The organism is Gluconobacter sp. OJB, assembly GCF_039638275.1.
In the GTDB taxonomy this organism is placed as follows: domain Bacteria; phylum Pseudomonadota; class Alphaproteobacteria; order Acetobacterales; family Acetobacteraceae; genus Gluconobacter; species Gluconobacter cerevisiae.
Genome location: NZ_JBDIWH010000001.1, coordinates 2,520,344 through 2,634,475 on the forward strand (window position 1 = coordinate 2,520,344; position 114,132 = coordinate 2,634,475).

Annotated in this window: 106 protein-coding genes, 2 tRNA genes and 2 pseudogenes (2 of these 110 only partly in view); 62 read left to right on the top strand and 48 right to left on the bottom strand. The window is 55.7% G+C overall.

All coding sequences use genetic code 11. From position 1 onward, the window contains the following. A protein-coding gene (locus tag ABDK74_RS11700) for an alkene reductase (RefSeq protein WP_346003929.1) crosses the window boundary here: on the top strand, positions 1 to 460 show its 3' portion. Its footprint begins 626 nt before the window's first position; the window shows 460 of its 1,086 coding nt (coding positions 627–1,086); the start codon falls outside the window, past its left edge; its stop codon occupies positions 458 to 460. A gap of 45 nt (positions 461 to 505) precedes the next feature. On the opposite strand, the gene rlmB is transcribed toward ABDK74_RS11700, so the two are convergent. Then, positions 506 to 1,354 (bottom strand): 23S rRNA (guanosine(2251)-2'-O)-methyltransferase RlmB, encoded by an 849-nt coding sequence (gene rlmB / locus ABDK74_RS11705; RefSeq protein WP_346003930.1) that lies wholly within the window; start codon positions 1,352 to 1,354, stop codon positions 506 to 508. 68 nt (positions 1,355 to 1,422) lie between these two features. Here rlmB and ABDK74_RS11710 point away from each other — a divergent pair. Together ABDK74_RS11710 and ABDK74_RS11715 are read left to right on the top strand one after the other, a co-directional pair. After that, positions 1,423 to 1,508, top strand: a tRNA-Tyr gene (locus ABDK74_RS11710). A gap of 93 nt (positions 1,509 to 1,601) precedes the next feature. Beyond that, complete coding sequence (locus ABDK74_RS11715) at positions 1,602 to 3,218, top strand: hypothetical protein (RefSeq protein WP_346003931.1); 1,617 nt, start codon at positions 1,602 to 1,604, stop codon at positions 3,216 to 3,218. A gap of 5 nt (positions 3,219 to 3,223) precedes the next feature. On the opposite strand, the gene ABDK74_RS11720 is transcribed toward ABDK74_RS11715, so the two are convergent. From ABDK74_RS11720 to ABDK74_RS11740, 5 genes are all read right to left on the bottom strand, one after another. After that, positions 3,224 to 3,973 carry a hypothetical protein gene (locus ABDK74_RS11720; RefSeq protein WP_346003932.1) on the bottom strand — a complete coding sequence of 250 codons (750 nt, stop codon included), beginning with the start codon at positions 3,971 to 3,973 and terminating at the stop codon, positions 3,224 to 3,226. 90 nt (positions 3,974 to 4,063) lie between these two features. Continuing rightward, positions 4,064 to 4,827 (bottom strand): IS5 family transposase gene (locus ABDK74_RS11725; protein WP_346002506.1). Its coding sequence is split into 2 segments (ribosomal slippage): positions 4,064 to 4,494 and positions 4,494 to 4,827, totalling 765 coding nucleotides; the frame shifts between segments, so codons are not numbered across the junction. Between the two features lie 43 nt (positions 4,828 to 4,870). Then, positions 4,871 to 5,455: a hypothetical protein gene (locus tag ABDK74_RS11730; protein WP_346003933.1), complete on the bottom strand. Its 585-nt coding sequence runs from the start codon at positions 5,453 to 5,455 to the stop codon at positions 4,871 to 4,873. Positions 5,456 to 5,782: 327 nt separating this feature from the next. After that, positions 5,783 to 6,373 carry an HNH endonuclease gene (locus ABDK74_RS11735; RefSeq protein WP_346003934.1) on the bottom strand — a complete coding sequence of 197 codons (591 nt, stop codon included), beginning with the start codon at positions 6,371 to 6,373 and terminating at the stop codon, positions 5,783 to 5,785. Positions 6,374 to 7,074: 701 nt separating this feature from the next. Next, a complete protein-coding gene (locus ABDK74_RS11740) occupies positions 7,075 to 7,287 on the bottom strand; it encodes a hypothetical protein (RefSeq protein ID WP_346003935.1) in 213 nt (70 codons plus the stop codon). 101 nt (positions 7,288 to 7,388) lie between these two features. Here ABDK74_RS11740 and ABDK74_RS11745 point away from each other — a divergent pair, with 101 nt between their 5' ends. Continuing rightward, positions 7,389 to 8,054 (top strand): recombinase family protein, encoded by a 666-nt coding sequence (locus tag ABDK74_RS11745; RefSeq protein WP_346003936.1) that lies wholly within the window; start codon positions 7,389 to 7,391, stop codon positions 8,052 to 8,054. A gap of 698 nt (positions 8,055 to 8,752) precedes the next feature. Continuing rightward, positions 8,753 to 9,043 carry a hypothetical protein gene (locus ABDK74_RS11750; RefSeq protein ID WP_194255320.1) on the top strand — a complete coding sequence of 97 codons (291 nt, stop codon included), beginning with the start codon at positions 8,753 to 8,755 and terminating at the stop codon, positions 9,041 to 9,043. 23 nt (positions 9,044 to 9,066) lie between these two features. Here ABDK74_RS11750 and ABDK74_RS11755 read toward each other — a convergent pair whose 3' ends face one another. The 3 genes from ABDK74_RS11755 to ABDK74_RS11765 all read right to left on the bottom strand — a co-directional run bounded on the left by ABDK74_RS11755 (position 9,067) and on the right by ABDK74_RS11765 (position 11,952). Then, positions 9,067 to 10,191 carry an L-dopachrome tautomerase-related protein gene (locus ABDK74_RS11755; RefSeq protein ID WP_346003937.1) on the bottom strand — a complete coding sequence of 375 codons (1,125 nt, stop codon included), beginning with the start codon at positions 10,189 to 10,191 and terminating at the stop codon, positions 9,067 to 9,069. A gap of 76 nt (positions 10,192 to 10,267) precedes the next feature. Then, the gene (locus tag ABDK74_RS11760) at positions 10,268 to 11,467 is read right to left on the bottom strand and encodes a DUF2075 domain-containing protein (RefSeq protein WP_346003938.1); all 1,200 of its coding nucleotides are present in this window, start codon (positions 11,465 to 11,467) and stop codon (positions 10,268 to 10,270) included. Between the two features lie 5 nt (positions 11,468 to 11,472). Beyond that, positions 11,473 to 11,952 carry a YbaK/EbsC family protein gene (locus ABDK74_RS11765; protein ID WP_346003939.1) on the bottom strand — a complete coding sequence of 160 codons (480 nt, stop codon included), beginning with the start codon at positions 11,950 to 11,952 and terminating at the stop codon, positions 11,473 to 11,475. 302 nt (positions 11,953 to 12,254) lie between these two features. Between ABDK74_RS11765 and ABDK74_RS11770 the strand changes: the two genes are divergently transcribed. Together ABDK74_RS11770 and ABDK74_RS11775 are read left to right on the top strand one after the other, a co-directional pair. Beyond that, positions 12,255 to 13,046 carry a triose-phosphate isomerase gene (locus tag ABDK74_RS11770; RefSeq protein WP_346004220.1) on the top strand — a complete coding sequence of 264 codons (792 nt, stop codon included), beginning with the start codon at positions 12,255 to 12,257 and terminating at the stop codon, positions 13,044 to 13,046. After that, positions 13,043 to 13,864: a DeoR/GlpR family DNA-binding transcription regulator gene (locus ABDK74_RS11775; protein WP_346003940.1), complete on the top strand. Its 822-nt coding sequence runs from the start codon at positions 13,043 to 13,045 to the stop codon at positions 13,862 to 13,864. The genes ABDK74_RS11770 and ABDK74_RS11775 overlap by 4 nt, the downstream gene beginning before the upstream one ends. Here ABDK74_RS11775 and ABDK74_RS11780 read toward each other — a convergent pair. Together ABDK74_RS11780 and ABDK74_RS11785 are read right to left on the bottom strand one after the other, a co-directional pair. Beyond that, positions 13,851 to 14,885 carry an alpha-E domain-containing protein gene (locus ABDK74_RS11780; RefSeq protein WP_346003941.1) on the bottom strand — a complete coding sequence of 345 codons (1,035 nt, stop codon included), beginning with the start codon at positions 14,883 to 14,885 and terminating at the stop codon, positions 13,851 to 13,853. The two genes, ABDK74_RS11775 and ABDK74_RS11780, sit on opposite strands and share 14 nt — an antisense overlap. Then, complete coding sequence (locus ABDK74_RS11785) at positions 14,882 to 16,393, bottom strand: circularly permuted type 2 ATP-grasp protein (RefSeq protein ID WP_346003942.1); 1,512 nt, start codon at positions 16,391 to 16,393, stop codon at positions 14,882 to 14,884. The genes ABDK74_RS11780 and ABDK74_RS11785 overlap by 4 nt, the downstream gene beginning before the upstream one ends. A gap of 300 nt (positions 16,394 to 16,693) precedes the next feature. Between ABDK74_RS11785 and ABDK74_RS11790 the strand changes: the two genes are divergently transcribed. Beyond that, positions 16,694 to 17,572, top strand: coding sequence for a transglutaminase family protein (locus ABDK74_RS11790; RefSeq protein ID WP_346003943.1), 879 nt, complete (start codon positions 16,694 to 16,696; stop codon positions 17,570 to 17,572). Then, positions 17,559 to 18,635, top strand: coding sequence for a putative zinc-binding metallopeptidase (locus ABDK74_RS11795; protein WP_346003944.1), 1,077 nt, complete (start codon positions 17,559 to 17,561; stop codon positions 18,633 to 18,635). Before ABDK74_RS11790 ends, ABDK74_RS11795 begins: the two co-directional genes overlap by 14 nt. A 64-nt stretch (positions 18,636 to 18,699) precedes the next feature. Here the strand turns inward: ABDK74_RS11795 and ABDK74_RS11800 are convergent, their stop codons facing one another. The 3 genes from ABDK74_RS11800 to ABDK74_RS11810 form a co-directional block, all read right to left on the bottom strand. Continuing rightward, positions 18,700 to 19,992, bottom strand: coding sequence for an NAD(P)/FAD-dependent oxidoreductase (locus ABDK74_RS11800; RefSeq protein WP_346003945.1), 1,293 nt, complete (start codon positions 19,990 to 19,992; stop codon positions 18,700 to 18,702). Between the two features lie 557 nt (positions 19,993 to 20,549). After that, positions 20,550 to 21,578: a methionine synthase gene (locus tag ABDK74_RS11805; RefSeq protein WP_346003946.1), complete on the bottom strand. Its 1,029-nt coding sequence runs from the start codon at positions 21,576 to 21,578 to the stop codon at positions 20,550 to 20,552. Positions 21,579 to 21,608: 30 nt separating this feature from the next. Beyond that, the gene (locus ABDK74_RS11810; protein ID WP_346003947.1) at positions 21,609 to 22,592 is read right to left on the bottom strand and encodes a DUF1852 domain-containing protein; all 984 of its coding nucleotides are present in this window, start codon (positions 22,590 to 22,592) and stop codon (positions 21,609 to 21,611) included. A gap of 544 nt (positions 22,593 to 23,136) precedes the next feature. Between ABDK74_RS11810 and pgm the strand changes: the two genes are divergently transcribed. Next, entirely contained in the window at positions 23,137 to 24,783 is a 1,647-nt protein-coding gene (gene pgm / locus ABDK74_RS11815; RefSeq protein ID WP_346003948.1) for a phosphoglucomutase (alpha-D-glucose-1,6-bisphosphate-dependent), read from the top strand. 99 nt (positions 24,784 to 24,882) lie between these two features. On the opposite strand, the gene ABDK74_RS11820 is transcribed toward pgm, so the two are convergent. The 8 genes from ABDK74_RS11820 to hisB form a co-directional block, all read right to left on the bottom strand. Then, positions 24,883 to 27,762 carry a TonB-dependent receptor plug domain-containing protein gene (locus ABDK74_RS11820; protein WP_346003949.1) on the bottom strand — a complete coding sequence of 960 codons (2,880 nt, stop codon included), beginning with the start codon at positions 27,760 to 27,762 and terminating at the stop codon, positions 24,883 to 24,885. A gap of 677 nt (positions 27,763 to 28,439) precedes the next feature. Further along, positions 28,440 to 28,787, bottom strand: a complete 348-nt coding sequence (locus ABDK74_RS11825) for a histidine triad nucleotide-binding protein (RefSeq protein WP_346003950.1) — start codon at positions 28,785 to 28,787, stop codon at positions 28,440 to 28,442. A 14-nt stretch (positions 28,788 to 28,801) separates the two neighbouring features. After that, positions 28,802 to 29,203, bottom strand: coding sequence for a phosphoribosyl-ATP diphosphatase (locus tag ABDK74_RS11830; protein WP_346003951.1), 402 nt, complete (start codon positions 29,201 to 29,203; stop codon positions 28,802 to 28,804). Positions 29,204 to 29,207: 4 nt separating this feature from the next. Beyond that, entirely contained in the window at positions 29,208 to 29,969 is a 762-nt protein-coding gene (hisF, locus tag ABDK74_RS11835) for an imidazole glycerol phosphate synthase subunit HisF (protein ID WP_346003952.1), read from the bottom strand. Continuing rightward, a complete protein-coding gene (hisA, locus tag ABDK74_RS11840) occupies positions 29,963 to 31,321 on the bottom strand; it encodes a 1-(5-phosphoribosyl)-5-[(5-phosphoribosylamino)methylideneamino]imidazole-4-carboxamide isomerase (protein ID WP_346003953.1) in 1,359 nt (452 codons plus the stop codon). The genes hisF and hisA overlap by 7 nt, the downstream gene beginning before the upstream one ends. Further along, positions 31,318 to 31,956: an imidazole glycerol phosphate synthase subunit HisH gene (gene hisH / locus ABDK74_RS11845; protein WP_346003954.1), complete on the bottom strand. Its 639-nt coding sequence runs from the start codon at positions 31,954 to 31,956 to the stop codon at positions 31,318 to 31,320. Before hisH ends, hisA begins: the two co-directional genes overlap by 4 nt. Next, on the bottom strand, positions 31,941 to 32,342 hold the full coding sequence (locus ABDK74_RS11850) for a hypothetical protein (RefSeq protein WP_346003955.1): 402 nt from the start codon (positions 32,340 to 32,342) through the stop codon (positions 31,941 to 31,943). The genes hisH and ABDK74_RS11850 overlap by 16 nt, the downstream gene beginning before the upstream one ends. Next, positions 32,339 to 32,935: an imidazoleglycerol-phosphate dehydratase HisB gene (hisB, locus tag ABDK74_RS11855; RefSeq protein WP_346003956.1), complete on the bottom strand. Its 597-nt coding sequence runs from the start codon at positions 32,933 to 32,935 to the stop codon at positions 32,339 to 32,341. The genes ABDK74_RS11850 and hisB overlap by 4 nt, the downstream gene beginning before the upstream one ends. Positions 32,936 to 33,146: 211 nt before the next feature. Between hisB and ABDK74_RS11860 the strand changes: the two genes are divergently transcribed. The 3 genes from ABDK74_RS11860 to ABDK74_RS11870 are packed head-to-tail and all read left to right on the top strand — an operon-like array spanning position 33,147 to position 35,993. Next, positions 33,147 to 33,749: a nitroreductase gene (locus ABDK74_RS11860; protein WP_346003957.1), complete on the top strand. Its 603-nt coding sequence runs from the start codon at positions 33,147 to 33,149 to the stop codon at positions 33,747 to 33,749. A gap of 4 nt (positions 33,750 to 33,753) precedes the next feature. Next, positions 33,754 to 34,938, top strand: coding sequence for a 5-demethoxyubiquinol-8 5-hydroxylase UbiM (gene ubiM, locus ABDK74_RS11865; protein ID WP_346003958.1), 1,185 nt, complete (start codon positions 33,754 to 33,756; stop codon positions 34,936 to 34,938). 41 nt (positions 34,939 to 34,979) lie between these two features. Next, a complete protein-coding gene (locus ABDK74_RS11870) occupies positions 34,980 to 35,993 on the top strand; it encodes a zinc-binding alcohol dehydrogenase family protein (protein ID WP_346004221.1) in 1,014 nt (337 codons plus the stop codon). A 4-nt stretch (positions 35,994 to 35,997) separates the two neighbouring features. Here the strand turns inward: ABDK74_RS11870 and ABDK74_RS11875 are convergent, their stop codons facing one another. The 3 genes from ABDK74_RS11875 to ABDK74_RS11885 form a co-directional block, all read right to left on the bottom strand. Further along, complete coding sequence (locus ABDK74_RS11875; protein ID WP_346003959.1) at positions 35,998 to 36,483, bottom strand: hypothetical protein; 486 nt, start codon at positions 36,481 to 36,483, stop codon at positions 35,998 to 36,000. A gap of 94 nt (positions 36,484 to 36,577) precedes the next feature. Continuing rightward, on the bottom strand, positions 36,578 to 38,926 hold the full coding sequence (locus tag ABDK74_RS11880) for a DUF3772 domain-containing protein (RefSeq protein WP_346003960.1): 2,349 nt from the start codon (positions 38,924 to 38,926) through the stop codon (positions 36,578 to 36,580). 246 nt (positions 38,927 to 39,172) lie between these two features. Further along, positions 39,173 to 40,246: a quinone-dependent dihydroorotate dehydrogenase gene (locus ABDK74_RS11885; RefSeq protein ID WP_346003961.1), complete on the bottom strand. Its 1,074-nt coding sequence runs from the start codon at positions 40,244 to 40,246 to the stop codon at positions 39,173 to 39,175. 113 nt (positions 40,247 to 40,359) lie between these two features. Here ABDK74_RS11885 and ABDK74_RS11890 point away from each other — a divergent pair, with 113 nt between their 5' ends. Then, a complete protein-coding gene (locus tag ABDK74_RS11890; protein WP_346003962.1) occupies positions 40,360 to 40,599 on the top strand; it encodes a hypothetical protein in 240 nt (79 codons plus the stop codon). 2 nt (positions 40,600 to 40,601) lie between these two features. Here the strand turns inward: ABDK74_RS11890 and ABDK74_RS11895 are convergent, their stop codons facing one another. Then, the gene (locus ABDK74_RS11895; protein WP_346003963.1) at positions 40,602 to 41,411 is read right to left on the bottom strand and encodes an alpha/beta hydrolase; all 810 of its coding nucleotides are present in this window, start codon (positions 41,409 to 41,411) and stop codon (positions 40,602 to 40,604) included. A 134-nt stretch (positions 41,412 to 41,545) separates the two neighbouring features. Between ABDK74_RS11895 and dusB the strand changes: the two genes are divergently transcribed. The 6 genes from dusB to hflX are packed head-to-tail and all read left to right on the top strand — an operon-like array spanning position 41,546 to position 48,801. Continuing rightward, entirely contained in the window at positions 41,546 to 42,652 is a 1,107-nt protein-coding gene (gene dusB / locus ABDK74_RS11900; protein ID WP_346003964.1) for a tRNA dihydrouridine synthase DusB, read from the top strand. A 15-nt stretch (positions 42,653 to 42,667) separates the two neighbouring features. Further along, on the top strand, positions 42,668 to 43,393 hold the full coding sequence (locus ABDK74_RS11905; RefSeq protein ID WP_346003965.1) for a sigma 54-interacting transcriptional regulator: 726 nt from the start codon (positions 42,668 to 42,670) through the stop codon (positions 43,391 to 43,393). Beyond that, entirely contained in the window at positions 43,390 to 45,789 is a 2,400-nt protein-coding gene (locus ABDK74_RS11910; RefSeq protein ID WP_346003966.1) for a PAS domain-containing sensor histidine kinase, read from the top strand. Before ABDK74_RS11905 ends, ABDK74_RS11910 begins: the two co-directional genes overlap by 4 nt. Further along, positions 45,779 to 47,191, top strand: coding sequence for a sigma-54 dependent transcriptional regulator (locus ABDK74_RS11915; protein ID WP_346003967.1), 1,413 nt, complete (start codon positions 45,779 to 45,781; stop codon positions 47,189 to 47,191). The genes ABDK74_RS11910 and ABDK74_RS11915 overlap by 11 nt, the downstream gene beginning before the upstream one ends. Before the next feature lie 48 nt (positions 47,192 to 47,239). Further along, positions 47,240 to 47,491: an RNA chaperone Hfq gene (hfq, locus tag ABDK74_RS11920; protein WP_194255350.1), complete on the top strand. Its 252-nt coding sequence runs from the start codon at positions 47,240 to 47,242 to the stop codon at positions 47,489 to 47,491. Next, positions 47,488 to 48,801 (top strand): GTPase HflX, encoded by a 1,314-nt coding sequence (gene hflX / locus ABDK74_RS11925; RefSeq protein ID WP_194255351.1) that lies wholly within the window; start codon positions 47,488 to 47,490, stop codon positions 48,799 to 48,801. The genes hfq and hflX overlap by 4 nt, the downstream gene beginning before the upstream one ends. Positions 48,802 to 48,806: 5 nt before the next feature. Here hflX and ABDK74_RS11930 read toward each other — a convergent pair whose 3' ends face one another. Continuing rightward, positions 48,807 to 49,970 (bottom strand): OpgC domain-containing protein, encoded by a 1,164-nt coding sequence (locus ABDK74_RS11930; RefSeq protein WP_346003968.1) that lies wholly within the window; start codon positions 49,968 to 49,970, stop codon positions 48,807 to 48,809. A 118-nt stretch (positions 49,971 to 50,088) separates the two neighbouring features. Further along, entirely contained in the window at positions 50,089 to 51,543 is a 1,455-nt protein-coding gene (locus ABDK74_RS11935; RefSeq protein WP_346003969.1) for a SulP family inorganic anion transporter, read from the bottom strand. Between the two features lie 222 nt (positions 51,544 to 51,765). Between ABDK74_RS11935 and ABDK74_RS11940 the strand changes: the two genes are divergently transcribed. After that, positions 51,766 to 51,841 (top strand) — tRNA-His (locus tag ABDK74_RS11940). A 29-nt stretch (positions 51,842 to 51,870) separates the two neighbouring features. Here the strand turns inward: ABDK74_RS11940 and ABDK74_RS11945 are convergent. Further along, positions 51,871 to 52,806 (bottom strand): DMT family transporter, encoded by a 936-nt coding sequence (locus ABDK74_RS11945; protein WP_346003970.1) that lies wholly within the window; start codon positions 52,804 to 52,806, stop codon positions 51,871 to 51,873. 253 nt (positions 52,807 to 53,059) lie between these two features. Here ABDK74_RS11945 and ABDK74_RS11950 point away from each other — a divergent pair, with 253 nt between their 5' ends. After that, positions 53,060 to 54,481, top strand: coding sequence for a mannose-1-phosphate guanylyltransferase/mannose-6-phosphate isomerase (locus ABDK74_RS11950; RefSeq protein ID WP_346003971.1), 1,422 nt, complete (start codon positions 53,060 to 53,062; stop codon positions 54,479 to 54,481). Positions 54,482 to 54,511: 30 nt separating this feature from the next. Here ABDK74_RS11950 and ABDK74_RS11955 read toward each other — a convergent pair whose 3' ends face one another. Beyond that, a complete protein-coding gene (locus ABDK74_RS11955; RefSeq protein ID WP_346003972.1) occupies positions 54,512 to 55,435 on the bottom strand; it encodes an NAD-dependent epimerase/dehydratase family protein in 924 nt (307 codons plus the stop codon). Beyond that, the gene (locus ABDK74_RS11960) at positions 55,432 to 56,838 is read right to left on the bottom strand and encodes a hypothetical protein (protein ID WP_346003973.1); all 1,407 of its coding nucleotides are present in this window, start codon (positions 56,836 to 56,838) and stop codon (positions 55,432 to 55,434) included. Before ABDK74_RS11960 ends, ABDK74_RS11955 begins: the two co-directional genes overlap by 4 nt. 327 nt (positions 56,839 to 57,165) lie before the next feature. On the opposite strand from ABDK74_RS11960, the gene rplM reads away from it, so the two are divergent. Together rplM and rpsI are read left to right on the top strand one after the other, a co-directional pair. Next, positions 57,166 to 57,639, top strand: a complete 474-nt coding sequence (gene rplM / locus ABDK74_RS11965; RefSeq protein ID WP_062028977.1) for a 50S ribosomal protein L13 — start codon at positions 57,166 to 57,168, stop codon at positions 57,637 to 57,639. 10 nt (positions 57,640 to 57,649) lie between these two features. Next, positions 57,650 to 58,141, top strand: a complete 492-nt coding sequence (gene rpsI / locus ABDK74_RS11970; protein WP_062028979.1) for a 30S ribosomal protein S9 — start codon at positions 57,650 to 57,652, stop codon at positions 58,139 to 58,141. An 88-nt stretch (positions 58,142 to 58,229) separates the two neighbouring features. Here rpsI and ABDK74_RS11975 read toward each other — a convergent pair whose 3' ends face one another. Next, positions 58,230 to 58,772 carry a DUF2975 domain-containing protein gene (locus tag ABDK74_RS11975; RefSeq protein ID WP_346003974.1) on the bottom strand — a complete coding sequence of 181 codons (543 nt, stop codon included), beginning with the start codon at positions 58,770 to 58,772 and terminating at the stop codon, positions 58,230 to 58,232. A gap of 277 nt (positions 58,773 to 59,049) precedes the next feature. Here ABDK74_RS11975 and ABDK74_RS11980 point away from each other — a divergent pair, with 277 nt between their 5' ends. After that, a complete protein-coding gene (locus ABDK74_RS11980; protein ID WP_346003975.1) occupies positions 59,050 to 60,129 on the top strand; it encodes a branched-chain amino acid aminotransferase in 1,080 nt (359 codons plus the stop codon). A gap of 37 nt (positions 60,130 to 60,166) precedes the next feature. Here ABDK74_RS11980 and ABDK74_RS11985 read toward each other — a convergent pair whose 3' ends face one another. Continuing rightward, positions 60,167 to 60,763, bottom strand: coding sequence for a nucleotidyltransferase family protein (locus ABDK74_RS11985; protein WP_346003976.1), 597 nt, complete (start codon positions 60,761 to 60,763; stop codon positions 60,167 to 60,169). Beyond that, positions 60,760 to 61,731 (bottom strand): XdhC family protein, encoded by a 972-nt coding sequence (locus ABDK74_RS11990; RefSeq protein ID WP_346003977.1) that lies wholly within the window; start codon positions 61,729 to 61,731, stop codon positions 60,760 to 60,762. The genes ABDK74_RS11985 and ABDK74_RS11990 overlap by 4 nt, the downstream gene beginning before the upstream one ends. Positions 61,732 to 61,900: 169 nt before the next feature. Between ABDK74_RS11990 and ABDK74_RS11995 the strand changes: the two genes are divergently transcribed. The 7 genes from ABDK74_RS11995 (at position 61,901) to ABDK74_RS12025 (ending at position 66,874) form a co-directional block, all read left to right on the top strand. After that, a complete protein-coding gene (locus ABDK74_RS11995; protein ID WP_346003978.1) occupies positions 61,901 to 63,097 on the top strand; it encodes a molybdopterin molybdotransferase MoeA in 1,197 nt (398 codons plus the stop codon). Further along, a complete protein-coding gene (gene moaA, locus ABDK74_RS12000) occupies positions 63,087 to 64,112 on the top strand; it encodes a GTP 3',8-cyclase MoaA (protein WP_346003979.1) in 1,026 nt (341 codons plus the stop codon). Before ABDK74_RS11995 ends, moaA begins: the two co-directional genes overlap by 11 nt. Positions 64,113 to 64,143: 31 nt before the next feature. After that, on the top strand, positions 64,144 to 64,626 hold the full coding sequence (moaC, locus tag ABDK74_RS12005; RefSeq protein WP_253569284.1) for a cyclic pyranopterin monophosphate synthase MoaC: 483 nt from the start codon (positions 64,144 to 64,146) through the stop codon (positions 64,624 to 64,626). Further along, positions 64,623 to 65,462: an NTP transferase domain-containing protein gene (locus ABDK74_RS12010; protein WP_346003980.1), complete on the top strand. Its 840-nt coding sequence runs from the start codon at positions 64,623 to 64,625 to the stop codon at positions 65,460 to 65,462. The genes moaC and ABDK74_RS12010 overlap by 4 nt, the downstream gene beginning before the upstream one ends. Continuing rightward, entirely contained in the window at positions 65,459 to 65,953 is a 495-nt protein-coding gene (locus tag ABDK74_RS12015; protein WP_346003981.1) for a molybdenum cofactor biosynthesis protein MoaE, read from the top strand. The genes ABDK74_RS12010 and ABDK74_RS12015 overlap by 4 nt, the downstream gene beginning before the upstream one ends. A gap of 115 nt (positions 65,954 to 66,068) precedes the next feature. Further along, positions 66,069 to 66,659, top strand: a complete 591-nt coding sequence (locus ABDK74_RS12020) for a hypothetical protein (protein WP_346003982.1) — start codon at positions 66,069 to 66,071, stop codon at positions 66,657 to 66,659. Then, a complete protein-coding gene (locus ABDK74_RS12025; protein ID WP_194262264.1) occupies positions 66,659 to 66,874 on the top strand; it encodes a hypothetical protein in 216 nt (71 codons plus the stop codon). Before ABDK74_RS12020 ends, ABDK74_RS12025 begins: the two co-directional genes overlap by 1 nt. Positions 66,875 to 66,913: 39 nt before the next feature. On the opposite strand, the gene ABDK74_RS12030 is transcribed toward ABDK74_RS12025, so the two are convergent. Beyond that, positions 66,914 to 68,053 (bottom strand): type III PLP-dependent enzyme, encoded by a 1,140-nt coding sequence (locus ABDK74_RS12030; RefSeq protein WP_346003983.1) that lies wholly within the window; start codon positions 68,051 to 68,053, stop codon positions 66,914 to 66,916. Positions 68,054 to 68,436: 383 nt separating this feature from the next. On the opposite strand from ABDK74_RS12030, the gene ABDK74_RS12035 reads away from it, so the two are divergent. Further along, positions 68,437 to 69,486, top strand: a complete 1,050-nt coding sequence (locus ABDK74_RS12035; RefSeq protein ID WP_408874482.1) for a YihY/virulence factor BrkB family protein — start codon at positions 68,437 to 68,439, stop codon at positions 69,484 to 69,486. Positions 69,487 to 69,508: 22 nt separating this feature from the next. Here ABDK74_RS12035 and ABDK74_RS12040 read toward each other — a convergent pair whose 3' ends face one another. Next, a complete protein-coding gene (locus tag ABDK74_RS12040) occupies positions 69,509 to 70,159 on the bottom strand; it encodes a septal ring lytic transglycosylase RlpA family protein (protein WP_346003984.1) in 651 nt (216 codons plus the stop codon). Positions 70,160 to 70,312: 153 nt separating this feature from the next. On the opposite strand from ABDK74_RS12040, the gene aroQ reads away from it, so the two are divergent. Genes aroQ through ABDK74_RS12060 form a run of 4 tightly spaced genes read left to right on the top strand, consistent with a single transcriptional unit; the run spans position 70,313 to position 73,150 of the window. Next, entirely contained in the window at positions 70,313 to 70,762 is a 450-nt protein-coding gene (aroQ, locus tag ABDK74_RS12045; RefSeq protein ID WP_041112562.1) for a type II 3-dehydroquinate dehydratase, read from the top strand. Then, the gene (locus ABDK74_RS12050) at positions 70,759 to 71,214 is read left to right on the top strand and encodes an acetyl-CoA carboxylase biotin carboxyl carrier protein subunit (RefSeq protein ID WP_346003985.1); all 456 of its coding nucleotides are present in this window, start codon (positions 70,759 to 70,761) and stop codon (positions 71,212 to 71,214) included. Before aroQ ends, ABDK74_RS12050 begins: the two co-directional genes overlap by 4 nt. Then, complete coding sequence (gene accC, locus ABDK74_RS12055) at positions 71,214 to 72,566, top strand: acetyl-CoA carboxylase biotin carboxylase subunit (protein WP_206034831.1); 1,353 nt, start codon at positions 71,214 to 71,216, stop codon at positions 72,564 to 72,566. Before ABDK74_RS12050 ends, accC begins: the two co-directional genes overlap by 1 nt. Positions 72,567 to 72,580: 14 nt before the next feature. After that, complete coding sequence (locus ABDK74_RS12060) at positions 72,581 to 73,150, top strand: NIPSNAP family protein (RefSeq protein ID WP_346003986.1); 570 nt, start codon at positions 72,581 to 72,583, stop codon at positions 73,148 to 73,150. 82 nt (positions 73,151 to 73,232) lie between these two features. Here ABDK74_RS12060 and ABDK74_RS12065 read toward each other — a convergent pair whose 3' ends face one another. Beyond that, complete coding sequence (locus ABDK74_RS12065; protein WP_346003987.1) at positions 73,233 to 73,916, bottom strand: YfdX family protein; 684 nt, start codon at positions 73,914 to 73,916, stop codon at positions 73,233 to 73,235. Positions 73,917 to 74,324: 408 nt separating this feature from the next. Between ABDK74_RS12065 and edd the strand changes: the two genes are divergently transcribed. The 13 genes from edd (at position 74,325) to ABDK74_RS12130 (ending at position 89,444) form a co-directional block, all read left to right on the top strand. Beyond that, entirely contained in the window at positions 74,325 to 76,172 is a 1,848-nt protein-coding gene (gene edd / locus ABDK74_RS12070) for a phosphogluconate dehydratase (protein ID WP_194255375.1), read from the top strand. Between the two features lie 12 nt (positions 76,173 to 76,184). Then, a complete protein-coding gene (eda, locus tag ABDK74_RS12075) occupies positions 76,185 to 76,808 on the top strand; it encodes a bifunctional 4-hydroxy-2-oxoglutarate aldolase/2-dehydro-3-deoxy-phosphogluconate aldolase (protein WP_346003988.1) in 624 nt (207 codons plus the stop codon). Positions 76,809 to 76,917: 109 nt separating this feature from the next. Beyond that, a complete protein-coding gene (locus ABDK74_RS12080) occupies positions 76,918 to 77,481 on the top strand; it encodes a metal-dependent hydrolase (protein WP_194255377.1) in 564 nt (187 codons plus the stop codon). Beyond that, positions 77,478 to 79,055 (top strand): bifunctional phosphoribosylaminoimidazolecarboxamide formyltransferase/IMP cyclohydrolase, encoded by a 1,578-nt coding sequence (gene purH, locus ABDK74_RS12085; RefSeq protein ID WP_346003989.1) that lies wholly within the window; start codon positions 77,478 to 77,480, stop codon positions 79,053 to 79,055. Before ABDK74_RS12080 ends, purH begins: the two co-directional genes overlap by 4 nt. Continuing rightward, positions 79,052 to 79,402, top strand: coding sequence for a hypothetical protein (locus ABDK74_RS12090; protein ID WP_346003990.1), 351 nt, complete (start codon positions 79,052 to 79,054; stop codon positions 79,400 to 79,402). The genes purH and ABDK74_RS12090 overlap by 4 nt, the downstream gene beginning before the upstream one ends. Before the next feature lie 110 nt (positions 79,403 to 79,512). Continuing rightward, entirely contained in the window at positions 79,513 to 80,781 is a 1,269-nt protein-coding gene (locus ABDK74_RS12095) for a hypothetical protein (RefSeq protein WP_346003991.1), read from the top strand. A gap of 16 nt (positions 80,782 to 80,797) precedes the next feature. Continuing rightward, positions 80,798 to 81,523 carry a flagellar hook capping FlgD N-terminal domain-containing protein gene (locus ABDK74_RS12100; RefSeq protein WP_346003992.1) on the top strand — a complete coding sequence of 242 codons (726 nt, stop codon included), beginning with the start codon at positions 80,798 to 80,800 and terminating at the stop codon, positions 81,521 to 81,523. A 175-nt stretch (positions 81,524 to 81,698) separates the two neighbouring features. Continuing rightward, positions 81,699 to 83,378: a flagellar basal-body MS-ring/collar protein FliF gene (gene fliF, locus ABDK74_RS12105; RefSeq protein ID WP_346003993.1), complete on the top strand. Its 1,680-nt coding sequence runs from the start codon at positions 81,699 to 81,701 to the stop codon at positions 83,376 to 83,378. Between the two features lie 5 nt (positions 83,379 to 83,383). Further along, complete coding sequence (locus ABDK74_RS12110; RefSeq protein WP_346004223.1) at positions 83,384 to 84,388, top strand: flagellar motor switch protein FliG; 1,005 nt, start codon at positions 83,384 to 83,386, stop codon at positions 84,386 to 84,388. Beyond that, positions 84,388 to 85,017, top strand: coding sequence for a hypothetical protein (locus ABDK74_RS12115; protein WP_346003994.1), 630 nt, complete (start codon positions 84,388 to 84,390; stop codon positions 85,015 to 85,017). The genes ABDK74_RS12110 and ABDK74_RS12115 overlap by 1 nt, the downstream gene beginning before the upstream one ends. Positions 85,018 to 85,067: 50 nt before the next feature. Then, on the top strand, positions 85,068 to 85,361 hold the full coding sequence (fliN, locus tag ABDK74_RS12120; protein WP_346004224.1) for a flagellar motor switch protein FliN: 294 nt from the start codon (positions 85,068 to 85,070) through the stop codon (positions 85,359 to 85,361). Between the two features lie 86 nt (positions 85,362 to 85,447). Next, entirely contained in the window at positions 85,448 to 87,541 is a 2,094-nt protein-coding gene (flhA, locus tag ABDK74_RS12125; RefSeq protein WP_346004225.1) for a flagellar biosynthesis protein FlhA, read from the top strand. A 1,144-nt stretch (positions 87,542 to 88,685) separates the two neighbouring features. Further along, on the top strand, positions 88,686 to 89,444 hold the full coding sequence (locus tag ABDK74_RS12130) for an NAD kinase (RefSeq protein ID WP_194255387.1): 759 nt from the start codon (positions 88,686 to 88,688) through the stop codon (positions 89,442 to 89,444). Between the two features lie 2 nt (positions 89,445 to 89,446). On the opposite strand, the gene ABDK74_RS12135 is transcribed toward ABDK74_RS12130, so the two are convergent. From ABDK74_RS12135 to ABDK74_RS12145, 3 genes are read right to left on the bottom strand one after another with little or no spacing between them, the layout of a single operon-like run. Continuing rightward, complete coding sequence (locus tag ABDK74_RS12135; protein WP_346003995.1) at positions 89,447 to 90,379, bottom strand: 2-hydroxyacid dehydrogenase; 933 nt, start codon at positions 90,377 to 90,379, stop codon at positions 89,447 to 89,449. Positions 90,380 to 90,409: 30 nt separating this feature from the next. After that, on the bottom strand, positions 90,410 to 90,883 hold the full coding sequence (locus ABDK74_RS12140) for a low molecular weight protein-tyrosine-phosphatase (RefSeq protein WP_346003996.1): 474 nt from the start codon (positions 90,881 to 90,883) through the stop codon (positions 90,410 to 90,412). Further along, the gene (locus tag ABDK74_RS12145) at positions 90,880 to 91,860 is read right to left on the bottom strand and encodes an AEC family transporter (protein ID WP_346003997.1); all 981 of its coding nucleotides are present in this window, start codon (positions 91,858 to 91,860) and stop codon (positions 90,880 to 90,882) included. Before ABDK74_RS12145 ends, ABDK74_RS12140 begins: the two co-directional genes overlap by 4 nt. 162 nt (positions 91,861 to 92,022) lie before the next feature. Between ABDK74_RS12145 and ABDK74_RS12150 the strand changes: the two genes are divergently transcribed. Then, entirely contained in the window at positions 92,023 to 92,334 is a 312-nt protein-coding gene (locus ABDK74_RS12150; RefSeq protein ID WP_194255405.1) for a hypothetical protein, read from the top strand. A gap of 20 nt (positions 92,335 to 92,354) precedes the next feature. Here the strand turns inward: ABDK74_RS12150 and acs are convergent, their stop codons facing one another. Next, the gene (gene acs, locus ABDK74_RS12155; RefSeq protein ID WP_346003998.1) at positions 92,355 to 94,262 is read right to left on the bottom strand and encodes an acetate--CoA ligase; all 1,908 of its coding nucleotides are present in this window, start codon (positions 94,260 to 94,262) and stop codon (positions 92,355 to 92,357) included. Here acs and ABDK74_RS12160 point away from each other — a divergent pair. Further along, on the top strand, positions 94,261 to 94,449 hold the full coding sequence (locus ABDK74_RS12160; RefSeq protein WP_346003999.1) for a hypothetical protein: 189 nt from the start codon (positions 94,261 to 94,263) through the stop codon (positions 94,447 to 94,449). The genes acs and ABDK74_RS12160 overlap by 2 nt on opposite strands. Positions 94,450 to 94,520: 71 nt before the next feature. Here the strand turns inward: ABDK74_RS12160 and ABDK74_RS12165 are convergent, their stop codons facing one another. Both ABDK74_RS12165 and ABDK74_RS12170 read right to left on the bottom strand, forming a co-directional pair. Beyond that, entirely contained in the window at positions 94,521 to 96,104 is a 1,584-nt protein-coding gene (locus tag ABDK74_RS12165; protein WP_346004000.1) for a hypothetical protein, read from the bottom strand. Between the two features lie 600 nt (positions 96,105 to 96,704). Then, positions 96,705 to 97,223: pseudogene (locus tag ABDK74_RS12170) on the bottom strand (IS5 family transposase); the annotation flags it as partial. Positions 97,224 to 97,321: 98 nt separating this feature from the next. Here ABDK74_RS12170 and ABDK74_RS12175 point away from each other — a divergent pair. After that, positions 97,322 to 98,281, top strand: a pseudogene (locus ABDK74_RS12175) (IS481 family transposase). Here ABDK74_RS12175 and ABDK74_RS12180 read toward each other — a convergent pair. After that, entirely contained in the window at positions 98,241 to 99,053 is an 813-nt protein-coding gene (locus ABDK74_RS12180) for a helix-turn-helix transcriptional regulator (RefSeq protein WP_346004001.1), read from the bottom strand. The pseudogene ABDK74_RS12175 and the gene ABDK74_RS12180 overlap by 41 nt on opposite strands. A 76-nt stretch (positions 99,054 to 99,129) precedes the next feature. Between ABDK74_RS12180 and ABDK74_RS12185 the strand changes: the two genes are divergently transcribed. The 7 genes from ABDK74_RS12185 to ABDK74_RS12215 all read left to right on the top strand — a co-directional run bounded on the left by ABDK74_RS12185 (position 99,130) and on the right by ABDK74_RS12215 (position 107,640). After that, positions 99,130 to 101,196: an FUSC family protein gene (locus tag ABDK74_RS12185; RefSeq protein ID WP_346004002.1), complete on the top strand. Its 2,067-nt coding sequence runs from the start codon at positions 99,130 to 99,132 to the stop codon at positions 101,194 to 101,196. After that, on the top strand, positions 101,193 to 101,408 hold the full coding sequence (locus ABDK74_RS12190; RefSeq protein ID WP_346004003.1) for a DUF1656 domain-containing protein: 216 nt from the start codon (positions 101,193 to 101,195) through the stop codon (positions 101,406 to 101,408). The genes ABDK74_RS12185 and ABDK74_RS12190 overlap by 4 nt, the downstream gene beginning before the upstream one ends. Beyond that, on the top strand, positions 101,405 to 102,301 hold the full coding sequence (locus ABDK74_RS12195; RefSeq protein WP_346004004.1) for an HlyD family secretion protein: 897 nt from the start codon (positions 101,405 to 101,407) through the stop codon (positions 102,299 to 102,301). Before ABDK74_RS12190 ends, ABDK74_RS12195 begins: the two co-directional genes overlap by 4 nt. Then, entirely contained in the window at positions 102,298 to 103,692 is a 1,395-nt protein-coding gene (locus ABDK74_RS12200) for a TolC family protein (protein WP_346004005.1), read from the top strand. The genes ABDK74_RS12195 and ABDK74_RS12200 overlap by 4 nt, the downstream gene beginning before the upstream one ends. Before the next feature lie 199 nt (positions 103,693 to 103,891). Then, positions 103,892 to 104,488, top strand: coding sequence for a TetR/AcrR family transcriptional regulator (locus tag ABDK74_RS12205; protein WP_346004006.1), 597 nt, complete (start codon positions 103,892 to 103,894; stop codon positions 104,486 to 104,488). A gap of 239 nt (positions 104,489 to 104,727) precedes the next feature. Next, positions 104,728 to 106,119, top strand: a complete 1,392-nt coding sequence (locus ABDK74_RS12210) for an NAD-dependent succinate-semialdehyde dehydrogenase (RefSeq protein ID WP_346004007.1) — start codon at positions 104,728 to 104,730, stop codon at positions 106,117 to 106,119. A 228-nt stretch (positions 106,120 to 106,347) separates the two neighbouring features. Continuing rightward, positions 106,348 to 107,640 (top strand): NAD(P)/FAD-dependent oxidoreductase, encoded by a 1,293-nt coding sequence (locus tag ABDK74_RS12215; protein WP_346004008.1) that lies wholly within the window; start codon positions 106,348 to 106,350, stop codon positions 107,638 to 107,640. A gap of 124 nt (positions 107,641 to 107,764) precedes the next feature. Here ABDK74_RS12215 and ABDK74_RS12220 read toward each other — a convergent pair whose 3' ends face one another. Both ABDK74_RS12220 and metC read right to left on the bottom strand, forming a co-directional pair. Beyond that, a complete protein-coding gene (locus tag ABDK74_RS12220) occupies positions 107,765 to 108,973 on the bottom strand; it encodes a dicarboxylate/amino acid:cation symporter (RefSeq protein WP_194254984.1) in 1,209 nt (402 codons plus the stop codon). A 214-nt stretch (positions 108,974 to 109,187) separates the two neighbouring features. After that, positions 109,188 to 110,348, bottom strand: coding sequence for a cystathionine beta-lyase (gene metC / locus ABDK74_RS12225; protein ID WP_346004009.1), 1,161 nt, complete (start codon positions 110,346 to 110,348; stop codon positions 109,188 to 109,190). A gap of 113 nt (positions 110,349 to 110,461) precedes the next feature. Between metC and ABDK74_RS12230 the strand changes: the two genes are divergently transcribed. After that, entirely contained in the window at positions 110,462 to 110,920 is a 459-nt protein-coding gene (locus tag ABDK74_RS12230) for an Lrp/AsnC family transcriptional regulator (protein ID WP_346004010.1), read from the top strand. A 157-nt stretch (positions 110,921 to 111,077) separates the two neighbouring features. Here the strand turns inward: ABDK74_RS12230 and ABDK74_RS12235 are convergent, their stop codons facing one another. Both ABDK74_RS12235 and ABDK74_RS12240 read right to left on the bottom strand, forming a co-directional pair. Further along, entirely contained in the window at positions 111,078 to 111,272 is a 195-nt protein-coding gene (locus ABDK74_RS12235) for a hypothetical protein (RefSeq protein WP_346004012.1), read from the bottom strand. Positions 111,273 to 111,454: 182 nt separating this feature from the next. Beyond that, positions 111,455 to 111,586 carry a hypothetical protein gene (locus tag ABDK74_RS12240; protein ID WP_346004013.1) on the bottom strand — a complete coding sequence of 44 codons (132 nt, stop codon included), beginning with the start codon at positions 111,584 to 111,586 and terminating at the stop codon, positions 111,455 to 111,457. A gap of 520 nt (positions 111,587 to 112,106) precedes the next feature. Here ABDK74_RS12240 and ABDK74_RS12245 point away from each other — a divergent pair. Continuing rightward, positions 112,107 to 114,132: the 5' portion of a hypothetical protein gene (locus ABDK74_RS12245; RefSeq protein WP_346004014.1), read on the top strand. 83 nt of this gene lie beyond the right edge of the window; 2,026 of the gene's 2,109 nt are visible here — the first part of the coding sequence; it begins with the start codon at positions 112,107 to 112,109; its stop codon lies beyond the right edge, outside the window.

A 114,132-nucleotide genomic window follows, 5' to 3' on the forward strand; every position in this document is an offset into this window, starting at 1 on the left:
AGAGCGCGTGATTGGCGCGATTGGCGCGGAACGCACAGCCGTTCGTTTGTCTCCGAATGGTGATACGCAGGGTTGCATCGACAGCGCGCCGGAAACGGTTTTCGTGCCGGCCGCCAAAATGCTTCAGGATCTGGGTGTGGCCTGGCTCGAACTGCGCGAACCAGGGCCGGACGGGACTTTCGGAAAGACAGAACAGCCCAAACTGTCCCCGCAGATCCGCAAGGTCTTTACCCGGCCGCTGGTTCTCAATCAGGACTATACGTTCGAGCTGGCTCAGGAAGCACTGACAGAAGGGCACGCCGATGCGATTGCCTTTGGCCGGAAGTTCATCTCGAACCCCGACCTACCGGAGCGTTTCGAGCGCGGCATCGCCCTTGAGCCTGACAATATGAAAACATGGTACAGTCAGGGGCCAGAAGGATATATCGATTATCCGTCCGCCACTTCAGGCCCTAACTGAGCTTTGAGGCAGTCCGGGAGCCATTGCTCGCTCCCGGGTCTTCAGTCAGACGGGCCGGACGAGTTCGTACAGCGCGACCGCCGCAGCATTGGAGACGTTCAGGCTCTCCATGTCGCCGGGCATGTAAACGCTGGCGATCTCGTCACAGGTCTCACGTGTCAGACGGCGCAGTCCGGCACCTTCGGCTCCCAGAACCAGCGCCACACGACGCCCGACAAACCCTTTTCCATCCAGCCGTGTGCCACCGGCATCCAGACCGACAACCCAGAAATTTTCCGCCTGAAGCGCTTGAAGGGCCCGGGAAAGGTTGACTTCACGCAGGATGGGAACGACGTCGAGCGCGCCTGATGCCGCCTTCGCCATGGCACCGCTTTCCTGCGGGGCATTGCGATCCTGCACCAGAAGCGCTGCCGCTCCGAACGCCGCAGCCGATCTGAGAATGGCGCCGATATTGCGCGGGTCCGTTACCTGATCCAGCACCAGAACCGGGCCGGTGCGTTCAACGATATCGAGGATGGCGAGCGTTTCCAGCGGCTCAACCCGCAGACAAACACCCTGGTGCACGGCGTCACGCTCACAGAGTTTATCGAGGCGCTCACGGTCCACGATCTGCGGCTTGTGTGATGCGCCTTCGAAAGAGGCCGCAGCTTCGCGCGTCGCCAGAAAATCATGAATCACACGCTCTGGATTGGCGAGCGCTGCCTGCACCGCATGGTGCCCATAAATCCAGTAGCCGGAACCGGAGTTGCTGGCATGCCCGCGACCGGAACGGCCACTACGCCCGCCAGAGCGCTCACCGGAGGAGCGGGAGAGCTGGTCAGCGGGCGCGGAGGGAGGGGAGGACCGATCCGTGGAACGGTCGGGAGCGGAACGGGAGGGAGATCTTCTGGCCATAAAAAGCATATAATCGACAACAGGCGATTGACATAGCCGTCAATCCGCCATATCTGAACCGCCGACCCGGAGAGGTGCCCGAGTGGCTAAAGGGGGCGGACTGTAAATCCGCTGGCGTACGCCTACGTTGGTTCGAATCCAACTCTCTCCACCAGGTCCTCTTTTTCCCAATGAAATCAACTAGTTATGACCACATGCCGGTAGTAGTCCACTACCATGCTGGTAGCACCTCGTCGGTAGTCCTTCCATGATCAAGAAGGCTCTACAGGATGATGATATGTACGGCTTGAGGCGGACGGGTGGCCAAGCATACTCTGCCCGTTTGTCTATCCCGCGTGATCGCTGGGCCGATGCCGGAAAGGCGTTTGGAACCAAGACAGGCATCAAGCAGGAAGTGGTCCGCTCTCTCGGAACCCGTGAAAAACAAGAAGCCATCAGAAGGCGCGACAAGGCCCTTGCAGCGATGCGAGAGGACTTGGATACCAGACTGGTAGCGGCTGGCTTCCTGCCCATCCACGGCCATTGGCGGCCTGATTGGATGAATGAGGACCGCTTGCTCACTGAGGCATTGGAGGCCCGGCGGGAGATAGCGGCTACTTCAGACAGGACGGACGGTGGTGACAGGCAGATGGGCCCTAGCGACCCCAGACGCCGCCTGATTGAGGGCATGGATTATCTGCTGGAGGAGCGGGCCGAACAGCTTGAGAAGGCCGGAAAGAATTCTTCAGGTTATGTGACTCGCTTCCGTGAAGTTGCATTGGGCAAGGTCACGCCCATTGGGCCCCTCTTCGATCGCTGGATGCGAGATGTGGAAAGCACGATCAGGCAGCAGACGGCCCGAGGGCACAGGCTGTCCTTTCGGCTGTTGGGGGAGTTTCTGGCTTTTCAGGATGAGGATGCCTACTCCAGCCAAGACCCGGAAACCCTGATTGCCGCAACAAGTGTGGAGAGTGTCACCAAGAGACGCATAGGCGAGTTTCCCGAATGGCTGGCCCAACGAAAGGGTCTATCTGCAAAAACTATTCAGAGTCGCATCAGCCCACTCAAGACCTTCTGGGACTGGCTGGAGCGCAAGGGCTATAGCGAGACCAATCCATGGCTGGGAGCGACCACGGGCCTCAAACGTCGGGCAGGCGTTGAGGAAACGCATGGTCAGAAGCGGGAATACATTGAAAGCGAACTGGTGGCTCTTCTTCAAGCCGACCCTGAGACAGGCAAGCGAGGGGATTACGGTTTTGGTTCAGCGCTCTTTGATCTTATCCGGCTTGGTCTCCTCACAGGGGCAAGACAAAATGAACTGGCCTCTCTGACGCGGGATCGCATCCAGCCCCCTGAGACGGAAGGTGCTCTGCCCATGATCGTAGTTACGTCCGAAGTGGCCAAGACCCGTAACTCACGTAGGCGTATTCCACTTCATCCATTAGCCTACAGGATCATTAAAGAGCGTTCGGATGCACTGAAGGATCAGTCTGGAGACGCCTCTCTTTTCCCGGAATGTCCACCGGGCGGCCCAGACCAAAAGCGTTCTTGGACTTTCTCCAAGCGGTTCACAGATTTTCGGCGGCATGTTCTGGGGGATGCATCAGAAGGACAGGTTGACTATCATAGCTTTCGGCGCTGCTTCATCACCAATATGGAGAACGCCCAGCGCAAGGGTGTCTCAGCCTGTTCTGAACTGATCCGTGACCACCTTGTAGGACATAAGCCGCAAAGCCTTGCTGGAAGCACCTATGCGACCAAGGACTTTGGCGGTGATGCATATTCTGCGGCTATCATGGGGATGGTTGAGAAAGGCTTGCCCTCAGAGGTTCTGAAGGCGTTGGAGGCTACCCAGAACAATCGACCACCATATCCTTGGATTTGATGTCATTATTCCTTTACCTCAACTCGTATCTCACGTCCCAGAAGGCTGATGCAGGTATCGATGACTACGCTGTATGCCCCTCTGCTCCATGATTGAGGCACGATCAGACCGTCATGCATCGGCAGAGCTATGCCTCCCCCTTCGATAAAGCGGCGCATAGCTTCGCGCATGATGGAGGCTTCCACCCCCGTAAGATACTGCCCTACCGCCCAGTTCAGCATCGGTTTGGGAATGCTTGCCCGCAATGTCTCGGGAAGGATGTTCTCCACGTCTTTCAGTTCTGGGTAACGCGCAAACGCTGGGCCTGTGATCGCCTGAGGCTTAATACTCTCCCGAATTGCTGAAGGGGTCTTCTGCGGCCATTTCTGAGGAGCCTTGCCCGTCTGCCAAAACAGGACGAACCAGTGCTTGATGGCGTCCCGGTGGGTCCCTTCAAGCCCCGAAAGGGTATAGGGATCACCTTCAGGCGCTGGAGAGCCAAGAAGAGCCAGAGCAATGGATAGGTAGGATGCAGAGAGATCAAGCTCTGCTACAGCCTCACCGTTCATCGTAATGTGGCTGCGCTCTGTCTTGCCTATGCCGTTCTGGTAGTTATCCGCCCCACTGGCATAGATACGCCCCCCAAGCTCCCTCATGCCGATAAAGCGGGCTTGAAGAACGGGGGTCGCGCATCCTGTAAATTCGGTCTCTGCAATGCATTCTGTAAGAAGCCGCATAAACGCCTGAAGATCGTCACATCCGGGAGGGACCTTCATCGGTCGTCTGCTGCCCTCGTTGATCCTTCCCCTCACCTTCGTAGGAATTGCCGTAAAGGCCAGAAGCTCATTAGGTGCTAGGCTCAGGACTCATTCTTTAAGATAGAAGATGAAGGTTGCTGCGATATGGATTGCGGACATGAAGATATGAGCGCATCGGTCGTATCTGGTCGCAATACGTCGCCAGTCTTTGAGTTTCGCGAACATGTTTTCGATGAGGTGGCGCTTTTTATACAGATGCCAGTCGTAAGGCAGCTTTGATTTCCGGTTCTTTTTCGGGGGAATACAGGCAGTGATATTGCGTTCTGCAAGCGATAACCTGATCCGGTTGCTGTCATAGCCTCTGTCCCCGATGACTTCTTCTGTCTCTTCGGGGAGATCTGCCAGCAGCACGTCTGCGCCTTTGAAGTCACTGACTTGTCCTGCTGTCAGATAGAGGCGAACAGGCCTGCCCTGACTATCGCACACGGCATGGAGTTTTGAGTTCAGGCCGCCTTTTGTCCGTCCGATATGGCGGGGAAAAGCCCCTTTTTGAGTAGAGACGCCGCCGTTCTGTGTGCCTTGAGGTGTGTTGCATCGATCATCAGGCGCTTTGAACGGCCAGCCTGTTCTGTCAGGGCGACAAAGATCCGGTCGAAGACACCCAGGCGGCTCCAGCGAATAAAACGATTGTATAAAGTCTTGTGCGGGCCATACGCTTTCGGAGCGTCTTTCCACTGAAGCCCGTTGCGGATCACGTAAACGATTCCGCTCAAAACACGCCGGTCATCCACACGGGGCACTCCATGCGGCAGAGGAAAAAACGGCTCAATCCGCTCCATCTGGCGTTCAGACAGCAAAAATACGTCACTCACAGCCTTACCTCCATCGGTAAGCCTGTGAATCACAACGTCTCGCTCAGTTCAATATTTTAATAGGTCCTGAGCCTAGAGGTTCGACGGTAGCAGGTGCAATCAGCTTCCAGTCGTCAGCCGCCGTTGAGGGCGTGCAGCCGTAACGCCGGGCCATGTCGATCAAGGTTCTGGATGGACGCAAGCGGGCCGCGTGGCCCTGATAATCTCCCCAGACATTTTTGAATTTTAGGCCGGGTACATCTTCGAGCAGCCCAAGAGATTGCATCGCCTTGACCTTGGACCAGAATGCAGTGTGCTTCACAGGAAGCTTGCGTGAGGCCTTCCAGAACCATGTACTGGGGCTTTCATGTACAGCGCTCCAGTCGCCGCTCAGGCCGTGTCGGAGCAGTCCGGCGAGGATGATGCCCGTTTCCCGTACGCGTCTTTCTCGGCCCTTGTCGCGCCCGCCCAAGGCTGCTTTAGCCCTGTCACCAAGATGGGGCCGTAGGTCGTCGCTGATCCGGGCCGTCAGTTCGTGTGCAGCGTCCGTATCTGGAATGCGGCCCAGAGAGAGTGAGCTTGCAGAGCGGAGTTCTTCGGCATCGTGGTTATGAGATGGAACTGAAAGCTGGGGACGTTCTTTAGTCATGACATTCTGTGTTGGCAAGTCGGTCAATGTCCCAAACCTTTCATCTTATCCTCCTTATGGGTTCCCAAGAGGCTCAACCCTCACTACCCCCACTAAGAAGCATAACTACCAATATCATCTTTACCCCTATTACCTCCTTCACCATATCCACTGGAATAGAGGTTTGTATGAAATGATGATGGTTGGTTATTCTCAGTCGATGTTTTGAAATTGGGATTAGATGCTGAAATAAGAGGGCGGAATATTGGCTTTGGGGGCCTATACTACGCCCTTCCCGGATCAAATCCCTGATCGAAAGTCGAAGGTGGAACTCATGAGGCGAGAGGCTTAAATGCTTGCCGAGGCTGTGCCGAATAGATCGGGTTGATCGGGATTAGACGCTTGCCGGATGGCATTGCGTATCGTGTTGAGGCCTCTGCCCATCTGTTGGGCGATCTGCGCGACAGGGGTTCCTATGGCCTTTAGCGCTTTGATATGGCCGATCTCTGACAAAGACATTCTCTTCCCATGGCGGGCTCTGCCTTTCTTCATCATGTCGCGGACGTTATCGGCCTGAGTACCTAGTTCTAGGTGATCGGGATTGCAGCAGGCCCGGTTATCGCAGGTGTGCATGACGACGAAGCCCGGCGGGACAGGCCCATTGAGGTGTTCCCACATCACCCGATGTGTATATTGCTGCCCGCTGGTGCCATTAGTTTTTGGGCCATGCAGTTGAGGGTAGCCATTTCCTACTTTGCGATATGAACTGATCCAGCACTGACCTTTATCAGGCTGGGTGGTATGTATTGGGCCGTCCTTGTTGAGGCTGCTCATAAGTCTGTCAAACATTGGAGCAGAGGATCGTGTCTTCTGCGGGGACGCTTTATTGGCGTTATGTCCTTGAATGGACGTATTGGTGAATTCAAGTTCAGGTTTCAACTCAAACTTTCATGGTATCATATTGTTGGGAATTGCCATGGCGGCTCTGTTTTGCCTTCTAGCTATTGAGAAGAAGGCCAGACTTGCTGGGTGTGGTTCGGAAGTGTGGATGACATGACCCGCACCAAGGAGCCGAGGGCGGCCTGAGACTCCCGTTAGGCAGCCTGCGGCCTCCTCGGTTCTCTGCTAAGGGCCTTAATTGCGATCTATTCTCATTAAGTTTTTGACGTGGGATGCCCACATCCGGGCGTGAAAAACCCTGAGCCTCCATATCCTACTCTGAGGGGCGCTTCTCTATGATGGTACTTAACTCAAACCCATTGAAATATAAGGGTTTTCTATGCGCCTGTTTGGGCCGCGATGGGACCGGCGGGATGGGACCCAAAGGATGCCTAGCAGGGTGTTAGGCGTGCAAGGTGCTAAAAGGCCACGGGGGGCTTCTGGCGGGAAATGTTTGCTTCGAGGCGCGTTGAACAAGAACAATGAACGGGGCTTTAGGGTCGATTTTTGAATCCGGGTTTCAGCGAGGCCTTCTGGCCTTCCGGGACCGGCGGGACTCCGGGAAACATCGTCGCGAAAGCTGGCCCCACGAGATTGTTCTCAGGAGTTCATCCGCCACTTCTCTGTGGGGCGTTTCTCTATGATGTAGGTTATCTCCCACTTTTTCGAGAAAAGTGAGGATTTCTGTCAGTTTTTGGAGTTCATCCACCTGTCGTGGTCTTTCCTTTGTAGCCGAACGGAACGAGGCGCGAGAGGGCCACAGCCGCATCAGCCCTTTGCCCTTTAGGCAGCTTGGCGACTTCAGCCTGCAAGATGGCCTGACGCCCCGCCGGGGTGCGAGAGCCTTCGTTATCCGTTCCGGGTTTTCCGGTCGTGTGGTTCATGGCGGTGACTGCGCCAGTGCAGCTATGCATTTTAGGAATCGTCGGGATTCCGAAACGGCACGAGTCAGGCTGTCGCCGGGCCTGTATCACCAATGTCAACGAACGATGACATTCAGCGAACACAGGACGACATGACCACCACCGCCCCGCTCTTCGTCAGCTACTTTCGCGTTTCTACAGCCCGCCAAGGCGCTTCAGGGCTTGGTATCGAAGCCCAACAGAGAGCAGTTGCGCTTCATGTGGCCCAGACAGGCGGACGTGAGCTTGCGGCTTTCACGGAGATTGAGAGCGGGAAGAACAATGAGCGGCCCAAGCTCGCTGAGGCGATGGAGCGTTGCCGCCTGACGGGTGCTGTTCTGTTGATTGCGAAGCTCGACCGCCTGAGCCGTGACGCCTATTTCCTGCTGGGGCTGGAAAAGGCTGGGATCGACTTCATCGCGGCTGACATGCCCAATGCGAACCGCCTGACAGTTGGTATCATGGCCCTTGTGGCCCAGCAGGAACGTGAGGCGATTTCAGCACGGACCAAGGCGGCGCTTGCTGAAGCAAAGGCGCGTGGCCAGAAGTTGGGCGGCTATCGGCCCGGCGCTCGGAAGGTGGACTTCAGGCTGTCCATAGAAGCCCGTCAGAGGGCCGCTGAGGCGTTTAGGATGAGCGTTGGCCCGATGGTCGCTGGGCTGCGGGAGGAGGGGATGAGTCTTCGTCAAATTGCAGAGCATATGACGGAGCAAGGCATCAGGACTTCTAAAGGTGGAACGTGGACCGCTGCTGCTGTGTCTCGGGTTTTATTCTTTTAGTATCTTGCCAAGAATCTGAGGATTTTTCGAGTCAATATAATTTTTATGAAAATAGCATGTTGAATATTCCGTTCTTGGAGCAAATATCGAGTGATGGAAGGAGAATCAAAATGTCAAAAATAGTATTTGTTGAAGCGCGTCCTAGAGGTCGAGAAGGTGATCCGATTTCGCATTGGGTCGTTGAGGACCATGCCAGTAGCGTTCTTCATAGTTCAAAAACACAACTTGAAGGAATAAATTGGGCTAGGAGTCATGGCTACGATCCGCATGTAGCGCGTTCGCGTCATTTGGACGACAAGCGTAAGCCGGACCTATGGCGTAAAGCGTAAAATACAACTCGGTGAGCGGCTTCTATCATAATGGACCGCTCACCGTTTAGATCGGGTGAAGCACTTGTATAGTAATATGTGCCTTTGAAATTAGGTCGTCATACCGCTATTATCGAAGACGGTCAGGACTTCGTCTGTCGGTACTACCAACACGGAAGAGGCTCTGTCGGTAGTGGTTTTTTAGCTAATTTTGTTGATATTCTGCGGATTTTGATGTTTTTGGCGGAAAGTCCAACTCTCTCCACCAGGTCTTCTCATAAATTTTGAGCTGCTACGGTAAGGTAGAAGTATTAGGCTCCCTTACCAATTAGAAGGCATCCTTCGTCCAGATGCTCTTGGTGACAGACGACCCGTATTTGGGAGGCTCGTATGACACAGCGATTTTTTATCGTGATGTCTCTGGCAGCAGGGCTGGGCGGGTGTTCTCATCCCTCTTCGCAGGCCACTGATGCGCGCTCGGCGCTTCTCAAGCCCTTTCCCATGACCGGCTCCGATAATCAGGAAAGCCCGATACAGTCGGACCACAGGATTCATGGAGCAGTCAGTGTCGGTACAGGCATTGGAGGCCGAAGGAATTATGATCCGGGATCGCTTTCTCAGCCAGAAGGCCTCACGGGAGCAGGTTCTGGTGGAAGAGGGCTTGTGCCGGAGAGCTGGTGACTGCTCTCCGGCAAGGCATCTCTTCAGTCCAGTGGCGCAATCTTCACGACAATATACGGCATTACCTCAAGGTTTTTGCCGTTATGGAAAACGGGCAGGCGGGCCCATTGACCGACCGTACCGTAAAGCGCGCCATTAGCGTAGGTCAGGCCATCGGGCTCAGTCAGGCGCGGATCATGCGCAACGACGGAGATCTTGCCATCCGGCCGGTGTCGCAGGATTGCGTGGCGCTCATCATCCGTGATGTAGAGCGATCCGTCGGGGCCAGTTGCCATGCCATCGCCCACTCCGGTTTCGCCTTCATCCTTCACAGCCTTTTCCAGATTGGCTTCGCTGGTGTTCGGATCGGACAGGAGGGCGGTCGGCGCGGAATAGAGGCGACGACTGCTTTGCGGCTGCCAGTACAGCGTCTGCTGATCGGGACTGATGGCAATCCCGTTTACGCCACCCTGAGGAACCGTGGCATGTGCCGGATCGTAGCGACCTGCCACGCCGTCCATCACAGCGACAAAACCCTGAACCGGCATGACGGAGACCGTGTCTGCGAGAATGCGGCGTTGATGTCCCGTGGCCAGATCGACAACGATCAGTGCGGGATGCACATCGACGGACGTATCGGTAATGAAAGCGGTTCCCGCCTTGCCATGGGTCAGGTCGATGCGGACGTCATTGACGTGGCTGTCCGGCAGAAGGGCTGGAGCGCTGAGGGAAATGACCTGCGCGATTTTTCCGCTCGCGGGATCAATCCGGAAAAGCTTCTGAGCACCCGCCACCGTTCCCGTGCCAGCGATCATGCCTTCATCCAGAACCCAGAGCTGTCCTTTGGCATCAACCGTCATGCCGAGCGGCGAAACGAACTGCTCCTGTGAGGCGGCATCGGGGAAGGGGGTCAGTTTGCCTTTCGCATACAGCCCCAGTCTCGGGCCGGAATGCTCGTGGGCACTGCGGGGGAAGCCGAGCACCAGACGCCCATCAGGCAGAACGGCAATGCCGGAAGGCTGGGCGTTGGAAAAACGCCCGATGATCTGCACATTGCCGGACGGAAGCGTGCCCTTGTCGACGGTTTCGGCGGCGAGGACAGGTGATGCGGTAGTCAGTGCTGCAATACCGACGCTGAAAGCGAGGGCCAGAAATGTCTGACGAGCCATGGTTGAAATCTCCTTTACCGCGAAAGAACCAGAGTCGCTAAGGTCTGACAACCCACGCCCACGTGAGTGCAGCAGATCAGTGCTGCAGGAGACGAGCGCGCAGGGCACAGTCGTGGGCATACAGGAACAGCCCATGGATGCCGCGCGTGAGGATGACGTTCAGGGCGTTGAGAATAACGCGCTTTTTCGCCTCTTCGGGAGCAATGATCCCATCACGTCCCTGAAAGGCCGCGCTATCTTCGTAGCTTTCCGGCCTCACGCCGATCCGGTCATGTTCCGCATCATAAAACAGTGACGGCCCTAGAATGACACCAGCATAATTCAGGTCGAACCCCTGAATCGTATAGACGGACCCTACTTCGTCGATCGTATCCGGGCGCTCGGCCCAGGGGAGTTTTTCGCTCGGCAGGGAGCGGTCCCATCGTAGATGGAAGTCGCCCTCGGTGATGAAATGGTCTTCGCCATTGAGCGTATAAGGATAATCATAGGTCGAAAGCAGACGGCAGAGCCCGTATTTTGCATTGCAGGCACACAGATCTGCATACAGTTTTGCGCAGTCATCATAGATCCGCAGATCGAAGCGCGGATCTTTTGGCCGGGGCAGGATCGTGCCCTGTCCCAAAGCCTCGATCCACGAACAGGTGGCTGCACTGGCCGCGACACGGAACTGTGTTTCGAGATGGAAAATTTCCGAAGGACGGTCTTTGCGGAAGCTCTCCAGAAGGTCGGTAGACCAGTGGCTCTTGAATTTCAGGATCTGCAACGGATCGAACACGACCACCACGATCCGCGCCCAGCGCAGGATTTCTTCCAGATGGTTCTGCTGGGAAAAATGATTGTACCGGTCAGGACGTGTCAGCAGCAGATGGGCCTCGTCCACCAGAACGATATCCGTGCGTTTTCCAGTCTTTGCGGATTTATTGATGAAGGTCGTGGGGCGTTCGTAATCGCTCTTGCGCAGGTTGGGCATGGCGGCCGCGATGTTGCGATAGAGCTTGAGCATCTCCGGGTGATTGACGATCAGCATGTTCCGCAGACCCTTCAACGGGTCGGCGGGTGAACCATTCCGAGCCCGGGTCTGGAGCGTGTTGAAGATTGCGTTCAGGACGACGCTTTTTCCTGTCCCCGCTGCGCCCTCAATAATGAAAAGGGCACTGTCGACCTGTCGGTGGCATTCGCAGAATGAAACCACGCGCTGCAACAGGTCCATCTGCGGCCCAGACAGGGCAAGCTCTGGGGAAAGCTTGCCCGTTGCGGCATTCCCGGAAATGCTCACGACAGTCAGTCTGCCGTGATATCGGCAACTTTGGCATCCGTGGCCCGCTGGGCATCGGCGGGTGTCATCCGCACGACCAGCCCCTGACCCCCCGCATTGATATAGATATGCGCGCGCGGCATCGCGTCCTGTGACAGGACAACCGGGATCGGGGTTTTCGATCCGAACGGGCTGGTTCCGCCAGACTCGAAGCCTGTTAGCTCGTGGGCCTTTTCGGGGCTCATCATGCGGGCATTCCGCCCGTCGAACAAAGCTGCCACCTTCTTGAGATTCATGCGCTGATGCACAGGGGCGACGACACAGACAGCCTGTTTCTTGTCCACTTCGACAACTAGTGTCTTGAGCACGTCTTCCGGCGCCACTCCGATTGCGTCTGCCGCCTGCATCCCGATCAGGCCGCCATTGGGGGCATACTCATAATCATGAACGCTGAAGGGAATGTTCCGGGCCGTCAGAAAGGCGGTTGCGGCTGTTTCTCGGGTCATGTGCGTGCTCCGTTTCCAGAAGCAGGCCGTCATATGCCGGACGACTGAATTCCAGTGAAAATCAGCGGGGATCGCCCCGGGCGGGACCTGCAATATCGTGTTGTCTGTATGGGCGCGCAGGATCGGGTTGGCAACATGAAGGACGCGCTGGGCTGTTGCTACGAACTGCGGGATGTATCGTTATTCATGAGACGCATGACGTTTTTTCTGTTATTGTTTAACGCTAAAGAGATTGCTGGCCGGTCTGGAGCCGGGAGAATCGTCGTGACGATCCAGCAAGTTGGAAAGCTGTCGGGAGAGGCATCGTGAATCAGAAAAGCATCTGGATCGGGACGAACTGGAAAATGAACAAGGGGCCGTCCGAAGCCATTGCGGATGCGCGCGCCCTGGCGTCTTTCCGTCCTCCTGAAGGTATCCGGTGTTTTCTGGCCCCGCCCGCCACGTCGCTGCGGGATGTGGGGACGGTTCTTCAGGACAGCCCCCTGATGGTGGGCGCGCAGAACATGTACTGGGAAGACAATGGCGCGTGGACGGGTGAAATTTCCGCGCCGATGATTGCCGAATGCGGTGCTTCCATTGTCGTTCTAGGACATTCGGAACGTCGGCAGCATTTCGGGGAAACGGACTGGACGGTCAATCTGAAGGTCCGCGCGGCGCTCCGGCATGGTCTGCGTCCCCTGATCTGTATTGGTGATACGCTCGACGAATATGAGTTCGGTGTCTCGCAGGAGACTCTGGCACGGCAGACGAAAATTGCTCTGCACGGAGTTTCGCAGGAAGAGCTTGAGCGGGTTCTGGTGGTCTATGAGCCTGTCTGGGCCATAGGGGCGGCGGGCCGTCCGGCCGAACCGGCCTTCGTTTCGCAGATCCATACGACGCTGCGCACCGTTGTGCACGAGATTGCGGGGCAGGGGAGTTCCGTGCGGATTCCGCTCCTTTATGGCGGTAGCGTTTCGCGGAGCAATATCCGGGATTATGTGGCCCTTCCGGATGTGGACGGCGTGCTGATCGGCCGGGCAGGATGGGACCCTGCGGATTTCATGGATCTGGTCGAGAGCGTGCGCGACGTAGTGTGTTCGAAGGTTCCTGCATGATGAATGCCCTGCTTACGGAAAGGCAGGCACTGTCTGGCCGTCGGCGCGGGATCCTTGATTATGTCACCGAACATGGCGTGGTGCCGGTCGCGGATCTGCTGAAGCGCTTCTCGCTCAGTCGGGCATCGATTAACCGAGACCTTCTAGTGCTTTGCGCACAGGGTCTGGTCCGGCGGATCGGAACGGACATCACGACGCTTCCGAACGTCAGTGCAGCGGCAAGCGTGATGTATCGCAGGGCGCAGGCGGTTGCCGAAAAACAGGCGATTGCGACGCTTGCCGCCTCCATGGTGAGCCAGGGCGACACCGTGGCGCTCGATGATTCCACAACCGCAGGGGCAATGGCGGACAGGTTGTCCAAAATCGCCCAGTTGACGGTCGTGACGAACAGTCTGGGGCTCGTCAGTCGTCTGGGGCCTTGCGAAACGGTTGGGCTGATCGGTTTGGGAGGGCGTTACAGTCCGACGTTTGACGCCTTTGTGGGAAGGATCTGCGAGCAGGGTGTGCTGTCCATGCGGATCAACATGGCATTCGTGTCGGCGGCCGCAATATCTGACGGGGCGGCCTATCATCAGGTCGAGGACATCCTTCAGGCCAAGCGTGCCCTGATGGACGTGGCGGATTGCCGCATTCTTCTGGCAGATAGCCGGAAGTTCGATACTTCGGCCATGAACCGATTGGCCCTCCTGTCCGAATTCGACGTGGTGATTACGGATGACGGGATTAATCCCGCCTGCGCCGGGCTGCTGCGGGACGCAGGCATATCGTTGCAGATTGCCCGTGTCCCACGCCCCGCTTCTGGACTTACTGTGGACTGACAGCCGTCTGTCGCGTCATGACCGGAGTGATCGGCCAGAATGTGACGGAGACTTCCGCCTGCAATGCTGCAAGTTCGTCCTGAATATAAGTCATGTATTCGTGCAGTCCGCGGGAAATGATGTCCTCGGCCGTCTGGTCTTCAAGTGTGGCCCTCAGATTGATGATGCGCTCCTGTAGCGGCCCGCTTTGGTGGCGAAGATTGTAGTGCGTGGACAGGGCATTGAGCGTGCTTTCCACCTGCCGCAGATTGAGCATCAGGGAGCGCGGAAAACCTTCGTTTTTAAGCAGAAACCCTACGACATTAGCCGGTGTGGTCGTCACCGGCTGGAGACGGCGGAAGGCATGATAGGCCGCAGCAGAACGCAGGACGGACCCCCATTGCGTCAGGTCCATTTGCGACCCCGAAATTTCGCCGCCCGGAAGTAGCGTGTGATAGCGGATGTCGATCAGGCGCGTGATCTGGTCGGAACGTTCCAGATATTTTCCCAGCAAATAGAACAGCCACGCCTGATCGCGATACAGCGTGCCTTCGGTGACGCCGAAATGCGTTTGGCAATCCTGTTTGATGCGGTTGCACAACCCGGACAGACCGTCGCGGCGGATGTCAGGCGTGGAAAGCTCCAACATGCTCTGGGTGAAAATGTTGAGCTGCATCCACATTTCGGTGGAAATCAGCGGACGCGCCGAACGGGCGTTTTCGCGGGCCATATGCGCCATGGCGCCGATGGATGTCGGGTTCGTGCTTTCCGTGATGTAGAAGGCGAGAATGTTCTCTTCCGTCGCAGGGAGCGTATAAAGGGCGGCGTAACGCTCCTCGTCCGAATTAATCTGAAGAATGGACTCCCATCCCGGACTGCCGTCGGGGTTGCGGACGAAGGCTTCCGTCACTTCCAGAATGCGGGCGAGATTCTCAATCCGCTCCATATAACGGGCGAGCCACATCATGCTTTCGCCATAGCGCGACAGCAACGTGTTGAGATTGGCGAGCATAGCGGGAAAACGTGTGCCGGTCTGTGTCATCGGGCCATCACCCAGGTGTCCTTCGAGCCGCCGCCCTGTGAGGAATTAACGACCAGCGAGCCTTTGCGAAGGGCCACACGAGACAGACCGCCGGGGAGGACCCATGTGTTTTTCCCGGTCAGGGCGAAGGGCCGAAGATCCACATGCCGCGCCTCTACGCCGCTGGGGCAGAGTGTGGGAGAGACCGAGAGGTCGATGATAGGCTGGCTGATGTAGTTGGACGGATCTTCGAGCAGCTTGGCGCGGAATTCGTCCAGTTCGGTCTGGGTGGCCTGCGAGCCTATCAACAGGCCGTAGCCGCCGGACTCACCAACGGGTTTGATGACCAGCTTGTCCATATTGGCCAGCGTATAGGCCAGCCCCTCCGGCTCGGCGCAGATATGGGTCTGGACGCTGTCGAGGATCGGGTCTTCGCCCAGATAATAGCGGATGAGGCGGGGCATGTAGGCATAGACGGCCTTGTCGTCCGCAACGCCTGTTCCCAGAGCGTTCGCCAGCGTGACGTTACCCCGGCGATAGGCTTCCACGAGGCCGGGTACGCCGAGCATGCTGTCCGGATTGAAAGCCAGAGGGTCCAGATATTCGTCGTTGAGGCGGCGATAGATGGCATGAACGGGACGCAGCCCTGCGACGGTCCGCATATAGACGCGATGGTTCTCGACGATCAGATCCCGGCCTTCGACGAGGGGCACGCCCATCTCGCGCGCCAGAAAGACGTGCTCGAAATAGGCGGAATTGTAGATGCCGGGCGAGAACAGCACGACCTGCGGATCGGTCACACCCTCGGGCGCGACCTCGCACAGGGTCTGGTGCAGCTTGAGGCCGTATTCTTCTACCGAACGCAGCGGCATGCCCGAGGCAAGGTCGGGCATCAGCCGCAGCATCATGTGCCGGTTCTCAATGACGTAGGAGACGCCCGAAGGCGTGCGGGCATTGTCTTCAAGGACCATGAAGCGGCCGCTACTGTCGCGGATCAGGTCGGTCCCGTTGATATGGACATAGACGTCACCGGGGACGCGGACTCCAACCATGGCCTCACAGTAATTGGGATTGCCGAGCACCAGACTGGCAGGGATGATGCCATCCCGCAGGACGTGACGCTCATGATAGATGTCCCGCAGGAACAGGTTGAGCGCCTTGACGCGCTGCTGCACGCCGCGGTCGATATGATCCCATTCCGGGGCAGTGAGAACACGCGGGATCATGTCGAAGGGGAGGATGCGGTCGATCGCTTCACGGTCGGAATAGACGGTGAAAGTGATGCCCAACCGATAGAGTTGTGTCTCGGCTGTGCTGGTGCGGTGGCGCAACTCCGAAAGATCCAACCCGGCCAGACGGTCCCGCACTGTTCTGAGCAGCGGCGGCATGTCATCTGTCCGGCGCATGAGTTCGCAGAAAAAATCCGGCGTATCATAGGCGGCGAAAATGCCTGCCGCGGCTTTTACGGGCGGCAGTGTGGAGACGCTGCTCAGGGAGGGATCGGGAGACTGCAAAACCGGCTTGTTCATTCTCTGCCTCACACCCTGTTTGTCCCCGATCCCTGTGCTGAGGAAAAATCCGATCAGCCATACCGGTTCGTTACGATCTTTTATTAACGGAGCAAGATTCCGGCCCTTTGCCAAGCGTGAAATTTGGCGTTTGGACAGATAGCGGAAAGTATGGTGGAAATTGTTGCGGTTCCCGACAAGGCTGATAGGGTAACGTTCTGAACTGCTATCAGATCCGGTAGGTTGTCGGAGCGTGCTGGCCCGAAAGTCCTGTGTCTGGAGTGTATTTCTGAATCTGATTGTCCTCAGGGCCTGTCGAGCATGAACTCCCGCGTCGTCCTGCGCCATCATACCCGATACCAGTATGACCGGCCTGTCTTTCTGGGGCGTCAGACCGTGCGTCTGTGTCCGGTTCCGCGCGTGACCTCCGCCATCCGGAATTATGCGCTCGACGTGTCGCCGGACGCTGCGGATGTGCTCTGGAGGCACGATGCTTACGGCAACCGTGTGGCGGAAGTCCGAGTTCCGGAGCGTGTTACGGCGTTTGATGTCTCGGTCAGCATGGAGGTAGATCTGGGTAGCCAGCCGGGGGAGGCAGGAGAAGCAGAAACACCGGTCTGTGCTGCCTACCGGGATGTCGATACGGCTGGGGCGCAGGTGTCCCGCTTTGTCGAAGCCTGGCGGATCGCAGGTGAACAGAGGGTTCCGTCCGTGGTGGCGGATCTCAACAGGGCTGTGGCGGAGTGTCTGACCTATCAGCGCAGATTTGAGCCCGGCGTGTGGACGCCTGAAGAGACGTTGCAGCGGGAAAGCGGTTCATGTCGTGACAGCGCGTGGCTTCTGGTGACGGTCCTGCGGCATCTGGGATTTTCGGCGCGGTTCGTGTCCGGCTATCTGATCCAGCCGGATGACGCCGAGGGCCTGAACTGTGATCTGCATGCCTGGGCGGAAGCGTGGATTCCGGAAAGTGGTTGGGTTGGTTTCGATACGACGTCGGGTCTGATGGTGGCGCAACATCACATTCCGTTAGCAGTCGCCGGACGTCCCGAGGAAACCGCACCCATTTCAGGGCTGCTGGACCGATGCAAGGCTACGTTTGAGGTCACAATGTGTGCCATTCCTCTCTCAGCCGGGAACATTGCCCCGGAGCTGGCTATGATCGGGAAAGCCGGTGTAATGCATTCCCATGAAGCTCTTTGAGTGCCAGTCCTGCGGACAGATCCTCTTTTTTGAAAATACGGTTTGCGAGAACTGCCGTCATTCCGTCGGGTATCTGCCGGAACAGTCGTTGCTGACTGCGCTGGACCCGGCGGGAGAGCGGCTGTGGGACCCACTTGAGCCTTCGGCGCGACAAGAGAGACTGCTCTACTGCTCCAATCATGATTACGACGTCTGCAACTGGCTGACCAAACCTGACCCACAGAGTGACAGATCGTTCTGCTTTGCCTGCCGCTTCAACCGTACGATTCCAAGCCTCGACATTCCCGGGAATCTGGAGCGCTGGCGCAAGATTGAGGTTGCCAAGCACCGGCTTTTCTACACGCTTTTGCGACTCAGGCTGCCAATCCGGGACAGGCGTCAGGACCCTGAAAACGGGCTTGTGTTCGACTTCCTTGATGACGCGCCGGATGGATCGTCGTCTGTCATGACAGGGCATTCCAACGGCGTCATTACCATTGCGATGCGGGAAGCCGATGATGCAACCCGCGAGCGGATGCGCATTGAGATGGGAGAGTATTACCGGACGCTTCTGGGACACTTCCGGCACGAGATCGGACATTATTACTGGAACCTGCTGGTGCGGGATGCTGGTCGGCTGGAGGAATGCAGGACCGTATTCGGGGATGATCGCGCGGATTATCAGCAGGCGCTTCAGGTGTATTATGACAGTCCTGCGCCGCCCAAATGGCAGGACAGTCATGTCAGCGTCTATGCGACATCTCATCCCTGGGAGGACTTCGCGGAAACCTGGGCGCATTATCTGCATATCGTCTCAACGCTTGAAACCGCCTGTGCTTTCGGTGTCAGCGTCAACCCGCGCCTTGAGGGGATCGGTCATGCCTCGGGGCGGACGCTTGAAGATCCGTATACGCAAGCATCTTTCGAAGACATCATGCAGGCCTGGTTGCCTCTGACCTATGCCGTGAACAGTCTGAACCGCTCTATGGGGCTGGCGGATTTTTACCCTTTCGTGTTGACGGCAGGTGTCATGCACAAACTCGCCTTCATTCATCGCCTGATCCGCGAAAGCCAGAGCGTGTGAAGCGAGAGTTCCGGGACAAATCTCTGAGACGTTTTCCGCCCGGATCATCGGAGCCTGCTTCCCTTCAGTCCAGTCGAACTGAAGGGCGCACAAAGGTTTCCACCCAGTCCGAGTAACAGGACATCAGGCCGCGATAATAGCCGAAGAGCTCGATCTGATGCTGGCGATACAGCATCAGATGCGCCAGTCGCGCCGAAAAACCGTGGGAGATGCCTCCGCCCCAGACGGTGCCCCCAGGAAGGGCTGCCCAGCCATTGTATTTTCCAAGGGCCACGATTGCGCCCTTGTTATGGAAGACGCAGCTTGGGACTTTCCGGCCGTGTTCGATCCAAGCAGGAAGATATCGGGCCAGATGTTTGGCCTGCTGTCCCGCGACCTGTGCGGTGGCGGGCAGGGGATCATCCTGAATGAAAGAACAGTCCCCAAGTGCGAAAATGCGTTCGTCGTCAATGGAGGAGAGGTTTGGATTGACGAGGATCTGGCCAGTACGGTTGATGGTCAGGTCGCCATAGGCGGTGGTGACTTCGGGGGCTTTGACGCCTGCGGCCCAGACACGCAACTTGGCTGGAATATAAGATCCATCTTTCAGGATGAAACCATGCGCATCCGCACCTGCAACGCGTGCATTGGTCTGAACAGTCACGCCGATATGTTCGAGCTCTTTCTGGGCGGCCGCAGAAACGGACTCCGGAAAGGCGGGGAGGATACGCGCGCCTGACTGAAGAAGCGTGACATGTAGTTTGGGCGGAGCCTTGCCGAAGGCGTGCAGATTATACGGTCCGACGATTTCCAGAGCCTTGTGTAGTTCGGCGGCAAGCTGAACGCCGGTGGCACCGCCACCAACAATAGCGATGTCCAGTTCGGAAGTATTGGCGAACGCGCGAAGCAGTTCCATACGGAATTTCTCGTTGAAAGCATTGGCCTCTACGAGGTTGTCGATGGACATACAGTGTTCTTTGACACCGGGCGTGCCGAAATCATTGGCGCAACTGCCGATCGCAATGACGATCGTGTCATATTTCATGCGGCGGCTTTCCAGAACGACGGTGCCGTCAGCTTCCAGCAATGGGCTAAGGATGACTTCGCGATTTTCGCGATCAATGGAGGCGACTTCACCGGGCCAGAATTCGAAATGATGACCGCTGGCCTGAGTGATAAAGTTCACTTTGTCGTTTTCGTTGCTGAGCGTGCCAGAGGCGAAGCAGTGCAACATCGGCTTCCAGACATGGGAGAAGCTCTTATCAATCAGCGTGATGCGCGCTTTTCCGGGTTTCCCCATCGATTTTCCGAGGCGCGTTGCGAGAGACAGGCCAGCGACGCCACCTCCGACAATCAGAATTTCAGGTCGAGACAGCATCGGTTTTCATGCCTCCGTTAAGGGGATGGGCAGCAAAAAAAGATACACAGAAAGAGATGTTTACGCCTCGCCACAGCAGTAAACAGTGAGGATCGGAAGAGACTATTATGAGCATTCCGGATATGACGAAAATCATATTCAGGTGACTGTAATAAAGTTCGGTGAGCACTTTTCTGAAATAGGCGCGTGCTCACGGAACTTTATAATGTGATTTTGTTTTTGAGCTAAATCCTGGAATTCTCAAAGATTTTTTAGAAATTTATGGTGAATGTTTCGGCGCAGTATGGGGCTTTATCACAGATGTGTGGATCAGGGCCTTTGCTACAGGCGGCACTGCGTTCCTAATCTCTGGTTGGGGAATATTAGGAATATCTTCTAAAACAGCTCTATCATTACCTGAAACGGTTATCTTAAACTCAAACATCAAACGAAAATGGCTGTGATGTTACTGAAGGCGAACCTCAATAACATCACAGCCGCTTATAATTCTGGATGACAGGTCAGCACTCTGAACCGTTCATCCTCAACTCAATCTGATGAATTGTGGGATCGGGTACTTAGGCCGAAAGTTCTTTCCGAACGATTGCTGCACCTGCACTCAGTGCATTGAGCTTGCCCGTGGCGACCTGCCGGGACAGCGGTGTCATTCCACAATTGGTCGAAGGATACAGCTTGTCCGCATCGACGAACTGAAGAGCTTTTCGCAACGTGTTGGCAACGTCTTCTGGTGTTTCAACGGTGCTGGTCGCCACGTCGATGGCGCCGACCATCACTTTTTTGCCGCGGATAAGTTCGATAAGATCCATTGGAACGCGCGAGTTCTGGCATTCCAGCGAGATCAGGTCGATGTTTGACCGCTGTAGCTTGGGGAAAATTTCCTCATACTGTCTCCACTCCGAGCCCAGAGTGTTCTTCCAGTCGATATTCGCCTTGATGCCGTAACCGTAGCAGATATGAACGGCCGTTTCGCATTTCAGGCCTTCAATCGCCTTTTCCAGCGTCGCAATGCCCCAGTCATTCACTTCATCGAAGAAAACGTTGAAGGCAGGTTCGTCGAACTGAATAATATCGACGCCAGCCGCTTCAAGTTCGCGAGCTTCCTGGTTCAGGATACGGGCAAATTCCCAAGCCAGTTTTTCACGGCTCTTGTAATGTGCGTCATGCAGCGTATCGATCATGGTCATGGGGCCGGGGAGGGCCCATTTGATCGGCTTCTTCGTAAGGCTGCGCAGGAACTTGGCATCTTCGACAAAGACGGGCTTTTCGCGCGACACTGCGCCCACGACGGAAGGAACGCTTGCGTCGTAGCGATTGCGGATTTTGACGGTCTGGCGGTTCTCGAAATCGACGCCACTCAGATGCTCGATGAACGTCGTGACGAAATGCTGACGTGTCTGTTCGCCGTCGCTGACGATATCGATGCCGGCACGGTCCTGATTGTCCAGCGTCAGGCGCAGGGCATCCTGCTTGCCTTCGACCAGTTCTTCACCCTCCAGTTTCCAGGGAGACCAGAGGGTTTCCGGTTTTGCGAGCCATGAAGGCTTCGGCAGGCTGCCGGCGGTCGAGGTCGGGAGAAGTGTTTTCATGATGATTTCGGCCTTGGTGTTTTTGATGGATCAGACGGGGGTTTGAGCAGACCACTGCTCAAGCAGATCATGATACGGCTTGATGAAGCGTTCTTCTGTGAACTTGCCCTGTTCAACGGCCAGCCTGCTGCGTTCCTCACGATCGTAAACGATGCGGGTCAGTGAATAATCCTGATGCTTCAGGCTCGGCTGATAGAAGGCAGGCGCCGGAGAATTGGCATTGTAGATTTCGGGCCGGTAAACGCGTTGAAAAGATTCCATCGTACTGATCGTGCTAATCAGTTCCAGATTGGAGTAATCTGAAAGAAGATCCCCGGTGAAATAGAAGGCTAGCGGGGCAGTTGCATTGGAAGGCATGAAATACCGCACCTTCATGCCCATTTTCCCAAAATACTGATCGGTCAGAGAAAATTCCCGCTGCTCATATTCGTTTCCCAGAACCGGATGATAATTTGCAGTTTTATGATAGGTCCGGTTGCTGGAAACGCTCAGGCAGATGACGGGCATTTTGCCATTCAGCGCCTTGTAAGCCGCCGAACGGATCGCTGACTTGAACAGATTGCCATGAAGATCCCCGTAATGATCGGGAACCTGAAACTCTGAACGGCCCTGATTGTAATCCAGAAGCAGAACGCTGAAATCATAATCGCGAACATAGGAAGAAAAACTGTTTCCGGAGAGGCCCGGGATTCGCTCGTTTTTAATTTTATCAACAATAGTCGTGTTGAGAATTTCTATGAGGGGAAAGACGTCCTGCTTCGTACTGGCATTGATATTCATTTCGATGGAAATGATATCGAGCTCGACAGAATAGCGGTCCGCTTTCGGATTGTCCCAGTGTGCGAGGGAATTGAAACGGTTATCGATCATCTGCAGGACTTTCTGCAGATTTTCCCGCCGGTGCTCACCTCTGGCGAGATTAGCAAAATTGGTTGTCAGGCGCGTGTCGTCCGAAGGTGTATAGTCTTCATCAAACCGGGTTTTCTTGATAGAGAACGTAAATTCGGCAGACATTCCTGTTTCCCCTCGCTTGGGCAGAATCCTCCAGATTATTATTTAAATCTGTTGAGAATTTTATTTGTCCACATCTTTGATTAAGCAGTTTTTATACTGATTGAATTGAGACGCGTTGGAAGACGTTATGCCTGAGAGAGTGTGTGAGAAAAAATGATTTTATTTCATTGATCCATGAAATTTATTCATATGAGGAGTATCTCACCGCATGATGGTCCCACCTAGAAGTGAGAAATGCTTCACAAAACTAAGGTGTCGGGTATATTTTTTAAATCCGCAAACTCAGGCAGGGTCGTTCATGAGTACTGTCAGAATTGATCAAAAATTGAGTCTGTGATTTGCCTCGTCGTAACAGTTCTGCATTCACGATGAATTTTCATGAATTGTAGCGGCATTTAATCTTCATGAAATGAACGCATCTCTCTGGACATCGATCCCGATACACGTTCTCCTGCCTGAACGACGCGCCCGGATAGGGCGTTCATGCGTTATGGCCGTCGACAAACGGCAATGTCTCAACGTGGATGCAAGGATCTCTGAAGCTATGGCCCATCTCAGTCCTCTGGCAGGAAAAACACTTTCCGCTTCCCAGCTCACCGATATCCCCGCTCTGATCGCAGCCTATTATGATCGCAAACCCGATCCGGCCGTCTCCACGCAGCGTGTATCGTTCGGAACCTCGGGCCATCGCGGCTCCTCGCTCCACACCAGTTTCAACGAGAACCACATCCTCGCCATCTGCGAGGCCATCTGTCGTTATCGCAAAGCCGAAGGAATTGATGGGCCGCTCTTTATCGGGATGGACAGCCACGCGCTCTCTGGTCCGGCACAGAAATCCGCCATCGAGGTATTTGCCGCTCATGGCATTGACGTGCGGATTGACGAACATGACGGCTATACGCCTACCCCGGTCATCTCCCATGCCATCCTGACCTACAACAAGGGCCGCACCACGGACCTCGCCGACGGCGTGGTGATCACGCCGTCGCACAATCCTCCGGCAGATGGCGGGTTCAAGTACAACCCGACCAATGGCGGTCCAGCCGATACCTCCATCACCAAAGCCATTCAGGACATGGCCAATGAATTTCTCGCCAACGACCTGAAAGACGTCAAACGCCTGCCTTATGAACAGGCCCAGCAGGAAGCCTGCATCAAGGGCTACGATTTCATCACGCCTTACGTGAATGATCTGGATTCCGTCATCGACATGAAGGCCATTCGGGACGCGGGCGTGAAGATCGGCATCGATCCTCTGGGGGGAGCAGCCGTCGCATACTGGAAACCCATCATCGACCGATACGGCCTTAACGCTACCGTCGTCAGCGATGTGGTGGACCCAACATTCTCCTTCATGACGGCCGATTGGGACGGGCAGATCCGCATGGACTGTTCTTCCCCCTATGCCATGGCACGCCTGATTGAAATGGGAGACCGCTTCGACGTTGCCTTCGCCAATGATACGGACGCGGATCGCCACGGCATCGTCGCCATGCCCGATGGCCTGATGAACCCCAATCATTATCTTGCCGTGGCGATTTCCTACCTGTTCCAGAACCGCCCGGACTGGAGCCCGGAACTTGGCATTGGCAAGACGCTCGTCAGCAGTGGCCTGATCGACCGCGTGGCAGCCGAGATGAGGCGCAAACTGGTTGAAGTACCGGTCGGCCTGAAGTGGTTTGTACCCGGTCTGATGGATGGATCGCTGGGTTTCGGTGGTGAGGAAAGCGCAGGCGCCACGTTCCTGCGCCGCGATGGCTCGGTCTGGACCACGGATAAGGATGGCCTCATTCTGGGTCTGCTGGCCGCTGAAATTACAGCCAAGACCGGCAAGAACCCCAGCGCTCATTATCACGAGATCATCGATCGCCTGGGCACGCCCTATTATGAGCGCATCGATGCTCCTGCAAATCCAGAGCAGAAAGCAAAGCTCAGTAAACTCACACCCGAACAGTTCCCGTTGGAAACACTGGCCGGTGACAAGATCATTAGTAAACTGACCCGCGCGCCGGGTAATGATGCGCCGATCGGCGGACTGAAAGTCGTCACCGAAAACGGCTGGTTCGCCGCACGCCCGTCCGGTACGGAAGATGTTTACAAGATCTACGCGGAAAGCTTCGTCAGCCCTGATCACCTGCGGGCCATTCAGCAGGAAGCACAGGACGCCATTTCAAAAGTATTCGCTGCCTGAAATGAGATTACCCCCGGAGTGCACTCCGGGGGTAATCTCATTACTGTGCAAAATCATGTCGTCAGGAAATATTTTATCTCCTGACGACGTGGCTTTCTGTTAATTATAGACAAGCTCAAAATAGATGCTGCGGCCATAATTCTCTTTTGCTCCCAGACGGTTAAGGTTCTGGCCGTAATACATCCGGGTATGTGAGCCTGCGAGATTGTACACTTCGTATTTCAGGCGAAGATCGTCTGTAATGTCGTTCCAGGCTCCAATATCAAGACTTGGCTGAGACCCGTAACCGTACATCTGCGTCGGATCGTCATTCAGGCCTTCAAGATACTTCGCGGAGTACGAAAAGGACGCTTTGACTGCACCGCGGATCTGCGGGATGTGCCATGTCACGCTGCCGTTGAAAACATATGAAGGCTGTTCGGTCAGTTGCTTCAGCTTGTAAGAAACATTGACGCCTTGGTACGTCATCCGACCACGCATCCACGTGCCACTGGCATTGATATCAAAAGACTGTCTCCAGGGCCCCTTGATACTGCGATCGACCACCGACACTTCAACACCCATCAGGGATGAGTTGTTGGCATTCCGCGGCTGTGTGACATAGGTGAGTTCATCATTGATGATCTGAGTAGATCTTGTCGTGTAAATATCGTGTTTGATCATCTTATCGAAGTAAGCGACGCTAAAGACGCCTTTTCCGCGATCAAAGAATTTATCAAGAGAAATATCGAAGTTCTGTGCTTTACGAGGCATCAGGTTAGGGTTGCCGCGTGACAGTGAACAATTGATATCTCCGGGCTGAGTATTCTGAGAGTCGCCACAGCTATATTGTGCTGCGCGTGCCAGGTCCGTGGGCTGAGGGCGTCCAACAGATTGGCTGTAGACAGCATGAAGTATCAGGTTCTTAGGAAACTCATGCACGAATGTTACTGAAGGGAGTGGGTTGATATAACCACCCCGGTTCTTCTCAATTTTCCCTGTCGGGTTCGATGAGCTGTCAGTTCCTGGAATAAATGAATTGAAATTTACCGAGTCAGCTCGAACGCCAGCTATGAGCTGTGAGTTCCGCCACTTGTAGTGCAGCGAGACATAGCCATCAAATAGCTGTTCCTGATACCGGAAATACGCCAATTGTGTGTAATTATTGGATTTGGCCGTATCAAGCGTCTGTTTGTCCCATGGGAAATTGGCGAGATCGAAAAACGGTCCGTTCGGGTTCCGCATGTTCGGAATAAACATACTGGAGGCCGCGTTGCCACCGGGTTTGTACCAGAGCTGATCTGACGAGTTCGTGGCATTAAGGCTACGCCATTCAAAACCGCTCGCAAATCCAAATCCATGGGAATCCGGGTTAAGATTACGGGTGTAATCAAGGCGAACGTTTGTGACGCCCTCATGATCACGGTCGTATTCCTGCTGAACTGTCTGGAATGCGTAACCGCTATTGAGGAGCTTGTTCATATCAATGATATTGACAAGATCGGCGACATTATTTTTGTCTATAGTATAATCGGCATATACAGCGCCTTTTGCTGTCTCCTTGGGGTAAGCTCTGGCGGTTACATAGGGTTCGTGATCATAATAATCTTCCCATGTGTATCCGGCGCGTAATTTCAGCGTTGAGATATTATCGTGCCAGCTTAAATTGCCAAGAACACCATTGGTATTCATCTGCCAGTTATCTTTTCGGCCGATCGTACGGGCACGATAGATGTATTCACGTCCAGAAGTGGGAGTCTGGTTCCAGATGCCAGAATCGTCAAGCAGGTATTCGTTATGCTCCATGAAGGAGTTTTCCCACCTCTCGTAAGCATAACCCATAACAGATGCACTGAATCCGCTATTTTCGGGATGCCATTCGAGACGTGTAGCTCCACCCAAAGAATTTAGATCATTGGAATAACTTCCGCCGTCAACGTAGCGGGGGGCAGTCATGCCGTTCCACCCGGGTGTGCTCGGATCGTTCGGGCTTAGGATTTTACCTTTGGTGTTATAATAATTGTAGCTGTCTTCCTGCCACTTCTTGGTCGTGTTCCGGGTGCGTTTTTGGTACCGGAACGACGATATAATGCCGAATTCTTTATGCTTTCCAAACCGATCGGAAAAAACAGCCTTGGCGCCCTGTCCCAGATGTGGCGACATGCCGGGTATCCTGTTGGCGCCGGCTGACCCTTTTTCGGTTCCATAAATGCCGTAGGCATTGACGTATTTGTAAAATCCCTCATGATCAAACGCACTGCGAGGGTTCATGTTAATGACCGCACCGATGGCACCGCCATCCTGTTCTGCAGTAAAAGTCTTGTAAATATCGTCTTCTCCCGTCATTTCAGCCGGGATATTTTGCATATTGACGCGCCGACGAATGCTGCCGCCGTCGCTGATGCTCGCTAGCGTCATGCCATCCAAGGTTGTTTGATTGAGATCCGCCGAAACGCCGCGTACACTGATATAGCGCGGTTCGTCACCATTGCGGATGCCCGTAACACCTGGAAGCTGAGTCAGTAACTGGGCGATGGACGTGGCCCCACCAAGGTTGGAGGTGTCATCATAGGTAATGGAGTCAACAACACCCGCAAAATTTCGTTTTGTCCGAAGCTCGTGTCGGCTTCCTTTTACAGTCAGGTTATCCACCATGTCGGCTTCAGCGTCAGCCGATTTCTTGGAAGAGGCCGTACGTAGCGTAATATGTTTCGGATTTGATGCATTAACTTTTAAAGCATTCTTTCCGAGTAATTTGCGAAGGGCCTTCAGGTTGTCCATCTTGCCATAGAGCGGAGAAGATCGCAGGCTATTCGTCACATTGGCGTCGAATGCAACAGAGACCCCGGTCTGTCTGCTAAAAGCTGTCAGGGCAGACGTCAGAGACTGTGCAGGAAGGGAAAAAACGTTCTGGGAATCTTGGGCGGAAGCAAAACTGGGCACAAGACATGGAACGGAAACCGAAAGCGCAAGCGCGAAAGACCGACTTGAGAAAGACATTCGTAAAGCCTTGAATTGGAATAAACAGAGATCTGCTCTCGCTGCGCGGGACGTTTACTGGTTTCTGAGTATTTCTCTTGTTAATGTTTTGTTTCATTTAACGTTTTGTGATGATATTTTGTATTAATTTGGTACTCTTCACGATATTTGATGGTGTAGAGTGTCCAAATCGATTTTGAATATTCTGATAAATTGAAAACATACGATCAATTATTATAAAAATATTTTTGTTCAATATTTGAGATGGGTTCAAAAATATAAATTATTATAAATATAATTTTTGAGAAAATTATTGTGTATTTCAATATATAAAATAATTATCAATAATCTATTTTATATATGATTGGCGATATGATAAACTTTGTGCTGGTATTTTTCTGAAAAACCTTGAGTACCTATTGTCGATACTTCTGATTGGTTTCTCGGTTTTTTGTTGATTATTTATTGTGTCTGACGAATGGCCGCGTGTTTTGCCGCTTTAACCGGCTGGTGCAATACTTTGTATTTGAAGGGTTGGTCGGCCGAGGGTGCAACTATCCAGACGCTGTCATCACGACGGCCACGAAATCACTGAATGCACCTCAATGGCTTCGTGACCGTCTTACATCTCTGGATAACGGCTAAGGACTCTGAACAGGATCGCGACATACCAATATGTAGGTCTGCACAATCTGGATTTAGACGCCTAGAAAGGTGCCGCCGAAGAGGTGGACGTGGAAATGAGGAACTTCCTGTCCGGAATTGGGGCCTGAATTGCTGATGAGGCGAAAGCCATCGTGGGTCAGACCCTGTTCCTCTGCGATTTTCGAAACAGCCCGCCAGAAACCGGTGATTTCTTCGGGAGAAGCTGTTTCTCCGAAATCAGCGATGGAGATGTAAGGGCCTTTTGGGATGACCAGAACATGGATCGGCGCCTTGGGAGCGATATCGTGGAAGGCGAGGGCAAAGTCGTCTTCATAGACCGTGCGCGCGGGGATTTCCTTACGCAGGATGCGGGCAAAGATGTTGTTGGGATCGTAGGCCATGGGCAGGTTCCTGTTCAGCCGATCTTTTCTTTGGGGCGCGCAGCTTTTTCGGCAATGCCACTGGTACCTTCGCGGCGCTTGAGTTCTGTCCAGACGTCTTCAGGCGAGACGCCTGCGTCCACCCACATGACGATCAGATGATAGAGAACATCCGCGCTTTCGCCGATCAGTTCCTTGCGGTTGCCGTTGACGGCTTCAATCAGACATTCGACCGCTTCCTCACCGAATTTCTGGGCGATCTTGTTGCGGCCGCGGGACATCAGACGTGCGGAATGGCTGAGGGATGGGTCGGTGCCGCGACGGGACTGAACCGTGTCGTACAGGCGCTGGAGAATCTGTTCCTTTAGAAGGTCAGACTTCTTGTCATCCTGCTGCTTTGAAGGCTTCGGAGCCGGTTTGGTGGCGGGTTTTCCCATGATCTTATTCTCCAAGCCTGACCGGCAGACCGGCCTTGTTCAGCGCGTTCTTGACTTCATCAATCCGGAACTGGCCGAAGTGGAACACACTGGCCGCCAGAAGGCCACTTGCGCCGACTTCCGCTCCCTCCACGAAGTGCTTTAATTCGCCCACGCCGCCCGAGGCAACAACCGGAACAGTTACGGCGTTGCAGACCGCGCGCAGCAGATCGAGGTCAAAGCCTGCGCGGGTGCCGTCGCGGTCCATGCTGGTTAGCAGGATTTCGCCCGCACCCAGATCCTGCATTTTCCGCGCCCATTCCACGACATCCAGCCCTGTGGGTTCACGGCCGCCCTTGGCATAGACTTCCCATCCACCCTGACCATTGGAGCGCGCATCGATGGCAACGACGATGCACTGGCTGCCGAAACGTTCGGAGGCCTCACGGATCAGGTCCGGGTTTTTGATGGCAGCCGAGTTGACGGCGCATTTGTCAGCTCCGGCCAGTAGCAGACGACGCATGTCTTCGCAGGTGCGCACACCACCGCCCACGGTCAGGGGCAGGCAGATGGCTTCGGCCGTGCGGCGAACGACGTCGAGAATGGTGTCCCGGTTTTCGACGCTGGCAGTGATGTCCAGAAAGGTGAGTTCGTCGGCACCGGCGGCGTCGTAAAGTTTGGCCTGTTCGACCGGATCGCCCGCGTCGCGCAGGGAGACGAAGTTCACCCCTTTGACGACGCGACCGTCCTTGACGTCCAGGCAGGGGATGACGCGGAGTTTCAGCATGACCCGAGGACGTCCAGTGCGTCTTTGAGTGCGATACGACCGTCATAGAGCGCGCGTCCGACGATCGCGCCGGAAATGCCCGGAACGTCGCGAGCGACGTCGCGCAGGGCTTTGAGATGCTCCAGAGTTCCGACACCGCCGCTGGCGATGACCGGAATGGACAGGCGGCGCGCCATATCTGCGGTCTGTTCGAGGTCGAGCCCAGCCAACATGCCGTCACGGGTGATTTCGGTGAAGATCACGGCGGCAACACCGGCATCTTCCATGCGCAGTGCCAGATCGTTGGCTTCCAGCTCTGAAACTTCGGCCCAGCCTTCGGTAGCGACCCGACCCTGTCGCGCGTCAATGCCCGCCACGATGCGTCCCGGAAAGGCGCGGGCGGCCTGACGAACCAATTCGGGGTCCTTGACGGCCACGGAACCTAGAATGACGCGTGAGACACCGGCTTCGAGCCAGCGTTCAATCGCGGCCATATCCCGGATGCCACCGCCGAGTTGTACGGGAAGGCTGGTGGCCTTCACAATTGATTCGATCGCCGGAATATTGGTCGAACGGCCTGCAAAGGCACCGTTCAGGTCCACGACATGGATGTGACGACATCCGGCTTCGGCGAACATGCGGGCCTGGGCACCGGGATCGTCGGAATAATGAGTGGCGTCTTCCATTTCGCCGCGCCGCAGGCGGACGCAGGCACCGTCCTTGAGGTCGATGGCGGGATAAAGCGTCAGTCCGTGTGTCGCAGTCTGGGCTTCTGGTTCGGACGCCGCGCTGGATGCGGAACTGCTGGTGTCAGGCATGGCGATGCTGGACTGCCAGCGGGCGGCCTCGTTCTCGTTTGCCAGAAGTTTTGAGAGAAAAAGTCCGCGCACCGTCTGCCCTCCGATCCGTGCATAATAAGGATGCGTGCCCCAGTGTTCGAACTCGAATGACCGGAACAGCCCGATAGCGGCGACATGCGTTTCGCGGATGTCGCAGTTTACAACCTTGCAGCCAATGGCTTTTGCGCCTTTGAGCATGGTTTCCAGAAGTACACGTCCCAGACCGCGCCCGCGGGCGTAGGGCGCCACGAAAAAGCCGGTCAGGTTGGCGGTCGCCGCATGGGCTTCATAACTTACAGGCGGACGGACAAGCTGCCCCGCACCGCAGATCGTGCCATTGTCACGCACGACATACAGGTTGCGTTCCGGCACGAGCAGCAGGCCTTCGAAATAGCGCGCCAGTGCCTGATGGCCGGGAGGCTGAAGCCAGCCGAAGCCTCCACCGTCCAGAATACCCGCCGATGTGGCCTCGATCAGGGCGTCCAGATCTTCAGGCGACAGCGACGAGACGACCCGTTCGCAGGTGATCGTCATGAAGTCCACCGCAGGAAGTTGCCGAGGATAGTCAGGCCGACATCCTGGCTTTTTTCGACGTGGAACTGCGTGCCGCAGCGGTTCCCGCGGGCAACGATGGCCGGAACCTGCGTGCCGTACTGCGCGGTGGCGACCAGATCGCTGTCCGCGCCATCATGCAGGGCATAGGAGTGAACGAAATAACCGTGATTGCCGGGTGTGAGGCCGTCCGTCAGCAGATGAGCGCCGGGTGTGAAATCCAGCGTGTTCCAGCCCATATGGGGCAGGCGCAGGCCAGCACTGGCGGCTTCATCCATGCGGCGGATATTACCGGAAATCCAGCCCAGACCTTCGGTGCGGCCATGCTCGAGGCCATATTTGCTCATGAGCTGCATACCGACGCAGATGCCGAGAAACGGGGTGCCATTGGCGGTTGCGGTTTCAAGCATGTTGCGCAGTTCGGGGCCAAGGCCCTGCGCGCAGTCCGCGAATGCGCCCTGACCGGGGAGGATCAGTCGGTCTGCGGTGAGGATGTCGTCTGCGTCGCGGGAAATGACGACGTCGGCTTCGATCCCCTTGCGTGTCGCGGCCTTGCGGGCTGCCTGTGCGGCCGAGGCGAGATTTCCGCCATTGTAGTCAATTACGACGACGCGCATGGAAACTCCGGAGATGTGCCGTAGGAAGGGGCGTATTGCTGCTGGTCCATCCAGCGCAGGAGTGCGATGTCCCGGCTGGGTGCGGCGATGGGGGTGCCGGGAACGCGGCCGTTCAGGCGTTGTTCCCACAGCCGGATCTCAGCCGTGAAGCTGGCGAGGACGGCGTGAATGGCTACGACCAGATCAAGCCGGGGCCAGAACCCTTTCAGGACATGCAGCACGATCATGGTGACGGCGGCAGCCAGAAGGGCGGAAATCCACGCGCCATAGGTCAGCAGGCCAAACCAGCCGAAAAACAGGACGCGCCATGAAAAGCCGTCCTGCACCATCACGGGGATCTGCGGTCCGGGAGCATCGGGCTTTATGCAGGGAATATAAAGCTTCACAGCACGCCTTTGGTGGAAGGAATGGCGCCCGCCGAGCGCGGATCTTGCGAAACGGCAACTTTCAACGCGCGGGCAACGGCCTTGAAGCCGCTTTCGGCAATATGATGCGCATTGGTGCCGGCCTTGCAGGTCAGATGCAGGGCGATATGGGCGGACATGGCGAAGGCGCGGAAAAACTCTTCGAACAGTTCCGTATCCATCGTGCCGATCTTCTCCCGCGGGAAGACGACATTCCACGCGAGATAAGGGCGGCCGGAAATATCCACCACGGCTTCACACAGGGCTTCGTCCAGCGGGACAAGCGCATGGCCGAAACGCTCGATCCCACGCTTGTCTCCGATGGCCTGACGAAAGGCCTGTCCGAAAACGATGCCGACATCCTCGACAGTATGATGCCCGTCGATATGCAGGTCTCCCTTGGCCTTCAGGTCAAGGTTGAAGCCGCCATGTTTGGCCAGCGCCGTCAGCATGTGATCGAAAAAGCCGATGCCGCTGTCTACGTCGGAACGGCCTTCGCCGTCGAGCGTGAGGGCAAGGGTGATGTCGGTTTCGCTGGTGGCGCGATGCAGGCTGGCGTGGCGGATGTCGTTCATGACCTCTCTGCTACACCAGCATGGCGCGGATTTCCACGCTATCCGGCTAAGATGCGTACAAAATCCGTACGGACGCAGAAAGAAAAAGCCGGATTGGGGACGGGGCATTCACGAAGGAGACGGTGCGAAAGCACGTCACGTTTCCTTGAAGTGGGCCGTGTCAGGAAATTGCCCTTGGCGAGGAAGAAAGATCGGCCCATATTTCCTGATTATGGCACATCATCATTCTCCCCTCGACGTCCTTCTCTCCCGCGCCTCGACGGACCATCTCGTCGAGCCTCCGCCGAAGGGGGATGATCTCCGCACCATTCTCTCTGCTGGCCTGCGGGCGCCAGATCACGGGAAAATGCGGCCCTGGCGCTACACGGTGATCAAAGGCAAGCATCGCGAGGCCTTCGCCGATCTCGTAGTGGAAGCGATGGGGCGGCAGGAGCCCGATGCGCCTGAAGCCAAGAAAACCAAGCGTCATCATCGCTTTTCCAATATGCCGATGATTATCGCACTGGGCATGCATCTTCAGCCGGAAGGGAAAATTCCCGTCATCGAGCAGGAAATGGCTGTGGCCGCAGGAGCGATGAATGTTCTGAATGCGCTGCACGCATCGGGTTTCGGCGGTATGTGGGTAACGGGTCCGTTCTGTGACGACCGTATCCTGCTGACAGCTCTGGGGCTGCCCGAGCCGCATCGTCTCGCCGGTTTCCTGTTCGTCGGAACGCCCGCGAAGCATTCCGATGAGCGCAAGCGTCCCGAAATCGACGATTACATGGCGGTCTGGAAGGGAGATTCCATCAAGTTCGCCGCGGATGCCGGCTGAACTGATGCGTTACGACGTCATTATCGCGGGTGGTGGTCCGGTCGGGCTGGCGGCGGCCCTCTCACTGGCGCGGGACGGGCGGAAGGTCTGCCTGGTCGAACGCTCATCGCTGGACGTGTTGGCTGATCCGCCCTTTGACGGGCGGGAAATCGCCCTGACACATCATGCATCGGAATGGCTGAAGGCCGTCGGAGCTTGGGACGAAATCCCGGCTGGCAGCATCTGTCCAATGTATACGGCCCGGATTGAGACCGGAAAGACCGGAAATCCGCCCCTTCTGTTCGATGCGCCCGCTAATGGCCCCGATGCGCTGGGGCATATGGTGGCGAACCATCTGATCCGGCGGGCGCTGTATCGCGTGGTTTCGAGGACGCCGAGTGTGGACATCAAGGCTGGAGAGGGCATTGCCAGCTCATGGCACGATACGCGGTCGGCAGGCGTCGTTCTGGCTAATGGCGAGCGTCTTGAGGCTGATCTGCTGATTGCGGCGGACGGACGTTTTTCGCGCCTGCGGACTGAAGCCGGAATCGGTGCCATCGTACACGATTTCCAGCGCAACATCATGGTTTGCCGGATGCGGCACCCCGAACCGCATGCCAATACGGCGCTTCAGTGGTTCGATGAAGGACAGACGATCGCTCTTCTGCCGGTCGCAGCAGATGATCGGCCGGGGTCCTGTTCATCGCTGGTTCTGACGCTGGAGCCGGACGAGATCGCGCGTCTCAAGACGCTCGACGGCAAGGCGTTCAGCGAAGATATCACCGCCCGCACGCAGGGGCGTATGGGGCCGATGACGCTGGAGAGCGCGCGTTGTGTCTATCCACTCAAGGCCGTTTATGCGCATCGCTTTCAGGCGCCGCGCTTGGCGCTGATCGGGGATGCGGCTGTGGGAATGCACCCGATTACGGCGCATGGGTTCAATCTGGGACTCAAGGGACAGGAAGTTCTGGCGCGGGCGATTGCGGACGGGCCGGGCGATGCGGGCGATCCCTCCGTTCTGTCGCGTTTCGAACGTACGCATCGTCTGGCGACCGCGCCGCTCTTTGCGGCCACCAATGCCATTGCGACCGTCTATACCCGTGATGAAGCACCGTTCCTGATGGCGCGTCGGGCAGGGTTGGCTGTGGCCAATCGGCTACTGCCCTTCAAAGCGGCTGTAACGAACATGCTGATGGATCGTCAGGGCTAAGGCATCTGACGGTTCGGTTTCCGGATTGAAAGGGAATGACCGTGAAGGCTTTCGGACATCGACGCGGGACCCGCATGGACGAAGCGGATGCTCTGGTCGAACTGGATATTCCGACGCCTGTTCCGGGGCCTCGGGATGTGATCGTGGAGATCCGTGCGGTTTCGGTTAATCCCGTTGATACAAAACTGCGTTCGATGGACACGCCGGATGGCGAGCCGCGCGTGTTGGGATACGATGCAGTCGGTACGATCGTTGCGACGGGCGGTCAGGTGCGCGGCTTTCGGGCGGGAGACCGGGTATTCTATGCGGGAAGCGCGCAGCGGCAAGGAAGTGATGCACGGTTTCAGGCCGTCGATGAACGTCTGATTGCGCTGGCTCCGAAAACGCTTTCGGATGTCGAAGCCGCAGCACTCCCTCTGACGGCCCTGACGGCTTGGGAACTGTTGTTTGACCGACTGGGTGTGCGATTGGGTGAGATGGATAATCCCGACGCGCTTTTGATCATTGGCGGAGCGGGAGGTGTAGGGTCGATCCTGACGCAGATCGCGCGCCGTCTGACGGGACTGACGGTTATTGCTACAGCCTCGCGCCCCGAAACCACGGATTGGTGCCATGAGATGGGGGCCCATCATGTTATCGATCATCGCAGGCCGCTCGATCAGGAACTGGCGCGGATCGGAATCCCTCAGGTGCGTTATGTTGCGGGGCTTACGGCCTCGGGTGAGCACCGGGATGCGATTGTGCGCTCTCTCGCTCCGCAGGGCGCGTTGGCCTTAATCGACGATCCGGGCGAATTTGACATCATGCCTTTCAAGCGCAAATCTCTTTCGGTGCATTGGGAATATATGTTTGCCCGCCCGATGTTCGAGACGCCGGATATGGCTGTTCAGGGGCGCATTCTGGGACAGATTGCTTCGCTTGTGGAAGCTGGCCTTCTGAAAACCACGCTGCATGAGGTGCTGGAACCGATTGGCATTGCCAATCTGCGGAAAGCTCATGAACTGCTTGAAAGCGGTAAGGGTATTGGAAAAGTCGTGCTTTGCGGCTTTGAATAACACGTTAGTTGAAATGCGCCCGTAGTAGCGGTGTTGACGAAATACAGAGCATGATCAGCCCGAATAGCGCCATCACCTTGATGACAAAAAAGCAGGCGTGATGGCGGGCATCCGCGCCGGTTGCCAGCATCATGAAGGGGTCCGGGTCAGGGAAACCGGTTTTGCTGCCGATCTGTATCAGTTCCAGCGCGCGCTGACGGTTAGCGGCCGCCTGCGCACGACGGCGTGTCATTTCCGTTCCAGAAATGTCAGCTTTTTCGTGTAGTGCGATGAGATAGAGTTCCAGATCTTCGCGACGATATGCGATCTTCCTATCTGGAGTTTGGGTCCGTGCCGGTCCTGTGCCGAGGAGGGTCAGCAGCTTCATTCTGCGTTCCGGCAGCCCCAGATGGACTGCGGCTTCTGCTATGGAGAGGGTTTTGGAGCGTACGGGCAGGTGGAGAACCTGACCGATTGTTTTCTGGCCGGAAAGATGTGTCGGGGATGGCATCGGTCTGGATCCTGTCCTTGCGGAACGGTCTTGACCTTAAGAGCAGGGCCTCCGGAAATCGAGCATTTCGCGGAGTCCTGCGGTATATTTTTAATCAGGCTGTCGTGATGGCGATGCCTTCGGAACGGAACCGGCGGAAGACGTCGAAAAGAATGGCATCCTGCACGCTGCTGGCGTCCCGGGCGGAGGTGAGGGCAACACTCAGGGTCACAATCAGACTGTCTGCCGTAATGGCACTGACCCGGACTTTGGGTGCAGGTGTTGCAAGGACTTCATCGCGATGTGCTGCAACTTCGAGCAACATGGATTTCGCTTTTTCCGGATGCGTCGCCACCGGAACCTGAAATGTCAGGTTGAGAGTTCCCGTCGCCCCACTCAGCGTGGCGTTTTTGACGCTCGTCGTGATGAACTGGGAGTTCGGAACAATCATGGTCGAACCGTCGCTCAGCCCAATATCGGTCGCGCGGATGCTGATGCGTTTGATATCCCCCCGCGTCCCGGCGATCTCGACCATGTCTCCAACGCGCACCGGTCGCTCAGCCATGAGAATAACGCCGGAGACGAAGTTCTGCACGATGGATTGCAGACCAAAACCGATACCGACCGAGAGGGCGCTGACCACCCAGGTCAGGTTTTGTACGGATACCCCGGAGATGGACAGGATGCCGAGACCGACGAGAATCCACGAGCAATAGGTGAAGATGCTGAGGATCGACGTACGGCTGCCGATGTCGAGACGGGTGGTGGGGAAAAACCGGTCTCTGATCCACATCCGGGTCTGGCGGATAGCGTAATAGGCGACCACGGCCAGCACGATGACCAGAACGACTGTGTCGAGCGAGATCTTTACACCGTGGATGGTATTGCCGACGAACAGCAACCAGAAGCGGCTGGTGATGTCTGTTACGCTGAAGTTGCCATCCGTCTGGGCGATGGAAAACAACAACAAAAGCAGCAGGATGTTTCCAAGCCCGGAAAGGATGACCCCGATCTGGGACAGACGACGTTGCGGTAGTCCAAGCTGAATCAGGCGCCGACTGAAGAAGCCCCCTTCTGAAAACAACCGTTCCAGCACGTCGCGCCAGCATAACCCCAGGAGCGCCACAATGGCTACGCCCGTTCCCAACGACAGCAACCAGCCGTTGAGCGTGAAGGCAAAGGCCACATAGCCCAGCAGGATGGAAATAACTGTTATGGCCAGAATCAAGCTGGACACACCCAATGCAGACGGGGCGAAGCCGCGTGTATCGTTCTGGTTTCCCAGCCTGCGGAATGTATCTACAGCGCATAGACCGATGGCAATTGAGAACGCGATTTCCAACAGAAGCTGAAGTGTCTGACCGAAAGCATCCTGAGCCTGAAAGGCTCGCAGCAGATCCAGCAGAAGAATGCTGATGGCCAGAATCCAGTCCACCCCCCGAAGTGCCTTACGCTCGCCCGGGTTGCCTTGTGCCAGAACGCCGCTGCGTCCGAAAACCGGCAGTCCGGCGCCGATGATGAAGCCGCAGACGGGGATAGTCTCACCAATGACGGAACCGATGGGGCCGCCGCCATCAGGCAGCACTGCCGCAGCCCAGATGAACCATGTCAGCGTGGCGATCAGGGCTTCCAGCGCGCCATTAAGCGTGATGGCAATGATGCTGGCAGAGAGAACCTCCTTGACGCTGTCCTCGGTAGCGGGACGGAAATGGGCGCCACAGCGTTTGAGCAGACGCAGCATCAGCGGCGAACTGAAACCAATGGTTACGAACGTGATGGCGCAGCCGATCAGGAGATAGAGCCAGTCTGCCAGAACGCCGCCCGCATGAAGCGAAAAACGGTTCTCGGCACGCTCGGTCAGGAGCGTGTTCCAAAAGCGTGGAGCCAATGGAGAAACCGTGTGTTCAGACAATGCCGCCTGTTGCAGTCGTGAGCGGCGGGTATTGATGGCCGTGTTAAGTTGCTGTGCCTGAAGATTATAGAGCTTGGCTCGTATCAGGGCTGATTTCACAGACCGGGCATTCTGCTGCATCTGCTGGCGCTGTGCAGTGACGGAGGCGTCTTCGTTTTCCACGGCATTTGGACCGAGGATCTTCAGGAAAGACTCAATGATGTTGTCATAGGACTGGATTTGCGTGACCGCGTCCTGAGTGCTCTGCTGGACTTTCTGGATTCGGGACGACAGGCTTTCGAGCTCGCTATTTCCCGTATTGCCGTCTTTACGGTTCAGAGTAGCAAAGACTTGTTGCAGGGCCGTGACGTTATCGTCGAGTTGACGCCCGATAGCGGCAGAGACCGCAGTCCAGCCAAGGCCGGAACTTGCGGGGTCACGCGGCGAATCTTTCCCTGTGTCTTTCGGCGCAGGTTTGGAAGAGACCGTATTTGTCTGGGGCGTGACGGCTTGTGGAGCAGCGAACGCCCCCGGGGGAAGCAATCCTGCAAATAGCAGCCCAACGGAAAGCATAAAAACACTCAGGCCATGCCTACAAACGGCTCCGGAACGCTGTCTGCTTAAAGATCTAGAGGCGCGCGCGGCAGGCCGTTTGGTCATGCGGTGTGTATTCCGTTCAGTGTCTTGGTGGGTTTTCAACGGTTTGCAGGGACAAGGGTTCGATTGCCACGGAGGCACGGATACGAAAAAGGCATCTTTTCCAAAACTGGAAAGGTGCCCTGAACTCCGAAAAGTACTCCGTGTAATCCTGCTGGCAGATCAGTCCTGCCAGTCAACGCCATGAGCGTCTGCAATCGACTCAAAGCCGTCGCGACGCATAGCCTCAAGCAGTTCCTGTTTCAGGCGACTCAGGATGCCGGGTCCCTGCAGCACGAAAGACGAATAGATCTGCACCATGTCTGCGCCCATGCGGATGCGGGCAAGAATGTCTTCGCCAGTTTCAATGCCGCCGCAGGAAATCAGTGCCAGTCGACCCTTGTTCAGCGCCGAGACAATCCGCAGCACATCCCGCGAACGGGCCGCCAGAGGACGCCCGGACAGGCCGCCGGTTTCGCGGGCTGCCGGATCGCGCAGGGTGGCTGGGCGGGCTATGGTCGTGTTGGTCAGGATCAGGCCCTGCGCACCTCCGTCGATGGCAGCCTCAAGGATCGGCTCGTAGGAACTGTCATCCAGATCCGGTGCGAGCTTGATCAGCAGGGGTGGCCGCTCGGGATTGCGCGTGTTGATGGCCGCGAGAAGTTCTTTCAGCATGGCTGCCGACTGAAGATCACGCAGGCCCGGCGTGTTGGGCGACGACAGGTTCATTGTGATGTAGTCGGCATACGGCCGCACGCGAGCCACGAGTTCCGGATAATCCCGTAATGGGTCGGATCCGGTCTTGTTGATGCCGATATTTACACCCAGCGGAACGGTCGGGCCGCGCATCCTGCCATTGGGCATCGGGCGGTGCAGACGGGCGAGGCGTCTGCAGAAGCGGTTTACGCCGCAGCCATTGAAACCCATGCGATTGATGATCGCACCGTCCTCAACCAGCCGGAACAGGCGCGGGCCCGGATTGCCGGGCTGGGGGCGGGGCGTCACAGTTCCGGCCTCGATATGCCCGAAGCCCAGCTTTGCGAGCGGGCGAATGGCGCGGGCATCCTTGTCGAACCCGGCAGCCAGGCCGATCGGGTTGGGAAAGCGCAGGCCGAGTGCGCGGGTCGAGAGAGCCGGCACATCTTTCGGAGCCTGACCACCGAGGCCAAGAGCGAGAGAGTGAATGGCGAGTTCATGTGCCGTTTCGGTGTCGAAGCGGTGCAGAAGCGGGGTGACGAGCGTTCCGAGATCGATCATGAGTCGTTTCCATAGCCTAATCCGTGCTGTGAAGCATCCACCTCACAGCTTTGGGTGATGTCTGGTGGCGTTTTATCTTGGCGGTAACGCAGGGACACGATAGACGCGAACTCATGTCCGATGCCCCCGCTTCTGAATCCTATGACGAGCCTTATCTGGAGACGTGCTGTCGCTCGACGTTGCACCGGCTTCTGCTCTGTGCCGCCACAGGCCGCCCGACAGGTCTGAAAGATCAGCCTTGTCTGGAGCGGCTGCAGAGCTTGGGACTGTCCCAACTGCGCGATGACGGGCGTTTCGTAATCACACAAGATGGTTTGAAGCGGCACAGTGAAGAAATCGGCCCAACGGGCTGAGGTCAGGTTTTCAGAAACTCCAGAACGGCACGGTTGAACTTTTCAGTTTCGTCCAGAAAAACCATGTGAGCACTGTCTTCGAAGTCCATGCCCGTGCAGTTGGGCATGTTCTGTGCGACCCAGGCAGGGCCTGCGGGGTTCAGTATCGTGTCTTTTCGGGCCACCATCATCAAGGCTGGGAGCGTGAAGCGCGGCAGGATATCGCGCCAGTCCTGCGTGGTATGATCGGCCATCATGGCGCTGCGGGCGTGATGGGGGCTCTGCGCCATTTCCCGAAGCAGGAAGGCCTTTTCCTCTTCCGCAAGCGGATGACAGACACAGTTTTCCAGATTGGCCCTGTCGAAGTCGTCCGGGGTAAGGGTCAGTTGCTGCTGCACGGCCGTCAGACCGGCCTGATCGTAACAGTCAGAGTGACCGAGCTTCCAGTCGGAAGAATAATACTGTTTCGGGGTCTGTTGAACGAAAATGGCATTGCGGATGCGCTCGGTTCCGAACAGTTCCAGATACGACCAGATGACCGGACAGCCGATCGACCACCCCAGAACCGTGACATCCCGCAGGTTCAGCGCCACCAACAGGTCCCGCAGATCGGCGGCCAGACGTGCGATCCTGTAACCGTGTGACGGTTTTTCCGAACGTCCATGGCCGCGCAAATCCATGGTGATGACGCGGGCCTGCTCGGAGATCGGGCCGATGTTGCGATGAAAGAAGCGTCCCGAGAACGTCCAGCCATGAATCATTACGAGGGGCCGGCCGTGCCCCTGCTCCTCGTAATGGATACGGATTCCGTCACTGGTCGTGATATGCGGCATGCTCTTCTCCATGAAAGCGCTGGGCGGGTTAGAGTGCAGAAACTGTCACAGAACATAGCGCGCGGACCGTAGGGCGGGTTGCGTTCAAAGGAGCGTTTGCGCTTGCGAGAGTGGGGCGGTAAATTGACTGGGCCATGACTGCTTCTCCTTCTTCTGATCCATTTGAAACCGCCGCTCCGAACCGTGTTCTGAAACCCATTGATCTGGGGCAGGGCGTGGTGATCGAGGACCCGGTGATCCTTGCCCCGCTTTCGGGTGTTACGGATCTGCCGTTCCGTCAGCTTGCGCGCGATCTTGGGGCAGGGCTGGTCGTGTCGGAAATGATCGCCTCTTGGGCGATGATCCGTGAGAACGAAAACACCATGCGCATGGCTCGGATGGCCGAGCGCGGGCCCAATGCGGTCCAGCTTGCGGGCTGTGACCCCGAGGCGATGGCGCAGGCGGCGAAGATTTCGGTCGATGGGGGCGCGAACCTCATCGACATCAATTTCGGCTGTCCGGTGAAGAAAGTCGCAATCGGGCAGATGGCTGGCTCCGCGCTGATGCGGGACGAGGTTCTGGCCGGAAAGCTGCTGGAAGCAACGGCACGGGCCGTGAATGTGCCGGTCACACTCAAAATGCGCATGGGCTGGGACCACAACTCCCTCAATGCGCCGCGTCTGGCAAAAATTGCGGAAGAGAGCGGAATCCGGCTTGTGACCGTTCACGGTCGCACCCGGCAGATGTTCTATAATGGGACGGCGGACTGGCGTTTCGTCAAAACGGTGAAGGACGCGGTGTCGCTGCCGGTCATCGTCAATGGCGACATCAACACCATCCGCGATGCGCGTGAGGCGCTGCATCAGTCTCAGGCCGATGGCGTCATGATCGGGCGCGGCTGCTATGGCCGCCCGTGGTTCACGGCGCAGGTGGCGCAGTCCCTGCGGACGGGCGAGGATGTGCCGGACCCTGATCTGGCGACCGAAAAGGAGATCGCCCTGCGTCATTACCGCATGATGCTCGATCATTTCGGCGAACGTCCAGGACTGCGGCTCGCGCGCAAACATGTCTCCTGGTATTCCGCCGGTCTGCCGGGATCTGCGACGTTCCGCTCCACGATCAATAATGTCGATAACGCCGCTGAAGCCATCGCGCTGCTTGAAGGCTTCTATGACCGTCATATCGAAGCCGGTGTTGTGCGGAACCGCGAAGCCGGACCAGCAGGCAGTCTGAGCCGCGACGGCACGCGTGAGGCGGCCTGAGATCATGCGCCGTTCATGACGGAAGCGTCCGTATCCGGTCTGGTCGAGCAGGGCTGTCATCCGGTTTTCCTTTACGGAGCCTCCCGGCTGGATCGGCAGGACGTGGCCCGCAGACTGCACGGTCACAGCCCGCGCGCGCAGCGCCCCTTTGTGGTTGCCACCCTGACCGCTACACCGCGCGCCCTGCGCGAAGCGGCGCTGTTCGGCAACGCCGAGGCGGGCTGGATCCAGCAGGCCCAGGGCGGGACCCTTCTGCTGGATGAGATCGACTGTCTGTGCCCCACGATGCAGGATCGCTTCGTGGACTGTCTTGCGCAAACGGATCTGCGCGTTATTGCCGGAAGCCGTCACGATCCGCTCCTGCTCCTGCGGCAGGGAGGGTTAGCGGCTGGACTGCATCAGTGGCTGTCAGCGCTGCCCTCCGCACAACGGATGGGACCGGAGCGGATCAGCGCGGTCTGTCGTCTGGCCGCAGGCACGGGCACGGCGCGTCCCCGTGGGCTGGAAAGGGCGCTGGAACGGCCTTTGTCTGAATATCTTGAGGGTGATCTGGAAAACGGCGCGGGCGATCTGCACGCCTGTGTGGTGGGGGAAGTCGAACGGCCGCTGATTACGATGGTTCTGCGCCGGACCTGCGGCAACCAGTTGCGCGCCGCCGCCATTCTGGGGGTGAACCGCAACACCCTGCGCAAACGCATCCGCGAACTGGACATCACGATCCCGAAAGGCATCGACGAGTGAAATTCCCTTCCCTGAGGCGCCTGTTTGCAAGGCTGACCAGTGCCAATGGGGCGGTTCTTCTGACGGTTCTGGCGCTGGTGCTGGCCTTCGCCACGTTCGTGGTGCTGTCAGGCGGCATGTCTCTGGCGCATCGCCCGCAGGTTCAGGCGATCGTCTTCCTGCTCGATTTCATCACGCTCATGCTGATTGCCGCGGCTGCCGTGGTGCAGATCGGGCGGATGGTGGCTGAACGCAGGCTTGGTCTGGCAGGCGCGCGTCTGCATGTGCGGCTTATTACGCTGTTCGGAATCGTGGCGGTGGCCCCGACCATCGTCGTGGGTGCGGTGGCAACGCTATTTTTCCATTACGGCGTGGAAATCTGGTTTTCCAACCGTGTGAATGATGCCCTGACGGAGGCGCGGTCGGTCGCGGTTGGTTACCTGCAGGAGCATAATGATAACGCCCGTACCGAAGCCTTCGCGCTCGCAAACACGCTGATTACGGTCCAGAACGACGAGCTTTTCTCGCGCGGGACCGACCTATTTCACGACCCGGCGCGTCTTCAGGAATTTCTGGACGACGAAGTCACGGAACGTGGCCTGACGGATGCGGAAGTGTTTGATCCGCTGACCTCCAAAGTGCTGGCCGTTGGCGGCCTTCTGGGCAGCGATGCAGACATGTCGACGGCCCCGCCACTCCCACCGAAATCGGTCGTGGAGCTGGCCCGGCACGGCGAGGCTGTCATCCTTGATCGTCCGGATCAGCGCAGGGTGCGGGCCGTGGTCGCGCTGGGCGGCAATTCGGGGCTCATGCTGGTCATCACCCGTCCGGTCGATCCGGATGTGGTGGAACACATGCGCCGGACGGACACGCTGGTTGCGGATTATCAACGGCTGATTGCCAATCGTGGTAAGACGCAGGTCCTGTTCGCGGTCATTTTCGCACTGATGGGCCTGCTGGTTCTGGCAGTGGGAATGCTGACTGGACTGGCGCTGGCAAACCGGATTGCCAATCCGCTGGGTCTTCTCATTCTGGCGGCCCAAAGGATTTCCAAAGGGGATCTGGAGGTTCGGGTTCCTGTTCCCGAAAACGCAGGGCAGGACAAGGATGACGAAGTGACTGGGCTGTCCCGTGCGTTCAACAGCATGACGGACCAGCTCGAAAGCCAGCGGTCCGAGTTGATGCAGGCCTACGACCAGATCAACGAACGCCGCCGTTTCACCGAGACGGTACTTGCTGGTGTTTCGGCAGGCGTGATCGGACTGGACCGCGCGCAGGTGATCGAATTGCCGAATCGCGCGGCCTCCAGTGTGCTCCAGCGTGATCTGCAGCCCGCCATTGGCCGAAAATTGACGGAGCGGGTGCCGGAGTTCTCCGCCCTGCTGGAGGCTGCGCGCATGGCGCCAGAGCGCGTCCATACGGCCGAAATTCAGGTCGATACCGAGGGCGCGCAGCGTCCCGGCGGTCCGGGTGAGGGTGCGGGTGCGGGTGCGGGGCGCACGCTTCTCGTGCGGGTCGTGGCGGAACTGCGCGGCCAGGATGTTGCGGGCTATGTCGTGACCTTCGACGACATCACGGATCTCCAGTCCGCCCAGCGCAAGGCTGCCTGGGCAGATGTGGCCCGGCGCGTGGCGCATGAGATCAAAAATCCGCTGACTCCGATCCAGTTAGCCGCAGAGCGTCTGAAACGCCGCTTCCTCAAGGAAATCCACTCTGACCCCGAAACCTATACGCAGCTTGTCGATACGATCGTGCGACAGGTGGGCGATATCGGGCGGATGGTTGACGAGTTCTCCGCCTTTGCGCGGATGCCACAGCCCGTCATGCAGCCGGAGGACTTCTCGCGGCTGTGTCGGGAAGCGCTGGTGCTCCAGAGAAATGCCCATCCCGAAATCGTGTTCGAGACGACCGGACTGCCGCCATCAGGGCCAATCGTGCGGTGTGACCGGCGGCTTATCGGTCAGGCGCTGACAAACCTGCTACAGAATGCAGCAGATGCCATCAGCATGGCAGACCGCGGAAAACCGGGAGAAAATACCTCCGGACAACCCGCAGGACAGGCAGTGCAGCCAATAGGACACATTGTGGTGGGCTTGCACATTCGCGGCGGGCATGTCCTGCTAGACATAGAAGATGACGGGATCGGCCTGCCGACGGTGGAACGCCACCGGCTGACCGAGCCTTATGTAACCCACAAGGCGAAGGGCACCGGCCTCGGCCTTGCGATCGTCAAGAAGATCATGGAGGACCATTCCGGGATGCTTCAGCTCACTGATCGGGAACCAGACCTTTCCCGTGGCCCGACATCCGGGCAGCGGGGAACGCGCGTCACCCTGTCTCTGCCGTTGTGGGAGCAGGAGAGCCATATCCCGGGTGAAACGGACCTTCAGACCATGAGGACAGCAGATGGAACATGAGATCCTGATCGTCGATGACGAACCGGACATCCGGTTCCTCATCGAAGGTATTCTGAACGATGAGGGCTACAGAACCCGGACAGCCGCCAACTCGGATCAGGCGCTTGAGCTGTTCCGCGCGCATCGTCCATCGCTGGCGATTCTGGATATCTGGCTTCAGGGTTCCCGGCTGGATGGAATCGAACTGCTCAAGATTTTCCAGACCGAGGAGCCCGGCCTGCCGACGCTCATGATTTCGGGCCACGGAACCATCGAGACGGCAGTGTCCAGTCTTAAGCTGGGTGCCTATGACTTCATCGAGAAACCGTTCCAGTCGGACCGGCTTCTGGTGGTGGTGCGTCGCGCACTGGAAGCAGCGCGCCTGCGGCGGGAAAATGCGGAGCTGCGTCTGCGAGCAGGGCCGGAAACCACCCTTTCGGGAGAGGGTGCCGTCATTTCGGCCATCCGTGCCCAGATCGAACGTGTCGCCCCTACTAACTCCCGTGTGCTGATCAGCGGTCCGGCCGGCGCAGGCAAGGAAGTGGCAGCGCGAATGATCCATGCGCGCTCCCGCCGTGCGGAAGGTCCGTTCATCGCCCTGAACTGTGCGACGCTCGCGCCCAACCGCTTCGAAGAGGAGCTGTTCGGTCTTGAGGGCGAAGACGGCCAGCCGATGCGTCGCGGCGTGCTGGAGCGCGCCCATCGCGGAACGCTCCTGCTCGATGAAGTCGCGGATATGCCCCCTGAAACGCAGGGCAAGATCGTCCGCGCACTTCAGGATCAGACCTTTGAGCGTCTGGGCGGCAATACGCGGGTGAAAGTGGATATCCGCGTCATCGCCACCACCAACCGCGATCTCCAGTCCGAAATTGCCGCACACCGGTTCCGGGAAGATCTGTATTACCGGCTTGCGGTCGTGCCGCTGCGCATTCCGTCCCTGCGGGAACGGCGCGAAGATATTCCGGGTCTCGCCCGGCATTTCCTTGACCGGTGCGCCGAGTCTTCGGGTCTGCCGGTCCGGGAACTGTCTGTGGACGCTCTTGCCGCGCTGCAATCCTATGAGTGGCCGGGCAATGTGCGGGAGTTGCGCAACCTGATGGAGCGGTTGCTGATCATGATGCCGGGGACGGGGAACGATCCGATCCGGGCAGACATGCTCCCCTCCACCATCAGTCAGGGTGCACCGTCCATGACGCGCCTCAATTCGGGGGCGGATGTCATGAGCCTGCCACTGCGTGAGGCGCGGGACCTGTTTGAGACGCAGTATCTTCAGGTACAGCTCATGCGCTTTGGCGGTAATATCAGCCGTACGGCCAGCTTCGTCTGCATGGAGCGCAGTGCGTTGCATCGCAAACTCAAGCAGCTTGGCGTGACGACCAATGAAGACCGTGCGTCCGCGTCGTCCACACCTGTGAGTGGCTGAGATGACCTGCCGGTTTTCCTGCTCTTTCCTCTGTCGACTGAGAACAGCGTGACTTCAGAACATTCCTCTCCTGTCGGCCCTCGTGCCGTTCAGGAAGTCTTCCTCGATCATCTGCGCCGGACGGAAGCCTCCGTGACCGTCTTTCTGGTCAATGGCGTGAAGCTTCAGGGGATCGTGGCCCAGTCGGATGCGCAGACCCTGCTGCTGCGCCGTGATGGCCATGTACAGCTAGTTTACAAACATGCCGTCAGCACGATCATGCCGGCGACGGCAATGCATTTTGTGGAAGAAGAACTTTGAGCGGTTTCGAGACCAAAAAGCCTGCAACACGGGCGGCTGTTATTCTGCCGTGGGAGAAGTCCGGGCCGCAGGAAGAAATCCGTGCAGCTGATGCACGGCTTGAGGAAGCCGTGGGTCTGACGGCTTCGATCGGACTTGTCGTGGTGCGTCAGGCCGCGATCCTGCTGCGAGCCCGCCGTCCGGCAACCCTGCTGGGCAGCGGTCAGGTCGAGCAGCTTGCCGAGGCGGTGAAGCTCGACGACGTGGATGTGGTCGTGATTGACGCGCGGCTGTCACCGGGTCAGCAGCGCAATCTTGAAAAGGCGCTGGCCTGCAAGGTCGTGGACCGGACGGGACTGATTCTTGATATTTTCGGCGCGCGTGCTGCCACCCGTGAAGGTGTGTTGCAGGTCGAACTGGCCCATTTGGAGTACCAGCGCTCGCGCCTCGTCCGTCTCTGGACCCATCTTGAACGTCAGCGCGGCGGCTTCGGCTTCCTTGGCGGTCCGGGTGAGACACAGATGGAAGCTGATCGCCGGATGCTGGCCGAGCGGATCGGCAAGATCCGCAAAGAACTGGAACAGGTGCGCCGGACGCGCGGATTGCACCGCGAATCCCGCAAGCGCGTACCGTTTCCGGTCGTGGCTCTCGTCGGCTACACCAACGCGGGCAAGTCCACGCTGTTCAATGCCCTGACCGGGGCCTCTGTTCATGCACAGGACCAGCTTTTCGCCACACTGGACCCGACCATGCGCGGCATGCGTCTGCCGTCCGGGCGCAATGTGATCCTGTCCGACACGGTGGGGTTCATCAGTGAACTGCCAACCGAACTGATCGCAGCCTTCCGGGCAACGCTTGAGGAAGTGGCGCAGGCGGATGTGATCCTGCATGTGCGCGATATCTCGCACCCTGATAGCGTAGCCCAGCGGGCAGACGTCCTGAACGTGCTGGATGGTATGGTGCGGGATGGCGTGCTCGATTCACACTGGTCGGATCGCACGATCGAGGTTCTGAACAAGGCCGATCTGGTGGGCGGTGTTGAGGCAGTCCCGAAGCGTGAAAATGCTGTCGCGATTTCTGCCATCACAGGCGAGGGTCTGCCGGACCTGTTCGAGGTTCTGGATCAGTATCTGACGCGATCCATGAAATCCGTTGATGTCCGCCTTCCGATTACGGACGGCGCGGCGCTGGCGTGGCTTTACCAGCATGGCGAAGTAGTCGGGCGAACGGATCGGGACGATGGAATAGATGTGCAGGTCCGTCTGTTCTCGGCGGATCTGGAGCGTTTCGAACTGCTGCATCCAGACCGGATCGTGCAGCCGGACGCCTGAGTTTTCTACTCGGACGCCCGTGTCGCCAGAGTCGCGCTGCGCGAAGAGGCGCGGGCGGCTCTGGCGCGTTGGCGGGCACGGTCCAGCGGTACGGCCAGTGCATAGGTCAGACCGAGGCCGACCACATTCATCACAAGCTGTTCCCACAGATTGATGCCAAAGCTGGCGAACATCAGCCGCCCCAGAAGATCCAGCACCGTGCTGCAGGCAAAGACTTCCAGCGAATTCCGTCCCAGCAGGGCAAGGCTCTGGCCGATGCGGTCGGCGGAGATGCGGCGCAGCGCAGCGGAAGACTGCACCAGATAGAAGATCGCCATGATGTCCAGCAGCCGCCAGATGGCCAGTGTGGATTTGCCTGTATTGGGCGGGGCCGGAAAAATCCGCAGAAACGGGAGGTGCCAGTACTCGTAAGGGAAGCACACCACGAACGCGCCCGCGAGATAAACCAGACACAGGGCCTTGGCCCACGGGCGGTACGGCAGATCGCCGTTGTTTTTCGAGGCCCAGACGGCCCCCAGAATTCCGAGAATATAGAGAAACTGCCAGCCAAATGGATTGAGATACCATCCACTGGGATCTAGCCAGTTGGGAATGGTGATGTGCGGGTCCAGATTGGCGATGGCCCAGATACTGACGCTGAGCGCGACCAGAAGCCACAGGCTGCGCTTGAGAATCCAGTAAATCAGCGGAAACAGCGCCAGAAGCACCACATAAAGCGGCAGGATGTTCAGATAGCTTGGGAGCGCGTCGAAAGTCAGAATACGCCATAGCCAACTATAGCCATGCGCAAGTTGCGGCTCGATCGTGTATTCGGGCAACGGTTGATAGTGCCGCCACTGCCGAACCGTCCAAACGAACACCAGCGTCATGCCAGTCTGATACAGATACAGTCTGAGGCATCGGCCAAGAATACGGTGAATGCCGGTTTTCCAGCCCTCCCGGTCGATCAGGCGCCCATAAGCCAGATAGGACGCGTAACCCGCCAGCATGACGAAGATCTCTGCTGCATCAGCAAATCCGAAATTGCGGATCGTGATGCGATTGAGCAGATCATCCGGGACGTGGTCCACCAGCATCATCAGCAGTGCGATACCGCGAAGGGCATCCACGCGATGGTCGCGGGGAATCTTTCGCGTTAAAGCTGCTGGGGAGGGTTGGGGCGGCTCCATAATCTCTTCTTACCGTCAGAGCGTGGGCAGGGGTATGGGGCCAGATTACGGCCAGATTAAAGATTGGACGGAATTCAGGCCCGGTGTCCTGCCGGAGCCTTTTTTCTCAAACCGTCTTTTATAGAGCGAGCAGGGCTTCGTTCGACTGGCTTGCCAGAATGCCATGCCGGTCAGGATGCAGCCCCGTAATTTTGACGATGTGATCGCGCCCCTGAAGCTTGCCGATAATTTTTTCCAGAACCTGAACGGACGTAATGTCCCACAGACGGGCCTCGGTCAGGTCCAGCACAACAATAGCGGCATCAGTATGGTAGTCGATCGCATCGGAGAGACTGTCGGCGGATGCGAAGAAAACCTGACCGGCAGCGCTATACGTCAGCACATCGCCGGAACGCCTTTCCGTGACGCGAAGCAGGCTCGCGGCGTGCCAGGCGAAGAACACGCCCGAAAGCATGACGCCAACCGCGACACCTGCCGCCAGATCGTGAGTCATTACGACCACGGCCACGGTGACGAGCATGGTCAGGCTGGACAGGCGTGGATGTCGGGTCAGGTCGCGCAGGCTGCTCCATGAAAATGTGCTGGCGGAGACCATGACCATGATGGCGACCAGAGCAGCCATCGGAACCTGCCCAACCCAGCGATGCAGCAGCACCATAAGGGCCAGAAGGAATGCGCCTGCGGTGAAGGTCGACAAACGCCCGCGTCCGCCATAGCGCAGATTGCCGACGGTCTGGCCGATCATGCCGCAACCCGCGATGCCACCGAACGCGCCGACGAGAATGTTTGAAATCCCGAGGCCCGTGCATTCCATGCGCTGGTCACCGTGAGTATCGGTGATGTCATCGACAACAGAGGCCGTCATCATGGATTCCAGCAGACCCACAGCGGCCATAGCCAGAGCATAGGGCAGCACGACGGACCATGTGGCCCAGTTCAGCGGGATATGCGGAAAAGTCAGGCTGGGAAGGCCGGTCGGGAGGTCGCCGAGATCGGAGACGGTATGAACCGGCATCGGATAAAGCATCGTGATGGCGGTGAGAACCACGATGCAGATCAACGGGGAAGGAATGGCATCGGACAGGCGGGGCAGCAGATAGATAATAACAAGGCCCAGCGCGATCAGCGCATAAGTGTGCCAACTCACTCCCAGCATCTGCGGCACCTGTGCGGCAAAGATCATGATAGCCAGAGCGTTGACGAAGCCTGTCCGGACCTCTGCGGGGACAAAGCGCATGACGGCCTGAAGCCGCAGCAGACCAAACAGGACCTGAAGCCCACCGGCAACCAGTGTGGCGAGCAGCATGGCCTGAACGCCATGGGCATGAACCAGCGGTGCGGCCACCAGAGCGACAGACCCCGCGGCACCCGAGATCATCCCTGGACGGCCGCCGAAAATGGCGATCGAAACGGAAATGACGAATGACGCGAACAGCGAGACCGCGGGGGAGACCCCGGCGATATAGGAAAAGGCAATGACCTCGGGAATGAGGGCAAAGGTTCCGACCATTCCGGCCAGCACTTCGCGCAGTGGGTTCTGTGTCCACTGGCGACGATAGAGAGCGGGAGTCATGAAAATCCTTGAGGGCAGGGCGTGAAAGGGGTGCGACGTATTCAGGCCCGGCGCGGCAATGATGTACGAGTGTAACCCGGCTGATCCCAGGATTGAAGAGACGGAATTGCCGGGAGAACACACATGAGAGAGTCTAAAAAAAAATCGGAGGCATGAAAAAAAAATGCGTCAAAAGACTGGACGAATGCCCCAACCTTCCTCTAGAGAGTGCGTCGCTGTGTGGCGGATGTAGCTCAGTCGGTAGAGCGCCGGTTTGTGGTACCGGTTGTCGCGGGTTCGATCCCCGTCATTCGCCCCAGCATTTCTCCTGAAAATCTGAATGAACATTCATCCGGGCTTGGCAGTATCAGCCTGATGGTTGTGTCTGTGCTCCCAGTGTTCTTCCAGCGCCATGCGCTCGAAGCGTAGTTTCTGCCGGATCCAGTTCAGCATGCCCGACAGCGTCACGACGATGATTCCCATGAATGTCCAGTTGTCCAATGGCTGATGAAACAGCAGGTAGCTGAATGCCACCGCCCAGACCATCTGGCTGTATTGCGGCAGCGCGACCCGGTTCGCGGGGGCGACGGCTGTGGCCATCATCATGAACAGTTGTCCCAGAGCTGCCAGAAAACCGTATCCGAACAGAAGGGCCCAGACTCGCGGTCCATGTGGCCAGGAGGCATGGGTGATCATGAGAAGGCCGTCGCCGATCAGCGGTCCAAAAAGGCTTGACCCAAACAGGGAAAGTCGCGCGCTTTTGTCCCCAGCCAGTCGGTAAGCCACGACGCTGCTGGCATTGGCGAGAGCGGCGATGATGGCGCAGACATGCCCGAGATGGAATGCGCGGGCGCCGGGGCGCAGGACGATCAATACGCCCAGAAAGCCGATTCCAACGGAAAGCCACGTCCAGAACGAAACCTTTTCCTTCAGGATCGTCACGGAAATGATGGTGACGAAGAACGGCATCAGGAACATCAGCGATAGCGCTTCTGGCATCGGGAGCAGCATGAAAGCCATGACACTGGCGGCCGTTGAGACGAATGTTGAAACGGCGCGCAGAACCCACATGCCTGGCCGGTTCGTCGCGAAAATGTCGGAATAGGGTTCTTCAGGGCGGCGGATGAACGGGAGGAGCAGAAAGCCGAAAACGCCGCCTGAAAAGGCGACTTCGAAAGGATCGAGCCGCCCCGCAAGCCCTTTTGAGCAGGCATCGCTGATGGCAAAGGCGGCGTATCCGAGAAGTGCCAGCAGAATACCCGAGGAGAAAATGTTCTGTTTCATGGGCCGGTTTCTCCGCAGGTAAAGCTGTTTTCGGTGTGAAAATAAGAAAATCTGCTGTTGTCGACAGTCAAGTTTTTCAGATTCCCGAGATCGTTCTTCCTGCTTTATAAATCATTAATATTAAGTGAATATTGATTTTATAAAAGGTATCTATAAGTAAAATTGGAGAGGTTGCCATCTTCATGTATGGTGCGCGTCATTCGGGTAGGCTGTATGGCCCCCATCTCCTGGATGAAAAAGCGTGAGCCCCCTTATGTCTCAGAAGATTGTTCCAGTCATTCTCTCCGGTGGATCAGGTAGCCGCCTTTGGCCAGTATCGCGCAGCAGCTATCCCAAGCAGTTCTGGCCTCTCCTGACGGAACGGACTCTGATTCAGGAAACTGCTTTGCGCGGTGTCCGTGCCGAGCTCTCGGCACCGATCGTGATCTGTAATTCCGAGCATCGCTTCATCGTTGCGGAGCAATTGCGGGATGTCGGCGTCGAAAATGCCCGTATCATGCTCGAACCCGTTGGACGCAACTCCGCGCCCGCCATCGCAGCTGCGGCGTTTCTTGTAGCCGAAACCGATCCGGACGCCATCTTGTGGATCATGGCTGCGGACGCCGCGATTACAGACGAAGCGGCGCTCTACGCCTCTCTTGAGCATGCAGTTTCTGCGGCAGCCCAAGGGCGGATCGTGACATTCGGCATGAAGCCGACCCGCGTTGAAACCGGCTATGGCTATATTGAAAGCAGTGCGTCTCTTCCGGGGCTAGACGGCGTTTTCGAAGTGTCGCGCTTTGTCGAGAAGCCTGATGCCGCCACCGCAGAGGCCTTCTTCCGTGATGGCCGATATCTGTGGAATTCCGGCATGTTTGTGACGCAGGCCGGTGTTTTCCTATCCGAAATCAAGACGTTTGAGCCGGACATTTATGAGTATGTCGGGCAGGCTGTTCAGGCACGTCACAGCGATCTGGACTTCGACCGGCTGGATGATGCGAGCTTTCGTCAGGCTCCAGATATCTCCGTGGATTATGCCGTCGCCGAGCGCACGAAGCGTGCAGCAGTGGTGCCGGGTACGTTCGGTTGGTCGGATATCGGCAGTTGGGACGCGCTTTGGGATCTGTCTCCCAAGGACGATGCGGGCAATGTCACGTTCGGGGATGTTTTCCTTGATGGTGCCAAGAACTGCTACGTCCGGTCGGATGGAATTGTTGCCACGGTCACCGGGGTCGAGGATCTGGTCGTCGTTGTGACGCAGGATGCCGTCATGGTCTCGCATCGTGATCGTGCCCAGGACGTCAAGCATATGGTCAACCGTCTGAAGAAGGCGGGCCGCAAGGAAGCGGTGGCGCATAACCGTATGTATCGTCCGTGGGGATTCTATGAGAGCCTGATTCAGGCGGACCGTTTCCAGGTGAAGCGCATTGTGGTGGAGCCGGGCCAGAAGCTCTCGCTGCAGAAGCACTTCCATCGTGCCGAGCATTGGGTCGTCGTAGGTGGCACGGCGCTTGTGACGCGCGACACGGACCAGATCATGGTTCGTGAGAACGAGAGCGTCTATCTGCCGCTGGGCTGTGTGCACCGTCTTGAGAATCCGGGCCGGATTCCCCTGACGCTCATTGAAGTCCAGTCCGGCCCCTATCTGGGCGAAGACGATATCGTGCGTATTGAAGACGTTTACGCCCGCAACTAAGGCGGGCTGCAAACCCTGATCCAGCTAGGATCAGGGTTTGTGCTTTTCGGGGGAGCGGCGCCCGAAGAGGTGATGAAGCCCGTTCGCAAGTGGGATGGGCGTCACACCCAGACGATGTTCCATCGGGCCAATATCGAAATTCTTGTCTTCCAGAAGTCGACGGATTTCTTCCGGTGCGATCTGCGGTAGTTTGCGGATATGGCGCGTGACATGAGACAGCGCCATAAGCATCCATCCCGGCAGGGAAATGATGGGGCGGCCACCAAGCTCCGCAAAATACAGAACCATGCGAACAAAGGTCCGGTACGCTACGGCGGTCGGTCCTGCGATGACGATGCTCTCGGGGCCTGAGACGTTTCCGCTCTGAATGAGGCGGATGGCCGCGACCACGCAGCGTGTCACGTCGCGCTGATCGATGGGCTGCACGAGGGCGCGCCCTCCGCCGGGCAGGGGAATCACCGGCAGACGTTCCAGAAGTTTGGCCAGCCGCTGCACGTTGTCTTCGCCTTGAGCGCCATAGATCATGGTTGGATGCAGCAGAATCGAAGGGCGGCCATCTGCTTCGAGCGCAGCTTCACCCGCCAGAACGCCTCGTCCGTGATCATCCGGCCAGTTTGTGAACTTGCGTGTGCTGCCCAAGGCCACAATTGGAGCCGTCGTGGCTGCGAGAATAGCTGGCAGATGGCGCGCATGGGCCGTGTTGACGACAATCGCAGCATCTTCAAAAGCCAGCGCCAGCATGGCGGGCTCTGTCAGATCGGCAATGCGGACGGCCTGACAGGCCTGTGCGATGTCAGGTGCAAGATTGCCCTGACTGCGGACGACGGCGACGATCTTCTGGCCTTGTGCCAGAAGTGTACGGCATAGAGCGGCCCCTGAGCGTCCACTGGCGCCGACGATGCAGACTGGGCCGCTGGCCAATGGTGCGAGATGTGTGATGTCTTCGGGCGTCATTGCGCAAAAGCCTTCAGATCGGGGGAAGCGAGGAACGTCAGCATCGCGGCGGGTGAAGACATGGCGGCATTGAGTGCCGTGAAGGACATTGGCGTTGCGGAAGCATAAGTGACCGTCAGGGTGCGGTCTGCGGGGTGCTCCACATAATCCGGAATTGCGGCCAGAGCCGGATTGGCTGAAAGGCTCGCCCGCAGGATCTGTGCGGTCCGCTCACGGATCTGCTCTGTGGTAGTGCCGTTTCCAATCTGCCGGGCAGCAAGGAGGAAGCCGGCGTCAAGGAGGCGATCGCCTTGCAAAGAGATTGTGACATTCTGCAAGGCCGTGGATTGCAGCAACTGCTGTGGCGACGGGTGTCTTTCTGTAAAATCAGTCTGGATTGTGCGTGCATCGACAGTAAAGGTCATGAAACCCGGAACTGCGAGGGTGGCGTTGGTCCGTGACGTGTGCTCTGCGAGGTTTGAAACCTGCACATAATGAGCGGTCGAGCCTGTGCCATTGATGTGAAAGGGTAGTTTCTCATCGCTTTGGAAATGAAAGCCTTTCAAGTCCTGCGTGACCGTCGAAATCTGGTTTTCCAGAGTGCCCGTCCCCTGCAGATCGTCCAGGCGGAACAGACCGGAGGTCATGTTCAGTCTGAAATTATGAGCTGCAAAGCTCTGGGGCGGCGCCATGTGGGACGGGAGAGGGAGATGATCCCAGAGTGCTGCGACCTGTGACGCGAGATCGAGCTGTTTCAGATCGAAGCGTTCCAGACTAGCCTGACCGCTGACAAGCTGCGGATCATGGCCGGGGGCCTGCAGTGTGCGTTCATAAGCAACTGTTGCGGCGTCGGTACGCAGGCTCGTAAGCAGGGCGGGGCCGTAATTGTCCAGTGTCAGGCGACGGGTAAAGAGGCTGTGAACATTCACAGGACCGGGCGCTGAGGATTGTGCGAGATTCTGGATCGAAAGCTGTTCAATCTGGCCGTGAGCGAGAGTGACATGCGCCAGATCAATGCGGGAATGTCCTTCCGCGGCAGCCCTCGACGGTGGCAGGATCAGATGCCGCAGGCTGAGCGTGCTGCCATGAATGATCTGGGTGGGCGTTTGAAGGAAGGGTTCACGAATTTCGACAGAGCGGACGGAAAGCCTGCCATCCGGCATCGGCCGGGGGTGGCCCAGTCGCATCTGGGAAGCACGGAGCGTGATGGACCCATCACGCAGGGTGATATCCGTCAGGGTGGCGCCCAGGGCGAGAATGGACGGTGTGGCGGTTCCGTAAGTGAATGTGGTTCCCGGCGGGAGGGCCGCCCGGAAGCTCGACAGACCGCGGACCAGTCCCATATGGGCTTCATGATGCACACCGGCCAGGCCGATCACAGCCGTTACTGAAATCAGGCTCGCCGCGAGCCAGGGTTTTTTCACGTTGATGTTCCTGTCTAACCGGTCCCGCACAGGCGTCGGGCGCGAACGTTCTGTGTGGCGGCAGGATACCATTGTCGCGATATGGAGCAATGCAGACGTCGTTTTTGTTGCGGTAATGGGATACCATATTGCTAAAAATGGCTGAAAACTGCTGCGAATCACATAATTCAATGTGTGAACGGGGCTTGACGCGCGCGCTGCAGACGGCAATAAGGCCCCACCTGATCCGCCTCGTGGGGAAGGAGGGTGTTTTCGGACATCGTTTTGACCACAGGCGCCATCCACGGTGCGTTCTTTGTGGATGCACCCCAAGCTGGAATGTCACTAATGAAGACCACACGTTCGCTGAAGCCAGCGGAGGTGACGAAGAACTGGGTGCTGATCGACGCCGAAGGGCTCGTTCTCGGCCGTCTCGCCACCATCATCGCCACCCGCCTGCGCGGAAAGCACAAGCCGCAGTTCACCCCGCACGTTGATTGCGGCGACAACATTGTCGTCATCAACGCCGAGAAGGTTGTCCTTACGGGCAACAAGGTCGGGCAGAAGCTGTTCCACTACCACACGGGTCACCCGGGTGGGATCAAGGAGCGCACCATCACGCAGCGTCTCACGGGCAAGCACCCGGGTGAAGTTGTCGAGAAGGCTGTCGAGCGTATGATCACCCGTGGTCCTCTGCAGCGCGCCCAGATGAAGCACCTTTATGTCTATGCCGGTTCCGAGCACCCGCATGATGGCCAGAAGCCCGTCAAGCTGGACGTTGCTGCGATGAACCGCAAAAACACCGTAACCCACGAGTCGTAAGGCCTGTATCATGTCCGAGACCCAAGAGCGCACCGGCACGCTGCAGGACCTTGCGAGCGTTGCTCCTGCCGTTACCTCCAACGCTGCCCCTGTTCACGAAGTCAAGCGTGACGCCCAGGGCCGTTCCTACGCAACCGGCCGTCGTAAGGACGCCGTGGCCCGCGTATGGATCAAGCCTGGCAAGGGTGACATCATCGTCAATGGCCGTCCGGTCACGACGTATTTCGCCCGTCCGGTCCTGCGTATGCTCCTCACGCAGCCGTTCCTGATTTCCGATCGCTACAACCAGTTCGACGTGTATTGCACGGTCGCTGGTGGCGGTCTGTCCGGTCAGGCTGGCGCCGTCCGTCACGGTATTTCCCGTGCGCTGACGTACTACGAGCCGAGCCTGCGTGGCATCCTGAAGGCCGCTGGCTTCCTGACGCGTGACAGCCGTATTGTCGAGCGTAAGAAGTACGGCCGTGCGAAGGCACGTCGTTCCTTCCAGTTCTCGAAGCGCTGATCTCTCAGTCTTCCCGAACGACGAAAAACCCGGCCAGAAATGGCCGGGTTTTTTTTGTTCTGTCTGGGAGGGCAATTTACAAGTGGTTTCAAACAACCTCATCCAGTTCTTTACGAAGCTCCAGCCCCTTCTGAAAAATCCAAGCCATAACGAATGGCAGTGCGACAAGTCCGAGATCCGAAGCGCTTGTGACATCATAAAATATGGCTTGATGAGAAGGTGGTGCTGTTGGGAGGTCCGTGATTCCTTCAATGAAACCTGTAAAAAATGGAATACAAAGACTAGCGAGGCCCGCGAAGCCGATGACGCGGAGCGAACGGACATTGCTGACCGTAAAAATCTTTTCCTGAAGACATTCTAAAATGAGAGAGGCAATCCGATACAGGATGATTGCCTGACAGAGATTCTGAAAGGCGAGACAGAGATGGGCTATTGTGGATACATCCCGCCAGGGGGCCATCATGAATTTCCAGCCCACCCAGCGCGTCAGCAGAAGCGGCAAATCGTTTTGCAGGGCGGCGCAGATATGTCCTGCCGCAACGAGAGCTGAAAGTCCCGCCGGGATTTGGAACAGGGCGGCGCTTTCCACCAAGGGTCGACTTGGTAGTGTAGCGGATTTTGACCGGATCATGATGCTTCCTCATACAACAGCAGGATTAAGATTTATTGTAAAACGATAATATCGAAAAGCAATAAATATTTATATCGTGAGAGCTTGTTTCTGGGAAAGAAAGATACGGCCTGGTATACTCATCATAAAATAACAATTAATAAATATTAATTATAATAAAATTATATAAAATTCTATTATAAAGCAATATTATTCCGATATCGCCAGATGACGTATCCTGTGTCACATTGCGCTCGCTATTTTTCCAGACCATGATCTTACCGGAAGCTGTGATCTCATGACGTCCTTCATCATTGAAAAGACCGAAACCCCGACCGATCCTGTGAAGCGGATGGAGCTGCTGGCTAATCCGGCCTTTGGGCGCGTCTTCACAGATCATATGGCCATCATTCGCTATTCCGCGGACAAGGGCTGGCACGATGCGAAAATCACGCCGCGCCGTCCTCTGAGCATCGATCCGGCCTCGACGGTCCTGCATTACGGGCAGGAAATCTTCGAGGGCATGAAGGCCTATCGGGAGAAGGATGGTCATGTCGCCACGTTCCGCCCGGAGGCCAACGCGGCGCGCTTTGCCGAATCCGCACGTCGTATGGGAATGGCGGAACTGCCGGAAGACCTGTTTGTGCAGGCCGTTGATGAACTGGTGCGCGTGGATCAGGATTGGGTGCCGTCTGGAGAGGGGCAGAGCCTCTATCTGCGTCCGTTCATGATTTCCAACGAGGTCTTCCTCGGCGTGAAGCCGGCGAACGAGTATCTGTTCATCGTCATCGCCTGTCCCGTCGGAGCCTATTTCAGCTCCGGTTGCGTATCGGTATGGGTGTCCGAAAACTATACGCGGGCTGCGATCGGTGGCACGGGTGAAGCCAAGTGCGGCGGCAACTATGCCGGCAGCCTGATCGCCCAGGCTGAAGCCAAGGAGAAGGGCTGCGATCAGGTCCTCTTCCTTGATGCACGCGAGCGCCGCTTTGTTGAGGAAATGGGCGGCATGAACGTGATGTTCGTTCGCAAGGACGGCAAGATCGTCACGCCGCCTCTGGGCGGGACCATTCTGCGCGGTATCACCCGCAACAGCCTGATCCAGCTTGCTGCCGATCAGGGGATTGAGGTGATTGAAGAGCCTGTCGAGATCGACGAGCTTTTTGAAGGTGCGGCTTCGGGCAAATATACGGAAGCGTTTGCCTGCGGCACGGCGGCGGTTCTTTCGCCGATCGGCAAGTTCGTCCGTCCGTCGGGCGAGGCTGTGTTCGGGGACGGAACGACGCCCGGCCCGGTCTCCCAGACGCTCAAGAAAACCCTGACGGATGTGCAGGGCGGCCGGACGAATGACGTCCATGGCTGGATTCACCGCATTTCCTGAAGTCTGCCAGCCGGGTTCATAACGAGCCCGGCTTTTTTTAAGCCGGATCGATCCATCCGGCGCGGATCGCTGCGTCAAGCTCCTCGGGCGTGTCGATGTCGAAGCCGAGTTCGGGAGCGTGCAGGAAGGCCGGTTTGGTTGCGCCGTTTTTCCAGAGCTGACGCAGCCCGGTATCGCCTCGCAGATCGGCAAGACGTGGTTGCGTTATAGGGCTGAGTAGCACCGGGATGCCCCGGCCTTCCTCTCCATAAGCGGTGACGACATCCGCATGGTTGTCACCCAGTTTTAGGAGGGTGCTGAGATGTTCGCATTTCAGACGTGGCTGATCCGTGCCGGTAATCAGCAGTAGGCCCGGATCTGTCCCCAAGGCCCGGTATCCGCATTGGAGCGAAGACGCCATGCCGGTTTCCCACTCATTATTCTGCGCCAGAATGATGTCGAGCCCTACGAGAGCCTGACTTATCTCTGCGGCCGCACCACCTGTCACGACGATAAGGCGCTCCGCCCCCGTTGTCAGTAGGAGTTCTGCGGTGTGGCGCACTAGTGGCACGCCATTGACAGTCAGAAGCTGCTTGGGCTGTCCGAGCCGTGTGCTTCCCCCTGCGGCCAGAAGAAGAGCGGAATGGGGTCTCATTGAGGCTGTTTCGCGATTATCTGGGCCAGGATGGAGAGTCCGATCTCCATGGGAGCCTGTGCGCCGATCTCCAGCCCGGCGGGCAGGTGCAGCCGGTCAAAAGCTTCGGCAGGGACACCAGCTGCCCTGAGAGCTTCCAGACGTCCGGGAATTTTGCGCCGGCTGCCGAGAATGCTGACGCAGAAAGCGTTTGATTTCAGCGCATGCGCCGTCAGCATCAGATCGGAATGGGCGTCATGGGTGAGGCTGTAAACTGCCGTCCATCGGTCCAGTGGCAGCGTACGAAGGGCAGTCTCCAGATTTCCGCGCAGATAACGGGTCGGGTGCAGTCCCGGAGGAGACTCGGGCGGTCCGTAAGGGCGGATCAGAATGGTTTCGAGTCCCATGATGGTGGACAGGCTCAGGATCGCGAGCGTGACCGGATCTCCGCCAGCCAGAACCAGCTTTAAGGGCGGCAGATATGTGCGGAAGAAATGGCCCGCTTCCTGTCTGGTAGGCCGCGTCTCGTTGCAGAACGTCATGTTCCCGCTGTCGAGGTCCGTGACAAGGGTGATGGGGCGACGGCTGTCCCGCGCGGTTCTGAGGGTGGCGACATGGACTGCGAGATCAGGGATCGGGCGCACGAAAATACCGATCCGCCCGCCGCAGGTAAGCTGGATGTCCAGAACCGGGCTGCCCGCGCCATAGTCCAGCGTCCTCGGCTGTCCATCCCTCAGGCATTCCAGTGCCTCGACGCGCACGGCGGCTTCTACGCAGCCACCCGAAACATAGCCCTGAACCTCCCCCTCCTCGCAGATCGCCATTTCGCTTCCCAGCGGGCGGGGCGAAGAACCCGTGATCCGCACCAGCGTCGCCAAAGCCGCACTCTTCCCACCAGTGGCCCAGCGTTCCAGTGTGGGAAGCAGATCGTCCGTCAGGCCATAGTCTGGCCACTGGGGAAGGGGAGAGAGCTGTGCCGCGTCCGTCATGGAGGGTCCCTGATGCGCTTTGAGGGCGGCAGGGTAACGCCAAAGACGATTATGACATACCCTTTCACCCACAGACTGTTGATCCACGGGCCATGAGGTCTATATCGGCATGGAACGCGGCGTCGGCATTTCAGCCATCGCAACAGACGCACCAGCGACCGGAGCGGAAATGAGTGATCTCCTGAGCGTTATACGGGCCATGGAACTGGTGCTGGATTATGCCGGCAGCTTCGGGACCGAGACGGTGGATCTGCCGATGGCGGCCGATCGCATCCTTCAGCAGACGATCCATGCCGAGCGCGCCCAGCCGCCCTATGATCGCGTGATGATGGACGGCATTGCCTACCGTTACGGCAGCGCCCAGACCCTGGTGTCGCACGGAATTCAGCGCGCCGGTGCGCCGGGGCAGGTCTTGCCGGATGGTTCTGTCTGTCTGGAAGTGATGACGGGCGCGGTCCTGCCGGAAGGTGCTGATACCGTCGTTCCGGTCGAACGTCTTGTCCGCGAAGGACGGCTGATCCGATTTGAAGAGGGCTATGAGCCGTGCAAGGGCCAGTTCATCCATCGCCGGGGTTCCGATTGTGCCGCTGGCACGGAACTTCTGACGCCGGGGCGTCGGCTGGATGGTCCGGCGCTGGCGGTTCTGGCGGGGAATGGGCATGCGCAGGTGAGCGTATCGCGGATTCCCTCCATCGGGATCGTGGCGACGGGCGACGAACTCGTGGATGTGGGCGCCCCTGTGTGCGACTGGGAAATCCGCCGGTCCAATGAATTCGCCCTGACCGGCGCGCTCCTGTCACGCGGGTTCAACTGCATTGAACGCTCCGTCGTCCCGGACGATCTCGCGGAGACGATCGTGGCGCTGCGTGAACAGCTCTCGCGCCATGATGTTCTGATCCTGAGCGGTGGCGTCTCAATGGGGGCCTTCGATCACGTCCCCAAGGCACTGTCGAAAATCGGGGTCGAGCGGGTGTTCCACAAGGTGGCGCAGCGTCCGGGTAAGCCGCTGTGGTTCGGGGTCGGGCCAGAAGGGCAGCGTGTTTTCGGGCTGCCGGGCAACCCGGTTTCCGCCACGACCTGCGGAGTGCGTTATGTCATGCCGATGCTTCTGGCAGGGCAGGGACTGAGCCGTCCCGAACCCTATACGGTCATGCTGGATGCCGATGCCGAACGGATCCCGACACTGACGCGCTTTCTTCCCGTAAAACTCCATCACGATGCGACAGGGCAGGCGCGCGCAACGCCGTGTCCGATGCCAACATCCGGGGATTTCAGCTTTCTGGCCTCAACGGACGGCTTTGTGGAACTGTCACGCGGGGATGGCGTGTTGCCCCGTGGAACAGCTGTGTTATTTCATGGCTGGTAACGCCCTGACTGACCGCTTCAGCCGTCCGCTGCATGATCTGCGGATTTCTGTCATGGATCGGTGCAATTTCCGTTGTCCGTACTGCATGCCGGAAGCGACCTATCACGAGCATTTCCGCTTTCTGGAGCCGAAAGAGCGTCTGAGCTTCGATGAAATCGAGCGCGTGGCGCGTGTGGCCGTATCGCTCGGGGTGCGCAAACTGCGCCTGACGGGTGGGGAGCCGCTCCTGCGTCCGAAACTGCCGGAACTCGTGGCGCGTCTGGTGTCCATCCCGGGTGTGGAAGATGTTGCTCTGACTACGAACGGCGTTCTGCTGGAGCGGCATGTTCGGGAGCTGAAAGCGGCGGGGCTGAATCGTGTGACGGTCAGTCTCGACAGTCTGGACCCGGCGGTTTTTGCGCGGATGAGCGGAGGCCGCGCGCAGCTTGAACCGGTTCTGGAGGCTATCGACAGCGCTGCGCGGGCAGGTTTTTCAGGTGGCGTGAAACTGAACACCGTCATCCAGCGCGGCCTGAACGATACAGGCGTCGAAGCACTGGCCGAACGCTTCCGCCACAGCGGCGTCGTGCTGCGGTTCATCGAATACATGGATGTCGGGACCCGCAATCACTGGGAGCGGGCGGAAGTGGTTCCGTCGCGTGAACTGCTGGAACGTCTTGACGCCCGCTGGCCGCTCGAACCGGTTGACGCGCACTATCGCGGAGAGGTGGCACAACGATACCGCTACTGCGATGGGGGCGGAGAAGTCGGATTCATTTCTTCCGTCACGGCGCCATTCTGCGGTGATTGTTCGCGCGCGCGCCTCTCATCAGAAGGGCAGATTTATACCTGCCTGTTCGCGTCGGAAGGGACGGATCTGCGAACACTTCTGCGCAGCGACGAAGACGATACGGCCTTACGTGCGCTGTTGGCCGGGGTGTGGCGCCAGCGGACGGACAGGTATAGTGAGGAGCGGGCTGCGTCTGCGGATGCACCAGCACGCCGCCGCATCGAGATGAACTATATCGGCGGCTAGAAACGGTAGTCGGATCGGGAGATCGAACACGATGAAAACGCTCACCCATGTCAACGAGCACGGCGAAGATCCGCGCATGGTCGATATCAGCGGCAAGGATGTGACTGAGCGCAGCGCCCATGCGCAGGCTCGTCTGGTTTTCCCATCCGATATGGCGCGGACGCTGTCTGAAGCCGGGTTCATGACGGCCAAAGGCGCTGTTCTGACTGTGGCGCAGATTGCGGGCGTGATGGGTGTGAAATCGACATCGCAGCTTATTCCGCTGTGTCATCCGCTGGCCCTCAGCGGCTGCCGGGTAGACATCACGATCGAGGGTGACGAGGCGGTGATCGACTGTCGCGTGTCGTGCAAGGGGCGGACAGGTGTGGAAATGGAAGCCCTGACTGGCGCATCCGTGGCGGCGCTTACGATCTACGACATGTGCAAGGCGATGTCCCACGACATGGTCATCCGCGAGGTCCGGCTGATGGGCAAGGCAGGCGGCAAGCGCGACTTCCAGAGGATCGAATCGTGAGGCCCCTTTACGGCCTGATCCTTGCAGGTGGGGCCAGCAAGCGGATGGGGACGGACAAGGCCGCGCTCGCCTATCACGGCAAGCCGCAGCTTCAGGCGGCATTCGATGTCGTGTCGCCTGTGGTGGAGAAGTGTTTTGTCTCGGTGCGGCCGGACCAGACGGGAAACCCGGTCCGGGCCGCATTTCCGCAGATCGTCGATTCCGTAGATATTGATGGCCCGGCGGCCGGTCTGCTGTCCGCGCATCAGGCCTATCCGGATATCGCCTGGCTGGTGCTGGCCTGCGATCTGCCAATGCTGGCTCAAGGCACGCTGGAGAATTTGATCGCAAGGCGGGAGGCTACAAACGTCGCGGTTGCCTATCGCAGCGAACATGACGGTCTGCCGGAACCGCTCTGTGCCATCTGGGAACCCGAAGCGCTGGAGCGGCTGGAACAGCAGGTTCTGGATGGTCGGACCTGCCCGCGCAAGCTGCTGATCAACAGTCCGACCAAGCTGCTGGAGCCCTATGCCCGTGGGGCGCTCGACAATATCAACACGCCCGAGGAACGCGAGGATGCGACCCGGCGTCTGGAACACCCGACAGGAGCGCCGATGATTCGCCTGAAACTGGAATATTTTGCACAGCTCCGGGAGCTTGCCGGAACGCGGGAACAGTCGCTCGAGACGGCGTTTGCCACCGTCGGGCCGCTTTATGAGGAACTGCGTGAGACATACGCTTTTCCTTTCGAAGCCTCGAAGCTCCGTGTGGCGATCAATGGCGATTTCGCGCCCTGGACGCAGCCCCTTAAGGACGGAGACCACATCGTGTTCATTCCGCCGGTGACGGGAGGATGAGCCGCTTTCGAATGGCGTCTGCGCCCGTGGATTTGAACCTGCTGCGTGAGGATCTGCATCTGGCCGAGGCGGGGGGCTTCTGCACCTTTGAAGGCTGGGTCCGTAACAGGAATGACGGCCGCCCCGTGGACGGTCTGGAATATGAATCCTACGAAGCGCTGGCGCAGCTTGAAGGCGAACGCATCGTGGCGGAGGCGCTGGAACGCTTCGAGATCAGTCAGGCTGTGGCCATGCACCGGACGGGCAGCCTGAAGGTCGGGGAGGTCGCCGTCTGGATCGGTGTTTCGGCACCGCATCGCGATGCGGCATTCCGGGCCTGCCGTTACATCATCGACGAGGTCAAGCACCGTGTTCCTGTCTGGAAGAAGGAACATTATCTGGATGGGGATGCCGAATGGGTGGCGTGCCACCATTGCCAGACGGCGCCCCGTGCCTCCGAAGCGGATGCGCATGACCACGATCATGGACAGTGTGGCCATCACCATCACTGACTGAGCCTGACTGCGGAACAGAAGCTTTCTGTTCCGCCGCATGTTTTTTTGAGTTGTAATTGCAAATCATTCTCAATTAGAATAACTCCGGTCCTGCCGATTCGGAGTTTCCCCCATGACACGGCTGTCGCTTTCCCTGTCCGATCTCTGTTGCTGTGAACGGCTGGCGCTGTGGAGTATCCGCTGCCTCATCAGCCATTACCGTTTGCCAAACTGCCCTGAGACAAAAACGACCGACGGCCTGTTCCCGGTCTGCTTCCGCCCGGCTCTTGATGCTGCGGAAGGGGCTTTTTCGGACGCCGTTCATCTTTTAGCCGTTGCGGGACAGCCGGGGCTCGCGGTGAATGCGCCGGGTATGCAGTCTTTGACGGTGCTGGAGGAGCGTTTTCTCCGCGGGATCGTCGCGGCCCAGAATGAAGGCCAGCGTGACGTTTTCGTGCTGCTTGCGGAAGTCTTTCCGGATCGCTTCGTACAGGGCTGTCTTGCCACGGCCCTGACGCTCCTGGCGGATTGCCTCGCCGGAGCAGGGCATTGGCTCCCCAAGACATTGCTTAAAGACGAGACGACGATTTCAGGCGGCGGAGCATTGTCGTCGATCAGCCGCTGGCGCTCCGTCAGCCCGTCGCGGATGCGCGTCCTGTGGCCGCAGGATAGCGGCCCTCTCCAGCGTGAGAGAGCGCCCGAAGCGAACCGGGTGATGCACTGATGATGTCGCTGGGCAGGCGCACTGCCCGGAATGGCGTTGCGTCACGCATTCCGGGCTTTGAGGAGCTGGAACATATGACGGTCTGTCTGTTGCTGCTGCTCGCAGGCGTGGTTGGTTTCTGCTGGCTGGCCTGCGTCAATCTTGAAATTTCCGCCGACGACCTCCTGTCCGCACTGGGGTACCAGTCCGGTCTGGAAGAGACATTCAGAGGCTAAAACCCTCTCCAGCCCACGGATGGGCCGGAGACGCCATTTTCAGATGTAGTATTCGGTCAGCGGCGGAAAGCCGTTGAAACCGACGGAGCAGTACGTCGAGACATACGCGCCGGTAGCAAGAATCTCGACGCGATCGCCACATTCGAGCGAATCCGGCATCGGGATGCGGTTCTTCTCGTACATGATATCCACACCATCGCAACTCGGACCGGCCACGACACATGGCGAACGGGTGCTGTCTTCTAAATCGCGGGAGGTGCGGAACGTGTAGCGGATGGCCTCGCCTTCCGTCTCCGCCAGTCCACCAAAACGCCCGATATCGAGATAGACCCAGCGCGGATCGGTGACGGCACCCCCGCGGCGGCTGACGAGAATGACTTCGCTCGACACGACACCCGACTGCCCGACCATATAGCGGCCCGGCTCCAGCAGGATTTCTGGCGCACCATCAGGGAAATGCGTCTTGAGGGACGCGTGGATCGTGTCTGCGAAATCCTGAACGGACGGCACGTTCTCGCGGTAGTGCGTCGGGAAGCCACCACCCAGATTGAGCATCTGAAGGTCCACGCCCTGCGCGCGCAGATCATGATACAGGCCAGCCGCCTTGGCGATGGCGTGATCATAAGCCGCAACGCCGGTTTGCTGGCTGCCAACATGGAAGGACAGGCCATAAGGCTTCAGGCCGAGTTCGCGTGCGCGCAGCATGAGCGTGCGCGCATTGTTCAGCGTGGTGCCGAACTTGCGGGACAGGGGCCAGTCGGCACCTTCGTTTTCCACGGCCAGACGGCAGAAAACGCGTGCACCAGGTGCATGTTTGCCGAGCTTTTCCAGCTCTTCGATGCTGTCGAACACGAACAGGCTGATGCCCAGATCGTAGGCTTCGCGGATCCATTCCGGCTTCTTCAGCGTATTGCCGTAAGAGATCCGATCCGGTGTTGCGCCGGCATCGAGGCACATGCGGATTTCCGCAATGGAGGCGGCGTCGAAGGAAGAACCCAGCCCGACGAGGCGTTCGAGAATGGCCGGGGCCGGGTTGGCCTTGATGGCGTAATAGATTTTCGCTTCCCCGAGCGCATCGTGCAGGGCACGGTAATGCGCGCCCACGACGTCGAGATCGACGACGAGGCAAGGGGTTGCCGGCTTTTGCTCGGCAAGGAAGCGGGAGATTTTGGGAGTCATGACACTCAATTCCCAGAACCGGACTCGTCAGGGAACAATATCGCCCTGCGAGTGTGTTGCGAAACGGTCGAACGGACCGGCGAATAGCGGGAATCCGTAACGGGTGGATTCCTGAAGGCCAGAACGCTTGACGTCGTTGCGTAACCTCGAGTGGGCCAGTGGCACGTGCGTTGCTGCGTGAGGCGGGCATATGGGACCAAACGCCCTGTCGTGCAACTGCTAATTTTGCATTGTGATGCTTTTGCCAATATTGGTGTGCTGAATCTGGGCGAATTCGGAACGCTGAAGGTATCTTTCGCGTAGGTACATGGCTCATATCGTCCGATCTGGACTGTCATGAGGTCGACCGTTGCCCCAACAGGACACTGCCGAGGACACCCTGCGTGAGTTTGACACCCGAATCTGCGACCATCTCCGGCTCCCGGATCATACCGGAACAAGCCGTATCTTCGGAGTCGGGGCAGGCGGCTACTCACACAGATGCCACTGATTCAAACACCGTATCATCGCAGAACAGGCTGCATCATGCGGCTTGGCGGGTTATCGCCAAGCACCTCTTCGCGGAGGTCGGCTCCAGCCAGACATCGCTTTCTGCAGCGGGCTGCGCGTTTTACGCTACCTTGTCGCTTTTTCCGGCCATTTCCAGTCTGATTTCCCTTTACGGTCTGGCCTTCGACCTCCAGTCGGTCGAACCTCAGCTTGAAGTGCTTCGACATCTCCTGCCACCCTCGGCTTACGCTCTGATTGGCGACCGGATCCACGAGTTGATTTCCCAACCTCACTCGTCTCTGACAATCGGTCTGATTTTCTCGCTTGCGGTGGCCCTTTGGTCTGCTTCGGCGAGCACAAAGTCGATCCTGTCCGCACTGAACATGGCTTATAATGCGCAGGAAACACGGAGTTTTCTGAAGTTTCAGGCTGTGGCGCTCTCCACGACGCTGACGGCTATCGTGGGTGCTGCGCTTACTCTGGCACTCATGGTGGCAGCTCCTGCACTCGTCGATTACCTGCCGCGCCATGTCAGCTTTCTGAGCGACCCGCCATTTCCAGTGAATTTCCTGCTGTCTTATGGCGCGCCGATGATTGTGCACACACTGGCGCCGGTTCTGATGCTGCTGTTCGTCTTTATCGCTGTGACGCTGCTGTACCGTTTTGCGCCGTGTCGGGTGCATACGGAGTGGCGCTGGATCTTTCCGGGCTCGATCCTTGCGACGATCCTGTGGGTTGCAACGTCTTTGGGTTTTTCATGGTATGTCGCGCATTTCGCCAGCTACGGCGCGACATATGGACCCCTTGGTGCCGTCGCAGCCATCATGATGTGGCTTTTCGTGAGCGCCTATGTGGTGCTGTTTGGGGCGGAGCTGAACGCCAGCCTTGAGGCGCGGGCTGGAAAGAGTCAGGCCGTACCGCCGGAAGAAACAAGTCTGGCCTGAAGATCAGGCCAGACGTTCAGCGTCAGTGGTGATGGTGCGGGATACGCTGTGATGCGCTGCCCCGCGGAGAGGCAGGGGCTGTATTGGTGCCTGCGGCTTCAATGGCCTGGGCGCTGGTGTCCGAAGGATCGGCTTCCGCCACTTCAGGCTCGGAGGTGGACTGCGGGGAGGGAACCGCTTCCGTCATTTTCGCGATCGTGACATGCGCCGTTCCTGCGCCCAGCATGCCGATTTTCGCGGCCGCAGCGTGGGACAGGTCAATGATGCGACTGTTGAAAGGGCCACGGTCGTTGACCGTCACCACAACTGAACGCCCCGTATCTTGGGACGTCACCAGCAGTTTCGTCCCGATCGGCAGGGATGGGTGTGCGGCCGTCAGGTCATTGGTGTTGAAAACCGTTCCGCTGGCCGTGCGCCGCCCATGGAAATGCCGTCCATACCAGCTCGCCATACCATGCTGGGACCAGGCATGTGCCGCCTGATGGGCGCGATTGGAGAGTGCGGCCCGAACGGAGTCTGCCCAGCTTGTTCTCGTCGTTCCATCGATGGCGGACTCGTCACTCGCATGAGCGGTGTGATGACCGGCCAGACCTGCAAGCGCTACTGCAAATGTCATGCTGCGCAGAGGGATGAAGCCTAAGGGATTGCGAAGGGCAGACAGGTTAAAGCGCACTATATCAGGTTCTTCTCCAGTGGACGGGATGGGCTCAGATTGCACCTGATAGCACAAAAATGCTGCCCTGTCGTCTTTTGGACACCCTGAAGACGGCAGTAATAGGGCAATGACGCTTTCATGACAGCTTCGAAAGTGCTATCGCGCGGCCAGATGAAACGCCCTCTGATCACCGTTCTCAACGGTCCGAATCTCAATATGCTGGGTCTTCGCCAGCCCGGAATCTACGGTCACGCCACGCTCGATGATGTTGAGCAGGTGTGCATTCAGGCTGCGGAACGGCTTGATGTTGCCATTGATTTCCGCCAGACGAACGGAGAGGGTGAACTTGTGTCCTGGGTTCAGGAATGCCGCGGCCGTGCAGACGGAATCGTGATCAATCCTGCAGCTTACGGGCACACCTCGATTGCTCTGCTCGATGCGCTTCTGGCGGTCGAGCTGCCGGTGGTTGAGGTTCATATTTCTAATATTCATCGCAGGGAGCCGTTCCGTCATCACACCTACGTCTCGCAGGCCGCCATCGGCGTGATCTGTGGCCTCGGCGTCAGGGGATATGCGCACGCGCTTCAGGCAATAACCGACATGATCGAAGACGAAGGATGAGCCGTATGCTCGTGGACAAGGATGCCATCCGGGCATTGGCCGATATTCTGACACAGACCGGCCTGACCGAAATCGAGATTTCCGAAGCGGACAGCCGTATCCGCGTGGCGCGTAACGTGAGCGTGGTTCAGGCTGCTGCTCCGGTGCAGGCTGCTGCGGCTACAGCAGTCCCGGCTGTCGCAGCCCCCGTCGCGGCTTCGGCTGACCCGGCCAAGCATCCGGGCATGGTGCCGAGCCCGATGGTCGGTGTGGCTTATCTGACGCCCGATCCGGCTTCCCCGCAGTTTGCAACGGAAGGCCAACCTGTTGTCGCAGGTCAGACGATCATGCTCATCGAAGCCATGAAGACCTTCAACCAGATCAAGGCCCCTCGTGCTGGCACGCTGACGAAGTTCCTTGTCGAATCCGGCCAGCCGGTCGAGTTCGGCGAAGCTTTGGCGATCATCGAGTAATGATTTCCAAAGTCCTCATTGCCAACCGGGGTGAGATCGCGCTGCGGATTCAGCGCGCCTGCCGCGAGATGGGCATCAAAACCGTTGCCGTGCATTCGACGGCAGATGCCGATGCGATGCATGTGCGCCTTGCAGACGAAGCCGTCTGCATCGGGCCGCCGAGCGCGCGTGACTCCTATCTGAACGTTGCTGCCATTCTTTCGGCCGCGATGATCACGGGAGCGGATGCCATCCATCCCGGCTATGGCTTCCTGTCGGAAAATGCCGAGTTCGCCGAAACCGTGGAAGAGCACGGCCTTGCGTTCATTGGTCCGACCGCCGAGCATATCCGCACGATGGGCGACAAGATTGCTGCCAAGACGACCATGCGTGCGCTCGGCGTGCCGCTGGTGCCGGGATCTGATGGCGGTCTGGCCGACTTGCAGGCCGCGCGTGAAGTCGCGGACAAAGTCGGCTATCCGGTCCTCATCAAGGCTGCTGCCGGTGGTGGCGGACGTGGGATGAAGGTCGCAATGACGGCGGACGACATCGAGGAAGCCTGGTCGGTCGCCCGTGCTGAAGCCCGGGCGGCTTTCGGCAATGACGAAGTCTATCTCGAGAAGTACCTCAACCGTCCGCGTCATATCGAGCTTCAGATTCTCGGCGATGCGCATGGCAACGTCGTGCATTTCGGAGAGCGTGACTGTTCGCTCCAGCGCCGTCATCAGAAGCTACTGGAAGAAGCCGGTTCGCCGGCCCTGACGGACGCCGAACGTGAGGAAATTGGCCGCACCGCGACCGAGGCCCTTTCGCGCATGGGCTATCGCAATGCGGGCACGCTGGAGTTCCTGTATCAGGACGGTCAGTTCTGCTTCATCGAGATGAACACGCGTCTTCAGGTCGAGCATCCGGTAACGGAAATGGTCTGCAACGTGGATCTCGTGCGTGAGCAGATTCGGATCGCCTCTGGTGAGCCACTTGGTTACACGCAATCGGATATCAAAATGTCCGGTCATGCGATCGAGTGCCGCATCAATGCGGAAGATCCGGAAACCTTCATGCCGAGCCCAGGCACGATCAAGGTGTTCCATGCTCCGGGTGGGCTGGGTGTGCGGATGGACAGCGCTATTTACGCTGGCTACCGCATCCCGCCTTACTACGACAGCATGATTGCCAAGCTGATCGTGCACGCCCCAACGCGCGCCGAAGCTATTGCCCGCATGCAGCGCGCTCTGGACGAATGCGTGGTGGATGGCGTGAAAACGGTCATTCCGCTCCATCAGAAAATTCTGGCGGATCCGTCTTTCCAGAAGGGGGATTATACCATCCACTGGCTGGAAAATTTTGTCGCTGCCCAGCAGGCAGGAAAATAACACGGAGTCAGTCCATGAGTTACGCGGAAACCATTATCCTCGATGTCCGGATCGGACAGGTCCCTGTGGTGGTTTCTGCACTCACGGGGCGTGACGGACTTGGCGTCTGGGTGAGCGAGATCGGTATACTCAACCGGGTTGTCCTGTTCCGGGCCGCTGACACCTATGCCGGTCTTCTGGACGGGAGACCTGAGCTTCTGGCTGCTATCCCCAAAGACGCGATCCAGAGCGTCGATGTCACAAGCTGGCGTCTCATTTCGCCCCTGCTTCCTGCCGGGGCGCACGGTGGCGTTTATGAATGGCGCTGCTACGAGCTGAAGCTGGGGCAGGTGGGGGATGTGGAGGAAGCCTTTGTGGCGTCCCTCCCGCCACGGCTGGAGCTGTCTGGGCTGATCTGTGGGATGGTTTCTCTCGAAGGGACACCACGGCTGGCTCATATCTGGCCCTATGCAGACATGAATGCGCGGATGGAGATCAGGGCTCAGGCCGTGACGAGTGGAGTTTGGCCGCCAAAGATCGGAAGCAGTCTGAGCATTATGGAAAATGCGATTTTGCTTCCGGCTAAAGAGTCCGCCTGGCGTTAAAGCGGTCTGAACAACGGATATGAAAAAAGCGGTGAGGCTGAAGCCTCACCGCTTTTTTCTGTCTCAGGCCGTGCTTCGAAAATTACTTCTTGGCGGGAGCCGGAGTTGCGGGCGCCAATGTTTCGATTGTGCTTTCGGAAACGAACACCACTGAATTCAGGGCCTGATTCAGAGCATCGACAGCGTCCTGAGGATGGTGCCCCTCGGTGAAAACGGTTGCCCGGTAAACCGCACCCTGCACTGGTGCGATCGGAGCGAGTGCCATAATGAAGTCCGCGTCTGCTCCTACGACTTTCATGGACTGGGCGGCCTGATCCGTATTGCCGGTCTTCAACTGTGCATTGGCGGAGATGACCGCAGCTTTCTTTTCAGGAGCCAGTGTTTCGCTCACGATGAACTCCCCCCCGACCGGAAGCCAGTCCGTCTGTCCGACGACAGGCTGATGGTTGGCAAGGATGGAATGCTGCGGAGAGGGATGGAGATCGCTTTCCGCAGCCTGAAACTTCTTGTCGGCTTTTTCAGCAGCAGCAAGGCGTTTCTGGGCATCATAAAGTGCCGGGATGGCGGCCTCGGTCTTCCCGGTTGTCTGAAGGATGTCGCGGGCCTTCAGAATATCCTGAAAGGCGCGCTGTCCGTCGGCGGAAAGATGATGAAAAGCGCGGTGAGCCTTGAATTTTTCCCAATGTGTGTGAAGTGAATCTGCGCTGGCAAAAGGCGTTGCACACAGAATGGATGAAATCGCGGCGATGGTCGGAACAAATTTCATGATATTGCCTCCGTGAATATTTGGTTCTGGTCTTTATCGGTATTTCACAAAAATAGTTCAGGCAAATTACCGATCGTTTAATGATTTTCGGTTCATTGAATGTTTTTCGAAGTTCACTCTGGTGGGCAGGGTTGCCTCTCTGAAAGATGGTGGATCCTGAAGATTGTGACTAACGGATGCAATTCTCTTTATTGCGCTTGGAGTTTAATTTTTGGAATTTAGCGACTCCAAAAAATGATTTATTGAAATAAAAATGAGAATATCGAGGTTTTCATTTGGGGAATGGCTTGCCCTGAGGCAGGGCTTTCCGTATGAACGGGGCCTCAATCACGATACCGTGCCTTGCGCCGGAAAGTCGGCCTTTCCGGAGCGCATTGCAGGCATCAGCCGAGTAGCGAGTATTTCCAGATGTCTCTGAATCCCGTCGTCGAGAGTGTAACTGCCCGTATCATCGAGCGTTCGAAAATCTCCCGGCGCCGGTATCTTGCCCTGATGGAGCGCAACCGGGCCAAAGGTGTGCTCCGTCCCAGACTCGCCTGCGGAAATCTGGCTCATGCCATCGCCGCCTCCAGCCCGGACAAGCCGGAACTGATGCGTCCCACCGGGACCAATATCGGCATCATTACGACTTATAACGACATGCTCTCGGCGCATCAGCCCTATGGCCGCTATCCCGAGCAGATCAAGCTGTTTGCCCGTGAAGTCGGGGCGACGGCCCAGGTGGCAGGCGGCGCACCGGCCATGTGCGATGGTGTGACACAGGGGCAGGAGGGGATGGAACTTTCTCTGTTCTCCCGCGACGTGATCGCCATGTCCACGGCGGTTGGTCTGAGTCACGGCATGTTCGAAAGCGTGGCTCTGCTCGGGATCTGCGACAAGATCGTGCCGGGACTTTTGATGGGCGCTCTGCGCTTTGGCCACCTGCCGACCATGCTGATTCCGGCTGGTCCGATGCCGTCCGGCCTTCCGAACAAGGAAAAGCAGCGCATCCGCCAGCTCTATGTCCAGGGCAAGGTCGGACAGGCCGAGTTGATGGAAGCGGAAAACGCCTCCTATCACAGCGCCGGAACCTGCACATTCTATGGAACGGCCAATACGAACCAGATGATGGTCGAGATCATGGGGCTGATGATGCCGGATTCGGCGTTCATCAATCCCAACACGAAGCTGCGCCAGACCATGACGCGCTCGGGAATCCATCGTCTGGCGGAAATCGGCCTGAACGGTGAAGACGCGCGTCCTCTGGCGCAGTGTGTGGATGAGAAAGCGATCGTAAACGCGGCGGTCGGGCTGCTGGCAACAGGCGGGTCGACCAACCATGCGATCCATCTCCCCGCGATCGCTCGTGCGGCGGGTATTTTGATCGACTGGGAAGACATCAGCCGCCTGTCATCAGCTGTTCCCCTGATTACGCGCGTCTATCCGAGTGGCTCTGAAGACGTGAACGCTTTCAATCGCGTGGGTGGGATGCCGACCGTGATCGCCGAACTGTCGCGCGCCGAAATGTTGCATCAGGACATCCTGACGGTCTCGCGGGGCGGCTTCTCCGATTACGCCCGCCGCGCTTCGCTTGAAGGCGACGAACTCGTGTACAGCCGCGCAAAGCCGTCCACGGACACCGACATTCTGCGTGATGTGGCAACGCCTTTCCGTCCGGATGGCGGCATGCGTCTGATGACGGGTAATCTGGGGCGTGCGATCTACAAGAGCAGCGCCATTGCGTCCGAGCATCTGACGGTTGAAGCGCCTGCGCGGGTGTTTCAGGACCAACATGACGTCATCACGGCCTATCAGAATGGCGAACTTGAGCGTGACGTTGTCGTGGTGGTGCGTTTTCAGGGACCGGAAGCCAACGGTATGCCGGAACTGCACAAGCTGACGCCGACTCTGGGTGTGTTGCAGGATCGTGGCTTCAAGGTTGCGCTTCTGACGGATGGTCGTATGTCGGGTGCCAGTGGCAAAGTGCCGGCGGCCATTCATGTCGGCCCTGAAGCGCAGGTCGGTGGTCCGATCGCCCGCGTTCGGGACGGTGACATGATCCGCGTCTGCGCCGTGAGCGGCCAGATCGAGGTATTGGTTGACGCCGCAGAATGGGACAGCCGCACGCCGGTCGCTCCGCCGCTCCCGGCATTGGGAACGGGCCGGGAACTGTTCGCGCTGTTACGTTCAGTGCATGATCCGGCTGAAGCGGGCGGCTCTGCAATGCTGGCCCAGATGGATCGCGTGATCGAAGCCGTCGGCGACGATATTCACTAAGGAAGATTTCTCATGATCGATACTGCCAAACTTGATGCCGTCATGAGCCGCTGTCCGGTCATGCCGGTGCTGGTGGTCAATGACGTGGCGCAGGCCCGTCCGATGGCCGAGGCTCTGGTGGCGGGTGGCCTGTCCACGCTGGAAGTCACGCTGCGGACGCCCTGTGCGCTCGAAGTCATCGAGGAAATGTCCAAGGTGCCGGGTGCGCTCGTCGGTGCGGGGACCGTTCTGAACCCGTCTGATATGGACCGTGCCGTGAAAGCGGGCGCGCGCTTCATCGTTAGCCCCGGCCTGACCGAGGCTCTCGTCAAGGCTTCAGTCGCGCATGACGTCCCGTTCCTGCCGGGTGTCGCCAATGCGGGTGATATCATGCGCGGTCTCGATCTGGGCCTGTCGCGCTTCAAGTTTTTTCCGGCTGTGACGAATGGCGGCATCCCTGCGCTCAAGAGCCTTGCCAGTGTTTTCGGCAGCAATGTCCGTTTCTGCCCGACGGGTGGCATTACGGAAGAGAGCGCCCCGGAGTGGCTGGCCCTTCCGACCGTTTCCTGTGTTGGTGGTTCCTGGGTGACGTCGGGCGCGTTTGACGCGGACAAGATCCGTCAGCGCGCAACGGCCGCAGCCCTCCTGAAGGTCTGAACACGCGGCAATAAACGGTTCACGGGGTGCAGCATTATGCCGTGGCTCCCCGTGAACGTTTTATGAACAAATGGTTTGCGGGACGGCCTGAACCAGATCATAAGGGCGCGTGACTGGACGTTCCCATTTATTGATCGGCGGCTTTGCCGTGTTGTGTGCCATGCGCTGGCATGTGCTTTCTCCTGAGCCACTCTCCGTCTGCACGGGACTGCTAGGTAGCCTTTTGCCCGATATCGATACCGAGCGTTCGATGCTTGGTTGTCGGGTGAAGATTCTCTCCCGCTTTCTGGCAAAAGCTTTCGGCCATCGTGGTCTGACGCATTCGGGTCTGATGCTGTTCGTGGTTGCGGCTGTCATGAACGGCCTGATGGGACCTGAGAGTCTTAGGGGGCCATGGGGTGCCCTGCTACTCGGCGCTGCGACGCATATCGCCGCCGATCTTCCGACAGGAGGGTGCCAGGTTCTCGCCCCCCTTAGTCGTTCGCGACTTTCGCTCTGGCCCTATGTCCGGACTGGCGGCATCGGGGAAATCATGCTTCTTGTGCCCATCCTCTGCCTTCTGGGCTGGGCAGGATTTTCCGGCAGTGGCCCTGTTCCGAGCCATGTCTTTCCATCTGCGCATCACTCGCGGTTGCGCGGACATGTTTTGAAGGATATTTCATTCTCATCATGACACAGACCCGACTCCCCGTCCGCCGTGCCCTTCTCTCCGTTTCTGACAAAACGGGACTGATCGAACTGGGGCGTGCGCTCGCTGCCCACGGTGCGGAACTGCTTTCGACCGGGGGGTCTGCCAAGGCTCTTCGTGACGCCGGTCTGACAGTCAAGGATGTCTCGGACCATACAGGCTTTCCGGAAATTCTGGACGGACGGGTCAAAACCCTCGTTCCTCAGGTTCATGGTGGCATTCTCGGACGCCGCGATCTGGCCGATCATGTTGAGCAGATGGCGAAGCATGACATTGCTCCGATCGATCTGGTCTGTGTAAATCTTTATCCGTTTGCCGCCACCGTTGCTTCGGGTGCGGGTGACGAAGACTGCATCGAGAATATCGATATCGGTGGTCCCGCCATGATCCGTGCGGCCGCCAAGAACTTCGATCACGTCGCAATCCTGACGGATCCGCAGCAATATGCGGCGGTCATCGCATCCCTGGAGCAGGGCGGTACGGTGCTGGTCGAGCGGCGCAGCTACGCGGCCTCCGCCTATGCTCACACAGCCGCTTATGACAGCATGATCTCCCGTTGGTTTGCCAAACAGACCGGCGAGATTCTGCCCCCTGTCCTGACTCTGAGCGGGACACGGGACGATCTGCTGCGTTACGGCGAGAACCCGCATCAGAAGGCGGCTTTCTATCGTGACGGTAGCCAGCGTCACGGCGTGGCGAGCGCGCGGCAGCTTCAGGGCAAGGCGCTGAGCTATAACAACATCAACGATACGGATGCGGCATTCGAAGCTGTGGCCGAGTTTGACGAACCGACTGTAGTGATCGTCAAACATGCCAATCCATGTGGCGTGGCCTCTGCTGCGACGTTGGAACAGGCCTGGATTGCGGCTCTGCGCTGCGACCCGGTTTCGGCCTTTGGTGGGATTGTCGCCCTCAACCGGACGCTGGACGGCGCAACGGCCCAGAGGATCAGCAAGATCTTCACGGAAGTGATCGTAGCTCCCGATGCCGATGCGGAGGCCGTCGAGGTCTTGGCAAAGAAAAAGAATCTGCGTCTGCTGCTCACGCAGGGCGTACCCGATCCGACGGCTGAAGGGCTGTCGTTCCGCTCTGTCGCCGGTGGCTTTCTCGCCCAGAGTCGCGATGCCGGTCGGGTAACGCAAGCCGACCTAAGGGTCGTGACCAAGCGGGCGCCGACGGATCAGGAAATGAAGGATCTGCTGTTCGCTTTCCGCGTTGCGAAGCACGTGAAATCAAACGCTGTCATCTATGTTCGCAATGGCGCCACGGTGGGCATTGGTGCTGGGCAGATGTCACGGGTAGATAGTGCACGAATTGCAGCGCGCAAGAGCGAAGATGCGGCAAAGGAAGCCGGAGAGCAGGCTCCGTTGACAATCGGATCGGTTGCGGCTTCGGATGCGTTCTTTCCTTTCGCAGATGGTCTTGAGAGCGTCGTTGCGGCGGGTGCCGTGGCTGTCATTCAGCCGGGTGGCTCCATCCGCGATCAGGAGGTGATCGATGCGGCAGACGCAGCCGGGATCGCCATGGTATTCACCGGCATGAGGCATTTCAGACATTGAAAAAGCTCGCTTGCGCCAGCCTGGTTCTGGCTCTGTCCCTTTCTGCAGCGGAAGCTGCCCCCTGTGTCTATGACATGACGCCACTTCCGGTGACCAAGGGGACTGTCGCCAACATCACGCCCACCGGCGTGCAGCTCAGCGACGGTACAGCTGTCATCCTGCCCGCAGAGTTTCTGGCACATATTCACCTGAACCAGAAACTGGCCGTTAGAGGATTGATTGCAACGGCCACGCACACCGTGCAGGCTTTGGCACTCGATGGTAACCCTCCCATCTGTCCAAGCGCGCCGGTGATCCCAAGAGGCGCTTTTCCGGGTTCGCCAGGATATGACACGATCCACCCCTGATCGCTTGCGTCTGGATGTAGTACCGAGCGGTAGTTAAACGCTTTCTTTACGCTTTTTGTGCAATAATTTTCCGGATTTACCGATGTTGGCGGATCCGGAGGCGCAAGTTCTTGTCACATGTCACGACATCTGCAGTTACGTCGATCGCTGGCCTCGGGCGCACAGATATTGCTCCCGGGGCACAACTGGCTTCCAACGAGCGGTTTCACGAGTTTTTGGAAAGTTACGTACATCCGGAAACACCCAAACATTTTGAGGTTAGCCAGAAGGCCTCGATTACTAAGCCTCAGGCTACAAAAGTAGAACCTGTTGGATCCGAACATACGACTCAAAAGCAGCCTTCGAAAGTTAGAACGCTAACGAAGTCCACAATGCAGCAAAGTACAGATTCGAGTTTAGAAGATCGTACGCATCTTCTGAAGCAAGAGGCTGTAACTAAAAACAAAGTTCTTCCCGATACTGTACAAAAAACTATTTCTAGTGGAAGTCAAAAACAGCCACAAAACAATATTAATCAAAAAAACTCATCTCAATCGATTGTTCCAGATCCTGATGATAAACACCTACCTAGTGATGACCAGGAGCAGGCAAAAAATACATTATCACAAACAAAAAAAAATGATTTCACTACTAATGGAATAGTAAATAGTTTTATAAATGAAGAAAATTCAAATTATACTGATAAAAAAGAAATAAATACAGAATTATCATTGATGTATAATAATTCCTCCTCAGAGGAAAGTAATAATCCAGAAATTGTTTCTGGAGATTGCGCCAATAATATTAAAATTGAAGAAAACTCCACAAAAGAAAATACTCCATTTATTGATCTGGAATCGATCTCTCCAGACTCTTCGGAAAAAACATTGTCTGAATCATTGGAGGAGGTATCTTCTAAAGCGCAGACAGAAAATGAAACTGTAACACCAGGTGATGAAGAAAAACCCTCTTCGCGCGCTGACGCGCATACCTTACTTTACCAGCAAGAAAATAACGGAAATACGACAACGCATATTGAAATGAACGTTGGTAGAAATGAAAAAATACATGTAGAAATCAATAGATCCGAAAGTAAAGATCATCGGATTCATATTAATACAGATGATCCAAAAATTTATCAGTCTCTGAAAGCTGATCAGGATATATTGGTTGCAGCTCTATCTGATAATTCATGCCTTACTGCTGGAATGCAACCTATAGCAAGGGCAGATATCCAAATCAGTCTTTCATTGCCAGCCTTTCTTGACATGTCGTCTCGCGATGAGCGGCAAGAGGGTAAAAACCGCTCGCTGGGCCTCTCACGGGATAGCGCGTCGGATACTTCAAGTTCCACCACTAAACGCCGCTTTATAAGTGGCGTTGTTGATCTCACTGTTTGAAAATAGGATTGGAACCATGGTTTCTTCAGTTGGCACCACAACAAGCAGTACGTCTCTTTTAAGCCAGGCAATAAGCGCAGCAAAAAGCAATGCCGCAACAAATTATTCTGCGGCTTCTAATGCTACAACAAGTAGTTCCTCTCTGTCTTCCTTAGGCGGTAATTTTAATCAGTTTCTTACGCTACTTACAACCCAATTGCAGCATCAAGATCCTAGTAATCCAACCAGTACCGATTCGTTTACTGCTGAACTGGCCCAGTTTGCTGGTGTGCAGCAACAAGTCGAAACCAATACGAATCTAGCGAGCTTAATTTCAGCCACGCAGGATAACCAGATGGCCTCGGCTGTTAGTCTCATTGGAAAAACAACTACGGCAAGTACTTCTAGTTTGCCATTACAGAATGGGGTCGCGTCTTTATCATTTACAGCGCCGCAGACTGGAGAGGTTGCAATCGCCATAACTGATAATAAGGGGACTGTTGTTAGGTCCCAGACAGTGGATGCCTCGGTTGGTACAAATACATGGACGTGGGATGGAAAAAATAACGCTGGTGCCCAACTGAGCGATGGCGGTTACACCGTAGCAGTAGAAGGAAACTCTACTGACGGAACCAGTGTCGTACTTCCGACCACGGTGACAGGAACGGTCACAGGGGTTTCCAAAGGAAATTCAGGAGTAAATATCGATATGGGCGGCGCCACCATTAGCATGAGCGATCTAACCAGATTTTCAGGTACATGATTTCAAAGCCTAATCAAGTCGATTGTTAGTCATGCATTAACTTTTTTGTTCCACAATGGAGTTCATCGAAAGTAAAACTTTAGGAATAAATGCGTATGTGGGCAGGGCAGGGAGGTTTTTCAGACGGAAATCGCAGCGATTGCGGTTCTTTGAAAAACTGGAAGGAGAGCAATCAGTGAAAGCTCTTCTGGAAAACCTAAAACAGCTCGGCCTCCCGCGTCTGGCCGCCCTCGGTGGCGTCGGCGTATCAATGTTGGTTCTACTGGGTGTTTTGGTCCTGCATGGCGTTAATGCCACGAATGGCCTTTTGTATCGTGATTTGGAGCCTCATGAAGCTGGTGAAATTGTAGATCAGCTCGCAAAAGCTCACATCAAATATCGTCTTCAGGACCAAGGTAGTACCATCATGGTTCCTGATGATGATGTTGCTCGTGCCAGATTGCTTCTGGCGAAAGACGGCCTACCGTCTGGCGGAGCGGTCGGATACGAGATTTTTGATAAGGGCAACAGCTTCACTGCAACACAATTCGAGCAGACTATCAATGAAACCCGGGCTCTTGAGGGGGAATTGGAGAGATCTATTCGCCTTATTCATGGTGTGCAAAATGCCAGAGTCCATCTTGTTCTGCGTCATAGAGAGCTTTTTTCAACAGCTGAACAGAATGCACAGGCAAGTGTACTTCTTTCCATGGATGGAGGGCGTCGACTTGATGAGGAGAACGTCGCTGCAATTGTCAATCTCGTCGCCGCTGCCGTTCCGGGGTTGGATGCACATAATATTTCACTAATAGACAATCGTGGGCATGTCCTTCTTAAACAAGGAGAAGGAAACGCGAATGGTGACCAGTCCTTGGAAGGGCAGCGTCAGATTATTGAGCAGCGCATTGCACATGAAGTTGAGGACTTGTTGGGGGCATCATTAGGCCCTGGTCATGTCCGTGTAGAAGCGAATGTTACGATGAATAATGATCATATTCGTGAAACACAGGAAAGTTATGATCCAGACCAGCAGGTTTTACGCTCTCAACAGACCAAAACGGAAAAAAACATCAATACTCAGGGACCTGCCAATACAACTGTTTCGAATAACCTTCCAAATGCGAATGCGGGACAGCAGCAAAATGGAAGCCAGAGCAACAGGCAAGAGCAAACTAATAATTACGAGATAGGTAAGACAGTTCGTACTTTAATTCAGGATCAACCCCGGATTGCACGTATTAGCATGGCCGTGATGGTGGACGGCATTAGTCAATCTGATGAAAAAGGTAAATTTTCTTGGCAACCGCGTAATGAAGAAGAACTCGCTCGTTTAACTGCGTTAACTAAAAGCGCAGTTGGTTTTGATCAAAGACGAGGCGATATTGTTACGGTGATGTCCATGAAGTTTACCGATATAGGGACTGAAATGCGGCCTGAAATCTCCAATTGGAGAAAATTTTTCGACCGTAGAAATGAGATGGAAGCTGTCAAATTTGGATTGTTCGTATTCTGCCTTGCAATGGTTCTATTTTTTGTTGTGCGACCACTACTGAAACCAATTGGAGATAATAGCCATAAAAATCTTTTTAATACTTTGAATTCGGTATCTGAATCTCAAACGATAACTGCGCCTTCGAGAAATGCTATCTACCTTTCGGATAATCATTCCGAAAAACAAAAAATACAAATACTAGAAGCTCCTGAGGATAGTTTAGATTTAGCAAATGAAGAGACTGTTTTCGTTAATGGTGTGCAAGGTAGAATAAAAGCATCATCTGTACAAAAAGTTATAGATCTTGTGGGTGCACATCCATCTGAAAGTATTTCATTATTAAGAGGATGGTTGGTTCCTGGTCAAGGAGGAGTATCAAGATAATGGATATGGAAAAAAATATCTCAGGAGTACAAAAAGTAGCTATTTTGATGATGGCTTTAGGTGAAGAAAATTGTTCTAGATTGTTCGAGCAAATGCATGAAGAAGAAATTAGAGAGATTTCTTCAGAGATGACTCAACTTGGCATCATATCATCACAAATTGTAGAGAAAGTATGTCATGAGTTTAGTCAAGGACTGGGAACAGCTGAAGGTGTGGTTGGAGACCTAGAGAATACAGAAAAGCTGCTCAAAAGCACCCTCCCTGCCAACCAAGCTGCAGCTATTATGGAGGAGATTCGTGGTCCTGCTGGTCGCACTATGTGGGAAAAATTAGGGAATGTGTCCGAAATAGTGCTTGCTAACTATTTAAAAAATGAATACCCACAAACTGTTTCTGTTATCTTATCTAGAATAAAACCTTCTCATGCAGCTAAAGTGTTGGCAATTTTACCTGAAGAATTTTCTTTAGATATTATGATGAGAATGTTGAAAACAGAGACAATACAAAAAAACGTAATACAAAGCATAGAAAAAACTCTAAGATTGGAATTTATTTCTAATATTCCGAGAGGAGTAAATCGCAATAGTCATGAAGTATTAGCGGATATATTTAATAATTTCGATAGAAGACTTGAAAGTCGGTTTATGACAGCTTTAGAAGAACGAAGTCATAATGACGCTGAACAAATTAAGAGTCTTATGTTTACATTCGAAGAACTCACGAATCTATCGGGAGAGAGTTTAATAGTACTTTTAAATCAAATTTCACGTGAGATTCTTCCATTAGCCCTGAAGGGGGCAAGTGATAGGCTGCTTCAGGCATTTCTTGCATCAATGTCTGATCGTGCGGGTCGAATTCTTTTAAGTGAAATTGAGGACTTAGGTCCTGTACGGGTTAAAGATGTTGATATAGCTCAAAATGAAATTCTTATTGTAGCTAAGGGTTTAATTGATCGTGGAGAAATTGACATGATTGATCAGCAGCAACCAGGAAATGAGATGATTGTTTGATGATTAAGCAATTACAAGAAAATCATAAGAAAGAAAAAATTTTATATTTGGAGGATTTTGAGGAGCCCTTTGCAGAAAAAAGTAAAAAAAATGAAGAATCATATATTCCATTAGTTGATGAAAAAGAAGTTTTAATTTCAAATGAAATTTTAGATAATTATTATAAAAAGGGTATCTTAGAGGGAGTAAGGATAGAAGAAGAAAAATACGATAAATACAAAAAAGAATTGGAAAAAAGTAATGAATTATTATTGGATGCATTTTCTTCTATAGAAAAACAAATTCTTTTGAAAAAAAAACAGTTTTCTGAAGATTTATATTCAGTTATATTGAATAGTTTATTAAATTTATTTCCTAATCTGATAATAAAATATGGTGAAAATGAGTCTAAAAAACTTCTTGAGAAAATATTTGAATTTATAGATCAAAATTCAAATATTAGTTTAAATTGCTCTAAAGAATTTTTCGCTAAAATAAATGAATTTTTACCAAATTTTTTTAAAGGAGGAATAAATTTCAATGTGGATGAGACATTGAAAAATGGAGATTTTGATTTAGTCTGGGATACTGGATCCCTATCGCGTAATGCAAATGAAAAAATCGGAAAAATAGTTTCCGAATTTTTTTAACAACATAGAGAGAATGAAAAATGTCCGAAACCGATAAAAATAAATTTGATATGGGAAGAGAAGATTTTTCGTTATCTGATAATATTAATTGTGATTTTTCTACTGATTTAGAAGCTATTTATACTGTACCAGTTACTGTTAGTGCAGTATTGGGTAAGTCTGTTATGCCTATAAATCAGCTTCTTAGGCTAGGAAGAGGCGCTGTTGTTGAGTTAGATCGCAAGATTGGAGACCCCATTGATATTCTGGTCAATAATCGTCTAATTGCAAGAGGGGAAGTTGTTATGGTTGATGAAACTCGTTTAGGGGTTACAATGACCGAAATTATAAAATCTGATAAATAAATACTTTATAAAAATTTTATTTATTTTGAAAGATGTGGGAAAAAGTGAATAATACTGATAGATATTTTTTTAATAACGCAGGAATAATATCTGATTTCTTTAGAAGTTTCCCTGGCTTGTCTTCTATCCAAAAAAAAATTCCAGGATCTGATGTGGGGCTTGCAGTCTTTGTCGCGGGCCTTCTTTCTGTACTTATTTTCCCTCTTCCTACATTTATTCTTGATATCGGTTTAGCTATTTCTATTACATTAGCTATATTGATTTTAATGGTAGCATTGTTCTTGAAAAGACCACTAGATTTCACATCTTTTCCAATCTTGTTGTTGTTAACAACATTGTTGCGTCTTTCTCTCGAGGTAGCAACTACCCGCCTGATATTAAGTCATGGATATCAAGGTTTATATTCTGCAGGGCATGTAGTTGCAGCTTTTGGTGGTTTTCTTATGGGAGGCGATGTAGTTATTGGAGCTATATTGTTTTCTATACTTCTTGTTGTTAATTTTATGGTCATTACGAAAGGATCTGGAAGAATTTCTGAAGTTTCCGCCAGATTTTTCTTGGATTCTATGCCAGGAAAACAAATGGCTATTGATGCGGAATTATCTTCAGGTAGTATAAATAATGTAATTGCAAAGAAAAAAAGGAAGGAACTTGAAGAAGAAAGCTCTTTTTATGGAGCGATGGATGGTGCATCTAAGTTTGTTCGTGGAGATGCTATTGCTAGTTTGATAATAACTGTTATTAATATTGTCGGCGGGTTGACAATAGGTATTGTTCGTCATGGGATGACCGTATCAGATGCCGCTGCAGCCTTTACAACACTAACGATAGGTGACGGACTTGTTTCGCAGATCCCAGCTCTTTTAGTTTCTGCGGCTTCAGGTATTGTTGTAACAAAAGGGGGTACAGAAGGGGGGGCGGATGTTGTTCTAATAAAGCAATTAGGGGGGAATGCTAAGCCGCTTATTTTAGTTGCTGTTTGTTCACTGGTTTTGGCGATAATGCCTGGATTGCCAGCTTTCCCATTTCTATTTTTGGCAATTTTATCTGCATTAGCATCTTGGTTCAGATATGTTTTCCCGATTGCCGATAAAATTAATGAAGATGACTCTATTTCGGTTCCAGAGGAAAAGAGTCAAACGGATATTCCTATTTCTAATATTCTCAGAGTAGATTTATTGAAATTAGAGCTGGGATTTAATTTACTTCCTATTGCTAATATAGATAATAGTAGTTTGACTGAAAAAATAAAATTGTTGCGAAGAACAATTGCTGCTGATGTGGGATTTGTATTACCGCCTGTTCGGATTCAAGATAATTTAAATTTGCCACCTGACCGTTACTCATTATGTATTAAAGAAATAGAAGTTGGCAGTGGTAATATTAAAGTGAATAAGCTTTTAGCTATGGATCCTCAAGGTCGGGAGCCTGATATTGAAGGCGAAAAAACTATAGAGCCTGCTTTTGGATTATCTGCATCATGGATAGACCAAAATTTACGCGAGAATGCTATTATCCAAGGATATACAGTCGTAGACCCATCTAGTGTTATTATTACACATTTAACTGAATTAATCAAAGATAATATGGCAGATCTTCTTTCTTACTCAGAAACGCAAAAATTACTCGATGGAATTACGGTCGATCAACAAAAACTTATTTCTGACCTAATTCCATCACAAATTTCTGTAAGTAATATACAGAGAATATTGCAATCTCTTCTTGAGGAAAGAGTATCTATTAGGGATTTAATCGGAATTTTGGAATCTATACAAGATGGATGTAGCCAAGGATTAAAAACAGTTTCATCTTTGGTCGCGCATGTCAGAATTAAGTTGGCTCGCCAAATAAGTTCTTGCGCTATGAACTCTCAAGGATATATCCCAGTAATATTGCTGAGTCCGAATTGGGAGAATATTATCTATGATAATTTCTCTTCTTCAAAAGAGGGCGGGCAAATTAATTTTTCGCCTTCTCAAATGAATAAATTTATTTCTAGTTTGAGAACTTCTTTTGGTAATGTATCAAAAAAGGGAGAATTGCCGATACTACTGGTATCTAATAATATTAGGATTCCTATTAGGCGCATAGTAGAAAGAATAAATCCTTCTGTGTCTGTTTTGGCTCAAGAGGAAATTTTTCCTCGTGTTAAGGTTCAGAATATAGAAATAATAAATTAGTTTATTTAAACTTATTTTTGCTTTTAATCAGTATGTGGGGATTTTAAAAAATCTCTCTGTCGTGGTTTTCTTAGAATAGAGTTGGGATGGCTGTTGAGCTTGCCTCCGCACGGATGGCAATAAACATTTTGGCGCTTAATGAGATATGTGGTCAAGGAGAGCCTAATTTACTGCAGGCAGAGTTATGGTGGCGGCCATTTCGTCCCGACTGAGCGAACCTGCGGGGCTGCAACAACACTCAGTTCCTCATCTTAAGTGATCCAACCCAAGTTCTGTCTTGAGTTGCTGATGTGCCTGTTCGCATAGCCAGCTTGCTATGATTGTGTCAGCTAGGGCCTTGAGCGGTGTGTCGGCCGATAGGTTCGAAAGATATTTTTATTTGTGTTCGTCATTCGAGCGGTGATCACCCAACAGCCAAATTTTTTCACCTTGTATGTGCCGAGTGCCAGTAGCGCCAATGCACGCCAATTGACCTGCCGACACCGCGCACTTTCGGGCATGACGTATCCTGTTCAGGACAAGTCGTAGTTTTGGGAGGCCGGGACTGTAACTGGAAAGATCAGTTAAACATCGGCGGAGTAGACCTTTGAGTGCCGGGGAATGCCGACAGCCCAACAAAAAGCTCGTGCGGTCAATTCCTGTTGAAACGGGGCTGACAAACCATAATTGGCATCGATCGGCACCCATCTCCATCAATTAGACCTGCGGTATAGGCTAGGCAAATTTTACATCGTGCCTTACTGCACAGACCTCTCAGATGTAGGACGAGAGATTGCTCAAGATCTGCTTGACAGTCTTATTCAAATTCCATTCTTCGCTAAAGCTGGTTCTCCATGAAACACGCAAACAGCGCAAAAATTATAATCAGGGCTGGGTAGCCGAACAGTGGGCATTATCCATGCCAGAATGGAAATCAGATTTATCAGTATCATTTACAATATGCGGCGGTCTCTTTTCGGCCAGAGGATCAGCATCGCCGTTTAAAAAACTATGAGTATAGCAGCTGCCTGCTTTGCCTTAGGTCCACAAAGGGGTTTCTGTAGGGCATTCCAGATCGCATGCCTCGATTGAGCTTCTGTTATAACGACCTTGAGGCAGGAATATGTTAAGGTTCTTGCTGACTTTTGATTGATATGGCTCCACTATGAAAATTCATTTTGTTGCGTCTTCTAGCGATACTGCGCAATCAGCACTGGAGCGGCTTTCAAGAAAGTACGGCAATGCTCATCTTCACAATGCAGATTTTGTTGTTTGTCTGGGTGGAGATGGCTTCATGCTTGAGGCGCTTCATAAGGTCTTGGATAGAAGTATCGCCATCTATGGAATGAATTACGGAACTGTTGGTTTTTTGATGAATGCCGCCAATGAAGGAGATCTTTTACGTCGCCTTGAAAATGCTCAGCCTTCAGTCCTCCATCCATTACACATGACGGCGACGACTTCTTCGGGGATTGTCAGGAGCGCACTGGCATTTAATGATGTTTTTCTTTTTAGACAAACGAGACAGACATCCCGAATAAAAATTGAAATTGATGGTCGGACACGTCTTGAAGAACTGATTTGCGACGGAATAATTGTTTCCACTCCGGCGGGCTCTACGGCGTATAATCTTTCAGCTCACGGACCTATTGTTCCCTTGAGCTCGAATATTCTTCCTTTGACACCGATTTCTGCCTTTCGCCCCCGCCGTTGGAGAGGCGCTCTTTTGCCCTCCAGTGCTGTCGTAAAGCTAACGCTTTTGGATACGGAAAAAAGATCGACAGCAGCCGTAGCGGATTTTACGGAAATTCGTGATGTTGCCGAAGTCGTGGTGCGTGAAGATCGCACCCGAAAAGCCACGATCCTGTTCGATCCGGATCATGGTCTTTCGGAGCGGATTATTGCCGAACAGTTCGTGGCATAAATTTACACGAGGGGAGTGAGGAGAGTTCCATCGGCAAAATAGGCAATCAGATTATCCACAACCAGATTGCCCATGGCTTTTCTGGTTTCTACGGTTGCTGAGGCCTGATGGGCTTGCAGAACCGTATTGGTGAGCGAGAAAAAAGCCGGGTTTATGTCAGGTTCGTTCTGAAAAACGTCTAGTCCTGCACCGGCGATGCGCTTTTCTTTTAAGGCGTCCAGAAGGGCATTTTCGTCTACGACTGTACCCCGGGCAATATTAATCAGGAAACCGTCTTTTCCCAGTGCCGTCAGGATGTCGTTATCGATCATGTTTGCGGAGCGTTGCCCTCCGGAGACTGCCAAGACCAGAACATCACACCACTCTGCCAGGCTCTTCAGATCAGGCTCGAAGCGGTAGGAGGTGTCAGGTTTGGCATGAGAATTGAAATAGGCAACGTCCATCTCAAAAGCTGAGATACGTTTGGCAATGGCCTGTCCTATGTGACCGAAACCTGCAATCCCGACCCGTTTTTTTGTCAGGCTGCGACTCAGGGGAAGAGGGGAATCAGGCCAACTTCCTCCCCGGACGAAGCGGTCATTATTCACGACATCCCGCATTACGGTCATCATCAGGACGACGGCCATATCGGCCACATCTTCTGTCAGGGTATTCTGGGTTGTCGCAACGCGGATATTCCGGCGTTTTGCTGCCTGCAGGTCAATGCGATCAGTGCCTACGCCATTGACCGAAATGACTTCCAGATTGGGCAGCGCGTTCATGATTTCGGCTGGAACTCCGGAGGCGCCTCCAGTCGTGATGCCGCGGATGCTCGGAGCGAAGCGCTGTAGATCTTCGGGTGTGGTGTAGGGATGGAGTTCAAAAGATTGCTCCAGCCGCTCTCTCATAAATGGAAGAATGGGATCGATCGTCAGAATGCCGGGTCTGGATGACATGAAGTTCTCCATTACTGATTTATGGGGGCGTCACTCTTTGGTGCGTCGTCCGAGAGTTGCGTTTGCGAGCGCAGCGCAGGCGGCTTCAACGTCTTCCCAGGTTCTGACGAAGCCTTTGTCAGGCCCATAATAGGGATCAATGACATCCTGTCCCATGCGGGTCGGAATATGATCCAGCATGAGCGAAAGGTGCGATTTTGAGGCGCGGGGCTGCATTTTCTTAAGGACAGTCAGATGGGAGCGATCCAGAGCGATGATATGATCAAAGCGGCTGAAATCATCCAACATTACAAGACGTGAACGTAGCATCGAAGCATCCAGACCTTGTTGGGACGCGATGGTGCATGCACGCGGGTCTGGGGCTTCGCCCAGATTCCAGCGCCCGGTCGCAGCCGAATCAATATCCAGCTCCAGCCCTCGCATGCGCGCTTCCCGGCGCATGGCCAGTTCGGCCAGAGGAGATCGACAGATATTGCCCGTGCAGACAAAAAGGAAACTACTCATGCGCCTGTCAGCCAAATGAAAAATGCCATGGTGAAGATTGAGGATAACGTTCCGAAGAACAGAACGGATGCAATTTCACGTTCGAGAACATGATATCGCATGGCAAGGATAACATTGATTGACGCACTGGGAATGGCCATCGTCAGGACGCTTTCCTGAAGCGCAGGCAGGGGCAGATGCCATATGCGGGCCAGTGCATAGATGACGCCGGGAATGACAACATTCCGGACACTGACAATGATACCCACCAAGGGGCTGAACTTCACCTGCCGGGTGAAAAGAACCACACCTGAAGCGAAGAGGGCCGCGCCCCCTGTTGCGCGTCCAAGAAGCTGAAAAGAGCCTTTGAGGAACTGCGGCAGGAACGCACCTGCGCTGACCAGAACGAGCGCCATCATGGGCACCCAGACCACGGGTTCGCGACAGGAATGGATTAGGTGTCCGAACAGTTCGCGGACGTCACTACGGGCTTTATCGTCATTTCCGACGCGATGACCTGTCCCACGGTCATGCCCCATCAGGATCAACGTGATCGGAAGCTGAACCAGATTCATAGCCAAAGATGCGATTGAAATCGGTACGGAACTTGCCGGGCCGAAAATCTGGCCCAAGACTGGAATACCAATGAAGGGCACGGACGGACCGGTGATGGTCATCGCGATCAGGGCTGCCTCTCCGAGGCGACGTTTGAGCAGGCCGCGCAGGATGGCAAAGATCAATCCATAGCCACCAATCATGGCCAGCAGGATCAGAGCGGCGACTGGCCCTGCCGCCAGAACCTGACCTCGCGGCGTGCTCAGGATGGAAACCAGCAGCTCCAGAGGGAGCGCATACAGCATGACCAGACGTGTCAGAACACCGGCCTGCTGGGCGTCAAAATCTTTTCGGTATGCCGCGAAATAGCCAAAGCCCAATGTCACGAGAATCGGGAGAATAGACTGAACGATCGTCAGCAGCAGGGCAGGCGAATTCGTCATAAATGACCCATGAAAACAGAAATCCGGTCAGGAAAAGATCACCTTTCGTAACGGTCACCCTCACATTCGTCTATCCCTGCTACAGATGGCAGTTGACCAAAGCCGCGGAGAATGGCTTTGTGGAGTGATCTTGTCCTCTTTATGCCGGTGCCAGATTACGTGATGCAATCCATACTCGATACGTTGTGGGGTCTGATCCTGGGTCTGCTGGGCATTGTGGTGGCTGGCGTGGCGATCATCGAGGTCATGGCCCGTTCCGTACTGAGCAGCCTTGGAATTCAGGGACAGGTCCAGACGGCTCTGCTGTTCCTGCTTCTGGGTGGACTGATTCTGGGGGCCTTCAGGATTTTTGGAAAGCTGTTTGCTGTTCTGCTAGTCGCCGCGTTTTCCGTCTATTTCATGCATGTCGTCTTTGGCGTTCTGAGCGATGCACTCATCCCCGTTCAGACATCGAGTGCGACAACCGATGTCTGAACAGGCCCAACTCTAATCAGTCAGTCCGCTGGTGTCTGGATGATGCGGATCAGCGTTTCCACGATCTCAGGATCGGCGAGGGTGGACAGGTCGCCAAATCCTTCAGTCTCGCCACAGGCAATCTTGCGAAGAAGACGGCGAACGCTTTTCCCGGAACGGGTCTTGGGAAGATCCGGCACGACATGGATACGTTCGGGCGCTGCATAGCGGCCTACTTTCGACGTAATCGCTTTCGCAGCCCGGATGTGAAGATCATCTGGCGCATTGTCGCGTGCGACGACGTACACGACAATCCCCTGTCCTTTCAGATCATGCGGGATGCCGATTGCGGCACTCTCTGCAATGGTCAGCTCAGTCGCCAGCGCATCCTCGATTTCAGCAGAGCCGATCCGGTGCCCCGAGACATTGATGACGTCATCCACCCGGCCGGTAATCCAATAGTACCCGTCTTCGTCACGGCGTGCGCCATCACCCGTGAAATAGTATCCGGGATAGGGCTGAAGATAGGTGCGCTCGAAAAGACCATCGTCGTTCCAGATGGAGAGCGCGCGGCCGGGCCACGATCCCTTGAGGCAAAGCACGCCCTCGGTGGTTCCTTCGCGCGGCGTACCCTTTTCGTCCAGAAGGACCGGATGCACGCCGGGGAGTGGAAGCGTCGCTGACGCAGGCTTTTCGCGAACGGCTCCCGGAACGGGAGAAATCATAATGCCGCCGCTTTCGGTCTGCCACCAGGTGTCAACGAAAGCGCAGCGACCGCCACCAACATGGTCGTTGAACCAGGACCACGCTTCCTGGCTGATGGGTTCTCCTACCGTTCCCAGAACACGCAGAGAGGATAGGTCGTAACGCTGCACGACGGCGTCGCCTTCCCGCATGAGCGCACGGATGGCGGTTGGAGATGTATAGAACGTCGTAACCTTGTGATCCTGGATTACATTCCACCAGCGACCCGGCCCCGGATAGGACGGCATACCCTCGAACAGCAGAACCGTCCCGCCGTTCAGGAGAGGGCCATAAACTCCATAAGTATGTCCTGTAATCCAGCCGATATCGGCCGTGCACCAGAAGATATCTCCGTCCTGATGATCAAACACCAGTTCATGCGTGTAGGAGGCCCAGACCAGATATCCCCCCGTTCCGTGCACGATGCCTTTGGGTTTGCCAGTGCTGCCCGAAGTGTAAAGCAGGAATAGTGGAGCCGAAGAGGGCATGTTCTGAGGCACGCAGTCAGGTGCGGCTTTTTCCAGAAGAGGGGTAAGCCAACTATCCCGTTCCGGCTTCATGCCCACTTCATCGTCCGTTACGCTGACGACCAGAACAGTATTGACGGCAAGGGTTTCCGGGCGGAGGTCGAGGGCCGCATCCAGTGTGGCCTTGAACGGGATTCTTTTGGGACCTCGCCGCCCGACATTGGCCGTGATCACCAGAGCTGCACCGCTGTCAGCCAGTCTGTCGGAAATCGCTTCGGGAGAAAAACCGCCAAAAAGAACCACATGGATCGCTCCGATCCGCGCGCAGGCAAGCATAGCGATCAGACCTTCAGGAACGGAAGGCAGATGAATGGCAACTCGATCGCCTGCCTGAATGCCTTGGTCCCGCAGGACATTCGCCATCCGGCACACACGCTCATGAAGAGTTTTATATGTAAATGTCAAGACGTGCCCGGCGTCCTCAGCCTGCCAGATCAGGGCTTTCTGATCGCCGCGGGTGTCGAGGTGGCGGTCCAGGCAGTTGACGCTCGCATTGAGCATTCCGCCCGGAAACCAGCCTTTTTCCTCGCATTGGGTCTGGAGTGGTGCGGTCTTCCAGAGCAGTCTTTCGCTTTCGCAGGCCCAATAGAGATTGGGCTCGGCAGCGGCACGTCCCACTAAAGCGCTGTAATCCGCGGGGTTAAGGCGGAATGAATGAGGGTGAGAAGAGGAGGGCATGGACCTGAAACCTTACGCACGAAAAACAGACGCCACAGAGCGGACTGTTGTTATATTTGGCTTGCAGGTTCTGAAACAGAGTGAATTTTTTTATCCTCATAAAAAGCCCTTCACAGCATTAGGCCATACGGACAAAAGTTCTATCGGACTGATGCAGGGGCTGTTTCATGGGGCTTTGATAAGGTGACGTAGTGGAGCAGGCATGCACGAGAGGATTTGAACTGATCGATGACTGGCAGCATATGGTCGCCATCGTCCTCATACCAGCGCCTCCCCACTCAGTCCCGTCCAGGCTTTCGTATTCGGGTTCCACATTGCCATGACGCCCGGTGAGCCGGAGCCAATGGCCTTGTCTGTCACCAGTGCGCGCTGCCATGCGATGGGAGATGTAGGGAGTGTCGCAAAAGTGTAGGTCGCAGCAACAATCGGCTCATTGGCATATTTGGCGGTATTGGTTGCTCCGTTGAATGTCACAAGAGGAGTCTGCCAAGCGGATAAATCTGACGTCCCGGCAGAGATTTTTAAATCAGGGGAGAAGGGGCCACTTGTATTGGTGGATGCCTGAACTTTCCAATAACGAGCAGCTTTGTTATCTGGATTTACAAACGCGAAACATCCATTGTCATTTTCATCCGACGCATACCTGCCGTTTAAAGCAAATCCAATCGACATAAAATAGCTGTTGCCGGAAGTGTCGTAAAACCCTGTTACTTGTAACTCCTCCCCTGTACTGTTTGTCAGCAATATCCCGGGAGGATTGTTAGTCAAAGATTTTATTACATAGAAGTTCGTTCCGAAGTACCCGTTATATGCACCTATCTGAAGAAACGGGTTTTTAACAGTCCCTCCGTTGCCATTCGATGTGTCAGGATCAGATATCGTATAAATGCCGCCCGAATTATCAAATCCTGAAAGCAGTTTTTTTAGTTCAGGAAGGTTATAATTCCCTGAAGAATCTTTTTTATTATCAATAGAACGAGGGAAATACTCAGCCCCATTCGCCGCCGTATAACCGAGGGCTGTGTTGATTGCCGCTGCTGACAGTTTGGCTTCTGTTCCGGTTGCTCCGGGCGGAACCTCAAACGTCGCAGGCGCGGTTGTGGTCCCATCGGTGAGGGTTGCGGTCAGCGTGACGGTAGAGGACTGGCCGGCTACGACAGTACCCTGCGTCACATTGATCCCCTTGATCCCCACGCCCTGAGCGCCGCCCGAGGACAGGGCTGCGATCCATTGCCCGATCGTCTGGACCTTACCGCCTGATGTGACATCCAGCCCGGAGCCATCGCCGGAATACGTCCCTGCCGTCACGCTCTCGAACGACGGCGTCCCCACGGGGGCTGTGTTTTCCGTGGCCATGACGACGCGGCCGTTCGCAGAATAGCCGGACGGCAGCGCCTCGATGCCGGCAATCAGCACCTTGCCGTTCGTCAGTGTGTCGGCCGTGAAGTCAGATGGCGGCGCGGTCGCCACGGTCAGCGCTGTGATCTGAAGGACAGCCATCACCGAATACACGCGACCCTGCTGGGTCGTGATCTCAAAGAGGATCTTTTGTGTCGTGTCGGGTTGCCCGCTGGCAAGGAACGCCACTACCAGCGGTCCAGCCACGGCGGACCACATGACCTTAAGGTCATAGGCCCCGCCCGTGGCCGTCGTGACGACAGCGGAGCGGATCGCGGTCAGCGTATCGCCTGTGCCAGCCAGCAGGGTGGAGAAGTCCAGCACATAGTCCAGACAGTCGGCCGAGGCCTTCGGGCACAAGACAACCTGTGAAATGGTTCCGTTGCGTCCTTGTAAAACGATCGTCCGCAGTGGGGACGGTGCGAGATTATTAACTGTGGTCATGCAGTCCTCACTTTGGTCAGAAACGCGTTAAAATCATTATTGCTTGGTGTCTTGTCAGGGGCGTCCGGCCAGTTCTTTCGCGATAGCAGATGAAGCCGTTATTTCTCCGTATCTGTGGCCAGTTTCTCTCTGCCCACATGGCAGGCAGGCGCCCGGTCAGCACGCTGCGGAGATGACAGGTGCGCGGGTCATGTTTCGAGGCGTACTTGTCCTGTTTTCTATCCTGCGTAGGGTCTGTGGAAACAAAATGAGGAATCCGGCCGAAGTTGTGTTCCCCTTCGGCGTAATTAGACTGCCGAATTTTGCCTTGTTCGATGGTCGTGGATGGCTTTTCAGGATTTCTGAAGATCTGAGAAGCGGGGCGCTGAAGCCAGAGTGCGGGGACGCAATTGCCCATGATATTTTCGGATATAAAAAACCGCCCCAATGAAGGGTTCTAAAATATGGGTTGATGTTGCAGTTCGGAAAGCCTTCTCATAAGAAGACAAAGTCGCGCGCACCGAGAAAAATTATATGTCAACCCAGCACTTTGAGGAGATTTTTGTTTTTAGTCTCAGCGCTTATAGCCAAAAAATTACGGTTACAGCGAGGCAGATGGCTGAACCAGTCGGCGTCACACCTGCGATCGCCCAGCATCCATTGTGCCGCAGGAAGACTGTCCAGCAGGGCAGCGGCACCTGTATAATCGCTGATCTGCCCCGCAGTCATGAAAAAGTCAGCGGTCGTTCATTCTGATCGGTGATCGCATGCAGCTTTGTATTCATGCCACCTTTAGTCCGTCCGATCAGACGCCCTGGATCCTTTTTTTTAGCCGCAGGCTTGAAGCCGTACGATGTGCCTTGAGATATGTCGCGTCAATTATGATGGTCTGGGGCTCGGCCTTTGCAGCAGATAAGCCATCCATCATCCTCATGAAAATGCCCATGTCACTCCAAAGCTTCCAGCGGTTGTAGAGCGTCTTGTGCGGACCGTACTCCCGGGGCGCATACCATTGCGGTTCACAAAAATGATGCCGCTCAGCACACGGCGGTCATCGACGCGAGGTTTGCCGTGGCTCTTGGGAAAGAACGGCCGTAGACGCTCCACTTGTTCGTCCGTCAGCCAAAATAGATCGCGCATTTCAAGTCTCCTCACCTCCAATCAATGTGTCCTGAGGCTAGATGTTTGGTCCCGGGGTTTGATGGCGTGATAATTTCACGTGAGTGGAAGGAAGCCTTATGGGACAGATACGTCATGGCAGCGCCACGACCACGCACGTTGTGCGAGCAGCAATACAGCGATCGCAGGCTTCGCTCGCGGCACTGAGCGAGGAGTTCGGGATCGATCCGAAAAGCGTTGCAAAATGGCGCAAGCGCCAGACTGTTGAAGATCAGAAAACTGGCCCTGAAGAGCCTCGTTCAACAAACCTGACAAAAACCGAAGAAACCATGGCAGTCGCTTTTCGCCGGCATACTTTACTGCCGCTGGATGACTGCCTTTATGCCCTGCAGGCCAGCATTCCTCATCTGACACGTTCGGCCCTGCACCGCTGCTTTCAGCGTCACCAGATCTCACGGCTTCCGGACATGGAGGGAGACAAGCCAAAACGGCAGCGCTTCAAACGCTATCCCATCGGCTTTTTTCACATCAATATTGCCGAAGTCCAGACCGCTGAAGGCAAGCTGCATCTTTTCGTTGCCATCGACCGGACCAGCAAATCCGCTGTCACACAACTGGTCGAAAAAACCAATCGGAGGACGGCCTGAGAATTCCTCGAACATCTCCTGAGCATCATTCCTTATGGGGTGTATACCATTCTGACCGATAATGGAATCCAGTTCGCTGAGCAGCCCCGTAATCGAAGTACGGTGTGGTCGCGTCCCACGCGCTTCGCCATCCTCTGCGAAGCCCACGGGATCGAACATCGTCTGACGAAACCCAATCATCCATGGACGAACGGTCAGATTGAGCGGATGAACCGGACAATCAGGGAAGCAACCGTCAAACGCTTCCATGACGACAGCCATGAACAGTTGAAGATCCACCTCAACGACTTCATGGCAGCCTACAGCTTCGGGAGAAGGCTCAAAACGCTGAGTGGACTCACGCCTTACGAATATGTCTGCAAAATATGGACTTCAGAGCCAGAAAGATTCATCAGAAATCTAAACCATCAAACCCCGGGACCAAACAGGTAGGCAAATACCGCGACGGCGTGCTGCCGACAGCCTTTCGGAACATCGTAATAAATGCATTGACGGACTCATAACCAAGCATGGCCGCGACACGCTGTACGCTCGTACCACTCGCCAGTTCACGGAGCGCAACGACAAGGTGAAGCTGCTGTCGCCACCGGCCGAATGTCAGCCCGGTTTCCTGAATCATCAGTCTGGCCAGAGATCGTTCACTCATCGCAACCCGTTGGGCCCAGTCGGCCAACGTACTGCGATCTGACGGCTCGGTCGTCAGCGCATCGGCGATGGCACGAATTTTGGTATTTTCTGACACAGGCAGGTTGAGACCCTGCCGTGGCATCTCAGCCAGCTCGTCGAGCATCACGCGCGCTAGTCGGGCGGCATGACTATCCGGAGGATAATCTTTTGGCTCGGCAGCCAGACGATCAATCATCGCCCGGATCATCGGCGTTATCTCCAGCGCACAGCAATGGTCGGGAAGGCTGCTCGCACCAATTTCGACGAAGAGATAATCGACGCGGGCGTTCGCAGTCGCTCTGGCGCTATGCGGCACCCCGCCCGGAATCCAGATCCCGCAGTTTGGGGGAACGATCCATACGTTCTGGGCGGCGATGCAGGTAACGGCCCCATATGATGCCAGGATCAACTGTCCCTTACGATGAATGTGCGTCGGCACCTCAGATGCATGATCAGCAAAGTCGAGCCTGTGGGCGATCGCGGTTGCATCCGAGGTGTCCGGGTCCACGGAAGCGATAGCTGAGGAGCGATACGGCATCGTATTGGCAGCTTTCAGTGATTGATTGTCTGGATACCTAATTTATCTGGTTGTTGCAACTCGTTATCAACAATCTATGACATTCAGGCCCTTCTGGCAGGACGGGTGGATCAGACCCACGCTGCCGCAACTCATCGCCCCGCTTCGCAACCCAGCCCTCAGGGCGGACGGTGAAGCGCTGCTCTTTTCCGCCAAGAGTTTCGCGGCCGCGATGCTGGCTTATTTCATAGCGCTTCGCATTGGATTGCCGCGTCCTTCCTGGGCGATCGTCACCGTTTATCTCGTGTCGCAACCCACCGCGGGAGCCTCGTTCAGTCGTGGTCTCTACCGTCTGATGGGCACTCTGGTCGGGGCGCTCGCGACCGTGGCAATCGTTCCGATCTTCGCCAACGAGCCAGTGGTGTGCAGTGCGGTGCTCGCCGGATGGATCGGCCTTGGTCTGTTTCTGTCGCTACTCGACCGCACGCCGCGCTCTTATGCCTTCGTGCTGTCCGGCTACACAACCAGCCTGATCGGCTTTCCTGCAGTTGCGGCGCCTGGCGCAGTCTTCGACACTGCAATTGTGCGCGTGCAGGAGATCGCACTGGGCATTTTGTGCGCAGTGGTGATCCATCGCTATGTGTTCCCCCGGCCGATGACCGGCCAGTTTCAGGCCAAGCTGGCGACGACGCTGCATGATGCCCGAAGACTGGCCCGCGATGTATTGAACACCGTCCCGGAAAGCTCATGTCGCGATGATCGCTACCGAATGGCTCTGGACATGCTCGCGCTTCGAGGACTGGCGACGCATCTTCCTTATGATCCGGTTACAACACGTCTACGCGGCGCAACGTTGCGCACTTTACATGATCGTCTGGCTCACCTGTTGTTGCTCCTCGACGATGTTGAGGAACGCCTCTCCCTCATCCATGCGCCTGGAATGCCTGAGGAGCTAGCGCAGCTTTTATACAGAGTTCGCAGATGGATCACTCTGGACACGCCGAATGATCGCGGAACAGAAGCGCACAGGGTGTTCCAGAATGCCCGTTCGCTCAACCATGCCGATGACGCCACCTTGATCGACGGCCTTGTCGCCAACATCGCCCGTCATCTCGCCGAACTTGTCGGTCTCCTTCACGATATCGAACGGCTTGGCGCCGAAGCCAGCGCAGCAGAGTGTGCAACAGAGCCACTCCACGGCGATGGGAAAACGACTGGCTATGTCTTCCATCGCGATCCGATGATGGCGGCGCGGGCAGGTCTGGGTGCCGCTTGCGGGATCACCCTCGGCTGCTTCTTCTGGATTTGGTCTGCGTGGCCCGATGGAGGGCTGGCTGTATCGGTGTTGGGTGTCACCTGTGCCCTGTTCGGCAATGTGGATGCACCGGTGCCGTATGTCCGAAAATACATGCTTGGCTCGGTCTATGGCATCGCGATCAGCCTGATCTACAGCTTTACTGTCCTGCCGCGTGTCTTCGAGTTCTGGGTGCTGATCGCGGTCCTCGCCCCGGCGTTTCTGTTCGGAGGATCGTTGCAGGCTCGGCCGTCGACCGCCTTCATGGCTCTCGGCATCACCTTGACTGTCCCGATCCTCGTCGGGCTGGGCCCTGTTTATGGCGGAGACTTCGCTGAGGCCATCAACAGCAGCATCGCGCTGTTGATGGGGGTCGGCTTCGGAGCGGCAACTATGACGTTGTTCCAGACGGTCTCCCCAGATACCGCGATCAACCGACTGCTGCTGCTCGGCCGTCGAGACGCGGCATATCGCGTCCGAAGCAGGGTTTCCGCCGAAGCCGCCTGGACCAATCTGACAATCGATCGCATCGCCCTTCTGCGATCCCGTCTGGGTCTTTCGGCGCGTCCGACAACGGAGACGATCGACATGATCGTGCGGGACCTTCGCACTGGTCACGCAGTGAGCCGTCTTCGCGAGCGTCTCGACCTGCTGGAAAGTGAAGCCGTCAGTGCCATCCGCGTCCTGTTGCGCGATCTCGCACATCATTTCGACAGAGGTTCACCATCAGTCGATGAACTGAGCACGCGGGTTGAAGAGCTGATCGCGCTCATTGCCGTCGGGAAGAGGGCGCGCCGTCTGCTGCTTGACCCGCTCATCGACCTGCGTTTCGCGCTTTCTTCTGTTCAGAACAGCGAGGCCAGAGCATGATTCCAGATCTCTGCATCAGTAGCGTCTTTGTTCCCGGCTTGTTGGGAGGCGCCTGCATCGCCTTGGTAACCACCGTTGTGCTGCTGCGTCTGCTCACCGCCCTCGGCGCGTGGAAACTGCTCTCTATCCGGTCGTTCGTCGAACTGGCCGTCTTCGTCATCCTGTTCAGCCTGCTCGCGCAGGGTCTCTCCATCATCGGACCCCTTCCATGAAATTCCTTCTTGCTTTTCTGGGTCGCCATGCCTTGACGCTTGGGCTCGTCGTCAGCGCCGCTGCCGTCGCGCTCCAGTTGTGGGAACGCAATCAGCGGACGCCCTGGACCCGTGATGGCCACGTACGGACTGACGTCGTACGGGTTTCGACCGATATTGGTGGGCTCATTACCCAGGTTCTGGTCCATGACAATCAGGTGGTGCACCCCGGACAGCTCCTGATCGTCCTCGATCGACCGCGCCGGGCCGCGGCGCTCGGACGTGCAGAAGCCGCCATAACGGAGGCGAGGGCACAACTTGATCTGGCGCGCAAGGAGGCGCGGCGCGATCTGGCGTTGCGCGATCTCGTCGCGACAGAGGCGCATGAGCAGAACATCGCAAAGATCAGGACGACGGAGGCAGCGCTGACGCGCGCGCTCGCCGACCGCGACGTGGCCCTGATCGACATGCAGCGCACCGAAATCCGCGCAACAGTCGGGGGCACCGTCACCAATCTTGACCTTCACCCTGGCGATTATCTGGCCGTGGGCGCCCAAGCCATGGCGCTGGTGGATGCCGAGACGTTGCGTGTGGAAGGGTATTTCGAAGAAACCAAACTGCGCAGTGTCTCCATCGGTGATTGCGCGCGCATTCATCTGATGGGAGACGATGCCGATATCGTCGGTCATGTCGAGAGCATTGCCGCCGCAATCGCCGACGACCAGCGCGACAACTCCGGAAATCTGCTGCCCAGGGTCGCGCCGACATTTTCATGGGTGCGGCTTGCACAACGCATTCCTGTCCGTGTGCACATAGACCGCGTGCCAGCGGGAACGAAGCTGATCGTCGGGCGAACGGCGACGGTGGAAATCCTGCCCTCAACAACCCCGAACGTGGTTGGGAGGCACCTGTGAGATCTGTTTTCGCGCTGTGTATGGCGCTTCTGATGACCGGCTGCGTTGCTGGGCCGGATTATCGTGTTCCTGACGCGGCCATTGTCCATCGCCCTGGGGCGACGAAGGCGCTCCTTGGTAGCAGGGACGAAGGCGTGGTTCAGGCATCCTTGCCACCGCATTGGTGGCATCTCTACAAGGATGCCCGCCTCGACGCCTTCGTTGCCGAAGCACTGGCGGCAAACACTGATCTTCGCACCGCAGACGCCAATCTCGGCAGAGCAGACGCCCTCATACGCGAAGCAGAGACAGCACGCACCGTAACGACGGATTTTAGTGGGCAAACAACTGGCTCGCGGATCGGAGGTCCGACCCGGTTTCTGCCAGCACCCTTCAGCTATGCACTGGGTATGAACGTCAGTTATCCTCTCGATCTGGCTGGGGGCATCCGTCGCGCAATCGAAGAGGCGAACGCTCAGTCAGAGGCAGCGCAGGCAGCGCGCGACCAAGTGCGTGTGATCGTAGCCGCCACCGTCACCCGCAATTATGCCCGCGTTTGTGCCGATGCCGTAGCGCTGGCCGCCGCGAGACACGTTGTTGCCGTTCAACGCGCGACACTTGATGTCGCGTTGCGTATGGCCAACGAGGGGCGCGGCACGCGCTTTGACAGTGAACGCGCGCGGACGGCAGCATTCGCGAGCGAAGCCGCCATTCCGGACATCCTCGCCGATCAGAAAAGCGCTTTGTTCGCGTTGGCAGCCGTCATGGGACGCGTTCCATCGGACTATCCGCACGCACTGGAGGCATGCACCATAATCCCGTCGCTTGTCCTCCCGCTGCCGGTTGGCGATGGAGCAGCACTATTGAGGCGCCGTCCCGACATCAGAAAGGCAGAACGACTTTTCGCTGCGGCGACAGCTGGTATTGGCGTCGCCGAAGCCGATCTCTACCCCAAGGTCAGCCTTGGCGGATCGGTGGGGAGCACCACGTCGATCACGCATGCCCTGACGTTGTCGTCGTTCGGCTTGAGCGTTGGTCCACTGGTCTCATGGTCCTTTCCTAACCGGGTCTTGGCCCGCGCCCGTATCATGCAGGCTGGCGCAGAATCCCGTGCTGCGCTCGGTGCGTTCGACGGAACGGTTCTGCTCGCATTGAAACAGACTGAGACCGCCCTGTCGGCCTATAGGCGGACGCGTGAACGCCTCGAAGATCTGGACCGGGCTGCGAACTCCGCTGGCAAGGCAAGCAGCGATGCCGAGACGCTGCAACGCTTCGGCCGCACGCCATTTCTCGACGTCCTTAACGCGCAAGCGAATTACGCCGAGGCGCAGACACGTCTGTCATCTGCTCGGATCGATCTGGTCGATCGGCAGATTGATCTGTTTCAGGTGCTCGGAGGCGGTTGGGAATGAGAAGGACCTTACACCCAGAAGTGAGGCCATTTGAAGTCGCCCATTTTCCGCCTTTGATTCACGTCCTGCCTCAACGCCAGTTCGTTCCGGATCGCCTCTGGAGACAATCCATGACTTGAATTCCGACTGAAACCGCCCTGTTTCCTCAAAAACCGGAGAAGATATTGACCCGTCTGGCTACCGGACGCATGAATGATAGATGACCGTTGCAACCAAACAGATGCTTGTCAGACGCACCATTGTGGATGCGGCTCGTCCCCTGATCGGAAGCCAGGGTTTTTCGGCAGTGGGGATTTCTCAGATCATTGAGGTCGCTGGAATTCCGAAGGGCTCTTTTTATCATTATTTTGAGTCCAAAGAGGCATTTGGTGAAGAACTTCTCAATCTTTATATCTCTGATTATCTGGCCAAAATGGACATCATGTTCGGAACGTCCGGGAAAAATGGCCGGGAGAGAATTCTCGCCTACTGCCAGTTTTGGTGGGAAACACATGTTGACGGAAAAACAGGCGATAAATGTCTGATCGTTAAGTTGGGAGCCGAGGTTTCGGACCTTTCGGAGCGAATGCGCCATATTCTCAAAAACGGAACGGAACAGGCAGTCGAACGCATTACGGCGATCATCCGGGCGGGGCAGGAGGATGGGTCCATCCAGTCTGCCATGAATTCCTATATCCTTGCACAAGCACTTTATCAGCAGTGGCTCGGCGCAACTCTGATGGTCAAGATCACCAGAGACTCACATCCATTTGATAATGCATGGGTAGCGACGAAAAGCTTTCTCGATCATACCTGAAGACGGCAGCGAGGCCTCGTCTCCTGCTGGTTCGATTCTATAGACGACCGGTCTAATAATATACGACCGGTCTAATTCTTATCGGGGAAAGATCGTCTGAGGAGGGAGTCATTCCCCGCCCATTCAACAGAGAGTCATACGTTTCGTGCCCGGAGCGGACGGAACCGAATGGCCATCTGCATGAAAAGGGCAGGCTCTGCTCAGCGTCACTTTTTCCATATATGCAACACGAGGTAAGAATGGCTTACGCAAGTACCAATCCTTTCACCGGCGAAGTGCTGGCAACCTTTCCGAATGCAACGGATGCAGAAGTTCAGGCGGCTCTGACCCAGGCCCATGCTGCCTATGAAAAGTGGCGTGAGACCTCATTTGCCGAGCGCGCACGGATCATGAAGGCTGCGGCTGACATTCTGCGTCGTGACGTCGATAAATATGCCCGCCTTGGCACGCTGGAAATGGGCAAGCTTTTCTCGGAATCCAAGAAAGAGGTCATCCTTTCCGCCGAAATCTTCGAATATTATGCCAAATATGCCGAAGAGCTGCTGAAACCGGAATCTCTCCCCGTTGCCGATCCTGCCGAGGGCAAAGCTGTTCTGGTTCACGAACCGCTTGGGATTGTTCTTGCGATCGAACCGTGGAATTTTCCCTTCTATCAGGTCGTCCGCATCATTGCGCCGCAGCTTTCTGCCGGTAATGCGGTCATTCTGAAGCATGCGTCGAACCTGCCGCAATGCGCCGCTATCTGCGAAGAGCTTATGAAGGAGGCTGGGCTTCCGGCTGGACTGTTCCGTAATCTTTACACGGCCCGTCATCATACCGAGATGATCCTGAGTGACCCCCGTGTTGTTGGCGTTGCGCTGACGGGCTCCGAAGGCGCTGGCACCATCATCGCCGCTACGGCTGGCAAAGCACTCAAGAAATCCATGATGGAACTGGGTGGGGCAGATGCTTTCATCGTTCTGGAAGATGCAGACGTTGAAAAGGCGGCAAAATTTGCGGTGATTGGACGCCATTGGAATGCAGGCCAGGTCTGTGTATCCGCCAAGCGCCTTATCGTGGCAGACGCCGTTTATGACCGTTTTCTGGAATTATATAAGAAGGGTGTTGCCGAGCTGAAGGCTGGCGACCCAATGAATCCGGCGACAACGCTTGCACCTGTCTGTTCTCAGGGCGCGAAGGACGATCTGGAACGTCAGGTCGAAGAGGCCAGAAAGCATGGTGCGAAGGTTGAGGTCATTGGTGCACCCGTACCAGAAAAAGGCTCTTTCTTCCGTCCCCTGCTGATGACGGGACTGGATGGCAACAATGCAGCCCGGCACTGGGAATTCTTTGGGCCGGTGACGCAGCTTTATCGCGCCAAGGACGAAGAGGACGCGGTACGCATCGCAAACGACTCCCCCTATGGGCTGGGTGGTGCCGTTTTTACGAAGGATGAAACCCGTGGCGCACATGTGGCATCTCGCATCCGGACGGGCATGGTGTTCATCAACCATCCGCTCATTCCCAAGGCAGACCTGCCATTCGGGGGCATCAAGAACTCCGGCTTTGGTCGTGAACTGATCGGTCTGGGTATTAAGGAATTCGTCAATCACAAGCTGATCAACATCGTTGATATTGACGCTCCACTGTAATGAAAAAGGGGAATGGAAGTATTTCCATTCCCCTCTGACCCCGGCGTCTGATCATGCATGACGCCCGGAGTTGGCCTGACGGACCTTTCTCAAGAAAAACGCATGAATCTTGAAGCCAGCGGATAACGCTTCGTCATCCGGAGCTTTCAGCGTGCCAGAAAAACCTCTTCTACTCAGGTAAATATGGTTTTTCTGACAGGAGCCGTGCAAACAGAGGCTTGTAAACCAATGACGTCTCGTCCTGAAATTCTGATTGTTGGCGGAGGGGTGGCCGGACTCTCACTGGCGACCCAGTTGGGAAAATCGCTTGGAAAGCGCGGCAAAGCCCGCGTTACCCTCATTGACAAAAGCTTTTCCCATGTCTGGAAACCGATGCTGCACTGCTTCGCTGCCGGAACCGTTCTGAATGAAAACGACCGCGTCAGTTTTATCACGCAGGCCAGCCGGTATCATTTTGAATTCTGGCCCGGAGAGGTCGTTTCGGTTGACAGGGACAAGAAGGAAGTAGTTCTCAGTCCGTTTTATGCTTCGGATGGTACCCTCGTACTGGATAGCCGAACCCTGCGCTATGACGCACTGGTGTTGGCGATTGGGAGTTGTGCCAACGATTTCGGCACGCCAGGCGTAAAGGAGCATTGCCTGCCGATCGATAACCTAGTCGATGCCAACCACTTCAATGAAAAATTCCGTATGGAATTACTAAAGGCGTTCGCCAATACTTCGGAACTGGATATCGCGATTGTCGGCGGAGGTGCAACGGGGACGCAGCTTGCGGCGGAACTCCACAAAGCACTTGATATTGTAGATCCCTACAGCCTGCATGCTTTCGGCCGGACTCCCCCCAAGCTGCATGTCACGCTGCTGCAGTCCGGGGCGCGTATTTTGCCCGCTTTCCCTGAATCAGTCTCTGAAGCTGCCAAAAATGAACTGGAGCGGATTGGCGTCACGGTCCGAACGAGTGCCCGTGTTGCCGGAGCGGATGCCGACGGTTTCATTCTCAAGGATGGCACACATGTTCCGGCCAAACTTCGTGTCTGGGCTGCTGGCGTAAAAGCTCCGCAGGTTACTCAGACTTATGGCGGTCTGTCACTGAACCGGTCAGGACAGCTCCTGGTCAACGGCAATCTTTCGTCGAAGGATGATCCAAATATCTTCGCTATGGGAGACTGCTCGTTCATCGAAGACGATCCTTTGCCGGCTACGGCACAGGTTGCCCGACAGCAGGCCAATCATCTGGGGCGGCATCTGCCAGCCTGGATCGAGCATGGACGGGATGTGCCAGGATGCATCTTCCATAACAAAGGTGCCATCGTGGCGCTGGGCAAATACAACGGCTGGGCTGCCCTGCCAGGAGGAACTGTCTGGGGTGGTGGATTTTCTCACGGCCTGTCGGCGAGGCTGGGACATATTATGCTGTATCGTCAGCATCAAATCGAACTGTTCGGATACTATCGCGGTCTGATCTCGTTTTTCTCAGACTGGGTGGAAGGCTTTGTCCGCCCTTCCATTCGGCTGGACTAATGATCTATCTGGCCCGTTTGAACTCATTGGTTTCGAACGGGCCAGAACCTGCCATAACCATTCGGCTTTTGGCAGGCTGGCGGCAAGGGCTGCTTACCAGCGCAAAAAAGAATGAATCCTGCGCCTAGATAAGGCGCCGTGTTTCCCATTTATCGATCACTGCTGCGGCTAAAGAATTCCCGATCACATTGGTGGCGGATCGCCCCATATCCAGAAAGGTGTCGATGCCGAGGATCAATAAAATTCCCTCTTCCGGAATGTTGAACTGTCCAAGTGTTGCGACAATTACGACGGAAGATGCTCGCGGAATTCCTGCCATGCCCTTGCTTGTCAGCATCAGCACAAAGAGCATGGTAATCTGAGTACTCCAGGGCAATGCAATATCGTACGCCTGCGCAATAAATATACTGGCAAAGGTGCAGTACATCATCGTGCCATCAAGATTGAAGGAATATCCAAGCGGCAGGACGAAAGACGAAACCTTTCGAGATACGGGCAACTTGCCCAACTGCTCCAGAATGAGCGGATACGCAGCCTCTGAACTCGCCGTTGAGAACGCCAGGAGGAATGGTTCACGCATCAGGTCGATAAGTTTTCTGGCTTGTTTGCCAAGGAAAGCAAACGCAACACCAATCAGCGAGGCCCAGAGAATTGCGAGCGCGAGATAGAACTCGCCCATGAACTTTCCGTAGATGCTTAAAATGGAAAATCCGTTCGTTGTGACAGTGGCCGCCATGGCGCAGAAAACGGCCAAAGGGGCAACCATCATGACGTATCCTGTCACCCGCAAAATAATATGCGACAGGCTTTCCGTCCACTCCAGAACGACTTTTGCTTTAGCGGGGAGGGATGCGCAGGCAATCCCAAAGAAAATTGAAAAAACGACAATCTGAAGAATTTCATTATCCGCCATTGCGCGGAAAATGGAATCCGGGACCATATGCTGGATAAAGCCGTTTAAAGTCAGAGAATGAGCTGCCAGATGAGTATCTGCCAGCGTGTTGACTTTGTGCATGCCCACGCCGGGCTGGAAAATATTTACGAGTATCAGGCCGAGAGTAAGAGAGAACAATGACGCACAGACAAACCACAGCATAGCCTTGCCGCCGATCCTGCCAACCGCTGCAGCATCAGACATATGACCGATCCCTACAACGAGTGTTGAGAAAATCAGAGGGGCCAAAATCATCTTGATAAGCCGCAAAAACACGGTTGAACCGATCGAAAGGTTCCCCGCAATCAACTGCTGGGTTGCGGGATCTGGGAAAAACGCATGCGCAACGCCCCCGAGCAGACTTCCCAGTATCATTGCGGCAAGAATGAGCAGCGTCATCCGGTTTTTGTGCAACAGAATGATTCCTTGAGGTTGAGGTTTGCTCTCTATGCAGCAGATAGGCCGAAAATAAAAATATATCGCAGCGCAATCCAAAAAAATCAGATGATCATTGCTCGGTATGTTTGCCAGAAACATTTTCCGTATAATCGCATGTGCCCCTCTGTGTGCGTGACCCCCGATAGGGGAAAGCACGCGATTTACGGAACCGTTCTCAGTGGCCGGAGATATCTCTGAACCGACTGAACCCCTCTTCGAGGTCGGCTATCAGATCATCAACGTCTTCCAGGCCGATATGCAGCCGTATGAGATGCCCCGTTTCTGTCCATTGTGTTGCCGTCCGTATGGAACGGGGATTTACGGGCAATACCAGACTTTCGAAGCCACCCCAGCTGTACCCGATCGTGAACAGCTTCAACCCGTCAATCATGGCTGCTACGGCTTCCGATGACGAATTGCGGGTCACGAATGACAACAAACCGCTGGCCCCACGGAAATCCCGCCGCCATAGAGCATGATCCGGGTGAGAGGGGAGGGGAGGATAAAAGACGCGCGAAACTTCCGGCCGTTGTTCCAGCCAGCAGGCCATGGTCAACGCACTCTCCTGATGCCGTTGCAGTCGGACATCAAGGGTACGAAATCCGCGCAGAACGAGTGTCACATCGTCTGGCCCGACGAACTGGCCAAGCTGGAAATGCATGTCTCTGACCTGCTCCCACGCACGGGGGCCGCAGGCAATCGTGCCCAGCATCACGTCGGAATGACCGCCAATATATTTCGTGGCGGCCATGATGGAAATATCAACATCCAGTTCCAGTGGTTTCAGAAACAGAGGTGTTGCCCAACTGTTATCCATCAGAACGCAGATATCACGCTGATGGGCTACGGCTGCGATAGCGGGAACATCCTGGATTTCGAACGTCCCGGAGCCGGGAGATTCGAGGAAAATAGCCCGCGTGTTAGGCTGGAATAACTCAGCAATGGCAGCCCCGACGCGGGGATCGTAATAGGTGGTTTCGATATCCATCCGCCGCGCCGCAGTATCGCAGAAATGCCGGACCGGGCCGTAAACGTTGTCAGGGACGAGCAGATGATCGCCTGAACCACAAACTGCCAGGATCGCCGTGGTGCAGGCCGTCAGGCCGGATGGACAGAGCAGCGTGCCGGTAGCTCCTTCCAAAGCGCTGAGGGCGTCACAAAGTGCAGTTGAGGTTGGATTGCCCCAGCGGCCATAACGGTAGGGTTGCTTCCCGCCTGCCAGAGCAGCAACGTTAGGGAACGCAGCGGTCGAACCGCGATAGATAGCGGGATTGATAAAGCCGTGATGCTCCGATGGATTGACAGCAGCGTGAGCCAAAAATGTGCGATCATTCATTCTATTAAGCATTTTGCCTCCATTCCCGGCGAACGTAGGAAATTTCTGGCAAAATGTGCTTTCAAAAATATGGATTCATGGACGCTTATGAGAAAGAATATTAACTTGAGTGAATGATGAAACTGGATCAGATCGACCGTATGATTTTACGGATTCTGCAAGCAGATGGACGCCTGAGTAACAGCGATTTGGCGCAGAGGATCGGTATCTCCGCGCCCGCCTGCTGGAAACGACTGAAGCGACTGGAAGCCGACTGTATCGCGGGATATCACGCGGAGCTGGACTCAAAGGCACTCGGTCTTAATCTTCTCGCGTTCCTCAGCATCATGCTCGACGACCATTCCGAAGAAACGATGACCGGATTTGAAAAAGCAGTTTCGGAAATGCCTGGAGTGATTGCCTGTCATAATGTCTCAGGGAAATATGACTATCTGCTGCAAATAATAGTGCGGGACATGGAGGATTTTCACGCACTCTCCATGCGACAGATCCGGATGCTGGGATGTATCAAGGAAATGCATACGCATTTTTCGATCCGTGAAATCAAACGGTCTGGCAGCCTACCTGTGTGAGCAGTCAGCTTAAGGTTCGTAGCTGGAACATGACGGTTTCAGCGAAGGGGACGATGGAGAAGAAGACGATAGACTACCTGCCGTAGCGAATGACGACCCGCTCCGGTCCGCTAGCAACCATCGCAGGCTGTCGGGCAGGGTCACTGCCCTTGTGTGGTCACAGACCTGACGGGTCGGTCATGAAGAAACTTAGAGATCTTCCATTGTGGTTGGCTGCAATGTTTCCGCTCGGAATGTGCGCGTTTTCCACCCGCAACCTGCTGTGGTTCTTCGTGAAAAAGAGGCGTTCATCTTTTTTGCTCAATCCCATCAAGGGGTCATAAGCTTGGGAAAAGCTGGCAAGAGAAATCATAGCGCAGATTATCGCTGTGAAACGTAGCCCTCGAATTGTAAAATATCAGAGGAAAACAGCAATTTTGTACGTATGGTGTCCGCGAGAGGATTCGAACCTCCGGCCCCAGGATTCTTACCACTTCGGTTTTCACCGCCATGCCGCAAGGCATGTTTGTGGTCTGGACTGTCTCTTCACCACAGCTACGAATAACATAGCCAAGGTGTTGCCCGTACAGTCTCTACACCTTCGTTCCAGCGCACCAGAACGCTTGGCTCGGGATTGGCACGATCGAGATGATCAGAGCGTTCCCCGAATTTGAGCAAATCCACCATGCGGTTTCCCATCATGGCGCCCAATTCTAAAGCCTTAGGAATCCTGTGCTCTATCCTGCTGAGCTACGCGGACAAACCTCTTTGAACATATTGTGGTTTCTCTGTTTGTGCAACCATGCCTGCGCCACAAACGCACCACAGATATTGCAAGCTGTAAATTGTTAATGGAAAGGTGGAAAATCTGAACCTGCAGGGACGAGATGTGTGGACGAAAAAAGAATGGTAGCGTTTGTTTAGGCTATTTAAACTTTTTCTGGGTATTCTTGTGATCGAGGTTTCTGTTACGGCTTTGCGCTACGCCTTTTTTTATCAAAGGGTGATTATTTTTCTGGTAGTGCCAAATCCTGAGTAGGATAGAGCGCGTTCGCATCTGTCATCCTACAGAATATCTCTCTGGCCAGGGGACAGGTTTGACTGGGTTGAAAATTGCCATGATCTGCGTTGCTTGTGATGTTGCGTTGAAGTGGCTTGAAAGCTCTCTGCTTTTGGATCTGGGGTGCTGATCGTGGGAGCAATAAAGATGATGGATAGTCTGTCCCGTCAGGTCAGAGAAACTGACCCCACTCTTCTGCGTCTGAAGCTGATTGGGCAGATGGAAGCGAAGACCCTCATGGGAGACAGTGTGCTTCCTGTGGGTGGGAAGACGCGTGCTCTCCTGGCAATTCTGGCTCTATCTGACCGCAAGCCGGTTCTGCGGTCCCGTCTTGCTGAATTGTTGTGGAGTCAAAGGCCCGAAGACATGGCCCGTGCTTCTCTCAGGCAAGAAATTCATCGCCTTCTGGACGCGTTGAGCCCGCTGGGTGTGGATGTCATCGACGTTCAGCGGCATTCACTCGCCCTCAAACCAGCCCTGACATCGGTAGATGCCGAAAGACTTCTGACGGCTAGTCTTCGAACGATCGACAGTGTGGTCTGGTCAGATGAGCCGCTTCTTGGAGAGTTGATTGGTGTTGATCCGGCGTTAGACGAATGGATTGCCCAGCAAAGAGAGCGACTCACCGGCCATCTTCAACAGCTTTATGAAAGTGCTGTCCGGGAGTTTACGGATCCGGATCAGGTTGCGGAGATGGCTGAGCGCCTTTTGAAGTTCGACAGCTTCAGTGAGGTTGCCTGGCGCACCAGAATACAAACGGCTCTTCACCGTGGGGACCACGTGCGCGCGGCTGCGCTTGTCGAGCAGATGACGAGTGTGCTCGGAAATGTCGAAGGGCATATATTGGCCCCGACTACACAGGCGCTGATTAGTGGTATCGGAATAGAGAGCGCCAGTAGAGAGCTGTCGAGAGATATCTCTCAGGCAGCCTCGTCCGCACCCACTTCAGATGCGTCTTTTTCGATGTCTATGCCCCGGCCAGACCCCATGCTGGCCTTGCCGTTGCATTATGCTGCCCGTAATCCTTCTGGCACAGAGTCCCGAAAAATCTCCCTGATTTTTCAGGCACCAATATGTTTCGATGAAAAGCTTTTACAATGTGGGCAGCTTTTCCGAGACCAGTTGGAACTCATGTTTGTAAGCATGGGAACCTTTGATATCGTCGCAGTTCCCGATATTTCCCTTTCGGACCCGGTGAACGCCGTGGCGGCCTATCAGGCTCTTGGGGCAGACTACGTCATCTCCACAAGTCTGCGTGGCGGGGAAGACGGTGTCGAAAATCGTCTGATCCTTCGCGTGCTCGATGCACGACGCAACGGTGTTATCATCTGGGGAACGCATTACGATTTCCCATCTTCTGGATCTGATCAGGCCCGAAACAGCATGCTGACCCCGGCGCAGGCCATGCAGTGGAGTATTTTTGTTGCTGAGGCCCGGCGCACGGCAGGACGTCCTGACATGGAGCTGTCGCCGCTGGGTATGGCATTGAGGGCTTTCACCCTTCTTTTAAAGCATGATTCGTCGTTTTTTAAAAAAATTGACTTTCTGCTGAACGATGCGGAGGGTCTTGAAAAGACCGACGGAACCATCGCTCTTATTGATGCGATGTACTGCTATGTACGTTTTCAAAATGAATGGAGTGCCGAAGCGGACGCTCTCTTCTCTCGTGGCCTGCGTAGTGTGCGGGCTGCGATCTTACTTATGCCGGATACGCACGCAGTCGAGGTCCTGTTGGCCGCCTATCTGATGTATGATCCTGCAAGTCACAGTACAGCTGTATCAGTCGTTCAGGATGCTATTGAGCGCATCTCCTGCAATGAAGGGAATCAAAAAGATTCTCCTGACAGTCTGATGGCTGATATTGTTCTGGAGCTTCTACGGGGAGAGACAAAGCCAGCTATTCGCAACGTAAAAATTCTTCTGCAAAATGGGTGCCGTTCGCAGTTCCTTGAACTCCTGCGACCTGCCTTCATGATGATTCTGTTGTTGGGCCAAGAGTATCAAGAAGTCATCTCTATGGGGCGGTTGATGTCTGGTCTGTATCCATCCTGCCCGAGCGCTCTGGTGTACTATCTTGTCGCGTTGACTGAACTGGGAGCTTTTCCGGATGAGGCTCATCAGGCCTGTCGGCACCTTCTTCGTTTGGTGCCTGATCTGACAGTTTCCAGAGTTG

Excerpts from the sequence above, each read along its gene's own strand:
- rlmB (WP_346003930.1), bottom strand. The coding sequence starts at position 1,354 with ATGGCCAGAAGATCTCCCTCCCGTTCCGCTCCCGACCGTTCCACGGAT.
- ABDK74_RS11715 (WP_346003931.1), top strand. The coding sequence starts at position 1,602 with ATGATCAAGAAGGCTCTACAGGATGATGATATGTACGGCTTGAGGCGG.
- ABDK74_RS11720 (WP_346003932.1), bottom strand. The coding sequence starts at position 3,973 with ATGAAGGTCCCTCCCGGATGTGACGATCTTCAGGCGTTTATGCGGCTT.
- ABDK74_RS11730 (WP_346003933.1), bottom strand. The coding sequence starts at position 5,455 with ATGACTAAAGAACGTCCCCAGCTTTCAGTTCCATCTCATAACCACGAT.
- ABDK74_RS11740 (WP_346003935.1), bottom strand. The coding sequence starts at position 7,287 with ATGCATAGCTGCACTGGCGCAGTCACCGCCATGAACCACACGACCGGA.
- ABDK74_RS11745 (WP_346003936.1), top strand. The coding sequence starts at position 7,389 with ATGACCACCACCGCCCCGCTCTTCGTCAGCTACTTTCGCGTTTCTACA.
- ABDK74_RS11750 (WP_194255320.1), top strand. The coding sequence starts at position 8,753 with ATGACACAGCGATTTTTTATCGTGATGTCTCTGGCAGCAGGGCTGGGC.
- ABDK74_RS11755 (WP_346003937.1), bottom strand. The coding sequence starts at position 10,191 with ATGGCTCGTCAGACATTTCTGGCCCTCGCTTTCAGCGTCGGTATTGCA.
- ABDK74_RS11765 (WP_346003939.1), bottom strand. The coding sequence starts at position 11,952 with ATGACCCGAGAAACAGCCGCAACCGCCTTTCTGACGGCCCGGAACATT.
- ABDK74_RS11775 (WP_346003940.1), top strand. The coding sequence starts at position 13,043 with ATGATGAATGCCCTGCTTACGGAAAGGCAGGCACTGTCTGGCCGTCGG.
- ABDK74_RS11780 (WP_346003941.1), bottom strand. The coding sequence starts at position 14,885 with ATGACACAGACCGGCACACGTTTTCCCGCTATGCTCGCCAATCTCAAC.
- ABDK74_RS11785 (WP_346003942.1), bottom strand. The coding sequence starts at position 16,393 with ATGAACAAGCCGGTTTTGCAGTCTCCCGATCCCTCCCTGAGCAGCGTC.
- ABDK74_RS11790 (WP_346003943.1), top strand. The coding sequence starts at position 16,694 with ATGAACTCCCGCGTCGTCCTGCGCCATCATACCCGATACCAGTATGAC.
- ABDK74_RS11795 (WP_346003944.1), top strand. The coding sequence starts at position 17,559 with ATGAAGCTCTTTGAGTGCCAGTCCTGCGGACAGATCCTCTTTTTTGAA.
- ABDK74_RS11800 (WP_346003945.1), bottom strand. The coding sequence starts at position 19,992 with ATGCTGTCTCGACCTGAAATTCTGATTGTCGGAGGTGGCGTCGCTGGC.
- ABDK74_RS11805 (WP_346003946.1), bottom strand. The coding sequence starts at position 21,578 with ATGAAAACACTTCTCCCGACCTCGACCGCCGGCAGCCTGCCGAAGCCT.
- ABDK74_RS11810 (WP_346003947.1), bottom strand. The coding sequence starts at position 22,592 with ATGTCTGCCGAATTTACGTTCTCTATCAAGAAAACCCGGTTTGATGAA.
- pgm (WP_346003948.1), top strand. The coding sequence starts at position 23,137 with ATGGCCCATCTCAGTCCTCTGGCAGGAAAAACACTTTCCGCTTCCCAG.
- ABDK74_RS11820 (WP_346003949.1), bottom strand. The coding sequence starts at position 27,762 with ATGTCTTTCTCAAGTCGGTCTTTCGCGCTTGCGCTTTCGGTTTCCGTT.
- ABDK74_RS11825 (WP_346003950.1), bottom strand. The coding sequence starts at position 28,787 with ATGGCCTACGATCCCAACAACATCTTTGCCCGCATCCTGCGTAAGGAA.
- ABDK74_RS11830 (WP_346003951.1), bottom strand. The coding sequence starts at position 29,203 with ATGGGAAAACCCGCCACCAAACCGGCTCCGAAGCCTTCAAAGCAGCAG.
- hisF (WP_346003952.1), bottom strand. The coding sequence starts at position 29,969 with ATGCTGAAACTCCGCGTCATCCCCTGCCTGGACGTCAAGGACGGTCGC.
- hisA (WP_346003953.1), bottom strand. The coding sequence starts at position 31,321 with ATGACGATCACCTGCGAACGGGTCGTCTCGTCGCTGTCGCCTGAAGAT.
- hisH (WP_346003954.1), bottom strand. The coding sequence starts at position 31,956 with ATGCGCGTCGTCGTAATTGACTACAATGGCGGAAATCTCGCCTCGGCC.
- hisB (WP_346003956.1), bottom strand. The coding sequence starts at position 32,935 with ATGAACGACATCCGCCACGCCAGCCTGCATCGCGCCACCAGCGAAACC.
- ABDK74_RS11860 (WP_346003957.1), top strand. The coding sequence starts at position 33,147 with ATGGCACATCATCATTCTCCCCTCGACGTCCTTCTCTCCCGCGCCTCG.
- ubiM (WP_346003958.1), top strand. The coding sequence starts at position 33,754 with ATGCGTTACGACGTCATTATCGCGGGTGGTGGTCCGGTCGGGCTGGCG.
- ABDK74_RS11875 (WP_346003959.1), bottom strand. The coding sequence starts at position 36,483 with ATGCCATCCCCGACACATCTTTCCGGCCAGAAAACAATCGGTCAGGTT.
- ABDK74_RS11880 (WP_346003960.1), bottom strand. The coding sequence starts at position 38,926 with ATGCTTTCCGTTGGGCTGCTATTTGCAGGATTGCTTCCCCCGGGGGCG.
- ABDK74_RS11885 (WP_346003961.1), bottom strand. The coding sequence starts at position 40,246 with ATGATCGATCTCGGAACGCTCGTCACCCCGCTTCTGCACCGCTTCGAC.
- ABDK74_RS11890 (WP_346003962.1), top strand. The coding sequence starts at position 40,360 with ATGTCCGATGCCCCCGCTTCTGAATCCTATGACGAGCCTTATCTGGAG.
- ABDK74_RS11895 (WP_346003963.1), bottom strand. The coding sequence starts at position 41,411 with ATGCCGCATATCACGACCAGTGACGGAATCCGTATCCATTACGAGGAG.
- dusB (WP_346003964.1), top strand. The coding sequence starts at position 41,546 with ATGACTGCTTCTCCTTCTTCTGATCCATTTGAAACCGCCGCTCCGAAC.
- ABDK74_RS11905 (WP_346003965.1), top strand. The coding sequence starts at position 42,668 with ATGACGGAAGCGTCCGTATCCGGTCTGGTCGAGCAGGGCTGTCATCCG.
- ABDK74_RS11915 (WP_346003967.1), top strand. The coding sequence starts at position 45,779 with ATGGAACATGAGATCCTGATCGTCGATGACGAACCGGACATCCGGTTC.
- ABDK74_RS11930 (WP_346003968.1), bottom strand. The coding sequence starts at position 49,970 with ATGGAGCCGCCCCAACCCTCCCCAGCAGCTTTAACGCGAAAGATTCCC.
- ABDK74_RS11935 (WP_346003969.1), bottom strand. The coding sequence starts at position 51,543 with ATGACTCCCGCTCTCTATCGTCGCCAGTGGACACAGAACCCACTGCGC.
- ABDK74_RS11945 (WP_346003970.1), bottom strand. The coding sequence starts at position 52,806 with ATGAAACAGAACATTTTCTCCTCGGGTATTCTGCTGGCACTTCTCGGA.
- ABDK74_RS11950 (WP_346003971.1), top strand. The coding sequence starts at position 53,060 with ATGTCTCAGAAGATTGTTCCAGTCATTCTCTCCGGTGGATCAGGTAGC.
- ABDK74_RS11955 (WP_346003972.1), bottom strand. The coding sequence starts at position 55,435 with ATGACGCCCGAAGACATCACACATCTCGCACCATTGGCCAGCGGCCCA.
- rplM (WP_062028977.1), top strand. The coding sequence starts at position 57,166 with ATGAAGACCACACGTTCGCTGAAGCCAGCGGAGGTGACGAAGAACTGG.
- rpsI (WP_062028979.1), top strand. The coding sequence starts at position 57,650 with ATGTCCGAGACCCAAGAGCGCACCGGCACGCTGCAGGACCTTGCGAGC.
- ABDK74_RS11975 (WP_346003974.1), bottom strand. The coding sequence starts at position 58,772 with ATGATCCGGTCAAAATCCGCTACACTACCAAGTCGACCCTTGGTGGAA.
- ABDK74_RS11980 (WP_346003975.1), top strand. The coding sequence starts at position 59,050 with ATGACGTCCTTCATCATTGAAAAGACCGAAACCCCGACCGATCCTGTG.
- ABDK74_RS11985 (WP_346003976.1), bottom strand. The coding sequence starts at position 60,763 with ATGAGACCCCATTCCGCTCTTCTTCTGGCCGCAGGGGGAAGCACACGG.
- ABDK74_RS11990 (WP_346003977.1), bottom strand. The coding sequence starts at position 61,731 with ATGACGGACGCGGCACAGCTCTCTCCCCTTCCCCAGTGGCCAGACTAT.
- ABDK74_RS11995 (WP_346003978.1), top strand. The coding sequence starts at position 61,901 with ATGAGTGATCTCCTGAGCGTTATACGGGCCATGGAACTGGTGCTGGAT.
- moaA (WP_346003979.1), top strand. The coding sequence starts at position 63,087 with ATGGCTGGTAACGCCCTGACTGACCGCTTCAGCCGTCCGCTGCATGAT.
- moaC (WP_253569284.1), top strand. The coding sequence starts at position 64,144 with ATGAAAACGCTCACCCATGTCAACGAGCACGGCGAAGATCCGCGCATG.
- ABDK74_RS12015 (WP_346003981.1), top strand. The coding sequence starts at position 65,459 with ATGAGCCGCTTTCGAATGGCGTCTGCGCCCGTGGATTTGAACCTGCTG.
- ABDK74_RS12020 (WP_346003982.1), top strand. The coding sequence starts at position 66,069 with ATGACACGGCTGTCGCTTTCCCTGTCCGATCTCTGTTGCTGTGAACGG.
- ABDK74_RS12025 (WP_194262264.1), top strand. The coding sequence starts at position 66,659 with ATGATGTCGCTGGGCAGGCGCACTGCCCGGAATGGCGTTGCGTCACGC.
- ABDK74_RS12030 (WP_346003983.1), bottom strand. The coding sequence starts at position 68,053 with ATGACTCCCAAAATCTCCCGCTTCCTTGCCGAGCAAAAGCCGGCAACC.
- aroQ (WP_041112562.1), top strand. The coding sequence starts at position 70,313 with ATGAAACGCCCTCTGATCACCGTTCTCAACGGTCCGAATCTCAATATG.
- ABDK74_RS12050 (WP_346003985.1), top strand. The coding sequence starts at position 70,759 with ATGAGCCGTATGCTCGTGGACAAGGATGCCATCCGGGCATTGGCCGAT.
- accC (WP_206034831.1), top strand. The coding sequence starts at position 71,214 with ATGATTTCCAAAGTCCTCATTGCCAACCGGGGTGAGATCGCGCTGCGG.
- ABDK74_RS12060 (WP_346003986.1), top strand. The coding sequence starts at position 72,581 with ATGAGTTACGCGGAAACCATTATCCTCGATGTCCGGATCGGACAGGTC.
- ABDK74_RS12065 (WP_346003987.1), bottom strand. The coding sequence starts at position 73,916 with ATGAAATTTGTTCCGACCATCGCCGCGATTTCATCCATTCTGTGTGCA.
- edd (WP_194255375.1), top strand. The coding sequence starts at position 74,325 with ATGTCTCTGAATCCCGTCGTCGAGAGTGTAACTGCCCGTATCATCGAG.
- eda (WP_346003988.1), top strand. The coding sequence starts at position 76,185 with ATGATCGATACTGCCAAACTTGATGCCGTCATGAGCCGCTGTCCGGTC.
- purH (WP_346003989.1), top strand. The coding sequence starts at position 77,478 with ATGACACAGACCCGACTCCCCGTCCGCCGTGCCCTTCTCTCCGTTTCT.
- ABDK74_RS12100 (WP_346003992.1), top strand. The coding sequence starts at position 80,798 with ATGGTTTCTTCAGTTGGCACCACAACAAGCAGTACGTCTCTTTTAAGC.
- ABDK74_RS12110 (WP_346004223.1), top strand. The coding sequence starts at position 83,384 with ATGGAAAAAAATATCTCAGGAGTACAAAAAGTAGCTATTTTGATGATG.
- ABDK74_RS12115 (WP_346003994.1), top strand. The coding sequence starts at position 84,388 with ATGATTAAGCAATTACAAGAAAATCATAAGAAAGAAAAAATTTTATAT.
- fliN (WP_346004224.1), top strand. The coding sequence starts at position 85,068 with ATGGGAAGAGAAGATTTTTCGTTATCTGATAATATTAATTGTGATTTT.
- ABDK74_RS12130 (WP_194255387.1), top strand. The coding sequence starts at position 88,686 with ATGAAAATTCATTTTGTTGCGTCTTCTAGCGATACTGCGCAATCAGCA.
- ABDK74_RS12135 (WP_346003995.1), bottom strand. The coding sequence starts at position 90,379 with ATGTCATCCAGACCCGGCATTCTGACGATCGATCCCATTCTTCCATTT.
- ABDK74_RS12140 (WP_346003996.1), bottom strand. The coding sequence starts at position 90,883 with ATGAGTAGTTTCCTTTTTGTCTGCACGGGCAATATCTGTCGATCTCCT.
- ABDK74_RS12145 (WP_346003997.1), bottom strand. The coding sequence starts at position 91,860 with ATGACGAATTCGCCTGCCCTGCTGCTGACGATCGTTCAGTCTATTCTC.
- ABDK74_RS12150 (WP_194255405.1), top strand. The coding sequence starts at position 92,023 with ATGCAATCCATACTCGATACGTTGTGGGGTCTGATCCTGGGTCTGCTG.
- ABDK74_RS12160 (WP_346003999.1), top strand. The coding sequence starts at position 94,261 with ATGGACCTGAAACCTTACGCACGAAAAACAGACGCCACAGAGCGGACT.
- acs (WP_346003998.1), bottom strand. The coding sequence starts at position 94,262 with ATGCCCTCCTCTTCTCACCCTCATTCATTCCGCCTTAACCCCGCGGAT.
- ABDK74_RS12165 (WP_346004000.1), bottom strand. The coding sequence starts at position 96,104 with ATGACCACAGTTAATAATCTCGCACCGTCCCCACTGCGGACGATCGTT.
- ABDK74_RS12180 (WP_346004001.1), bottom strand. The coding sequence starts at position 99,053 with ATGCCGTATCGCTCCTCAGCTATCGCTTCCGTGGACCCGGACACCTCG.
- ABDK74_RS12185 (WP_346004002.1), top strand. The coding sequence starts at position 99,130 with ATGACATTCAGGCCCTTCTGGCAGGACGGGTGGATCAGACCCACGCTG.
- ABDK74_RS12190 (WP_346004003.1), top strand. The coding sequence starts at position 101,193 with ATGATTCCAGATCTCTGCATCAGTAGCGTCTTTGTTCCCGGCTTGTTG.
- ABDK74_RS12195 (WP_346004004.1), top strand. The coding sequence starts at position 101,405 with ATGAAATTCCTTCTTGCTTTTCTGGGTCGCCATGCCTTGACGCTTGGG.
- ABDK74_RS12205 (WP_346004006.1), top strand. The coding sequence starts at position 103,892 with ATGACCGTTGCAACCAAACAGATGCTTGTCAGACGCACCATTGTGGAT.
- ABDK74_RS12210 (WP_346004007.1), top strand. The coding sequence starts at position 104,728 with ATGGCTTACGCAAGTACCAATCCTTTCACCGGCGAAGTGCTGGCAACC.
- ABDK74_RS12215 (WP_346004008.1), top strand. The coding sequence starts at position 106,348 with ATGACGTCTCGTCCTGAAATTCTGATTGTTGGCGGAGGGGTGGCCGGA.
- ABDK74_RS12220 (WP_194254984.1), bottom strand. The coding sequence starts at position 108,973 with ATGACGCTGCTCATTCTTGCCGCAATGATACTGGGAAGTCTGCTCGGG.
- metC (WP_346004009.1), bottom strand. The coding sequence starts at position 110,348 with ATGAATGATCGCACATTTTTGGCTCACGCTGCTGTCAATCCATCGGAG.
- ABDK74_RS12230 (WP_346004010.1), top strand. The coding sequence starts at position 110,462 with ATGATGAAACTGGATCAGATCGACCGTATGATTTTACGGATTCTGCAA.
- ABDK74_RS12235 (WP_346004012.1), bottom strand. The coding sequence starts at position 111,272 with ATGATTTCTCTTGCCAGCTTTTCCCAAGCTTATGACCCCTTGATGGGA.
- ABDK74_RS12240 (WP_346004013.1), bottom strand. The coding sequence starts at position 111,586 with ATGGTGGATTTGCTCAAATTCGGGGAACGCTCTGATCATCTCGATCGT.